Here is a 115,343-nt window from a genome sequence, read left to right as displayed (position 1 = left end):
ATTTCAACTGAACCCAGCTCGAAGCTTGCAACACCCACATCTGCCAATAGTGAACCTGTTCATCCTCATATATCGTATATGGGCGGCGGGTCGTCATCACAACTTCCGCTATCGCCAACATCTTTGCGCATTCCTTGCGAAATACCGCTATCGGCAAACCTTCCGCAGTCTCGAACCAGTCCGACAAACATTCGGCCAGCTCATCGATCTCACTGCGAACGAGCAGATCAACCAGCTTCTCATTCAACCTGCGAATTTCCTGACTTGCGAAGCTCCCTTGCGACCGACTCACCTGACGATCTGGGCGTTCGAAGAAGTGGACGCTTTGCCATCCTTCTTCTGCGCGGATCAGGCTGGAACTAAATTTATCTGCAGTATGAAACAGCCCTGGCCCTCTTCGATCTGTATCAGCGGCAATCCGTACTTGTCCGGCATGATCATGATCGATACTGAATGTGAATATCGTGTACTCCTCAGACCGAGTCTGGCTCCGACCTCTGCCTGACAGCTCGATCAGCTTGGGCACACGAGCATCCAGCCACATGGCAGGCTGATACACTTCATGAATTGTGATCTTCATCTGGTGCTGCATCCATATACGATCGGTCAATAGCTGCATCTCCGCTTCCCATCTCGTTCGGAGGCGCCGCCCAACCAACTGAACGGCTTCGGCCAGCGCTTGCCGGCTAGCCGGCTTCAGCAAGTATTGCAAGGCACCGTGTTTCATCGCTTGTTGGGCATATTCAAATTCATCATAACCGCTAAGCACGACAACCTCCGTCTCCCAGTGCCTCTTGCGAATCTCCTCCAGCAGCGCAAGACCGTTCAACGTCGGCATCATAATATCGGTAATCACCAGCTCGGGTCGAATCAGATCCAGCTTGTTCAGCGCTTCTAATCCAAAGCCGATATCGAAAACCTGCAAACGATCTTCCACATTCAGCCGATGCAATTTCTCGACAATACTTTCCCGTACAGTTTGTTCGTCATCTATGATGCATATCCGGATCATCCTCAGCGTCCCCCTTGTTTGCAATCTCTATAGTAATTCGCACACCGCCCGTCGATGCATGGTCGATCGTCATCTCCAAGCGCCTGCCATACGCGAGAAGAAAACGTCGATACACATTATAAATCCCGGTATGCCGTTTGAAGTAGTCATGGACGATCTCACCGCGGCTCGCGATTAATTGGCGATAATAGCCTAATGTGATCTCGTCCATACCTGTTCCGTTATCGCAGATTACTAATCGCAAGCCATTATCGCTAACTGCCGACTCCACTATTAACTCCAGCGGTTCCGCCGTCGCCTCCGGGCTCCACCCATACTTTAGAGCATTCTCTACGAACGGCTGAATGCTCAGTTTCATGATCGGAATTGACTCTGAAGCCGGATCGATGAGCCATTGCATCCCAATATCATTCTGCGTCCGAAGCTGGTGAATCCGGATCAGGTCGCGGACATAATCCAATTCTTCCCGGACCGTGGTCCACCCGCCATCCTGTCGGATCGAGAATCGCATCATCTTTGCGACGATCTGAACGACTTCCTCGATCTTCTCACCTTCGTTTCTTATCGCATACAATTCGATAATTTCCAGCGTGTTAAACAAGAAGTGCGGGTTAATATAGGCCTGCAGCTGCAGCAGCTCCACTTCCTTTTGCCGCATCGTTGTCTTGAATACTTGCATCTCCATCACGTCTATCCGCGTCAGCATCTTGTTATACGTGTGGATCAGGAAGTCGATTTCGCTATGTGACGCTCGCGGCACTTCAATCAACTTCTTCGTCTTGCCTAACATCGCCATCGATTGCTTCAAGCGATATAACGGTCTAAGAATGGAATTGGCTGAAAGTGTAGCCAGCACAATCGAACCCATAACAAGCAGCGCCCCCACGCTCCAAACAACTCGTGTTGCCCGCTTGGTTCCCTTCGACATCTCCTCGAGCTCGGCCAAGCTGATCAGTGTCCAGTTATCATAAGCCAAACGCTCGTAACTCACCTGGATCTGACCCTCACTTCGATTCTTTTGATAGATATACGTCCCCTTCTGTGCCGCTTGTGGTTCATGATGGGCAAGCAATGCGGCAGGAGCTTCTCCTTCGCTTATGGGAATACGATCACCCGTTGCTTCGTGGTATAGAAGGATCTGATGATGATAGCTGTCGCGTTCAGTCTTCTCCATGAATGCAAAGAAAACCTGCGGATCTATCTCAATGATTAACCTAGCCTTCTCGACCTTGCCAGAGAAGCTGGTTACGGGTTTGACCAAGGAGAATACCTCTTTTCTTCCCACATGCATATAACTTCGCTCATGAGTCGGAAGCAGGCTCAGCGAATCTCGTTCGAACAACTGCCCATAAAATGCGTCATCCCGCAAGTCGTACAAATAATTGATCGACTCATTATGCGCCCCCGATTCGTAAAATGTCTTTCCCGCTTGATCCACATACAGGATACCCCGAATATAAGTCCTCGATTGCGCCAATTTTTCCAAATAGTCGCCAAAATCCTGCATCTGGCGAAGCTGACTTACGGTATCCTCGTTTGATGTATGAACATAGCGCTGGAAAGCCTCATCAATGATCAGAGCATTAAGCATCTGATCCAAACTTATGATCTGGGCATTGATCTCGCTTGCGACCAGATCCACGAAATGCTCTGCAATGACCTTATTTTGATCCATGCCTGATCGAAACATGAGTGTCCGTGATGTGAGTCCGACAATGATGACCGGAATAACAGAGAGCAGGAGCAGTAATATCAGGAGTTTGGTTTTCAAGGATGCAGCACGTAATCTGACCATTCTTTTCATTGTCTGGAAGCCTCCATAAGATTGCAGGGATCATCCTAATAAAATAGAAAAACACCGCTTCATTTGGTAAAGTGAGAGTGTCTAGCAATCACTGCCATAAAGAAGAGGTGTCTTCTATAGGATAGAGCAAAACGCACGACCGAATCAACATGAACTTCCAAATGAACTTAAACCGCAGATTGCGCTCAAAGGAATGCCGCCTTGCACTGGGGTGAACGCGCTTAATTGATCGGGCTGCGGAGTTCCTTTACCTCCATCGCCTTTTTACTAAACTGATACACGACAGTGACATTTTCTATAATCTCCGTATTCTGATAGGCAAGGGAACCCTCGAACTCTAAAGTATCATTGTCTTTCCATACAATGTTATTTGCATAACTATAATTTTCATGATCGGTTCGAATCCATGTATCCAATTGTTTTTGCGCGCCGTATTTCACTCTTGCTGATTCTACTAGCTCTGGACTTGTCATCCCCTCTTCAACATCCATAACTTGAAGGAATTCACTTTTATTAGAATTTGTCACTATCGCAACCAACTGCTGATTTGGCGAAGGAATCATTTGTTTAATATACATGGAGGGTGTAGAAAAGCTGAAATACCGTTCAAGCACATTGTCTTTTATCCTCCAAATAACATTTTGACTTCCATAATCAGAATAATTGTTAAACAATGTAAATATTACACTTTCATCTGCCAGCTTAATAATATAAGGACTCTGATACGTTTCTGATAGAATATCTATGGCGAAAGCAGCCGCATCGGCGATTTTTTGATGATCATTTTTCAAAAGCGGTCGAATTTCTTTTAGCGCTTTTTCTCTCAGTTTTTGATCATTAAAGCACTCTACTAGCCGATTAATAGCAATATATATATGTTCATGATTATCACTTTTTAAAGCTTGCAGAAATTTTCCCGCATCATATGGAGTAGGAGGTAGTAACTCCATCTCTTCTGCTAATAAATAGCGAATGTAAGGCTCTGCATTTTGTTTTTTAATATACTCTGTTGCTAATAGGACAGTAGAGGTTGAAACATAAAGGATCAGACATGCCACCAAAACAGCCCACTTTTTAGAAATACCTTTCCTTTCTTTTATTTCACTATGTTCTGCCGCAGCAATTAAGTTTTCGTCGATTAATCCGATCTCCCGAAATAACTCTTCTCTTCTCATAGGTTAACCCCCTCTTTATGCAGATGATCTTTAAGTTTATTTCTTGTTCGAAATAATATGGACTTCACTTTACTACTACTCATACGAAACATCCTGGCAATACTCTCGATTGAATCTGAGTACCAGTACCTCCTGATAAATAAATTTCTTGCTTGCTCATCTATGGCATATAAAAATTGATTTATTAAATTTGCGATCTCACCTGCTTCATACTCTGTTTCCACAGTATCAGGGGAAGCTATACATCCTTCTAATTCACTTAGAATGACTTCAAACTGACGAGTACGCTTTTTCGCTGTATTATAACCATGTTTATCAAGCGCAATATTACGTGTAATCCTCCCGAGAAATACAGAGAACTTCCTGGGCATATTAGGCGGTATTGCATTCCATGCTGCTAAGTATGTATCGTTCTCACACTCTTCAATATCTGAATAGTTGGAAAGTATGTTTCTTGCAATCGCTTTGCAATATGCTCCATACTTATTTTTAGTCTCTACAAGGGCTTGCTGCGAACGTTGTAAATATAGGTGAACTATCGCTCGATCTTTCATCCGTTATTCTCCTCATTCATATTCTCTTAACTATATAGTAGACAATTCGTAGAACTGGTTGCACTTATACTATAATTCTTGAATAAATAATATTAGCACTTCCGGGTATGCCTCTAGATAAGATCGAGTAGGAGGAGGCGCCTAGCCTCCGTCCTCTCACACCACCGTACATGCGGGTCCGCATACGGCGGTTCCAAAAGGTTAACAAAGCTCTAAATAACGAGAAAGCAAACTTTTCAGCCCTTTCGCTTCCCAATAGGAGGTCGAGAGGCTATGCATTTACTACAGGCAGGAGTAAACCTCATCTACATTCGCGATTTTCTTGGACATGTCGATTTAAAAACGACAGAAATCTATGCCAGAGCGGATACCGAGACAAAAAGAAAAGCGATTGAGAATGCCTATCCTGATCTGATTGACAACAATCTTCCTGACTGGAGTCAGGATCAAGCGCTCCTTTCCTGGCTGTCCGAACTCAAGTAGGCTAGATATTATGCAAAGTAGATGGAGTCAAGATCCTTTTATTTAATGGCTTTATGAAGTTTACTTTGCATAATATTTTACTTTGCATAAGGCGGTTTATGCGAAGCTTTGCATAAGCCGCCTTGCGGCGTACCCTCTCCCGTTTTCTCGAACACCCCATTCGCCAAGACACCTGCATTTAGATAAGCACGGATGAGCTTCAGAACTCTTTTGTCTGCCACTTTCCGTGCTACCCTTGCCATGAGCATGTCGTGGTTCACTCGGTCAAAGAACTTCGCTAAGTCCATGTCTACAACCCATCGAAAGCCTTCTTGGATGTAGCTCTGGGCTTGCTTCACAGCATCATGTGCTCGCTTACCGAGGCGAAAGCCGTAGCTCTGCCTCGAGAAGTTCACGTCTTCTGCTGTCTTTGCTCTTCATACGAACGCATCGGTTTCCTCTCTCCTTTCGGTTCGGCCCTTCCGGTTTCTGGCGTCCCATACTCCCGTACTATGGCTTCTGCTGACTCCTGTGGATTCAGCGCGGCTTCCCAGCCGCGATTACGAAATGACTTCGCGTATTCCACAGGCCTCCCCAGATAAGAACGTCATCTTTCTGCAGCAACCACTCAAGTCTACAAAATTAGCCCTTGGCGACTTTGGATTTCGTCATGTATTGGTGACTCATCCGACTAATCCTGCCTCAAATTGAGTTCGTGTACCTTGGCTCGTGCATTTGCCTCCAGCTTCCTTCAGATTCCACCTCGCGGCGGGCACCCTTGTTCCTGGCTAACGGTAGGCGTTCGCCAGCCCCTGTTCGGGACTCTCACCCTAGAGATGACGCTCATGCTGGGCGTACAATAGGAATAGACCGCCCTTCGTAAGAGAGTGGCGGTCTATTTGAAGCTGTTGTCTGTATCTTCACATGACGCTATTCTGCAATAAAATTCAAATCTCTCAGCAAGCGGGCCAGCAGCACAACGGCTTCGGCGCGGGTCGTATGAGCCTTCGGCTCAAAGCGATGCTCGTTTCGTCCTTGGACGATGCCGTCTTGCACGAGATTCGCCACGGCTTGCCCGGCCCAATCTGAAATGCTCGCTTGATCCTCGAAAGCATTCAGGGTTTGGGAGGCATCCGCTTGTGCGGCTTGCCCGTTCACGAAATGTCTTGCCCGGTCAATCAGCACCGCCAGTTCTTCCCGGCGTATCGGCTGATGGGGCCGGAAGCTGTTGTCGGCATAGCCCTGAATCAGCCCGGCCTTCACGGCCGCCGTTGCAGCAGGCGCATACCAGGCATCGGAGGACATATCGGCGAACCCGGTATCGGATGCATCACTCTGAACCGTAGATAATCCCAGCGCGCGCACCAGCAAGGCTGTGAATTCAGCCCGCGTAATATTGGCATTCGGGGCAAAGCGATCCGGGGCGGCGCCTTCGACAATTCGTTTGGTCGCCAGCAGCTCCACTTCTGCTTTCGCCCAGTGGTCCGTTAGGTCCCCAAAGCTTTTGCCAGTCGGTTCGACTACTGCATAGAGACTGTTATGCGGTACGTGCATCACCATTTCCGGCGTTCCGTCCGGACGCGTTCCCGGCAGGGAAGGGATGTAGCGGAATGTTTTTGTTTCCGGCACCATCTCTACTCCTATCAAGGTGGCGGCATCCTCTGCCTCATCGATGACAATCGCCCGGGTCATATAGGTTCCGCCGAAATCGCTGATTTCAAGCGATTGTCCGTCTGCCTCCACCGTCACCTTGAAGTCGATGACACGGCTGACCAGACGCATCCCCTGATCGGCGGCAAGCTGCCGGATCTCTGCTTCGGTGTCCGGATCCAGTTTCTCCAGCTTAATGGTAAGCTTCATATCCTCAAGCTCCACGCCAAGCGTCTCGGCTATCTGCTCCCAATGGAGCGCTGGAATCGCCAGCTGATAGCTTGCTCCGTTTAGCTCCACATGGATGGAGAGGTTCGGCTTGGATTGCATAGCCGATACGAGGGAGGAGGCCGGCAATTGCACTTGCACAATGCCTTCCGTATCATCCACCCGAATGGTCAGCAGGTCCTTCTGTAGTTTCTTCAACGCTTGATTCAGCGCAGTTTCATTAATGCTTAACTGCTCTATGATGGTGCCGTCACCCTGCGTAATCTTTTGGATGTTGTTGGTAGAGTCAAGCAAGAGTGAATCTTCGTATAAACCGGCTTGATTGTTGATGATCGGGAGGACAAGTGTGAACAGCTTGAAACGATTGGATACGGCTTGCTGTGTATGGCCAACCCTATCCATGCCTCTCACATGCAGGTACCAATCGCCGTTCACACCACTCTTCGTCATTTCATCTCCGCTAGCAAAGCTGGTCCACTCTTCGTCCCCAGCCGGCACACCGGCGCTATTCTTCCATACATATTGCAGACTGGACGGATCGACACCGCTGTCATTGTCGCTAATGGTAACGGTAGTGGAAGCCCGGGTTGCATTCTCTTCATTGCCATTCGTGTCGAAGACAATTGCTGGTGCGCTGTTGTCCAGCAGGAAGCGGTTCGATCCGCTGTCCACGGTGCTGCCTGCCGCATCGGCAGCCTGGATATGCAAGTACCAGTCGCCGTCCACGCCGCTTAGCGACAAGGTGTCTCCGTTTACAAAACCGGTCCATGCTGCTCCGCTGTCCGGCGTGCTTGGGCTCTGTGTCCACGCATATTGCAGACTGTCCGGATTGACGCCGCTATAACTGTCACTTACTGTAACGACAGTGGATGCCGAGGTCGCAAACGATTCATTGCCGTTCGTGTCGAAGACAACTGCTGGTGCGCTGTTGTCGAGCCGGAAACGGTTCGACACGTCTTCCATGGCGTTGCCTGCTGTATCGGCAGCCCGGATATGCAAGTACCAATCGCCGTCCACGCCGCTTAGTGATAAGACATCTCCGCTTGCAAAGCCTGTCCACGCCACCGCATCACCGGGCATGGTTGCCTCGTCTGTCCACACATATTGCAGGGTGCCCGTATCGATGCCGCTGTCATTGTCGCTAACGTTAACGGTAGTGGATGCTGTTGCTTCATACGTTTCATTTCCATTCGTGCCCAAACCTGCGACCGGAACGGTTGAATCCACCCGGATGATATAGGATGACGTTAATTCATTATCGGCACTGTCCGCCGTTTTCACATCCAACGTATGCTGGCCTTCATTGCTAAAGGAAACCGGTGCGGAATAAGGCTGCCACGTCGATCCGCCATCGAGGGAATAGGTTGTGGAGATCACATCTACTCCATTGGTCGTTTGGTTCGTATACACGCTTGCCGTCACGCTTTGTTTCACCCAATCGCCTGCATTGTATTCACTGTCGTCGGCCAGCTTCAAATGGACATCGAGCACCAAACCGCTGCGGCTGATATGGATCGAGCGGGTCGTTGAGCTTGTATTGCCAACCCTGTCCGCTGCCCTGACCATCAGTGTATGTGCGCCTTCGTCGATGAAGGATAGCGGAGCGCTGTAGGGCTCCCACATACTGCCGTTATCCAGTGAATACTGCAGGGTGTCGATTCCGCTTAGTTCGTCTGAAGCGCTCAGGCTGGCCGTCACATTCTGATTCGTCCAGCTTCCGCTTGCATAAGGGGAATGATCCTGCTTCTGCAGCTCGATCTCGATCAAAGGGGCGCTATTGTCGAGCCGGAAGCGGTTCGACCCGACATTCGCAATATTGCCCACTTCATCGGCAGCCCGGATATGCAAATACCAGTCGCCGTTCACCCCGTTTTGTGTGAGCGAATCCCCGCTTGAGAAGCTTGTCCATGCGAATCCGTCATCCGGCGTACTGGAACTTTGCGTCCACACATACTGCAGGGTGTCTGGATCGACGCCGCTGTCGCCGTCGCTGACGGTAACGGTCGTCGAAGCGGATGATGCATACGTTTCACTTCCGTTCATGCCAAAGCTGACAACCGGAGCACCGTTATCTAACCGGAAGCGGTTCGACCCGGCATTCGCAACATTGCCCACTTCATCGGCAGCCCGGATATGCAAATACCAGTCGCCGTTCACCCCGTTTTGTGTGAGCGAATCCCCGCTTGAGAAGCTTGTCCATGCGGATCCGTCATCCGGCGTACTGGAACTTTGCGTCCACACATACTGCAGGGTGTCTGGATCAACGCCGCTCTCGCCGTCGCTGACGGTAACGGTCGTTGAAGCGGAGGTCGCCAACGTTTCATTGCCGTTCGTGCCCAAGCTGATAGTGGGAGCTGTTGCGTCTTCCACAATAGTCACGGTGTAGGTTTTCCCGGTCTGGAAGTACGGTTCTACATGGGCTTGAATGACGGTAGAATCTCCCGTCAGCGGAACATGAACTGCCGAAGCGCTCGTTTCATACGATCCGTTGATCTGCAGTTCGGCATATAGGGGACTGGCTAGCGTCGCCGTCACATTTACGTCGGTGGCCGAGGGGTTGACGTATCCCGTATAGCTGGTGACATTCGGATGGAAATTAGGACTTATCGCACCTGCAGCGATAGTCATACTGCTTAAATTCCAATTGCCCGGGGCTGTTAGATCAGGTTTGCCATAAACGCTCTCCCCCCATGACACGATGCTGCCATCCGACTTTAATGCCAAGGAATGATGATAACCAGCAGCAATCGCTACAACACCGTTCTGTGCTGCGGTCGGAACGGTCGTTTGTCCGTCCCCCCACGAGATGACACTGCCGTCTGATTTCAACGCCAGGGAATGACGGAATCCAGCCGCGATGGCTACGACGCCGCTCTGTGCTGCTGTCGGCACGTCCATTAGATCAAAACGATTGTCTCCCCATGCAACGACACTACCATCCGTCTTTAAGGCTAAGGAATGGTTTAGTCCGGCCGCAATGGATACGACACCGCTCTGCGCTTCAGTCGGAACGGACGCCTGGCCAAAATAATTATAGCCCCAACCGACAACACTGCCGTCCGCCTTTAATGCCAAGGTATGATTGCCTTCAGACACAATCGCTGTGACGCCGCTTTGCGCTGCGGTCGGGACATCCGTTTGACCTGCATCATTAATTCCCCAGGCGACGACACTGCCATCCGACTTTAGCGCCGCGGAATGATTGGCTCCTGCTACAATCGATACCACACCGCTCTGCGCTGCAGTCGGAACAGTTGTTTTACCGTAATCTGATTCCCCCCACGCAATGACAGTACCGTAAGACTTTAACGCCAGCGAATGCTCGCTACCGGCATCAATCGCTACCACGTCACTTTGCGCTCCGGTCGGGACGTTTATTTGCCCTGTATCATTGCTCCCCCACGCGACGACACCTCCATCCGACTTCAAGGCCAGGGCATGATAAAAACCAAGCGAAATTCCACTTGCCTTCACAGGCTTCGATAGTTCAGCCGGGACCGACGCTTGACCATTGCTGTTTAACCCCCAGGCGACGACACTGCCATCCGCCATTAACGCCAGGACATGTGCGCTCCCACCGTCAAGCGCCACGGTGCCGTTCTGCGCGCTGCTGGGAATGGTGATCTGCCCGAAAGTGTTGTCTCCCCAAGCAATGACAGAGCCGTCCGCCTTGCGCGCCATGGAGAAATTCTTTCCCGCTGCGACCCCCACCACCTCGCTTTGCGCCCCGGCCGGAACGGTCACTTGACCTCTATAATTGTAGCCCCAGGCGACGAGCGTGCCGTCCGTTTTTAACGCCAGGATATGATTGGCTCCGCTCGCGATCGCCGCGACGCCGCTTTGTGCCTCGGTCGGGACGATCGTTTGACCGTCGCCATTGTTGCCCCAGACGATGACTGTGCCGTCCGCCTTCAGCGCCACAGAATGGCCGGTTCCGGCCGCAATCGCCTTAACCCCGCTTTGCGCATTGGCGGGGACGGTCGACTGCCCCCAGTAGTTGTAGCCCCAGGCGATGACAGAACCGTCCGTCTTCAACGCCAGGGAATGGTTATCTCCTGCGGCAATGGCCACGACGCCGCTCCGCGCCTCGTCCGGGACATTCAATTGCCCGAGATTGTTGTTACCCCAAGCCACGACTTCGCCGTCTTCCGTCAGCGCCAAGGAGTGGCCGTATCCGGCCGAAACGGCTATAACCCCGCCTTGCGCTTCCGAAGGGACGTTCGTTTCGCCATAGGTGCGCCCCCAAGCGACGACCGAGCCGTCCGCCCTTACCGCCAAACTGTGCAAAAAGCCGCTCGCAATGGATACCACGCCTCGTGAACCTGCTGCTGATTGTGCCGCTTCTGCGGTATGCTGCCATCCGGGCAGCGCTATCATACTCATGAACAGTGACACGATCAAAATAATCGATATTCTACTACGAACCCGTCTTTTCACCTTTCGTTCTCCTCTACCTATTCATTTCATAGCTTTTGTGGCACTCGCATTGGAGATTTGCTATGATGATTGCTTATTTTCGCATATTTGTCCCCTTGAAATCTTAAAGGTTTCTTAAAGATTTTATCTTTTCTCGTTTGGTATTCCACCACGCAAGGAATGTTGTACTATAGTACAAACACGTTTCTTCAGAGGACATGAATAGGCGGTTATCACTTTTTTGGAGGCTAAAGCGGGATTATGAAACTCTCTTTGAAATTATGGCTGTACTTTATTGTCAGCAGCGCAGCAGCTATTGTGTTGGCCGTAACACTTGCTCTGACCTTGGGGCAAATATTGCAGCCCGGCCATACCTATGAAACCTTAAAAGCAATGGCAGACGAAATGATCTTAGAGGTCAACCAAAACGGAGCAAAGGAGACAGCGCTCCATGAAGTCACGAAGATCTATCAATCCGAGCACCCTTCTTTTGTTTTCGAGTGGCTCCATACTGACGGGGCGATTGTATATGCCTCGGACGGTCGAACGCAAGCGTACAGCCCTTCCGAGCTCATCCATATGCTAGCTAACGAATCGGATAGCTATTGGGATCTGGAACATCCCGTCAGTATGATGTATCCGGCCGACATTTCAGGGTACAACTACTATTTGCATCTTGAGATACCCCCTGAAGCCATGAGGGAATCACAGATTCTTTTCTATTTCCGTTCATGGACGTCCTTTTTCTCTCTGATTATTCCCTTTCTCGTATTTATCATCACGCCGTATTTCTTTACCTATCACTTCTTTCATTCTTTACGCCAACGATTAACCAAAATAATAGCCGCCCTGTCCGGCATGTCGATTGATTGTCGCCGGGAAATCCATGACGACCATAACGATGAAATCGGACAGCTCGCCGATCATTTCAATACCATGTCGAAGCGCATTCATGAACAAGTCGTACAGATTCAAGATCAGGAGAACAAGCGTAAAACGTTGATATCCAACTTATCCCATAATCTGCGGACACCTCTTACTAACATTCTTGGTTATGCAAAGACGTTACAGAGAGGCCTATATAAAAATGAAGACGAGTTGCAGGCCCATGCCGCTATTATCCTTAGCCGCTCGCAATACATGGAAAAACGGATCAACGCGTTGTTTCAAGTGTCGCAATACGATCTTCATGGCGTTCAAATTCAAAAAAGCCCTACCCAATTAGCTGGAATGTTGAGAAAAGTTCTGGCAGAATACATCGCGGTTCTGGAGTCAAAGGGAATCGAAATGGATATTTCGATTCCGGAAATAAGCATGACCTTAATGGCTGATGCTAACTTGCTGGAACGAGCGATGCGCAACTTGATCGATAACGCAATCAAATACGGAGCAGCTGGAAAATATCTGAGAGTGGAGTTAAGGCATGCCCATGGCGGCGAAGTAACCGTGGATAGCGTGCCCGGTCTGGAGACGCGCTTCTCAATCACATTGCCTAAGTGATGGCAGCCTGTCCGTGAACATTGCATATGCGCTTTTTAAGCAATTGTTTCATCGACTTCTTTCCAAATGCAATCGTGCAACCAAGCGTCATCTTGGCATTCCGAAAAACCTTTTGCTCGTTGATTCGACAACCATTACCGTGGGAAAAACACGACTCCCTTGGGCATTGTTTCTTGGAGAACGTGCGGGTATTAGACTGCATGTTGCATATGACGCAGCCACAGAGCAACCTGTTCAAGTGATCGAAACCATTGGCGCCGCTCATGATGGTCCTATTGGTGAACAGCTTGGAGACAAAAACTACATTCTCGTCAATGACAGAGCTTACATCAAGCGATTCGATCACTACGTGCGGGAGAACCAATATTTTGTCACACGAATCAAAGAAAATATAACGCTCGTACAACCGCGTTAGAAAGCGGGAATCCGCTGAAAACTCGAATGTCGTGAAGGATATGACTTGTTACCTGGGAACCCCTCAAAGTCAATCGCAGCTTCGTCATCGCGTCGTCATTTTTAAAGACGATTACGGTCACGAAATTCGAGTTGCCACCAATCTCAAGCACCCGTCTGCCGATCAAATCGCCGATATGTACAAGGCAAGATGGGGCATAAAAGTTTTCTTTCGATGGATCAAGCAAAACTTGAATGTTCCTGTTCTGTTCGGAACGACAAAGAATGCGGTATTCAACCAGTTGTTCGCGGCACTCATGACGTACGTTGTCTTGAGGTGGCTCTATGATCATTCCAAATCACTCATCATCGCCTGCAAATCGATGCCTCTCATCCGCTTTAAAGAACACATGCAAGTGAACCAATTGCAGGCGGAATGGCTCTGACTAAGATTCTGGATAAATACATCGATTTGTCACGTCTTGAAAACCCAAAAGTTAGTTAATCAACAGAAGTGTAATGAAATGAATTATGTATTATAATGGATACATTCACGCCACGGCTACAAGGACGGCGACAGCCATGTCACCTTGGGGGAGGAGCTAAATAAAGTGATAGATTCCCGTATTCTTGTCGTGGATGACGACCCGGATATTCGTCATTTGATCTGTATCCATTTGGAGGAAGGAGACATGACTATACAGAGGCGAGAAGCGGAAAAGAAGCGCTGGAATTACTGGATCTGGAGTCCTTTGACTTCGTTATATTGGATCTCATGATGGATGATACGGATGGGCTGCAAGTTTTGGAGCATGTCCGTTCCTGCCAGAATCATACACCAATTATTGTTGTGAGCGCATTAAGCGAAACGGAGAAGAAAATCAAGATGCTTGGCCTGGGGGCCGATGATTATATAACGAAGCCTTTTATCCCCAGTGAACTCGTAGCCAGGGCTATGGCCAATATTCGGCGAAGCCGGAGCCCGCAAACCCGTATAACGGCCAATCGCCTTCAATATCGGAGTATCATTCTTAATTTGGATTCTTTAACGTTTGAAAAAGAGGGGAAACGATATTCGATTACGCAAACGGAATGTGATTTGCTTGCTGCATTTATGAGCAAACCCGGTTATACGTATACGAAGGACGAGCTCTACCAAGCTGTATGGAACCACGAGCAATATGACCCCAACAGCCTTAGTGTATATTTTAATTTTTTGCGTAAAAAAAATCGAGGCCAACCCGAAAATGCCTAGATACATACAAACGATACGAGGAATCGGTTATCGCTTTGCTGAGGTCAAGGAGAGATGACGCTTTCAATGGGCGCATCCACGGTGATCGAAACCGCACCGTCCGGCGCAGCCGAGCGAACAAGGAAGGGGAATGGAAAATGGATCAACTGGCAGTGCTCCGCCATTATGTTGCTACTTTGGGGTATCGGGGGAGCCAGGCACTGCATGCGGCGCCTGACTATTTTGCTTGGTTCAATGCAGGACATGGTGTTCGTTCGCCCGTCGAGCTCCTCAGCCACACGGCCGTTGTGCTGGAGTACGCCCGGGCCCGACTCGCCGAAGACGAGCGCGAGTGTTGGGAAGTAGAGACGTGGGAAGCCGAGACGGAACGCTTCTACCTGACGCTGGAGCGGTTGGACGAAGCGCTGCTGCACGGCGCGAAGCAGGCAGACGACAATACGATGAGGCAAATGATTCAAGGGCCGCTGGCCGATGCGATGACCCATATCGGGCAGTTGACGATGCTGCGGCGGCTGGCGGGAGCGCCTGTGCCGCAGGGGGGATTCGTCGAGGCGGATGTACGTACAGGAAGGCTCCGCTATCCGGTGCCGGAAGGCGAGACTTGAAACCAACATGAAAACATTGAACATGTGGCTTGGCGCAGCGCTGCTGAGCTTGCTCGCGGCTTGCGGCAACGCCGAAAACGCACGCGTAACGAACGCTGCGAATGCCTCCCCGACCATCAACGAGCGTGCGAGCGCTGGCGCCGGTGCTGCCGCAACCGGCCAGCAGCAGGACGAGGACGAGGGAGCGGGGGCGGATCAGGCGGGGACGGTCAAAGCGCCGCAGCAGTCGAACGATGAGATTGCAGATCTGCTGCCGGATGGCTGAGAGAGGCTCCATAACTTCGACGCCTCGCGTGTCCAGGCCGAGGGAGACTTGAATCGGGACGGGCGATCCGATGTGGCTATCGTTATCGAACGCAAGGGCGGCGAAGCGGTGCCGCCGCGTGCGCTCTTGATCGCCCTGCTCAACGCAGACGGGTCGCTTGAGCGGTCCATCGTGGCCGAGCATGTGATCCTCAAGGCAGACGAGGGAGGCGTGTGGGGCGATTCATTCGAAAGCGTGACGATCGACCGCGGCTCGGTCGTCGTCACCCATTACGGGGGCAGCAATTGGTGATGGTATTCGGCGTATCGCTTTCGCTATCAGCAAGCGGACTGATATTTGATCGGCGCGACTACAGGCTCCTATTTTACCGCTACGACTACACGGGAGCAGGCCGATGAGGCGGATTACAATGTGTGACCGGCGATTATAGCATCCGGACGACAAATGCGAACGGCGAAGTCGAGCTGCAGAACGGTAAGCAAGCCACGCGCCCATTGATCAAGATGCGTGCGTTCCGCCACGACCTGAATCTGCAAGACCAGGGCTAGAAAAGTAAAAAAAGCCAAAATTCAAAAAGCGTAGCCTGCCCAGGGCTGTGCAACTCCCATTTACACGAACCAGGCATGTCAACCAGATGGCTGCAAAAGTGGCTGGGCTTGTCCACGATCGATCTACCGTTGCATAAATTTTCTCTGAAACTTCATAATATTCTGCTTTATTTACATTTTCCCATAAAAAAATCCTTTACAATGAAATGGAGAGGTAGACCCGTCCATTAATCCATTGAAAAGGATATCAGCATGGACAATCATACGCTATTATCTTCATTTGGTAAATGGCTTGCGCCAATCTGTACAAAAATGTTCACAACTGCTGTGGCCGAACGTCAGCAAGATAAATATACGAAAAAGCTGACAACCACCGCTTACCTCAAGTTGTTCTTGTTTGCTCAGTTGAAGTGTCGCGAAGGCTTGCGTCACATCGCCGACGATGTGTTGTGCGAAGATTTGCAACATGAGCTCGGTCTGACTTCGATCTCGGCTTCACAGCTAAGTCGCAAGCACAAGCAAGTCGATCCCGAGCTATTACAACAGGTGTTCGAGTCTTTGGCGCGGCTCGTTCTGTCACGCCAAGGCAAGCGGTCTCCTCATCACAAGATTAAAATCATCGACTCGACCACGGTTACGTTGTGTCTGCAAAATTTCAAATGGGCTGAGTTACGCAAGACGAAAGCAGGCATTAAAATCCATATGCGACTGGCCTTTATGGATGAGCAGGACGTCGTTCCCGAGAAGGCAACGGTGACGATAGCGAAGAAAAATGACCGCACCCAGATGAATGAATTCGTTCATTTCCTTGTTTTACCACACTCATATAGTTATCATATCCTATTTGTATTGAAAAAGAAAAGCCCATGGCTCATGAGGAACCACAGGCTCTGCGTTTATGTACAATGTTGCCTAACTGCTGGACTCCATGGAAGGTACTCATCAAGCAACTCCGGCCGCTGATGAAATGCAGCCGCTGGTAACTGTTGCAACAGATAGACTAGATATTTGTACGGGTTCAATCCATTTGCCTTTGCGGTCTCAACGATGCTGTAGATCGCTGCACTTGCGGCTGCTAAACAACCAATTTTTACGATTATGTTCTTAAGCACATAATCGAAATTATGTGTCCAATATATTTATGTGCTCAGCATAAGCGGGTAAGCTTCAAATTTAGTAGAATAGCAGTGCTAATTTAGAAAAGAGCGCTGTTATGTCAACGATCAACATCAATGAAAGTACACGTCGCGAGCTCGACAAATTCAAGGAGTACATGCAAAAACAGGAGTATACCGACAGGACTGTCACAGGGTATCGCACCTATCTCTTGCGATTTCTGCGGCAGCAGAACGGCCCACTCGAAGTAGGTGCATTAAAAGGTGCTGCAGAAGCATTCCTCGAAACAGAAAGAATAAGTCACCCGCAAACCTTCAAACATTGCCGCGCTGCGCTGAACTCGTATTGCAGGATGGTTGCAGGAGATAGCCTGAGGGAGCATTCAGAAACAAGTGCTGTTCTTGAAATAGCCATCCTGCTTCAACGTTTTCGTGAGTATTCGCTTACGATCAAGCACCTCGAAGAAGGCACAGTCTCTTCGGAAATCAATCATGTGAGAGGATTACTGGAGTATACCTTTGAGCACAATCCGCAAAGGTTCGTCAACGGGTTAATGGCGGATGATATCCGAAGATATCTAATGGAGCGGCTTGCTAAACTCTCGGATTCTCAAAGGGTCGAATGATCACGTCGATACGCAACTTTTTCCGATGCCAAGCGTTTTATGGTCAACCCGTGCACCCATCAATCCTTCGTTTGCCTCTTTCTCCTGCTGTATGGAAAAAATCCGCTTTTCCAAAAACCATTGACATGGATAAGTTCAATACTCTTCATAACATTCCGAACGAAAATACGCACACCGGGAAACGGAATCGTTGTATCATCCTATGTTTTACCGAACTCGCACTAAGGTGTTCCGAAGTCGCAGCGTTGACGTTGGATGCCTTCAATTGGCACGGCAATTATGTGACGATAAGGAACACGAAAAACGGTTCTGAACGCAACCTGCCGATCCCAGCCATGATGGGAAACGCCTTAGTTGAATACCTCACGCTGGCCCGTCCGAAAACTTCATGCAGAACGCTCTTTGTCCGATTCAGCCATCAGCGCGGCGAACCGATGGGATGCAGCCAAATCCGCAATGTTGTCCGCAGAAATAGTGCAAAAGCCGGCCTTGAAGATCATGCATGCGGCACGCATATATTAAGACGAACAGCGGCGACAAAACTGTACAATGCCGGGAATTCACTAAAACTGACGGCCGACATCCTGGGGCATGAATCGCTAGACTCGACCACTCATTACGTGAAAACAGATATAGCCAGGCTTCTGTCGGTGGCATCACCTTGGCCGGGAGGTGAACGCAATGTTAGAGAATAACCGCATGACCCGGCAAATTGAAGAATATGTGGCATACAAACGCAGCTTGGGTTATGTAATAAAAATCGAAGCACAGGAACTCAGACGCTTTGCGAAATACACAAGGGAGATTGGGTATGACGGCTCGGTCACGGAGGAACTAGCCATGCGGTGGTCCTCTTTGAATGACAACTTCACCCGCAAATATATGGCGCGTCGCCTTGAAACACTCCACACCTTCGCTGTATATATTTCTGCCTTTGATGAACAAGCACAGATCCCGCGAAACGGCGTTTTCGGCAAAGCGCATACGCGAACAGACCCCTATATTTATACTGATGAAGAAGTCCTGTCCCTGATGAGCGGCGCGGACAGTCTTTTTTCACCAGACGGGATTCGCTCCAGTACCGTAGCATCGGCCATAGGACTCATGCATGCCACGGGAATTCGGGTTTCCGAACTCACATCCCTGAGGATCGCCGATGTGCAACTGGAAAAGAGCTGTCTATTCATTTGTAACTCAAAGTTCAAGAAGGACCGACTTGTCCCACTGCACCCTACCGTGATCGCCAAATTATTGGAGTACCGAGTTTTCATCGAAAACAAAATCGGTGTGAGGGGTAATGACGATTACTTTTTTGTCACCTCATATGGTCGTCGGTTCAACACGCGCACGTTTGAGTATGCGTTTCAATTGATCCGTCCGTTGGTATTTTGCGATAAAGCAAAACAGCCAAGACTTTATGATCTGCGACACACCTTCGCCTGCAATACCGTTAAACGCTGGAATGAAGCAGGGGAGGACGTGAACCGGAAGCTCTACCTGCTGTCCACCTATATGGGACATATAAAGCCTGCAGATACCTATTGGTACCTCTCTGCCACCCCGGAGCTCCCGAAATCGCTGCTCGGAAATTCGAGAATCGTTTCGGAGGTGACAGCGCATGAAAAACAGCGACATTCAAATCCAAGCGCTGATCCAAAATATTTTCTGCAATGGCTAATGGCGCAGCGGAATGTGTCACCGGAAACAATTAAGTCTTACAGAGACACCTTCCGCCTTTATCTCCGATATATTGAAACACACAAAGGTGTAGCTCCATCTAAAATGTCAGTCGCTCAATTTGACGCGGATCACATCTTAGAATTCTTGTCGTATTTGGGAAAAGAGCGCGGTAACAGTCCCAAGACCGTCAATAGTCGGCTCGCCGCGCTGCATAGTTTTATTAAATACTTGATCTTCGAAGTACCTGAGTACAGCGGACTGCTAAACAGGAGTCTAATGGTTCCATTTCGCAAAGCCGAAAAGCGGCAGATGGAGTTCTTGACAGAAGACGAATTTGTAGCTTTGAAAAACGCCTGCAATACGAACACCGTGCTCGGATGCAGAGATATGTTAATGCTCATGCTACTCTACAACACCGGCGTTAGGGTATCCGAACTGGTCGGACTCAAGTTGAGCGATCTCCACATCGACAGCCGGAATACGACTGCTTACATCCGAGTACACGGGAAAGGCCGTAAAGAGCGTCATGTCCCCTTATGGAAAAACACTGTTAAATATCTGGCCGATTACATACGCGATCATTGCCACGATGAAACCAGTTATTTGTTTGCGAATTGTGTGGATGGTAACCTGACGCGCTCTGGCGTTCGTTACCGGTTAGATTGCCTACAGAAGAAAGCCGCGGAGGCTGTTCAATCGCTCAATAAAAAGAAGATAACGCCTCACACCTTCCGACACACAACTACTCTACGGATGCTGCAGTCCGGCGTTGACATCTCAAGCATCGCCATCTGGCTTGGTCACGAAAGCATCCTCACGACACATAAATATATGGAGGCGGATCTAGAGATGAAGCGACAGACCCTCGAAAAAATGGGCGAACCCAGTCAATCCTCCTACCATTTCTCAGCGAATGCATCGATTCTGTCGTTCTTAAATTCATTGTGAAGTTTTGTTTATGTGCCGGTTTGAATGCGGAAAACGAGGCGACGCGTTGCGCTTTGTTTTCTGCGGCACATAAATATATTGGACACATAATTTCGACCGACCGTAAAGGGACGAATGCTGTTCTCAGCTAGATTGTTCGAGATCACACAGTTCCCATCTTGTAAATAATTCATCAACTCTTGTTTATGGTTACGCGCATACTTCAGCGCTTCGCCTAGCTTGGATTTGGGAAGAACTTTACCTTTGACCGTTTCTATCCACGCCCAAAAAGCATCGAGTACAGGCTTTTCCTGCACCAGACGTTGTTCCCTTCGCTCTTCAGGAGAATGTGAGGCAAGCTGTGCCTCAAGCTCAAATAGCTTGTTGCAATAGGCTCCCCCTTCCGTAGCAAGGGTCCCTTCCGGATTCTTCGCCTCTGGTGGCAATGCCTCAACAAACTTACGCCGAAGATGTGCCCAGCATAGGCAAGAGATCGTCCCTGCTAGATTCGCGTATCCAGAGTAGGCATCGCTATGTAAATATCCCTTGAACCCTTTCAAGAACGCTTGTGGGTACCTCGCCCCTCGTCCTGTCTGGTATTCAAAGATCCTTATGGGATGCGTACTATGCTGAGCGCTGCTGTAGATCCACATGTAGGAAGAGGTCGTGTTCTTACGCCCCTTCTCATTCATTACCTGCAAGGGTGTCTCATCGGCATGCAGATATCGCTCTTGTACAAGCCGTTTATACAGTCGATTCACGAGTGGCTTCAGCCAGTCTCTCGTAGTCGCGATCATCCAGTTGGCCATCGTGGCCCGACTCAGATCAAGGCCAATGCTCTTCCATTCCTTCTCCTGACGGTACAGCGGCATGCTGTTCACAAACTTCTGGTACATCACCCTGGCCACGGAGGAAGCGGAAGCTAACGAATGCTGAATGACCGGTGCTGGAGTGGTCGTCTTTTTCATCTGAGGCTTGTCCGCTTTCCGACAGGTCCGGCACTCTAAGGTTTCTCTGTAGATATCAATGGCTTGAACGCGGGCAGGAATAAACTCCACTTCCGTACGAACAAACTCTTCGCCTACCAAGACAAGTTCGCTTTGGCATACATCGCAACAACGATCCTGAACCTGAAATAGCTGCTTTTCATGCGGAAGATCCTGAAGCAGCTCCGCCCGTTCGCCTACCTGGTTCTTTCGCTGGTAGCTTTGAATGTGCTCGATGGTTGGCTCCGGCGCAGTGCGTGAAGCTGCCGTCTCTGGCTCATCAAATAAAGACAGCTGCTCCACCCCTACCGGGAGGGAAGCAGTTTTCTCGGAGCTTTTGCCGTACAGCTTCTGCGTTAGAAATTGTACGGTTTCCTGTAGCCGTTTATTCTCTTTTTCCAAGTCGCCGATGCGATGCTCCATCTTTTGCAGCTGTTCCAAAGGGCTCATGAAATACCGTTCCTTCACTGTCTTCTATACCTATTATTATACCATAAAAGCAGGCATTAACCCAGATTTTACAAGGGTTTTCGACTTCTTTTTTCGGCTTACATGGAAGGGATGAAAGCAAGCTTTTTGACCGCTTTCGGCTGATGAAGCTACAGGCCTTCCAGCAACCACCGGAACTCCTGTGGCGTGATCGAGCGTACGGCCTAGGCATCCATGGGCCACTTGTATTGACCGGATTCCAGTCGTTTGTACAACAGGACGAATCCATCACCTTCCCAGTACAAGGCTTTCATCCGATCACGCTTGCGACCGCAGAACAGAAACAAATGATTCTGGAACGGGTTCAATTGTAGCTGATGCTGCACTAAGTGAATAAGACCGTCAATGGATTTTCGCATATCCGTATATCCACAGGCGATATACAGCTGATCGGCCTTCGAGATGTCACCGAACATACTGAAGGATGCGCAGCGTCTGTTCGAGAAGTACGGTAGACGCATGCTGATGAATTTCGATCGTAACGGCATCTGTACGAAGGATAATCGCCGCTTGTTCATGACTCGCTTCGGAACGAGGAGCGTTCGTCCGCAAAGATGGAGGGACCGGTACGAGAGTTGGTTCATTCGGGGTGGAGCAAGCAGGAAGGGATTCGATAGCAGCTTCACGGATTTTCTTAAGCCAGTAGTAATAGCTTTTCACGCTGACTTCGTGATCGGCACACCATCGAACCACGGTCTGACCACTGGAACGGCAGTCACGAATGATTTCGGTCCACTGCTGGAGTCGATAGCGATTCCTCATCTCTAAAGTTTGCAATTGGACACTCTCCCATTAGAGTTTTTCGAGTAGCATCGAAAAACTCCAACGACTACTCTAAAGGGAATTGTCTCAAAATCTAGACTGCGTTGGAATACACCTTTTTGTTAGACGCTTACTATTCTTATCGTTTTTGTTGTATTTAATTGCATAAAAAAAGCATCTCAGCGGTGGGGCTGAAGATGCCAATTTCGAGTGAGAGAGTCCGTCAAGCCTTTTCATCCAAGCTATCCTGGTTATCACTACCAGTTTTATTAGATTTTTTTGTTATTATATCACTCCACTTGCTCAGGTCACTTTTACTTTCCATTTTAGTAGTTTGATGATTATTCATTTCCTGCAGTTCGTTGTAGATCAAGCTTAAATCATGATTATTAATTGATCCCAGATACACTCTAAATGCAAGTAATTTATCATTTCGTGTTTTTAACAATGTCAATTTGCTATTGTATTTCCCCAAAACTTCATCCAATCGCTTGTTATTTTTGAGCTCCTTCTTCAATAAATGGATAATCATATCCGCAATCTTCTCTTCCTCGGTAAGCGGTTGAATGCTTGTTTTATTTAATGATGCTTTATGGGTTTCGAAAATCCCAATAGAATCACTAAACATTTTTACTACTTGATCAATAGCTTGCTGATCTTTTAGAATCCCGACTACATTTTCTACTCTTTTCCGCCCATATTTCGATACTAATGACATGAATTCAATTAATAACTCTATGTCCTTATAATCTTTTTCTTTCATGATATCCCAACCTCTTTTGCAAACTCTTCTGTAAAATTCAAAAACTCTCTTGATCTATCATACCGAGCATAGGAAGTCCGAAATATAGGGGCGTTTTCACGAGCGCCTTTTGGGTATGATCGTGAAAAAGAAATTTCTTTTTTAAATATCTTGATATGCAAGTTTTTGCATACTTCTTTAACGTTCTTCTTGGATTTATTCTCTTCTGGAGAGTAATCATCAGTGGCGTTGAACACTACACCTGCAATTTCTATAGGATGTTTTTTGTATTTTTCTTTAAAGTCGAGAATTGATCTATATAATAAGGGTAACCCGATTGATGATAAATATTCAGGTCTAACTGGTATTAAAACATGATCAGTACATAAATAAGCAGCTTCAGTTAACATTGAATCAGTAGGAGAGCAATCTATTATGATAACATCATACTCACTTTCAACGGTATCAATAAAATCCTTCAAATTTCTAGCTTTATCTGAAGGATTTTTTAATGTGTAAGCTAATTCTAGCTGTGCAGGCAATAAATCTATTTTTCCGCCACTTTGGTTTTCAGTTATATTTTTAATTGCTTTATCTAAGTCGATACCTTTAAATTCTGGGGAATAACGTTCAAAAATATGGTATACTGTTGGCTTCTCTTTGGTTACTACATGCTTCAAATATTTATCTGGCCCTAAGAGATACTGACTAGCATTGAACTGAGGGTCTAAGTCAATTACAAGTACTTTTTTCAACCATGAAGTGTATGCCGAAAAGTGCCAAGCTAGATTAACAGCCAACGTTGATTTGCCAACCCCGCCTTTCATATTAATCAACGATATTTTATGTGCCATTCAATATTCCTCCCCTATTTTTCCAAAAAGTTAATAATAGCATGGCAAGATAAATAAAAACCGGCATCTCTGATATTTGTCTATGTGGTTGGTGGAGACTATCTGGATCGAACCAACGACCTCTTTCATTGCATGCAAACACTTTCCCACGAATGATCATTTACATAGCCTAATCAACTATTCCATTCCTTGAAATTATTTGCCCATCTTTCATTACGCGCTCTTTCTTCTTCGTTGATCCTCTGTTGCCTTAGCTTGATTGTTCCCATCGCTCGTTCAGTTTCAACCTTTGTTAATAATTCTTCTGGTGAGATACTCAATACTTTATCCTTGTTAGAAGCATACCTACAAATGATTTTTTAGTCTTTGTTTTGTCAGCAACAGTTAGAGTTTCAGGTTTCATTGAATCCTCATCAGCTTAAAAGATAACTAGATCACCTAACTCAAACTTATTAACATTTCTGTTCTCAGGAGTCTTAAGGAGTGCTAGATACTTTTTAGATATATGAAGAATAACTAAAACCAACACTATCAAAATAGTCAAGAAAACAATAACATAAGGAAGCTTAAGCTCAATAACAATTGTAGATATTTTCTTGATAAATGCCGTTCCAGAAGCAAGTAGTAGGAGTATTATGCTGCTGACAATAGGTTTTGCATGATCTTTAAGTATATCCCAAACAGTATCCTTAATAAAGTCAACTATTATCTTCATAGCTTTCTCTCCCACTTATTCTAACTGTTAATCATCCCACTTTCTATTTTTCCTACGTATAGAATTGGGAAGCATAACATCAATCTCGTCATCGCTAAAAGTTTGCTCTTCCTCTGTCTTTAACGCCCTCTGTGCCGCGGCGTAGCTCTTATAATCAGTTCTTGGTGATTGAGCGTAGATTTCTGCTGTTCTATTCTGTAACTCATCTCGTTTCGCCATTACTGCGCCATCATCCAATAGCTCAAAATCGGTTAAGAGGGAGACATATTCTTCACGTATTATCCAAAGTGCATCCGCTGCTTTTTGGTGACTTTGAGCTGTTTCGACTAAATCAAAATTCTTAGTATAGGCGTTTAAAATCAAGAGGGAAATAGAGACCAGCGCTCCTAAGATACCCGCAATCTTCTCATCTGCAATAATTGTAACGATGAAGCCGCCTGTAGTGAGCGCAGAGAGTACTATTTGCAATATTTTAATTATTTCGTTTTTCGACAGCATTCTTTGGACAATTTTATTATGGCACGTAAAAGTGTAGACGATTCGACCATACGCTTCTCTAATCTGGGACTCCAATTTATAACCTTGACTAACTCGGGAACTTCGTTCCATATATTTTCCTCCACGTCAATTTCGCAGATGAGGTCCGATTCTTACTTTCGTACTCAATAGCTAATAGGGCATTATCATGGGCTGTCGCCGCTTTATTCTGAAAGTTCTTGTCCTTCCATACATATCGGTTACTCCCTGGTGCCAGCCAATAATTCTGATCTTTATCAATATCCTTTAAATATTTAAAAAAGTCTCTGCTCATCCAGTCGTAATATAAGTACGACTTATCTTTATTCTCCCAATCACCTATGAATTTGTATGCTAATGTATCAATAAGAATACCACTCATGCCCACATCACAGTGATTTTTCCATGCTCGTGCCATGCGACAAAGCCTCTTCAAGTTTTTGTTAGTACTATTGTTTCTTGAGTTCATAGCATCAATTTCTTTACGAGGGTCCGTCTGTCTCCAACTCCCCCCATTATTTGTGTCAGGATATGTATAGCTGTTATCATCATTTATGAAAGCTGGAACTATTTCAAAGCTATTACCGTCTGAAAAATTTATACCGACAACCTGACCATCGCCCTTAATATAAGAGTTACTATAGGTTTTCTGAAGAACTCCCTTAACCTCTTGTAACAAGGCGGATTGTCCATTACCACTATAATTATTAAACTTTTGGTACGTCGCATATGGTAGCTGTACGATTACATCGATATCACTTGTCCAAATCTCGGTTCCCCGACCGTAAGATCCAACATATAGACTATGAGAAGTATCTGAAGTGCTGTTCCAGTAATCCTGATTTATACGCTTTGTAATCTGTTTATATCTTTGTTGTATAGTACTTACAGTTGAGTCACTCATTCTAAGATTCGAACAAAACTGACTAAAATATTCGCTTACGGACATGGTAACCCCTCCGGTTATAAGTTTATTGCATGTGCCAGTATAGTGTGCGATATCCTGCCTTCAGATCATCGTCTTGAGGGTTGCGATATCATGACTAGAAATAGTACAATTTACCTACTGATAATGATACACTCTTCTCCCTCTAAATTCCAGAAAATATTCCCATTTTCGACAAGCAAATGACTCCTGCAGATTGCAGGAGTCTCATTTCAATTAGTCTACTATGCCTTACATAATTACCTTCTCCGCCTCTACTAAATTCCCGATATTCACACTCAACAGTCTTGACAGTCGGGTAAATGTGGCTCCCAATCACTACTCCCTAACCAACAACACACAGCACTCCACATGTGTTGTCCGGTAGATGGGGACATTCATCCCTCCTCTCGGATGACGGCCTTTTTGGGCTTTTATTACCGCCCTTTCCATGAATTCTGCTTCTTAATCCCGTTTTGAATACGAAGGTTATTTGATACGGCTCTACACTTCCGTCTTCCTGTTCTTCTCCTATTATAACCTTTTCGACGACACTTTCGAATACATTGCGATCAAAATCAGTAAGGACGGAATTGGTTTGAAGCACGTTGCGAAAATGCAGCAATCTCTTTTCAACGTCAACCTCTTCTTGAGCCGATGTCTCCAGTTGCTCGCTTGATTCGATTAGCTCCGTTAGTGTTGACTCCAATTCCTCATACTTACGTTCATACGTTGCACGATCAATTTTTTCATCCAAATGAAGATCAATCAAGTTAGATCGCTTTTGTTCGAGAGCCTCAATTTCGTGCTTCACCTTGCTTAATTGCTTGTGATGTTGTTGATCACCTAGCGCGGACTCCATTTTTAACAAAAGCTCATCCAGCACATCCTTGTGATTGCCGCAGACACGATTGTACGTTTCGACAAAGGCTTTCTCAATTATGCTTTCCTCAATGCCCTTACTGTGCGGGCAGTATTTCTTTCCTTTCTTCGAGAAAGAGACGCATTGCCAAATGATCTTTGCATAAATAGTTCTGCTATTCCAACTTCTGCGCGAATAGTTTTTCCCACAGAACACACATTCAAGCTTGCAGCTAAATGTAAACTTCCGGCTAAACTTTTCTCGCTTACCTCCCTTTTCATGTTTTCCACGCGGCTTTCCGCGTCGGAACAAAATTTCTTGAGCTTGCTCAAAAACTTCTTCACTCACTATAGGCTCATGATGATTCTTAATGTAATATTGATCCTCTTCACCATGATTATCCAACCTCCTCTTCGAGATCGGATCAAGCGTAAAGGTTTTACCTTGAAGAAGATCTCCTTTGTATTTTTCATTTTTAATGATGCCCAGCACTGCAGTATCTCCCCATTCTGAATTCCCGCGCTTTGTTTTATATGGAAGCTTCGTTAATTCTTGAGCAATGACAGAGGCCCCCGCGCCAGCAATATAACGTTCAAAAATATATCGAACAACCCCCGCTTCATCTTCATTCACTGAAATTTGCTTGGTAGTAAGATCATAATCATATCCAAGGCAGCTTTGAAAGCCGATAAGCTCGCCGCGCTGCATCTTCATTTTCAAGCCCATCTTCACAATGGATGAGATATTCTCGACCTCCTGCTGTGCAACCGAGCTGAGGATTGTAAGCAATAGCTCGCCATCCATCGTTAACGTATTGATGTTCTCCTTTTCAAAAAATACGGCCACATTTCTTTCCTTGAGCTTGCGCACATACTTTAAGGTATCTACTGTATTGCGGGCAAACCTGGAGATAGACTTGGTAATCACCATATCAATCTTTCCATTGAGACAATCGTTTATTAAGCGCTGGAAATCATCTCGCTTCTTCACCTGAGTGCCTGTAATGGCTTCATCTGCATAAATATCAGCAAGCACCCAATCACTGCGCTGGCTAATCATTTCTTTGTAATAGGAGACTTGAGATTTGTAGCTGTTGAGCTGCTCCTCCGTGTCTGTGCTTACCCGCGCATATGGAGCTACTCTTAGAAACTCTTGTTGCCCGCCGGTACGATCTGACAGCTTGCGATTGGCTTTTATAACCTCGACTGAAAATGACATTGAAGCTTCCTCCCCTGAGTTATATTCTACGCCACTAGCGTAATCAATTCAGGCGATTTCGACAAAGGTGCAAATCTGGACTTCTATACTTTTTTCTGACAGTCAGTATGACTTGACAACAACTTATTTAGATGTAAGGTCTGAACAGACTCCATATTCTCGCATTATAAGGTTCTTTACCGTATTAAATTCCTGTTCGCTTATCAAAGATAAGTTCAGTAGCTGTCTGAGCATCGCAATCTGCATACTGTATCTCAACAAATCTGTCTTCAAGCTATCATCCCCCTCAAAACGTCATCGGATAGCATAAATGACCTCAAAATAAGGCCTTCTACTAACCTGTTCATTTCGAGGCTTAAATCGGGTACTCAATAGACAAAATGAGTTCATAAAAGCCCGTGGTGGTCTGCGTTCGTTTTCCCGAGACGATCATAAGGGGTAATTCATCGACTGATGCGCGTAATGGGATTCGAAGTGATCTACCCGGGCCCGAACCTGAGCAAGCGGTCCATGCCCAGTATATCCGTCCCTACCTGTTGTGCGGGTTGAAGATCGAGCGCCCAGATCAGGTTTGGGGGATCGATATTACATATCTGCGGACGGGCAAAGGCTTCATGTACTTGTTTGTGATCAGACTGAAGCATTCGGAAATCCTTGTTAGTTAATTGGTCAGTCGTAGAAAAATAACTACGGTTGACTATTTAACTAACCACTCTGCAATTGGGTAATAAAAGGTAAGAGCTAACTTGGGAGGGATCATGATGAAACCACAAAAGAAAGGCTTACCTAAAAATCGAATTGTACCCGAACGAAAAGTGTATTTTCGCCCGGAGGTCACTCATTGTCCAGACTGCGGCACTAAGCTTAAGCGACATCACACCGCCTCGAATAAAATAGTGGCGACGCTCCAGGGCATTGTTCAGGTCTGGAATATGGCGTACCATTGACCAGATACAGTTTGTAACAAGTCCAAACGCTATTTCCGTTCAGTGCAGGCCTATGATGTGCTCGCTCTTGTTGGAGAGATGCGGTTTAAACGGCATATGACGGTTACCGAAATTTCCGAATCCTTAACCGAACAAGGATTTCCGACCTCAGAGCGTTATACCATGCGTCTCTACGAATGGTATCTGGCCTTACTTCGCGTTTCTCTGAACGCTGACGTCAAAGAATAGCTAAGCAACGTCGTGACTGAATACCATGGACTGCTTCTCTCCATGGACGGTATTCAACCGGAGAAAGGAAATGAAACGCTTTACATCGTGCGCGAGGAATTTAGTGGTCGGATTTTAGCAGCAAAAATTTATAAAGTGGATCTAAAACCGAGCCGATGGCGCTCTTAATGCCTGTTAAAGATCTTGGTTTTCCCGTGATTGGACTTGTGAGTGATGGTCAACAATCCATTCGACTGGCAATGAGGGAAACCTGGCCGGAAACTCCTTACCCATATTGCCAATACCACTATCTTAAAGATATTGCCAAACCTGTCGTCAATCTGGACCGCAAACTCAAAACCTAGCTCAAAAATAGCCTGCGTGACCTCCGAGAAATTGAGATGCAAGTCGAAGATGACGATTTAATAGAAAGTGAAGTGACACGAGATTACTTAGCGGCTACTCGTTCGCTTCTTCTGGAGGACGGAAATCCTCCACTGGATTTACTAGGGATTCGGATTTATGAAAAAGCCAGGGTTGTGAAAGCTTCGCTCGAAAAGAGTGTAGCTAAAAAAGGGGGGACCTACTGAATAAAGTTCTTCGTCTGTTCCGCAAACTTCCCGAATATACGTTAAAGTACCGAACTGTTAAGCGTTGGCAGATTCCGATTCAGGAAACCGCCCGCTTACTCGAACAACGGTTGCGGTGGACCAGCGTAGCGAGACGGTGAGTTTTACCATGCAATGTTTACGGTCTTGGATGAAAAAGACGTATACCCCGTAAAGTAGGAGAGCACTGAAAAAGTCGTTGTTTTGTTGCCTCGAGCAACAGAACAACGACTTTTTTGTGTTATAGAAAGGAGCCGTGTCCCTTTCTAAGCCGTTTTCGGTGTTGTTAGCTTCATCATTCGTTTCGCATTTACAACAATGGCCGTCAGAATGGCTTGTATGCGCATGCCAAGCAAACCTCGGCTATATTGTGAAATGGCCAGGCCATGATGTTTTTTAGTTCATGGTTCTTTTGTTCTATCTTATACCGCATCCGGTAGCGTAGTTTGAGAGCATCGGAATTATGGTAATCCATTGCTTTTTGTTTAAACTCTGGCACGATGGGAACGGAATACGTTTTTGAATTTGAACCTAGCTGGTAGCATCCTTCTTGAAGGGGGCATGACTTGCATTTCTCCACATCAAAGAAAAACGTCAGCCTTTGGAACTCATTGCCGTTTTTTCGCCCCATCTTTGCTTTCGGAATACTGTGAAGACCAGCAGGGCATTCCACAGTATCACTGTCTTTGAGGTAAATAAACTTTTCTCGTTACTCGTCTTGATGACCATAAAGCATCATCTCGTTTAATTTAATCGTTGGCGTAATGCCTTCCTTTTCAAGTAATTTCAGGTTTGTAAAACTGCCATATGCTTTGTCTGCAAGCACTTCATCTACAATTAATCCGGTCTTGCTCGTTTGTTCCAACAATTCAGGGAATGCCTTTGGATCACTCGCATTGCCAGGGTCCACCTTCAACGCTGCAATAATGCCATCTTCGGTGCCGAAAAATGAGGTTGTGGCACTTTTCCAGCCGAATCTGGCATCTGGATCAATCGCCGACTGAACCCCTTTCCAAGATAATAAACGCTCATCGCTTACGATCTTCTTGGTTTCCTCTAGTCGGGATTGCAATGTACCTTCAGCATCGGGTAGCAGTTGCACTACGGTTTCGCCAAGATGAGCCAAATAAGCTAGAAATCAAGAATGAATGAGAAATCGATTAATTGATGAATGCGAATAAGAAGATGGTCTTGTGGGATCAAATTTTATAGTTCGCTATGAAAGGAGAGCGACTGTTGTTTGTTCATTTCTAACACGAAATTCACCTCGAATATATTAGAGCAAATTACCGCGTTTAGCTGATAAAGTAAATGAGTTAAAAAGATGACTGATGATTGCTCATCAACCATCTTCACATATTCTGTAATCGTTTTCCAGTGCTCTCCCGTAAAGAAGATCATATTCTTTTATCCAACTTCGAGAGCTACACGCAAGGCTTTTGGAAGGGACTTTTTGTCTGCTATGATTCACTCTGGGTTCCCCACACGAATAATGATCATGAGCGATTTTTTCGTCAAACAAAAACGAAACACCGCCGAACGACGGAACGCTGCAGTTGGAACAAACACATTCTCCGCTGCGGCGAGTTTGTGGTGCTCGTTGATGATGCGCTAAGGCAAAGCCTCTTTTAACGAGACTGCAACAGGTTTCCCATGAAGCGTTTAACCAAGAATGTCGCCGTACGAAACGTAGACGTTTTCGTCGAGACCCTCTGGCTTACCTCAAACAAATTGAAAACAAGCTCTGTTAGTAAGTTAGTCAACCGTAGAAAAAAAAGCGGGTTTTCGATATACACTGGTACCCATAGACTGGACACTTAGAAAAAAGGTGTGCGGGCTGTGGGTACTTTTTTGTATACTTGAGCAAGCAATGGAGGGGGATTACCTTATGAGCAAGAAACGGTTTACAGAAGAAGAACGTGAACAGATGGCGAAGAACAGGTATGTAAAGAACGTTAGTGATAAAGCGATAACATATGCAGATGAATTTAAGCAGTTATTCATTGACCAATATATGACAGGGAAAACCCCGAGAGAGATTTTCGAAGCTCACGGATTTGATGTTACGGTAATCGGAATTAAGCGAGTAGAACAGTCTGCTGACCGCTGGAAGAGGGCTTACGAACACGGAGGAATTATTGGGTTATCTGATTCCAGAAAAGAGGCCTCGGGACGCCCGTTACGTAGAGAGTTATCGCCGGATGAAGTCATTGCAAAGCAGGAAGCACGAATTTACTTACTTGAATCTCAAATCGAACTGTTAAAAAAGCTAGATACGAAAGAAAGGTTGCTGGTAGCAAAAGGAATGAACTTAAGCAAGAATAAATTATTCGAACTCATAAAAGACACCGTAGATCAAGGCCTAGGACGCATGACGAGGTACCTCTGTTCGTTGCTTAACGTATCCCATTCGGGGTATTACAGCTACCTGCTCGCCGCTGATTCACGCTTAGAGCGGGCTCGCTTGGATACCGAGGCAGGACAGCTCATTAAGAAGGCTTTTGAGCGAAGGGGATACAAGAAGGGATCACGCTCCATCAAGATGATTCTTGAACACGAGTTTGGTGTCGTCTATAACCTAAAGAAAATCCGTAGACTGATGAAGAAGTTTAACATCGTATGTCCGCACAGAAAACCCAACCCTTATAAACGCATGGCCAAAGCTACGCTGGAACACCGAACCTTACCCAATACCCTACAGAGGGACTTCAAGAAGGGCATACCAGGCCTGGCCTTGCTTACGGATATCACGTACCTTCCATACGGCCGCTCCGAGATGGCCTATTTGTCGACCATACTGGATGCCTCAACGGGTGAGATCCTCTCTCACAACGTATCCAATCGGCTGACATTAGACATTGCTACGGATACTGTTGACGCTCTCAAGAAACAGAAACGTCTAAAGCTCCAAAAGGATGCTTTCATCCACTCGGATCAGGGCAGCCATTATACCAGTCCCATCTATCAGGAGTTGTTAAAGAAGAATGGGTTAGGCCAGTCGATGTCCAGACGCGGGAACTGTTGGGACAATGCTCCCCAAGAATCGTTCTTCGGCCACATGAAGGACCATGTCGATCATCGTAGTTGCTGTTCCCTTCAAGAGCTAAAGCAAGAAATCGATCGTTACATCCGCTATTATAACAACCACAGATATCAATGGGGATTAAAAAAGATGACCCCTGTTCAATACAGGAATCATCTATTGTCCGCCTCGTAAATCTTCAATACCACTCTTTTTTTAAGTGTCCTTGACAAGGGGTCCAGATTAATAGAACCTACTCTTTTTTTTATTTCTCTCATGCGTCTTAACTTAATGATATTGTAATCAGAGGAGGTTCTATTTGTCGTTAAAATCATTATGCCGTTTGAACTTCCCGGAATACCATATTGCTGCACTCCCCCTTCCGCTACGCCGACGAAGAAAGCGATGAGCATCGTTTCACTCCACGACAAGTTACAGTCCAGCATATAGATTTATACAGAATCGGAAATCGTCGCCACCAGATTAATTGGCCGCAAGTCAATGCGTCAGACCGCTACCCGCAAGCCGACGGACTGCATAACGAGCTCGCAATACATCATGTTGGCCCAAGAAAACCATTCTCTCGTATATTGCTCGGGATCATCCTTATGGAAGCCCTCATGCATCATGCCGCAGCCGGCATCCGTACTTTCCAGCAAATCCAGGAGTCGTTCCCTCTCCTCCTGGCTTCCGCTGGTCAGACCCTGCATCGCAAGGGCGATCGGCCATATATAGTTTTCGGGTGTATGTGGACTACCAATACCTGCCGCTGCCTTGCCTTCAAAGTAATAAGGATTGCCAGCACTAAGCACGAAGTTACGTGTATTGATATAGACTGGGTCATCGATAGGACAATAACCAAGATACGGCGCAGACATAAGGCTTGGCACGTTGGCGTCGTCCATGAAATGATGATGGCCCAGACCGTCCGTCTCATAAGCATAGATGCGACCGTACGTCGAATGCTCGACAATTGCATGCTCGCGAATCCCCTGCTCGATTACTCCTGCTAACTCCGTCGATTGTCGAGCTAACTCTTCCTCGCCAAGCACATCGCGCGCAATTTCCGCCGCGTAACGAAGTACGACAACCGCAAACATGTTCGAAGGCACGAGGTAACCGTATGTGCAAGCGTCGTCGCTCGGGCGAAAACCCGACCATGTCATCCCGGTAAATGCCGTTATCGCCCCTTTGCCTTCCCGAACAAGGGTATCGGTCTCCGGACAATTCAATCGCTGAAAACGATAAGTCGATAGCGTCTCATGATGCTGCTCGGTTTTCCACAGTCGAATAATCGCTTGTAGTGCTTGCCGGAACGTTTCGTTAAATACAGAGGTTCTGCCCGTGTTTTTCCAAAACAAATATGCAAGCTGGATCGGGTAGCACAGCGAATCGATCTCGTATTTGCGTTCCCATACCGACGGGTTCATCTCCGTCAGGTCGGAAGTGTGCCCTCGGCCGTTCGGAGCTTCGTTGAACGCATTGGCGTAAGGATCCAGTAGCACGAAGCGAAGCTGCCTCTCGATCAACCCTTCAATGACATTCGCCACTTCCGGATCTCCGTTAGCAGCCAGAAGATAAGGCCTGATTTGCGCTGCGGAGTCCCTGAGCCACATAGCGGGTATGTCGCCCGTAATAACAAAGGTCGTGCCGTCCTCCAGACGCTCTAATGTCGTATTCCATGTATTTTCCAGGCAATTCGCGAATATCGCGGCACGCTTCGGCTGATCGCCTAGTCTGTCCGACACTTGTCCGATTAGGGCTTCCAAGGAAGCCGGCAATTTATCGTTTCTCTCCATTGTCGTCATTTCCTGTTCCTCCGTTTGATTCCGTTTCATTAACATTCAGCGGTATGACCTGGTTCCAGGTATGCGTAAACCGATAAGGTCCTTCCCCAATTCCGACGGCTGCGAACAAATGAGTAGGCTGACCATTATGGAATAACAGAAACGGTCGCTCCAGATTGCACATTTCCGTCCGGCTGCCATCCTCCCATTCCACCGTTCTCGAATAGGCTTTGGGCTCGGCATGAATTTGCCAATCTATGCAGTTATCGCTTGTCGCGTACACGCCAGCCCCCCATTCGCCGGTCAGCCCGAACGATCCGTTCTTGCTGTCGTCCTTGATCAGCAGATGGAATTTGCCGTCCGCATGCCACAGGAAGGGATCCTCCACATGCAGGTCCGGGTCAGTGAAGTCAAGTATCGGTTTGTTAGCCAGCCGCTGGAAAGCACCGTCCGGACGATCGGCTTTGGCCACGCCTAACTGCAGCGTAGCCCCTGCGTATTCGCGCGACTTGTAGATCATATAGGTCGTTCCGTCAGGTAGAATCGCGACTGCAGGATTTGTCGTGATCGTGCAGTCCCATTGACCGGGGCGCGGCTCCAGCAAAGGCATATCCCTCCGTTCCCAAGGTCCGAATATGGATGTCGCCACGGCCAATCCGATTCTCTTATTGTTCCACACTTCGGCTCCGCGCTCCCATGGTACCTCATCTCCCGGACCCGGTATCGGACCGCCGTATGTCGTCCCCATATAATAAAGATAATAGGTTCCGTTCCAATATTGGATAAATGGGTTATGTTGATTCATCCCATCGAAATATGATCGCTCTCTTCGCCCAAGCACCGTTTCTTCATACCGGTAAGGGCCTTCCGGCGTTTCGCTTGATGCCCTCACAACTTCGCAATTAAATAGCCAATTGACTCCAAATCCGAGCGATTTGCTCCATCGAGAAGCGAACATATGATACCGGCCATCTTCGCCGCGAACGCAGGAGCCGCACCAGACGAAGTGGTCTTCTTCGTTGTATCCGCCGCCAGCCGGAGCCGGATTCAGCTTTTCGTTAATCGGGTTTGCCATTCTCTTACTCCTCCTTATTCCATCAACCTTTGACACTGCCCATAACTATGCCTTTCATGAAATATTTCTGCAGGAACGGGTAGACAAGCAGAATCGGCAAGGTGCCGAGAAAGATTTGCGCTGCTTTGGAAGTACGATCAGAAATGATGCCGAGCATATAGATATCCTCTTGACGCAAATTTTCAAAATCCAGCTTGATAATCACGGATTGCAAATATGTGGCGAGTGGATAGTCGCTCGGTTTGTTCATCAGAATCATCCCGTCGAACCAGGAATTCCAATGTTGCACGACCGTAAACAGCAGAATCGTCGCAATAGCGGGTTTGGAGAGCGGAACCATCACCTTCCACAAGATAACCCAGTGTCCCGCACCGTCCACATGCGCGGCTTCTTCAAGCTCCTTCGGCAATGAGCGGTAAAAGTTGAGAAGCAGAATAATATGAAAGACGGCTACCGCAGACGGCAATACGAGCGCCCATAGCGAATTGATCAATCCGGTCATCTTAACCGTCATATACCAAGGGATAAGGCCGCCATTGAATAATATCGTAAAAACAAAAAACCAGGCGAATACACTGCGATGCCGGAAAGCACTTGTAGGTTTCGATAGCGGATAGGCGGTCAGAACCGTCAGAAAAATGCCAATCGCCGTACCGAGCACCACCCGTTGCACCGTTACCCAAAGCGAGTCGAGAAACCTTGGATTGTCGAGTATGAATGAATAAGATTTCAAGGTAAAATCCACCGGCCAGAACGTAACTTCCCCTGCCGAGACGGCCGTGCTTGAACTGAACGAGATGGCCAAAATATGCACAAGCGGCAAAATGCACAACAGGGAGACGATGGCTAAAAAGGCATAGTTGAACATCTGAAAAGCTACTCTGCCGCGGGATGCATGCTGCATCGACTTCCCCTCCTTAGAAGATGCGATAATTGGCAAAGCGGTAAGCTAGCCAATACGAAACAGAAATAAACATGAAGGATACCACCGATTTGATTAGACCGATAGCGGTTGCGACACTGTATTGGGCGTCCTCCAGTCCGATGCGGTATACAAGCGTATCGAGCACGTCCCCGCTTTCGTAAACTTGCGGATTGTATAAATTGAATACCTGGTCGAAGCCCGCATTCAGCACATTGCCGAGGCTAAGCGTTGCCATCAGCACGATAATGGGTACGATTCCGGGCAGCGTAATATGAAGCGTCTGCTTGAAGCGCCCTGCTCCGTCGATCACGGCTGCCTCGTAGAGAGCCGGATTGATGCCGGTAAGGGCGGCTAGGTACACGATCGTGCCGAAACCGAACTCTTTCCAAGTCTCCGTCAGGACGAGCACATAAGGAAACCAACTATTGTCCCCCAGGAAAAAGATCGGCTTGGCTCCCATCCACTGAATGAGTAGATTAACAATTCCTTCCGAAGGTGACAAAATATCGACGAGTATGCCGCCCAATATGACCCAGGAAAGAAAATGGGGCAGATAGATCAACGTTTGCGTCGTTCGCTTGAAGAACGTTTTGCCAACCTCATTAAGCAGCAAGGCGAATAAAATCGGGACTGCCAGACCGGCAATCATTTTCATCAACGAAATGGTAATAGTGTTACGAATGACTTTCCAAATATCGGGCAGTTCAAACACATATCGAAAATGCTCCAAACCGACCCATTTTGATCCAAACCAACCTTTCGACGGCATGAAATTCTGAAAGGCGATAGCTCCGCCCGCAAGCGGAATGTAACTGTAGATGACAACGATAACGATCGCAGGAATGAGCATCGCGTATAGCGGCCATTGCCGTCTCCATCTGCGATTGACGACATTATTCAAGTACCTCTCTCCCTCCATATCCATACGGAAAGGGCCGCAGCGCATGGCCGCAGCCCTCCCCTAAACCTGTCTGTTTACATTATTGAGAAGATACGTCATGGTTGATCTCATCGGTAATTTGCTCCCCGCCGAGCTTATTCCATTTGTCCACGAACTCATCGAACGCCGTAATGTCCGCATAGCCAAGGATGATTTTGGTAAAAGTCTCCTTCTCCAGCTTCTCGAGCGTGCCCCATTTGGAAGACATCGTCTCGGTCTGTCCGCCGAATACCGTCGACACGTAGGCGCCCCCTTCATGCGACTTGATCAGAATCGAGAAACCGGAGTCTTCCGGGCCCCCTTGGCGTGTCGATGCCCAACCGGTTACGTCTTCAGTTTTCTTGAAGTCGATCATTTTCTGATATTCGGGAATGTAGTCGGTCAGAATGCTCTTATCTTCCTTCGATACCGCTTCAGCCAAGTTTTTCAGGTCGGCAATGGTAACGTTATTCGCCTTATCTGACATCACCAGCGCCGAAGTATAGACGTGAGTTTGGTCGCCGTTGTTGTCGTCCGGATTGTAGATCGTTTCATCCTTTGTTTCGCCGTAGCGATTTTCCTGATAGAAATTGAGTAGCTTCATGACCGCTTCCGGATTTTTGAAGCCTTTGCGAACGACCGTATATTCGGTTGCCGGGAAGCCTACGCTTCCGAGTGCCGTTTGATCATCGACGGAAACGAGAGGGGAAGCCTTCCAGTCAGCTTCCGGACTTTTTTTCTTCATGTCGATAAAGTTAAGCGGCACCCAGTTATGGCCAAACGTCATTCCGAACTTGCCGCTTACGAAGTCATCCACAACTTTATCGGTATCCTTGACGCCAAATTCCGGATCGATCTGCCCTTGCTTGAACATTTTTTGCAGCTCCTCAAGAGCGGTTCTCATCTCGGGCATCGTGCTTCCGTACGCCACTTTGCCGGAATCATCCTTGATCCAGGTTTGCGGGTAAGCATGGTAACCGTTGAAAAAGCCATTCAACGAAGCGATGCCGCCGTACAAGTCCTTCGTTATCGGCAGACCGAACGTGTCATTCTTGCCATTACGATCGGGATCGCCTGTTGTGAATGCTTCTGCGATTACGAGCAAATCCTGCATTGTTCGAGGCGCTTCCAATCCCAAGTTCTCCATCCAGTCCGTACGCAGCCACACCATAGGCAGACCGTAGATCGTCGAACCGAGCTTAGGCAAACCGACCAGCTTACCATCGAAGCTCGCCGCTTTTAGTCCCAAGCCGCCGTCACCCTCCATCAGGCTTTTTGTGAATGGAGATGCAAATTGCTCGTAAGCTTCTGTTAGATCGGCCAACTGATCCGCTTCTGCCAGCCTTCTGAGCTGTGAGCTGTTCACGACAAAAATATCCGGCAGATCGTTGGAAGCGATCGCGATGTTCATCTTGTTGAAATAGTTGCCGGATGGAGTCGTCCATTCGTACTTCACTTTAATGCCCAGTTCTTCCTCATAACCTCTTGTCCAAGCATTGTTCTCGAAGCTGTCTCCTTCCGGATAACGCCAGTTCTGCTCGGAATGATTGGCCGCCCGTACCTCAACCAACTGCTCGTACTTGCCGAACGGATCCGGAGCTTCGGCCGATGATGGCGGTGTGGCCGAAGGGTTCTGAGTAGCTTCGTCTTCCTTATCGTTGCCATTGCCGCAAGCGGACAGCGCCACGCTTAAGGCCAACATAGCGACTACAAGCCTCTTGTTCCTTTTCATGCGTTTCCCCCTCAAATATGGACTTTCTGACTTCTGTTTGCCTTACATCCGTATGATAGCATGGTCTTCCGCCATCTGTGAGCGCGTACAATGTTTACATTGTAGACTTTTGTTAACCAATGCTCCTGTCTCTAAACTCCTGAGGCGTCAGTCCAGTATGCGACTTGAAAAATTTTGTGAAGTAACGTGGGGAATCAAATCCGATCCGATGACCGACCTCGTGGATTTTCAACTGCCTGTCCAATAGCAGCTCCCGGGCCCTCTCCAGTCGCATCAACGCGATGTCGTCGGATAAATTACCACCGGAAAGCTGCTTGTATAGCCGCGACAAATATGCCGGGTGGTAGTTGACATGCTCCGCCAGCTTGGTCAAGGACAGATCCGCATGTAAATTGCCGGATACAAAAGTTTTGATAAGTTGAACGACATCCATCCCCTGACGCTCCCATTCCCGGGAACGGCTCTCGAACGCAAAGGCCATCAGCATGCGAAAGATGTCCATGAACCGTGGCCAAGGAACCTGGATGCCCGCGAACAAAACCGACAGCTCGAATCTCTCTTCTGCTTCCTTCATCAAGCCAAGTTGTTGTATCGTATGTGTCGCGAGCGCAACCAATTCTACATACACGTAAGTCCGCTCCCACACATTCTCTTCCCCCGCGCCCAACCTGTTTTCAAGTTCGTCAACCGTTTCTTCGAACATCGATTTGTCATTGCGATCAAGTGCGCTTTTCAGCTTTGCGAGTTTCTTATGCGGCAGCACAGCCGCCTCCGGCCGCGACTCTATCGGCTGCCGGTCTGTGAGGAATAGCCTGGGCTGCAAGCCGAATTGTCTGAACATCAGGTTTTTAAGACGATAATACTGCGTGTCTGCTTCCCCGAAAGATACGAACCTGCTGCCCATTGCCATCGAGATGCCAAGCTGTAGCAGCGTCATGCACTTCTCCTGAATCTGGCCCAAAATACCTTCCGCCGCATAAATAGCACGCTCTCCATACTCTTCATCAACCTTAGGTTGGATAAACCAAACCACATGATCCCGATCAATCCCTACCGAAGCCGTATGGGCGGCAGGCTCGAACAAGTCTTGTGAAATATTCTGAACTGCAAACAAATACAACGATCTATCCGTCGCCAGAAACCGAGACGTCCATTCGTCCACCTTCCCGAGCGCGAGCAGTACGGGACGATCCGCCCTCAGCGGAATTTCCAATTCTGCAAACTGTTCCAAAAGCGAATTCGTATCTTCTATCGCTCCCGTAGCCGTATCGAACAAGAGCATTCTGCGCAGCGACGATCTGGCCTGGTACAGTTGCTTGCGAGCTTCGCTCGCCCACTGCTCCTCTCGCAACTCCTCCTCGATTTGCTTAACCGTTTTGCGTAATGCTTCGACAATGACCTCGTCGCCTTCCGTTTTCAAAATATACTCTTGGCTGCCCTGTCGCAGCGCCTCCTGGACATAGACAAATTCGTCATGCCCCGTTAAGAAAAGCACTTTCGTGCGAGGCCAGCGAGCCTGTACATCCTTGTTCAGTTCCAGTCCCGTCATGCCCGGCATTCTAATATCCAGCAGCAGGATGTCCATTGGTGTTCGTTCGAGACGCTGCAGAGCCTCGCGAGCATGATACGCCTTGAATACCTCCAGTTCCGGATCGTGAAGTTCTCTCAGGCATTCCGCCAGTCCGTCCGCAAACAACGGCTCATCGTCGACAATCATGATGGTATACATTCGTCTGTCTCCTCCCGCTTCGGTTTCGTACGCTTGTCGGTCGCGTCGTCACCTGGCAATAAAATTGCAATTTTCAATCCGCCAAGCTTGCTTCGCTCAGCCGCCAATCCAAATGATTTGCCAAATCTGAGCTGGAGCCGCTTGTGCACGTTGATGACACCGGTCGTCTCCTTGGATGGATCGTCGTTCGTGCGAGCCAGCCGCTCGCACAACTCCTGAAGGGTGCGATCATCCAGTTCTCCGTTGTCTTCGATAACTATGCTCAGGTGCTTTTCTCCGTTATCAAAAGCCATGCGGACGAGCCCACCTTCCAGCTTCGCCCCCAAACCGTGCACATAGGCGTTTTCCACTATCGGCTGCAAAATGAGTTTCGGCACATAAATGCGCTCGAAGGACGACGGAATCGGATCAATGTCTGTACGAATCCGGTTGGAGAAGCGCAGCATTTGAATCCGTATATACGCCTCTGCATGCTTCATTTCTTCGGCCAGCGGAACGACATCGGACGCGTTGCGGGTAATGTACTTGAAGTAATCGCCAAGGAACCGCGTATAGTCTGCTACCTTCTCCACGTCATGCTGCTGCGCCAGTCGGTATATCGCATAGTAGCTGTTGTACAAAAAATGCGGGTTGATCTGCGATTGCAACTGCTTCAGCTTCGCAGTCTGCAGCCGAATTTTGTGCTCGAACACTTCCTGTATCAGTACCTTAATACGCATAGCCATCGAGTTGAACTGCCGATAAACGATAGAAAACTCGTCTCCTTTGCGCGTACTCAGCACGACATCGTAGTCTCCAAGCTCGATACGTCTGAGTCCCGCCAGCAATTGCTTGAAGGGTCGGTGCACGAGTCTGTAAATACTGTAGCTGAACAGCAAAATAAGAATGAGCGACGCGATTAAAATAACATAGTACATATTGTTATAGCGCTGCAGCACGCCAGTCATTACATTTTCGGGAATCGCCACCATGAGACGAATGCCTTTACTTTGCGAGGTCTCTTCAATGATGCGAAGCCGCGTATCCGCTATGTCGATGCTCCCATAAGACCCTGCCGTCACTCCTTTTCCGACCATAATCGGATACTCCTCAAGCTCCGAGCAATACGCCGCTTCCGTACAGCCGGATATCGTCCAGTTCATTTCCGGGTCATACAGAATGGCTGCACCGTCCTTCAAAGGATCAATGCCGCCGATTTCTTTAAGCATATGTCTAATCGTCTCGCCGGACAAAACGACCTCCATCGAATACACCAGATTGTTGCGTCCGAGCGGAACCGGATACACGCCTCCAAGCGCAAGCGACGTTCCCAGCTCGTACAACATAGAGTTGTGCAAATAAGACTGAGCGATGCGTTCTATATCCTCTTCAGGCATCGAGTTCTCATAGCTGCTGGCAAATACACCGCGGTTCAGGGAAGGGAAATACACCTTCACATCCTGAACGAACGGACTGGATGTCTTCAAAATGTGAAGCTTATCCTTCACCGACAATATAAGCTCGCCCCTTGAATAAGAATCCATAAAAGGTCCTTCGTTCGCCAACTTCAGAAAATCCTCGCTATTCAAATATTCGTTTTTCAAATTGTCGATTCGTTCGATTTCCGTCTCGAAGCTTTTGAGAAAATAGCTCGCATTCAATGAAATGGAGCCAGTCGTTCGTTGCAAAATGCTTTGTTCGATCTGACTGTTCATATATACGTTCATCAAATAAATCGGCGCATTCAAGACGATGAATATTGCAATCAAATTGGCAATAATCGACTTCCGAATACTATGAATACGAATCAGCTTTTTCATCGTAAAGTCCCCCTGCCTGTAATCCGCCTTTCTCACGCATCAATCTCCGCATGCGAAAAGTGAAACCACTCAACCGTGAGAACAGCTTACTCTATTCCGACTATTATTGCTACTAAAGCATGTCTTTTTCATTTCGTCTGGTACCTCGGTCTGCCACAGACCTTTTAAAGTATGATTTCAGGCTTTTGCTATGCTGAAAATAAGCAAAAGAAAACGTCTCAAAAAGCATGCTTTTTGAGACGTAAATCAATATATGATTAAAATTTCGTTTATCCGTTCTTAAAAAGGAGAACCATTCGATTCAGTTCACAAAAACCATAGTTTTATCCGTCCGTTAGCAGAAATGGCGGCCTATCTCAGTAGCCGACTGCTTTTTTAACCGCCATTTGTTTTCCTTCGCTTCATGTATGATTTATTTTTCGATACGCTTCTTATGAGATGCGTTGGTCCTGCCCTTTATCTCTTTAAGTAAAAAAAGAAGAGGATGAACACTGTAGGAAATCGGGAACCGTTTTATCTGAAGAACTAGCCATTTTCAATTGCTCTCCTTCCCAATGCCAGCGCGCCGAACAGGCCAGCGTCGCTGCCCAACTGAGGAGGCACAATATATCTTTCGATATGATCCGTAATTTCCGCAGCGTACAAATAGCCGTTTAACCCCTTAACAACTTCGGCATGAATGAATGGAAACAATTGCTTCTGATGCATGACTCCGCCGCCCAATATGATTTTCTTCGGAGACAGTGTCAGAATCGTGCCGATTAACGCTTGGCCCAAATAGTATGCTTCAATTCGCCATGCAGGATGTTCAACCGGAAGATCGCGAGCCTTTGTCCCCCATCTTTGCTCCAGTGATGGACCGGATGCCAGTCCCTCAAGGCAGTCCCCGTGATAGGGACAGCAGCCAGCAAAATCATCATCGACATGCCTCCGGGGTAATATGTGGCCAGCTTCCGGATGCACAAGACCGTGCACGAGCCGCCCCTCGGCGTATACGCCTAGTCCCACCCCCGTGCCTATCGTGTAATAGACGCAGCTGTCCAGCCCCTTTGCTGCCCCCCACTCCGCTTCGCCTAAAGCAGCTGCGTTAACATCGGTGTCCCAGCCCAGCCGAATATTAAAGGCGTCCCTCAATGTCTGCAGGAACGGATATCCGCTCCAATCCGACTTCGGAGTTGTTGTAATGGTGCCGTAATCTTCTGCGGCGGGATTGACACCGATCGGACCGAATGACCCCACACCAATCCCCTCAACGCCTTTGTCCCGAAAAAAATCAAGTACATGCTTCATCGTTTTGTCCGGATGTTCTGTAGGAAAAACAATTCGGTCTTCGATCACACCTGATTCATTACCTATTCCGCAAACAAACTTGGTGCCTCCTGCTTCGATCGCGCCTATTTTCATTCGTATTCCCCCGGTATCGTACCACATATCGATGTTCTTTTTTGAGTGAAAATCGAATCCCTTCCTGCGCTAAGACCCTGTTATAGGGAGCTAGGCGCCGCCATACATAAGGAACTTGCGCATCAACAACGCATTCTAAAGACGCATATCCTTTATATCCGATTTTTTTGAGCGACTGGAAAATGCCATCCCAATCAAGATGACCTGTGCCTGGAATCCCCCAATCGTTCTCATTCAGATGAATGTGGCCGAGTTTATCCCCAGCATGTAGAATCGCTTCTTTCAGGCTCTTCTCCTCAATGTTCATATGATAAGTGTCCAAATGCACTTTGACGTTGTTCTCGCCGATCTCGTCGATCAACGCCAAAGCTTGTCTGCACGGGCGACTCGTAGCGATTGACCGGTTCCAAACCGATTGTGACACCCAGTTCGGAGGCATAGCACGCAACTTCCCTTAAACCGTCGGCAATTGCAGACATTCGTTCCTCCGACTGACGCCCCGAATCGATATCCATATGTCGAACATAGAGAACTCCGCCGAAAAAATCTGATCCCAGCTATAGATCAATAGGGATTCTGCACTACCGCGTAAATATTTCAATGCAGCCAGAGACCTATGAAGCCGCTCGCGGAGCTTTGAAAATATTCTCGTAGTCCATCTCCAGCAGCGCGTCGCACATCTCCTTTATCCGGTCGCCAGGCTCGGGCGATCCGTCACGCAGTAGGTAATTGATGACAAGCGAATTTACGAACATTCGCTCTCTCGACTATGCAAACCTAAATCTTCATTAATGCGAGATGGGGATATAGTTCATCTTCTTTTCAACTCAATTAATTGGCTTGATACTACCTTACAACAAGAGTCCGAGCGTTTTGATCTCGAACGGTCGAAAGGATAGTCGGACTTGCCCCCCTGTAAACGGGAGTGGCAAGGAGTTCTCCTCCATTAGATCGGTCAAAACCACTTCTCTGCATGGGAATCCAATTTGAAGTACTCCCTCAGATGCCGAGCCCTCGCTTTCATATAGACGCACAATGATACCGTCTCCATTCTCCGATTTCTTCACCGCTTCAATCATCCAGCCAGATTGATCAACTCTGAGCCATGACCATATTTCTGATTCTACACTATTCCCAGCGCCTGAAGAATCCTGTCTTCCAACCACAGATAACGTACCCTCCACTACAACTAGTGGTGTATTGAATTCATAGCCTGCCCTCGCAACACCTGCCTGAATATGATCGCCGACATGCGGCAGCAGAGCATAGCTGAAGCGATGAATCGCCTTGTCTGCCTCTGGATCGGGATACGATGGACTCCTCAGCAGATTGAGATCAAGCGTTCGTCCTTCCGCACGATGCCCATATTTGCAGTCATTAAGCAGCGCCACGCCAAAGCCGGGCTCCGAAATATCCAGATAACGGTGAGCGCATATTTCATCTCGCGCCATCTCAAGCTGTGTGTTGCGGGAGGTAGACCGACGAAGATAGCCAAATTGAATCTCGCAGCTGACCACATCCGCTGTAACCGAGGTTTCGAAAGATGTTCGAAGCATTTTTCCAGTTTCCCGCCAATCCGATTCGGTTTCGAATTGAACATATTTCGAGCCCGAAGAAAGCGATATGATTTGGCGCAATGTCGAATTGCCGTAGCTGTATTGCTGTTCTGCATAAGCGCGATGTCCGTCGACAGCGTAGCGCACGTGCTCAAGAACCATCGTTCCTGCTGGTGCGTCGCGATAATCGCGCGGGAAGTCCCAGGCATCGCCGTCATCATGGTAGATCGACAGCAGATTGCCCGCTCCTTCAGACCCCAGGGCCTCGCGGCCTGAGAGTTTACTGAAAACCGAAACAAGACTGCCATCCTCTCCAAAAGTCACACGCAAATATTCATTTTCCAAACGACCCTCGCCGGCAGACAATGATTCCGCATTCGACCGTTCAGGTGCTTGGACTAGCGTCGCAGCCCCCATGGCCGGTATCTCGATCCAGTGCCATTCCCCTTGCCACTCTACCCATTCGTTGCGGTCCCACGGCAGCGAGTTGAAGACAACCGGTCCTGCCGCTCCTGTTAATTCTGCTGCCCTTTCATAGGCGCTTCGCTGTAATTGAGAGACTTCTTCGTACAGTACAGCATAGCGGGCCAACGATTCGTCGTATACCCGACCAATCGATGAGCCTGGCAAAATATCATGGAATTGATATAACAATATTTCCTTCCATATTTCCTTGAGTCGTTGCGCGGGATACGAATCCTCCCCGCCAAGCGCTAGTATTAGCGATGCCGCAAACTCGGTCTCGCGCAGCGCGATTTCCATCCGGCGGTTGTACCATTTGTTGCGCGCCTGGGAAGTTAAAGTGCCCTGATGCTTCTCCAAATACAATTCGCCTCTATAACGCTCGAACGCTGACGCTTCCGTCTCCAGTCGATGAAAGAAGTCCAAAGAAAACTCCTGTTTCACCGGTGGCAAACCCGACAAATTGCCGAGCCGCGACAGCCGTTCCAGGTGCTCCTCTCCCGGTCCGCCGCCGCCATCCCCGATCCCGAAGAGCATGAGCGCGTGATCCGAAACGCTTTTGTCCAAATAGCGACGCTCAATCTTCGCTAGCGATCTTGGAGCCGCCGGACCGTTGTAGGTGTCCTCCGGAGGCAGATGGGTTAAAATCCCGGTTCCGTCTATCCCTTCCCATATAAAACTGTGATGAGGGTGTTGATTATATACGTTCCATGACAGCTTCTGCGTCATCATATATTTGACGCCGCCTAATGCCAGCAACTGCGGCAAGCTACCCGAATAGCCGAATACATCGGGCATCCACAATGTCTCCACATCGACGCCAAACTCTTCGCGAAAAAACTGTTTGCCGTATAAAATTTGACGCGCCAGCGCCTCTCCGCCCGATACATTGGTATCCGGCTCCACCCACATGGCGCCCTGTATTTCCCAACGTCCCTCTGCAACGCGCTTCTTAACCTTCTCATACAAGCCCGGATAATATTCTTTGATCCATGCGTAAAGCTGGGGTTGGCTTGCCCCGAATATATAGTCGGGATATTTCTCCATATTGCGAAGAACCGTTGAGAAGGTCCGCGCGCCCTTGCGAATAGTCTCGCGAATCGGCCAGAGCCAGGCCAGATCGATATGGGCATGACCGATCGCGCTGATGCGCAATTCCTCATCTCCCGACCGCCGCGCCAGCTCTACGGCTAGCAACTCCGAGGCGCTTTCCACAGAGACAGGAGAGATCTCCGACAGCAGTCTGGATGCCTCATACAGCTTGCGCCATATTCTGGACCTACGAGAGCTCTGCTCCGGAAGCTCGGCGGCCAACTCCGCCAATACCTCAAAATCATAATAGAGCTGCCGGACGTTTTCGTCGCACACGGCAATCGACGCTTCCTTGAGCGTACCGCTCCGATAATGGCCGAATAAATCGTTGCAGCCGGCATCCGCCCATATGTCAATCCGTTCTCCACCTGCAGCGCATGATGACACATCCACCACACGCTTGCCTGGGAGCCCGAGCGTATAATCGAACTCCGAATTGATATTTGTCAAGCCCTGACATGGCGTTCCTGTCTCGTCCATCAGACATAGCTCGCCATTCACATCAAGGAGCAGAACCGTCTTGCAGCCCGAAGCTTCCACCGGTACCGTTCCTTCAAAACGGAACCACGCGCAATCCCACAAATTTCCCCAGCGATCCCCAGGCCGCAATTGCATATGCCGCCCGGTCATTCTTTCATTGTAGGCTACCGGCTCTTCCGTGACCCATGCCTGAACGCTCAACGGCTCTATTAAACGGTATATCGCCAGCCCTAGCCTTTCCTTCACGCGTTTGACTTTCTCCTGAATAACCTGTTCTGTCTCATACGGCATTCCCTTACACTCCCCAAAGTCATTCTAATAAATGTAAATAATCAATATTGCCGCTAAAGGAGTCCCGATCGTTGAATAACCCAGTAGCAGGCAAGCAGAAGCATGAATCCGGAAACAACGATTAACGCGTTGCGATACCACCCAAATTTCCTTAGCCAAAACAGAAGAGGCATGAACACCGCCAATAGAGCAAGCTGCCCCGCTTCGATTCCGATATTGAACGATAACAGAGTCATGATGATGTTCGATTTCGGAAGTCCCGTTTCAGCCAAAGCTCCAGCAAATCCCATACCATGAATGAGTCCGAATACCCCTGTCAGGGCCCATCGCCATTTGGCTTCTTTAACGAGTATATTTTCCAGGGCCACGTAACCAATGGAAATAGCTATAAAAATTTCAACCCAATACAAATCGGCTTGAATTCGCCCGGAGGCAACCAGAAGGAGTGTCAGACTATGCGAAATTGTGAATGCAGTAACAATGATCAGTATTTCCTTGACACGAACCGAGGCTATTGCCAACAACAGCAGGAACAGCAAGTGATCGTATCCAAACACGATATGCTCAATGCCAAGCACGAAATAAACCCATAAAGCATGCCACAGATTAGCGCTTGTCCCGCCTTGAAAAAGATCGATATGGAACTCGCGCTGGTTGAAATGCGCAACATCCTGATAATTCAAATTTTCACCCTGCGCCAGCAATATGCTTTGGTGGGCAGGAGCCCCATCGTCAAAAAACAGCTGGTAATGAATGTCGATTGACTCCATATTTTGAAGCCTGGCGGTAGCTGTATTCCATTGATATTGAAGCAGAAACTCCACTCCAGCGCCTGTCGCTTTCTCCGACAGCTGCATCGACGCCTGTTCCTGAGTCAGCGGCTGGCCTCCGCTCTCGATACGAAGCTTTTCCGTTATATAATGCAAAATCGCTTCGCTCTGCGCATCCAACTCTTCCTGAGTCAAACGCTTGTCCAGGTTGGCATCGAACATCGGCATGTCCGTCGCAACCACAAACAGTCGATAGGAAACCCGATTTCCGTCTATATCTAGAGTGGAGTATCCGGTATCGTTCGGATGCGCTCCCACCGTAGACGGAAAGGAAAATAGACAGATCAGCGCTAGCAAGACGCCCCATTTCCTCATGTATAACCTCCCGTGAGATCAGCTTGGTTCACTTGCCCAGTGCAGCCGGCAGAGCAGCTCTGCAAACAAGCTGTTTGCCCAGGCAAACCAGGGACGGGTGAACTCCTCCGGATTGTCCGGATTGAAGCCTTCATGCATATAATCTGTATTTCCGTCTGTCGTGACTAACATTTTCACGATTTCATATATTTCATCAGAATCCAGCGAAGTCAAAGCTTGCATGGTCATGCCGATATGCCAGACAAATCCTTCCGGCGTATGAGGACTCCCGATGCCTCTGGCGTACTTGCCTTCGCAATAATACGGATTGTCTTTGCTCAGAAGGAATTTTCGCGTATTTGCATAGATCGAATCATCCGCAGACGCGTAACCCAAATATGGAATAGACAGCAGGCTGGGCACATTCGCATCGTCCATCATATGATAATTGCCGAATCCGTCTGTTTCGTAAGCATAGATCTGCCCGTACTTCGGATGGTTGACGATACCGTACGTTTGGATGCCATAATCGATCTCTTCCTTCAGTCCGGCCGCCCGGGCAGCCGCCTCCTTGTCCCCGTAGACAACCGCAAAGATTTCCTCCGCATAACGAAGCGCCACAACGGCAAACATATTGGCCGGAATCAGATACCCGAATACGCAAGCATCATCGCTGGGCCGAAACCCCGACCATGTCATTCCCGTATAATTCGTCGGCATAGACAGCCCGTGATTTCTCAGCGTATCGCTTGGAGGACAATTAAACCGTTGGAACTGGTAGGGAGAATCGCCATGGTGTCTCTGCTCCACCGTCCACAAATCTATAATGCGCAGAACGGCTTCCTTGAAGGAGGCATCAAAGACAGTCGTGCTTCCCGTCTCTTGCCAATACAAATAAGCGAGCTGAACAGGATAACAAAGCGAGTCGATTTCATACTTCCGCTCCCACACCAACGGGTTGGATTCCGTCAAATCCTGGCTGTGACCGTTGCCGTTGAATTCTTTGTTGAATGCGTTGGCATATGCGTCCGTGTTGATACAAAATACTTGCTTCCGGATCAGCCCTTCAATAATAACCTGCAATTCGGGCAACTGACGGGCAAACGGAATGTAGTGGCGGACCTGGGCAGCCGAATCCCGGAGCCACATGGCGGGAATATCGCCTGTTATAACAAATACAGATCCGTCCTCCAAATGCTCAACCGTCGTTTCGATTGTGCTAAGGAAACACTTCTCGAACATTCTTCCCAGCTTCTCCCGGTCGATGCCGTCAGCGGAAAAAGCTCCATGTCCCATTTGGATCGCCTGCAAAATATTTTTCCACTCCGTACAGCTCTGAAAATTTACCGTTGTGTTGTTCATTTAGTTTCCCTGCTCCTCATCCAAATTGCAGAGCGGCGGCCATTCGCTCTTTCTCGTGCCTGCAAGTCGAGCGCAACTATGGCTCGCCGCTCCAATTTTTTGTTCTAATCTATATGTTCGAATACTTGAATTTCGGACAAGCCGACATAACCGCCAACTCCGCCGGTCGTCTGGAATTTGATCCAGGACACCGTTTTAGCGTCGAAAGTAACAACCTTCTCCTCCCCATCATCCGGTATCCCCGTTACACTAATGCTGGTGCCGTCACTGAAGGATAAGATGCCGGAGCGCGCATTGTCATTCGGGTGCCATCGGTCGTACAACACTACTCTTCGAACGGTAACGGGATTACCCCAATCCAGTCTGGCCCAAGGATTAGTTTCGGTGGAGGACCATTCTCCTTCATTATCCCATCCAATGATGCCGTCGTTCAGTTTATAGCCGTATTTTTTGTTGCTTGCATGCTCGGATGACACCGTTGCTTCGGCATTGTAAGCCAGGTTGACATCGTACGCCTCGATTTCATTGATCCCTACATTTGGTCCTACGCCACCGGTAATCTGGAATTTCATCCAGTACACATGCTTCGTCGGGAAATGAACGAGCTTGGGCGAGCCGTCTCCCGGTATGCCCGACACCTCCATGCTGCTGCCGTCACTGAACGTCAGTATACCGCTGTTCGCGTCGTCGTTACCCGGACGGTCATAAATGACAATCCGGTTGATCGGCCTTGGACTGACTTGGGTGAAATCAAATCTCAGCCACGGGTTTTGCTCGCCGAGCGATGCCCATTCACCACTGTTGGCCGTCCCTACTACACCGTCTGCAACCATGGCAGGCAACAGATTGACACTGTTTGAGGACGCCGTTATTTTGGCCCCGCTCAACGCATTGGCGTCGTAGATTTGCACTTCCGACAATCCTACGTTGACACCGGTTCCGCCCGTGGCTTCAAATTTCACCCATGTGACTGCTTTAGGCAAAAATCTGATCTCCTTCGCTTTGCCGTCCCACGGGATGCCATCAACTGTTAGGCTGCTGCCGTCGCTAAACGTAAGCACGCCGCCATTCGCATCATCCTGTCCGTTAATTCGATCGTATAGCACAATCCGGTCAATGATCTTTCGGGTCGTCCAGTTAAATTGTATCCACGGGTTCGATTCGCCAAGCGCGCCCCATTCCCCGTTGTCATGTTCTCCGATAATGCCGTCCGCCGCTTTCTCCGGCGTATGTCCCGCGCTGAATTGCGACGACGCTGTTACGGTTGCATGGCGGGCAAGATTGTCGTCAAACAACTGAATTTCGGACAAGCCAACACGCGGGCCCGTTCCCCCCGTCACCTCAAACTTCACCCAGGTCACGGTTCTGCTGTCAAAAACGACTTCTTTGGCCGTGCCGTCGTCAGGAATTCCGCTGACGGACACACTGCTGCCATCGCTGAAGGTTAGCGTTCCGCTTCGCGCATTGTCCAGCATGTTTACCCGGTCATAGAGCACTACGCGATTAATTTTTTGTCCGCCGATCAGATCCAGCCTAATCCAGGGATTCGTTTCGTTCGATGCCCACTCGCCGCTGTTGTGTGTTCCAATAATGCCGTCAGTAGCGAGGATAGGAGGCAAGTAGCCTTGCTCTGAAGAAGCCGTAACAGCCGCCCGGCGAGCCGGGTTCGACTCAAACACCAGAATTTCGCTTAATCCGACATTGTAACCTTGGCCGTTGGTCGCATCGAATCGAACCCAACTGACATTTTTGGTGTCAAATACAACTTCTTTGGGCCGTCCGAAAATATCGATTCCGTTGACCTCGATGGAACTACCGTCGCTGAACGTCAGTACGCCGTCCCTCGCATTATCCGTATGGTTAGAGCGATCTACAAGAACAATCTTGCCGATCTCTCTTTTGGTTGGCCAATCTAGCCTTATCCAAGGATTAAGCTCCGCATGGGAAACCCATTCTCCTGTCCCCTGGATCGTAATAATGCCGTCCGCTGCTTTCTCCGGTCCATCGCTTCCTAGCGTCGAGGATGCCGTGAATGTTGCCAACGGCGCAATATTTCCGGTTCGCCAAGGCGCCAGCGTCGTTACGCTCACCGTGTTGCTCTGAGCAGACAAATTAATAGCCTCATCATACGCCTTGACATAATATTGGTAGGCTGTGTCTGCGGTCAGGATAACGTCCAGATAGCTATTGAACACGGACGACACATCTGCAATCTCGTTGCCGTCCCGATAAATTTTGTAACCCTTGACGCCAAGGAGATCGTCATAAGAAGCATCCCAAGACAGAGTCACCCAGTTGGGACTCAGCGCTTCTGCCGTCAAATCCGAAGGGGCCGTCGGCGCTGCCGCATCCGCAATAACACCCCCCAGCGCCTGGGCCGAGGATGAAGACGCGCCCTTCTTCCCAAACGATACAGCACGCACCTTATAGTAATAATCATTAGTGAGACCGCTTGTCACCTGTTGATCATAGAAGACATTGCGATTCACGGAGGCGACATACGTCCCCGCTCCGGGCACAAAGTTTGCGTTGGTTCCTCTGAAAACCTCGTAATAGCTCAAGGTCGGCTCATTTAATTCGTCCCAAGCCACAAGCGTGCCGTCACTGTCCGCTACAGCCGTAAGCCCCGTCACCTGATCCGGCGCATAACCGCGCTTGAGCCGCAGCGTCTTCCAGCCATGTCCCTTGATCTCAAAGGTCACTTTGTCATTCACAAGAGACATTTGCGCCAGATCATTCTCCACAAGATCGGTTTCATATACCTCACTCGGAATCAGGTAGCCGGAGAAATCAATGGTAACTGTGGTGTCCTCCCCGTTGGTTTCGATAAACCGCAAAATCATGCCTTCGCCATTAGCCTCGGCAATCTTTTGCGTTGTCAGAACGACGTTGTCCTCGCTTATGTTAAGGAATTCTCCTCCAGCGGCGCTGAACGTTCCGCTCTGCGCGCCAGAGATGACGGACGCTCTCAACTCATTGGCTTGCTCTAGTCCAAACTTGTCGGCTCTGCCGCTCTGCCAGTCGGAGCCTGTATGCGACCTTATCGCATAGCGATAAGAGCGATTGCCCGGCTGTGACATGCTGTAGTTCGTCAGCCACTCGTTATTGTAGACCCAACTGTATACCCATGGCTGCTGCGTGTTGTAATCCTTGTCATGCGACATCGTCCTTCTCTCTCCGTACTGAACCATCGGTGCATTAATTGGCGCAAAATCGATTCCGTAATTCTCTTGATTGCTGATATCGATCCAATGATTGACCGTATAGAAGTCTGTAGTGGAGTAATAAATCTGATCCGTCGGATTATGGATATTCGGATCCACGTACGGCCGTATCGGCCCCGTTGGGGTGCCATGCTTGATCATGAAATCATCGACCGCAAACGGGAAAGAGAAAAACATGTCTTCATAGTTGTTCTGATAAGATAAAAAGGAGTCCTGCTGCAAAAACTCATTTACAATGTCAATTCTAGGTATAGCATCATAAAGAATAACGGATCGCTGCAGATTGTCTGCTCCCATTGCCGACGCGGTTGATGTAAATGTCCCCCTGATTCCGCCGATATCGGAAACGGCTGAGGCGGCTTCTACCCGATACGCTTCCTTCACCCCATGGGAAAGGTTAGAGTTGTTGTGCGCCGTGAAATACAGAAATTCGTTCATCTTGTAAGGCGCGCTATGATCCACCATCTCGCGATTGCCGTTTTGCTTGTCCAGTATGCTGACAATGGCCCCCGTCTCATCAAAGGTCACCTTGAAGTAGCTGTTTTCTATCGTATTTGCCGTAGCTGTTACGCTTGAGCTGAAGACTGGATCATCCACTCTCGTTACAACCTCGAACGTTTTATAGCCATATTGCGGCACATCAGATGCCTGGAATACCACATCGCCGTCCGGTGTTTTCTGATACTTGATCGTTTGCCCGGTCAATTTATCCTTGATGTCGAAATATTCCGGCAAATCAACCTGCTTCACCTTCACAATATCGGAACGGACCCAAGACAAATTATTGTATACCACAATCGTTTTTCCCGATGTCGGAATTTGACTGTTAATGGCCGCAAAGGCGTTGCCCAACGTTTGATCGGCAATTCGGCTCGCTTCGATTGCTTTGTTTCTTTTCCACTTGATTTGGATATCGTCGGGATAATAGGTCATCGCGGCCCATGTATGCTCGTCGGTCAGCATCATATCATTGTATGCGCGCGACAGCTCCTCATAAGGATACCTCGCATTGGATGAGGCAATATTGGCTATCGTTGAATAAAACTCTGCCGCAGGCACCTTCTCATGATTCTCTTTGCTTAGCGCGATCATTTCCGATTGCTGGGCGGACCCGAAATTCCACAGATTTTCCATCGTTCCCTGAAAAGCGGGAATATGGGAATCATAATTGCTCTCTACATAGGTGAAGAAATCCTCTATATCCGAGTTGCGGAATTGCGGATATACGTATGGCCTTCCCATACTATCCACCCGTTCGTTCATCGCTTTGACATTGTCCTTCACATTAGGCTCAATCGGATCGTTATCCCGATTGTTCGTCAATTGCAGCAACAGCGCATCGTAGGGATAATCCGCTTCCTGACGATTCACCATCTTGGACGAAATCGCCTCGAATGTTTCATTGCTGTTCGCGTTCCTGAATTTGAAGTCATCCGTATCGTATTTCGGTCCGTCGTGAACCAATACTTTGTTGCCGGAAACCATGCCGTTCAAGTAAAAAATACGCGGATAATACGGATTATGGCCTTCAAAATAATTCCAGTAAGAATCATTGAATCGAAGCGAAACGTATTTCGCACCCGCCTGCACCAAAGCATCTACGTTAGCCCAGGAAAAACCGGTATCGTCGGTGTGCACATATACTTTTTTAGGGTCAGTTCCCAAGGTGTCCTTCAAATGTCGGGCGGAATAATACATTTGCCTGGCCATTTGCTCTGTTCCCATACCCTCAGTTGCAAAATTGGCGTAGGAATACGGGTAGGTGATCCTTCCATTAGCTGCATGTGTCTTCAGCCTTTCAATCCAGTCGGCATCGCGAGCCTTCAGTGCACTGTCATACAACATGTATGAAGCCTCTACAGGATATCTGAATTTATCGTCATCCCCCCAGGCAGACGTGTCGTCCGCCAAATTCAGCGCCGTGTCCAGAAACCCGGGAAATGTATTCAGCCTGAGCGTCTCCTGATAATCGGTGTATCCGATATCGGTATGCATATCATGCGCCACATACACCTTCCAATGCCTGATTTTTTTCTGGGGAAGCGTTACAGATACTTTGGGTGTGCCGGTCCCGCCAGAGTTGTCATAAACTTGAAAGGTTACATTGTCATTGTCGTTAATCAACTCCGCAACACGAACCGTCACCTGATTAACGCCATTGCCAACGGTACCGATTGACTCCATATATGGAGTCAATCCGGCTACCGATATTTTCACCCATCCATCATACGGCGAATCCGTATTTGTGACAGTCAATCTCGTTTCGGATTTCAATGTTCCGCTATCGTCGATTATCCATGGTGTTTGAGTAATATTCGTTATCGTCGTTGCGGCGTGCACAATTTGTACTGCCAAAAACACGAATACCGTCACAAGCATTGCTGACACAACTGTCAAAGCAGTTTTTGCCCTTCTGCTGCTCACTGTCATTCCTCCTAATTGTGAGATTCAAACACCTGAATTTCGGATAGACCGATACATCCCCCCTTATGATCGCGAGCCTTAAATTTCATCCATGTGATCGTCTTCGGCTCGAATTCAATCTGCGTGGCGGAACCATTAGTGCGGATTCGCTCTATTGGCACACAGCTCCCGTCGCTGAAGAACAGAATTCCCTTCATGGGAATACCAGCATCGTAGCCGCCCAGCAATTCCTCATTCCCTCCGTATCTGCCGAAGACGTTTACACGGGCGATCGTGACTTCAGAACCCCATTGCAGCATGGCCCAAGGACTTTCTTCATCACGGGATACCCATTCACCCACATCGCGGATTCCGAATATGCCGTCCGTCAAATTAGCGCCGGCATACTGCCCGCTTTTCTCCGAAGATACCGTGACAACCGCTTTCGACGCTATATTATCCGATTCGAAGTTCATGGTGGTCACGACAGCAGCATCACACGGTTGAGACAAATTACCTTCTCCATCATAAGCTCTCACTGTATACGTATAAGTCGTATTCGGCAGCAGACCTACGTTCAGGAAGCTCGTCATGGTTTCCACCAGGTCTTTGATCTCCACGCCGTCTCGATACACCTTATAACCTCGAACCCCCGTAAGATGATTATCTGATTTGATCCATGACAGCGATACGCGCGTATTTCCGAAAGCAGAGGCTTTCAACGATGAAGGAGCTGCTGGCGCGGATTCAGCCGATATATGGCCCGGCATGGCTTCAGCCCCCCCTGAAGCGAGCCCTTTGCGACCCACAGCCACAGCCCGCACCTTGTAGTAATAGCGGTGCTTCAAACCACTGATAACCTGTTCGTCATAATAATACGGCTTCGAAACGGAAGCGATATAATGACCGGCCCCCGGTACGAAATCGGCATTGATGTCCCTGAAAACCTCGTAGAAACAGCATGTCCGATCAAGGGCTGGCTCCCATGACACTATGGTTCCCGACTTATCAGTCACAGCGGACAAACCGGCAACTTGCCCTGGTGCGCTTCCGTGTACAAGTCGGAGCGTAGTCCAGCCATGTCCTTTGATTGTGAACGATACCGTTCCGTCTACTGGACGGAGCAAACTTTTGTTATTTTCAACAACATCTGTCATATACGCAAAATCGGGAGTCAGCAATCTAGACAAATCAACCGTCACATGTGTGTCTTCTCCCAAAGTCTCATTAAATCGCAAAATAACGCCTTCACCGTTGGCTTCAGCCAGTTTAGCTGTCGTTAATATGACATTGTCCCGATCTATCGTCAGGAACTGTCCCGTTCTCCCCCCAAGTCTCCCTTCCTGCCTGTCCGCGATGATGGCAGTCTTGAGTGGATTGGCGGCGTTGATGCCGAATTTGTCTGTCCTTCCTTCCTTCCAGTCCGCACCCTTACGAGGCTGGATGGAATAACGGAAGGTCATCGGACCTGGCTGCGTAAACGGAAAATTGGTGCTCCATAAATTATCGTAAATCCATGAATATACCCACGGTTTTTCCGTTTGATAGTATTTATCCCAATGACAGGTTCTTCTGCCCCCGTATTGAACAACCGAAGCATCAAGCGTGGAGAAGCCTATCCCGTAATGATCCGGGCCCCCGATGTCAATCCAGCGGTTAACCGTGTAGAAGTCGGTATTGGACCAGAAAAACTGATCGGTCTTGGTGGTAATATCGGGATCTGTATAGGGGCGCATCTCGCCAGTCGGCATCTCATGCTTAATGACGAATTCCGGCATAAGGAACGGGAACGTAAAGAAGGCCTCCTCGGCTATTTCCTGATACATGACAGGCGCTTCGCCCTTGAACACTTCATTGACAATATCAATTCGATCGAGATCCTCGTATAGTACAACGCTGCGTCTGATCCGATCCGCACCGCGTGCCGCTCCTTCGGAGACAAGCTTCCCCACCACTGCCCCCGTTTCCGAAGAGATGGCGGCCGACTGGATGGTATCCACCGAATAAACCTTATTCTCATAAAGCTCTTTTCTGGAGGTATAGTAGACATACTGATTCATCTTATGCTCCGAATCGGGATCGACAAGCTCGGCATTGCCGTTTTGCTTGTCCACGATGCTGCAGATCGAACCCGTCTCATCTAGTGTAACCTTGAAGAAGCGGTTCTCAATGCTGCGTGAATCAGCTATAATGCTTCTTCCCTCCGAATTACATTGAGCATTCGGCATGATCCGGTAACATTTGTATCCCAGCTTTGGAACATCGCGTGCAATGAAAACGGCCTTACCGTCTGACAATCGTTGAACCTCAACAGACGCTCCACTGCCAATATCCAAAAGTCCGCAATCCTCGAGCAGCTCTTGACGCTCCAGCACTACGATATCGCTTCGGTCCCAAGAAGCATGATTATAGACAACTATTGTTCGACCGTCAGCGGAAATTAGTCGATTCAGGTTGCCCAGCGCGTCATGCAACAGGCCGTCTGCCAGATTGCTCGCTTCAATCGCTTTGTTCCGCATCCAGTTAAATTGATCGTCATCGGCATAATATTTCCAGTTGGCCCAGGTATGTTCATCCGTCATCAGCATATCGTCATATGCCCGGAGCAAATCTTCATAGGGATAGCGCGTACCAGGTTCCAGTATGGAGGCTGCGGTGGCATAGAACTCGGCTGCCGGTATCTTCTCATGATTGGCGCGGCTCAAAGCCGTTTCATGCGCAACCTGCGGAGCTCCAAAATTCCAATAACTCTCAATTGTGCCCTGAAAAACAGGAATTTGAGCGGCGTAACGACTCTCGATATACGTAAAGAAATCCTCAAGATCAGAATTGACAAACTTGGGCGAAATATAGCTCCGTCCCTGTTCGTCTTTGCGCTCGTTGAGCTTCTTGATGTTGTTCATAATATTAGGTTCGACTCCGAAGTTGTCCCTGACCATTGTCAGATGCAGCAGATAGGCGTCATAAGGGTAATCCGCCGTTTGCCGATCCATGAATTTATCCGAAATAAGCCTGTAAACGATGTCGCTGTCGGCTTCCCGAATGCCGAAGTCATCAAAATGATAGACCGGACCGTCAAAGGTAAGCAGCTTGTTCTCCGGATTTTTCCCTTGAAAATAGAAAAGCCGCGGATAATGGGGATTATGCCCTTCAAAATAATTCCAGTTATTGTCCTGCAGACGCAGAGACAAATATTTGCAGCCGGCATCTACAAGCGCGTCTATATTGGCCCATGAGAATCCGGCATCATCCGTTTTTACGAATGTTTTGGCTGGCGGCGTGCCTAACATATCATTGAGGAAACGCGCCGAAATATAACTTTGACGCGCAATCTCCTCCGTACCCATGCCCTCCGACGTAAAATGCACATAGGCATATGGATAAGCAATTCGCCCCTCGGCAATATATTGCTTCAGCTTCTGAATCCAGTCTGCGTCTCTTGCCTTGAGCGCTGCAGCGTACAACATAAAAGAAGCTTCGATCGGATATTTGAATTTCTCCCCTTCTGCCCAATCTGCGGTTCGTTCAATATATTCAAACACCTCATCCAGATAACGGGGGTAGATGGTATGCTTCAATTCTTCCTGATAGTCGGTGTAGCCGATATCGGTATGCATATCGTGGGCGACATAGATCGTCCAGCGCTTGGCCTTAGGCAACGAAGCTGCAAATGTGGCAAGCGGGCCTCCGCCCTTATCCGGATGATCGGCAAATAGTTCCAACTGTACGCGATCCCCGTCCTGATCAAGCTCGGGGATGAGAAGTTTATGGCGACTTGAACCCGGGCTGATACAATCAAGTTTCTCTATTGTTGGAGCCTGGCTTCCAGCGAAAACCTTAACCCATCCGTCAAACGTTTCTCCTGCACATTCTATTTCCATCCAAGCTTCCGTTTTTATGGCGCCCCGATCCTCGACCATCCAAGGCGATTGCCTGATTCCGGTTATTTCGATTCGTTTTTGTATATGGTTCATGAACATTCCTCCAAGCATGCCGGTTGAGCCGGTTGCCGGGTGAATACATGCTGCATTCACCCGACATCGGCATCATCAATTGAGCGCTTTATTATTGAGCATATCTTTCAAATTGCTGTTGCTTAATTTCCAGATAGCGGCTAACTCCGATTTTCTCCAGATCCTGCAGGAATTTATCCCAATCCGCTTCGAAGTTCAATTGCCCCGTAATAAATTTCGACCGCGATTCCTTCAGATAGGCATTGAGATCCGTCAAAATCGTAGTGAGCTGTGACGTTTCCTTGTCCAGAGGGGCAAACGCCGTCCAATATTCTTCCAGTTTGAAGTTGTCCATATCGGCCGGATCGGAATTAATATCCTCTTCCACCGTAGCTCCCTTGATCTCGGCTCGAAGATTGACGTCCGGTTCCAAATAAGGGTAGCTGCCCGCAAATACATTATTCACATATTGGTAGGATCCAAGCTGAACGCCTCTTTCGTCGTTCATAATGGCGTCGATATAACGCGGCTTGCCGTCAACCATGACATAAGTCTCATTCTCAAGTCCGATTGTGGCAAAGTTGGAGCCTTCCTCTCCGTAGAAGAAATCAACCCATTTCAGTGTTTCTAGCGGATAAGGGTTATCCTTTGTTATGACGAACGCGCCAATGCCCCTAACAAGCGGGTCCGACCACGACTGAAGCTTATCTCCGTTGGGTCCAACAAGCGCATTGATGCCGACAAAGTTGTTTTTTGCCTTTTCGCCAATGAAGCCCGGATTGGACCAGGAGAATAATCCTACTTGGTCGCTGTCGCCGGCGGCCGACCATTTGGCATTTTCCTTCTCCGTAAATGTATCCTTATGAATCAAGCCATCCTTCCACAATCCGTTCAAATATTGCCAGATTTCCTTGAAGGCGGGATCGGTCGGAATAAACCTCACTTTACCGTTGTCTCCCATGTCAATCCATGCGCTGGCCGCCTGATTGCCTCTGTTGCCTAGTCCAAAGCTGCCAAAAAGCTGTCTCTCCAGCGTCCAGTCCATGGCGTCGGAAGGCAGATAGACCGGCACCTCGTCATTAGGATCGCCGTTCTTGTTCGCATCCTGCTCTTTAAACGCTTTCAGGGCGGCAGTAAGCTCATCCAACGTTTTGGGCACATCCAATCCTACATTATCCAACCATGTTTTGTTGATATAATATCGAAGCGATCCGTATACGGGAGATGACTCGAGATACGGCAGCGAATAGATTTTTCCATCATCCGACCGCATTGCCTTCTCAATTGTTGGATCTTTCTTCATTAAAGTCGTCAGATTGGGCATGGCCTGCGGAATCAAATCATCCAATGGAATAACAATACCTTGCTTTCCATATTTAGACAGTTCTTCCTGTGTAAATTTACTTTGGAAGAACGCATCCGGCCGATCGTTGGACGCGAGTAAAATGCCTTTTCTTTCATTCATATTGCTCTCCGGCATCTCTTCCCATTCAATGTGGACATTGGTCATTTCCTCGTATTTTTTCCACATCCACAAATCTTTGCTCGGCGGTCTGAAGTTGGAGAGATCGATAATTCCCATCTTTAACGTAATTTTTTCGTCCGTGATTTTATAAGGACTATCATTGGTTTGACCGTCCGTAGCGCTGACTGCAGGACTTGGAGAAGGCGAAGCTCCAGGTTCATTATTTTTTTGGGAGCAAGCTGCAATTGTAGTTGCAAGCAACATCAGACCTAGAGCGATTGACAGGTTTTTTTTCATTTTCAACAAACGTTCACCCCTTTTAAATTTTTGAACTCATATGATTTAACAATTGCGCCGCAAGCCAAGAGATCACCCGGGTTAGTTAACAATCTCAATCTTTTAAGCGCAATCATTTCATCCACTGTAAAGAATTCATCCTTTAACAGAGCCAACCAGAAGCCCTTCCTTGAAATGCTTGGAGACAAACGGATATAGGACCAGAACAGGCAAAGTCGTAATGACAATAGCGGCATACTTCAAGCTCTGCTGCTGCTTCAGCCTTTCCAGATAGTTCTGATCTGTCATAGTTGGGAGCAAATTGTTTAAATTATTATTAACCAGAATTTCCCTGAGCACGAGCTGCAATGGATATTTGTCTTTTTCCGTAATAAAAATAAGGGCGTAGAAAAAAGCATTCCAGTGATGGACAAAATAAAAGAGAATCATAATGGCAAGTACTGGCTTCGACAAAGGAAGAATGATGGAGAACAAAAGCCTGAAGTTGCCGCAGCCGTCAAGCGCAGCGGATTCCTGGACCTCCATCGGAATTTTGGTTTCAAAATAGGAGCGGATAATGATCATATTCAACACCACTACTCCACCCGGCAGAATAGCCGACCACATCGTATTCAGCATTCCCAGCTTATCGATGACAAAGTAAAGCGGGATCATGCCCCCGATAGCGCTAAAAAAGATTGTGAATGTGATGAAGAAGGAAAAAAAACGTCTACCCTTGAAGTCGCTTCTTGAAAGCGGATACGCACCCAGCACGGACAGTATCATACTAATAAGCGTACCGCTCACCGTGTAAACAATCGTATTGACAAAACCGATCCAAATATCCGGATTTTCCATTACAATCCGGTAGCTTTCCAGTTGGAAGCCCTTGGGCCACAACAGAAACGCCGCGTTATAAATCTGGTCCGGTTCGCTTAGCGATGCAATTGCAACAAACAGAAGCGGGTACAAAATAAGACCAACAAGAATGAACAGCCCTGTAAGGTTAAAGCAGTCAAACACTTTATCGCCAACCGAGTTTCTCTTCATATTCATGCCGTTCCGCCCTCCTACCAAAGACTGGTGTCGCTTACACGCTTGGAGACAGTGTTCGCCACCAGCAGCAGAGCGAAGTTGATCACATTATTGAATACCCCTACAGCCGAGGACAAACCGTATTCCGTCGCAAGTAAACCGCGCTTATAGATATAGGTTGCAATGATTTCGGAAGAGGACAGATTAAGATCATTTTGAAGAAGCAGCACTTTCTCGAACCCGACGTTCATCACATTTCCCAAATTCAAAATGAACATAAGAACAATCGTAGGAATGATACTGGGCAGCGTTACATGAATCACTTTGGCAAACCTTCCCGCTCCATCAATTTCCGCAGCTTCATACAAACTCGAGTCGATCCCCGCCATGGTAGCCGTATAGATCAGCGCAACCCAACCTGTGTATTGCCATACGCCAGACCAGACGTACACGTGCCAGAATGAATCGGGATTGGCCATGAAATCGATCGCTTCGCCGCCAAACAGCTTGATAACGCCGTTAATAATACCGTTGTCTGGATTCAAGAACAGCAAAACCATACCGCACACGACAGTCACCGAAATGAAGTTCGGAGCAAATGTAATGGTTTGCATGACATTCTTCAGCTTTGTTCTTCTCAACTCATGGAACATCAGGGCAAGAACAATAGGTACTGGAGTCGTTACGACAATGTTATACAGACTGATTCCAATCGTGTTCGTCAATATTCTATCGAAATAAAAAGAGGAAAAAAACTGCTTGAAGTTATCAAATCCCACCCACGGACTCCCGAAAATGCCTAAAGTCGGCAAGTAATCCTGGAATGCGATCAATACCCCGTTCATCGGCCAATAACTGAAAATAATGAAATACAATAGGACAGGCGCAAACATCACATACAGGCTAATATTCTTCTTCACACTTCGAAACGATGATGATGATGATTTCATAATCAAGATGAACCTCCCACTTTTGTGTAACCGTTTGCTATATTTGAATTATATAATAAGAATATAACTTTTACAACTATTTTAATATATTATAATTATTATCATTTGATATATCAAAGTTTCGAATGTTTATCAAACCAAGTCCAATCTTATTCATTCGCCTTGTGAGACGGCAAATCGATGCATGCATATGTCCAATCGGACCGAATGCTGCGCTAGCTTCTCTCCATGTAACAGTCACTCACTGCGATACTCGGCCCGTAGATTGACGAATAACTAAATTAGGCTCCATGACCGTCTTCACATAACAGCCGGTCTCTTGTCTTCCTTCAATGACGTCAAGCAAAATTTGAGTAGCCTGCTCTCCCATCATCGTTTCGGATTGTGATATATGCGAATACCAATTGTCCTCGACAAGACCAGATCCAGGGTTGTCGAAGGTTAACACTGAGACATCCTTTGGAATTTCAAGCCCAAGACTGCGGCAAATCGAAACAATATGGACCCCTAATCTTCCGTTTAAGGTAATGTAAGCAGTGGCCATATGATTTTTAATAAAGCGATAAAGAGGATGCGTTTCATCATTTTTTTTGTAATCCACATTGAAGTCCGTCAAAATCAAAGCTGGATTGATAAGTGTTCCATGCTGCTTGAGCGATTCCATGTATCCCGCTACCCGGTCTTCTACTGTAATCGTTGGCAATATGGTGTCTGAACAGATTGCAATATTGCGGTGTCCGTGCTTCCATAGATAGTCGACTGCCATCTTGCCGCCAATGAAACCGTCGGAACGCACGATATTAGTTTCAATTCCTGGAAAGTATCGGTCTAATAATACAAATGGAAAGCCGTTCGCTTTGAGCGATAAAATTTCTTCGTTGTACGTTTCCGCATCGCACGGAAAAATCAAAAGCCCCTTCACGCCGATTTGCAACATCTTCTGGATTGCCTCTTTTTCCCGTTCCCTAGAATTATTGGTCAATGTTATGTGTAATGGATAATCTTCTCCAGTCAGCTTACGGCTTACACCTTCAATCAGACGAAGAGCAAAATGATCTATAATCGCAGGCAAAATCAGACCGATTGACCGCCTCTCTTTGCCCTCTAAACCACTCGCAAATGTTGGAGAATCGGTAGCGATATTTTCAGTTACGGACGAAGATGCTCCAGATACGCCCTGGACCGATTCATTACTGCTTTCACTCACGAAGCTTCCCCTGCCGGGAACACGATAAATCCAGCCCTCCTTCGCAAGCTGAACAAGCGCGTTGACAACCGTAATTCGACTAACATTAAATTGTTGCATTAATTCCTTCTCAGGTGGAATTTTGTCGTGACTTTTCAATTCTTGGCTCTGAATCCGATTTTTAAAATACTCTTGGATTTGGACATATAGTGGTTGTCGCTCAATTGTCATATACTTTACTCCCTCATTCATTATAATAATATATATAACAATTATATCATTCTATCTATAAAATGCAAAAACAAACAATCAAAGAATGCCAAAACCATCCGCATATACCCGACAGAGATGTCGGCATATAAGCGGATGCTCCGAATCCAAGCTATTGATTTATATTAGGATGCCGATTCCAAGAAAGTAACAGGACATTACTTCACAATGAACTCGCATCATAAAGCCAGGTTTTTCACCCTTCCATACATTACTTGATACTCGGCGTCAAATACATTCCGATATACAACCTGCAGGCGACTGGAGGAGGCGTCAACGACTTTGCCGTTACCGGCATAGATGCCGACATGTGTAATATCCATAAATCGACCATTTTTCTCGTAGCTCCAGAAGATTAAGTCGCCGGCCGTTAGTGCATCAGCAGTTAGTGTCAGTCCATTATCGACGATAAAACGCGCCTGCTCTGCCGCCGTTCTTGGCAACCCGACCTCTAACTGCTTATACACCCACTGAATGAGATAGCTGCAATCTGTGTAGTTGCCCTGTCCGGCCTTTAGTTGGCTATAGGGATCGCCCAGCCGGCTCAACGCCAGTTCAACAGCCTGGCTTCCAAGCACCCCGGCTGGTAAGTCTGTTCGGATCGCTTCAAGTTCCCCCGATGACAAACCTGTATGCTCGTCTTTGCCGAGTAGCGCAAGCATCATGGGGCGAAATGCGGCTGACAACAATTCGTTCATGATATCAGTCTGTTCAGCATTGAAATCATAAAGGTCCGCTTGCCGCTCTGCCGTTCGGGCTGTAATCGACAGATGCAAGACGCGTTCAAATTCGGTTACCTGTTGTTGACCTATACTTCCATCCTCCTGCTCAATAGCGACCATTTCCGTATGCTCCAGCGTCTCCACATACGAATCGATCTGATTCATATCCCAATAGACCGTTTGCAGCATTTCGACCCGCCTGCTATCCATCGTTGCCACGTCAAAGCCCGCCGTGGACATGGACGTTTTAACCGCAAAAACGGCCAATACCTCTGGCCAGTTGTCGATGCGGCTGTTGTCCGCGCTGCCCGCGTAATGTATTTCTACGCGATCTACATCTCCAGCCGCCTGACGTTCCTGTAACAATCGAGCCTTAAAATGTTTATCCAGCTCCTCCACGATTAAAGTTAGCTTCTGTGTACCGGGCTCTGTATTTTCATCTGCCACGAAGATAGCAAACGGAGAGGAGAGAAGCGCTGCGATGATCATGATGATGCACAGCAGAATAATAACGCTGCTACTGACACCTAGTAATGCAGCCACTCCCTTCACCAGCAGCACAGTGGCTCGGACGAGCATTTTCATCATTCGAATATTCATTTGGGTGACCGCTCGTGCCGCTTTTATGGAATGCCGTGCCTGGATTGCGGTCTGGAGCATTCGCTTCTGCTGAGCTACTTGCTTATCTTCCTTACGAGCATGACCTGCCTCTACTGCGGTGTGATGAGCGGACTTGATCGTGCGAGCCACCATGTTCAGTGCTTTCCTTTGGCGAATCGTACCTTTCTGCTTCATCTTCCCCACAAACGGAGAAGGCGCTGCCGCCGCCATCTTCCGCCGCGGAGCACATCCTCTCCCTTTTATGTTGTGGTCAGCTTTGATACTAGCTGGTGTATATCCAACCTTCTTTTTTTCGGCTGGTTGCCTTTCGGGCAAGTGTTGAACCACCGCCATTCCCGAAAAGAACGGCGATTTACGTCTGGCGATTCTTGGTTGCTCCCCGTTAACTGGCCCCCGCATCAATCTGATAGGCATGCTCGCCCGCGAATCTCGGTCGGCTTCTCGATAAGAATGATATACCTGATCGGAATGGAGCCATCGATTTCGGACGGTGGTTGCAGCAACCATCGTTACGCGCATGCTGCTTCCTATTGCTCGCTGCAAATTCGCTTCATTGCGCTCCTGTATCTGCTCTGAGGAAGAAGGCGGGCGCTCCTGCTCCTTGTAACGGGCAGTATTGTTTCTTCGGAGTACTCCTCTCTGGAGTACGCGAGCCTGCTTGTTGAACTGCTTGATTGACTTGACTATACGTTTGGTTTTTAAGTTTTTCACTGCCGATGCCCTCCCCTACCTACCGGCTGCGTTCTGCTTTGAACTTAACGGGAGGGAATTGAACCTTGCAGTATTCGGGATACCGAAGACGGATTGCTTCAACAAAGTAGGGAGCAAAACCACAATCGAAAAGCTCGTGCGGAGTGGAATAACGTTCCGCTCCAGCCTGGCTCCAGCCATTCCAGAGATTAAATGCCAAACGGCAAGTACGGACAGAACTACCCGTTTGCCACGGGGCGGACAAGCCCTCCGGCTTAATCCCCCCGTTAGAAAAATCGAATACGTCGTGAATGTGCCCGCGGGTATCCTTGGATATACCCAAAGTGTAAAACAATGCGCGATGGTAGCCGTCAGCGTTCCGACATTCATCCAGCATCCGATAGTAGAAAGCTTCTTGTTCGGAGTCTCGGAATAGAATGGGCTTCATGTGCATTCTCCTCTCAAAATAATGGATAGAAGTATGAGACCAAAAAAGAGTTTCTACTATCCGTTTCATTTTGGAGACCAAATCGGGCATTTTACGCTCGTATTTCATGTTTAAATTTTGAATCATTCTATCGAATTTACTCCGATTTTAACAACCGTGCTAGTCGATTTAGTCCCCGTTCAATCGACTTACGAACGGTGCTCTCATCAATTAGCTCCGACCGCGCTATCGCAACCTTGCTCATCCCCAACATATAATGTGCATAAATGCGTTTCACCCACTTGTCTGGTAATTGACACAAGGCTTTGTACAATTCTTCACGGGTAGTCTTATGCAGCAGTAGCTCCTCTGGAGAAGCCGCATTGTGTAGAGCTTCTTGTTCAATGCCGTCCTCCCGATTCAGGGAGAAATAGGCGCGGTTTCGATATCGTTTTAAATTGTATGCGTTTTCATTTAATTCAAACTGTCTCAGCTCACGCGCCATCTCTTCTTCTACCTCCACCCAAATATCGGTTTGGTAGTAGGGATAGATTTCGCGCAGATTGATTTTGATCTTCATTATGTTCGCCTCCAGTTTGGTTTTTTTGAACAACCAAACTGGAGGCGGGGAACGGCAACCCCTGCTGCCTGCCCATCGCTTCCTTCGACGTCCAAGCAAACAAAAAGAACCTCCAGCTTGAGAGGTTCGGGCTACAACATATTTCGGCCAGCGCATGACCGATTGTCTCAAGAAAGCAGGCTGCCCACTACCGGCAGCTGGATATAGAAAAGAATTTATACAATCGTGCGTTCGAGGACTTCGCATATCTACCAGCTCCTGCCTGCAAGGCAGCACCGCCGTGATTGCTTGTCTCGAGTTGTTATGGTGCTCACCCAGATGCAAATAATGGATGATCGAACCTCAAGCCAGCTTTTCCAAACAGATAATTTAGTACTAAAGAATCATTGGGCTAAGCATCTAAATTAGGTTAAAATTCCCTTATACACAATGTTGCTTTATAGTCGGAAAATCACATAAAACCTCAAAAAAATGTTGATTCATGACGTAAGAAACAGAAAATCGACACCGTTTTCCGGGAGTATCTACTAGCAAAGGTCAATCATTTCAGGATGAACAACACCTTTAGACCCAGTTCGAAAAACGGAGGGAATATTAAAAAGAACAGCGGCTGGAAGACTCCTGGGTCTGCTTGCTGTTTGTATAAATAGCTGTTTATAAAAGGGGGGATTTGATAAAAGGAAGAATTCAATGATGCTGCCAGTCGCTCCGGTCCATTCATCGTTGTCTCTGTACCTGAATTTAGAAGGAGGACGCGTTTGATGAAACTAAGGAGTAATGAAACATTTTTCGTGGATGTGTTTCGCAGGTATTTCACCCGTGTTTTAAACTACTGCAAGAGGCTAATGAGGGGACCGGCTGTCGAGATGGCCGAGGAATGTGCACAAAACACCTTTGTACAGTTACAAGAGAATATCACGGCCTTGCAGGCTCACCCCAACCTTGCAGGTTGGTTGTACACGACCGCGCGGAATCAAGTGAACGCCTTATTCCGGAAGCTCTATCGACGACGGAAGCACGAAATTGCAATCAGCGACAGCATCGCCAATCAATTGACAGCCAACAGTTGGGAATTATACGAGGTATTAATCGCCACATTGGACATGGACAAAATGGTTCGTCATGTCTTGCAGCAGCTCAGCCGCGCAGAATCGGAATTTTATATCGATTACTTCAAGGATCGCCTTTCCATATACGCGCTCAGCCAAAAATACAACCTGTCGAAAACGGCTGTCACGACGCGCATCTATCGCTTGCGAAAGAAAATCAAGCAAGCGGCTCGCCAAGCTCTCTTTGGTTAAGCACTTGAGTACTTGATTCTACGATAAAAGGGGAGGAACTGGGCCAAGTGCCACAATTCCTCCCCTTTGAGGTTTCATCATGCTTAGAACCGACTGTCACAAGTATTTATATATTTAAACTATAATCCAATTAAACAACTATAGTTTCGAGACTCTCCCCCCCTCTCGATGTGTAGTCTACACTTTTAAGTGAGAGAGGTTGTGGTTGGATATGGCTACATTTACGCAAATCGTAGGAGCCAAAATTCGCCTGCACCGGATGGCTCACCATTTGACACAGGAGCAGCTTGGCGAACGCATTGGCATGGCGGGCAGCTATCTGGCTCAGGTAGAACGCGGCGAAATCAATGTCAAATTGCTTACGATTGAAAAAATTGCTTCCGGTTTACATATGTCTGTCCATGACCTGTTTGGCGATCAAGCAGGTAGCCTGCAAGAGAACCCCTTGATATGGGAGAGCGTCCTGCTGCTTTTGCAGCAGGACGAAGCCCGTCAGCGGCAGGCTCATCGTATTTTGAAGGCATTGCTGACGGAGGAGGACGGCCATTAGGCACAAAGGAGCGGCGGAATACTGCCGCTCCTTTGGCTTGTCTATTCCCCTGGCTTCGTCGTCATCAATTTATACAGCATTGTGTCCCGCGGGAACTGATCGGCGAAGGGAACCAGCGAGTTGCCGATCTTCATCAGTCCGTATCCGGCGTCCACATTGGTGATGTAGGAAAGCTGCAAGTCCGAAATGTTCAGCAGTTCCGCGAGCTCCTTCCGATCTGTGCTGGACTGGTTAAGCATCACGATAAATTCACTATTAGCCAGCATCGTGCGGGCGGTATGGCTTTGCAGCAAATCGTCCACGTTTTGCGTAATGCCCGTACAAAAAGCGCCATACTTTCGGACGCGCTTCCACAAGGCATACAGAAAGTTGGCGCTGTATTCGTGCTGAAACAGCAAATAGATTTCATCAATAAAGATATACGTGTTTTTGCCCTTTACCCGGTTTTGTGTGATACGGTTGAGAATGCTATCCAGTACGACTAGCATCCCGATTGGAAGCAATTGCTTTCCCAAATCCAAAATGTCATAGCTTATCAGCCGATTATGGACATTCACGTTAGTCGGTTGGGCGAAGGTGTTCAGGCTGCCCGACGTGAACAATTCAATGGCCAGCGCGATGTCCTGCGCCTCCGGCTCTGCTTGCCTGAGCAGCTCCGCATGGAAGTCTCGCAGCGTTGGCGGCTCCCCCTTGTATTGGCTCTGTAGGAAGCCTCGATAGACGCTGGCGGTGCAGCGATCGATCAACGATTTCTCCTTTGCCCCGAGCGGATACCCGCCCATTAACTGCTCGCACAGCGACAACACAAACTCGGACTTCAGAATGATCGGATTGGCTCCGTCGCCATACTGCCGGTTCAGATCCATGGCATTAATGTGATTTGGCGAAGTGGCCGAGATATGAATTGTCTCCCCACCTAGCGCCTTCACCAAGGCGGAATATTCCCTTTCCGGGTCAATCAGGATCACATCATCGTCGCTTGCCAGCACCTGATTCACGATTTCCCGCTTTGCTGTGAAGCTTTTGCCTGAGCCGGGTACGCCCAAAATAAAGCTGTTACCGTTCAACAGTTGCTTGCGGCTGGCAAAGATCATGTTTTTGCTGATGACGTTCTGCCCTTGGTAAATGCCGCCAGGATGCATGACCTCTTGGGCCCGAAACGGAATGAAGACTGCCGTGCTTTCGGTCGTGAGCGTCCGCAATGCCTGTACCTTGCGAAGCCCGTATGGCAACACTGTATTCAGACCGTCCATCTGCTGGAAGGTCAGCGGGGCAAGCTGGCACAGATGCTTGCGGGCTGTCGTCAGCAAGGCTTCGGTATCCTGGTCAAGCTGCTCCTTGCTCTCCGCGATATGAACCATGGTGAGCAATCCAAACATCATACGCTGATCCCGCGTTGTCAGGTCATCCAGAAACTCCTTGCTCTCCTTGCGCTGCTGCTCCATATTATATGGAATGACCGCAGAATAGTTGTTGTTGTTATTTTGCCGCCGCTGCCAGTTTGTAATATTGGTTTCCACGCCAAGCAGCCGGTTTTCCACCTCTCGCACCGCCTCATCGGTCGGGATCGGGATAACATCGAGCGACAGCAGCAGGTTTCGGTTCAGGTCGCACAACTCGGCAACCATGCTGTCCTTGATGTAGCTGGCATATTCCCGCAGGAAGATCACGCGTCCGTAGAATCGTCCCATCCGAAAATGATCCCGCTCAAACTCCAGCGTATCCGGACAAATGTAATCCTTGAAGTCATGCCCCTTGCGCATCGTTTCCGATAAATCGAACCGAAAGCTGCCCTCTTCGCCTATTCGGTAAAAATCATGCAGCCTGCGCAAGCGATCCGTCGCATGGAGCTCCGTGCATTTGGAGCCGAGCCGTGTAAAATGCCCGGACAACTCGGCACCTATTCGTGCAAAATATTGCCGTGCTTCCTCTATATTCTTTTTTACAACGGAGACGGTAATATACTTCTCCTGATACGTTTCATTGGCACCAGTCGCTTTGTCAAGCAGCATGCAGTTATATTCCTCCCGATACGGGTCTAACCCGTCTTCCCGCAACGGGATCAGAATCGAATCGGCCAAGTCCGTCCGGTTCAGTCGCCGATTGTTGATCGTAATTTTCGTCGTTGCTCCGCTATCCAACGAATTAAGCAGTTCTCCATAAGCGAGGAACATCGCTTCCTTGTCCTCTCGTGAGGCCACGGCATAATTAATATCTTCAAAGCGAAACGACTTGGAAAACTTATTGCCAACCAAAAAAATCCCGTCCGGCCATATGGCTCGAATCGGGATCGCTTGCTGAACACCCTTGGGAACGACAAACCGCTCCTTGTCTTGGCTTAGGATGCGCTTGAGCGTTTTAATCATCGCGTCTCCTCCAGTCCGCGCTGCCGCAGCTTCACCCGCAACGCTTCAACATAATGGTTGGTTGAATGGAAGACGAGCCGCTTCGGCATCAGAAACTCCGATTTGATATACGCCCATAACAACTGCTCTGCGGTCATGCCGTGATACTGAATGAAGCCCAACGCAGCGCAGGGAACAGCCCCCAGGATGCACATCCAACTCACCGTTTCGATGCCCACGTGACTGCGCAAGCCAAAGTATAGACCAATCGCCGCGCCTATTGCCAGAACAGAAAAAAAGAACTGCCGCAAGGACAGTCCAAAGAATAAGCTTTCCGTATATGCTCGGATCTCCCGATTAATTTTGATCTCCATATGCATCCTCCTAATTCTGCTGCCATAGAACAGAGTTACCCATCCAAAGGTTCCTCCTCATCCTGCCAGATCGAGGGGGACAGCAGCGCAACAGCGAGTTGAATGCCATCCTGCATGCCTCTCAAATACAGCTTCTCATTCATCATGGCAAGCATCAAGTTATGCCGATCCTCCCATTCCGAAAAGGCCGGTGATTGCTTCAGATCAACCCCAGCAAACAACGCCTGAAAGGCTTGCTCTTCCTCTTTCCGTATTTGCTCCAATTCGGGATGATAGGCTACCTTCGATGATACCTTGTCCAATCTCTTTTGAATGATTTGCCTGAACCATGCCGGAAACTCCATATTCGCGCTCCCCCTCACCTTACTCCACTACCTCTCCTGCTGCTTCTGTATATGCTTTATCCGCTGGTAACGAATCACGAGCTGATCTACCTTCTGACTGAGTTCCTGCATTTCCTGATGCTCGGCTAACGAATGGGACTGCTCCATCAGGCGCCTTCCTAGTTCATTCATTCGCTGACGCTCCGCTTCCAGCTCTCGCTCCAAGTCCTTCATCGCGATTACCTCCTGTCTGAGAGCCGATCCATTCCAGTACCATTACCGCCTTTATCAGATACATAAAATGGTACTTACGAACCGCACATCTGTCAAACATACAATTTAATTCATAAAAATGTACATTTAACATATAAGACCATAGAGAGTGGGAAGCGTACTACTTGATCATCCCGGCAAAACGCCCCTATAACCCCATCATCTCTCGCACAACACGATCTGCCATTTTGACAACACCAACCAGTACGAGCATATTAAAGATTAGTTCACCAATGTAGGTCCAAATCATCGTTACAGCCCCAGTTCCATCCGCAACGGCAGGGGGCGCTTCGGCAAACGCTGCATAAATGATGCAGGCCAGCACGATGATGGCACCCTCCAGGCATGCCGCCGCATATCCCTTGAGGAAGGAGGTTCCGATGCTTTGGCTCGGCTCCCCCGCGTAAGCCGATAACGGAACCGGCGCAATCGCGGTATACAAATAGATACGGAAAAATCGGCCATAGACAGATAGAATCATAATAAACGACAGTACGGTAATAAACAGGCTGCCTAGCAAGGATACAATCCACAACGGGATACTCTCCCAAAACCCGACGTCCTCAATCGCCTGTGAAATCGTACCCGGCAGGCTGATCCCTTCCATCGCCCCAAAGCCGGAGTTCCCCATAATGGTCGATATGACGCCTTGTACGATGGTGAACAGCCCCATCATCAGCTCCAACCCGTAGGTCACAACCGCCTTGGCGAGAATAAAGCGAATAAACAGCTTGACGGCCAGCTCGGGCCGCTTGATTTCAGCAAAATTGCCCGCCGTCTTCATCACGCCGACCACGAAAAACAGCACCAGCAGCGCAAGCCCGGTCGCCTGCAGCGCACCGTGAATATCCGTTACCACCTGCCAGATCACACCACCCTTAAACTCGGCTGGCGACTGTGTGACAAGCTGCCAAATCTCGTTCATCTTGTCGTTCCAGGTGTTCAACGCGTTCTCCAGATTTTCTTCGACCCAACTGTTTTTCGACATGCTCTCACCCTTTAGTCCAGAAGGGGAGTAGCGTGCACTCCCCTCCGGCGTGATCGGTTATCCCGCAATTAAAGCTAGAATTTCCTTCGTAAACGTAATAATGATGCCACCCGCCAAGGTTAAAAATCCGTTTGCTCGTTGGGACGGGTCATGCGACTTGAGCGACAAGCCGATCTGAACGATGCCGAAACCCAAAATGATCATCCCAACCGCCCTGATCAGGCCAAAAATGAAATCAGAGAAGTTATTGACCGTCTCCATCGGATCACCTGCGGCATAGGCCGTCGAAGCCCAAACCATTCCGAGTGCAAGCATCATGCCGAACGTCAGCAACCCTTGCGTTTTACGCTTCAATGCCGATCATCTCCTTGTAAAAGTAACTCTTCTAGCTCGCTCTCTGACAGCAATTCATAGTCGCCTTGCTCATGCAGCACTACCGTTGTCCAGTCCACAGCGTGCTCCGCGTCTCCGTGACGATAGGCTTCTCCATGGCCGTCCAGCGTCAATGAAACGTTGGGATGACGAAGCACGTTATACTTTTCATCCAGCACTGGCCGTTCGCCGCGGATAAACAAAATGGCATAACGGTTGTCCAACAGCCGAACCTCGTCCGGCGTCAGCAGCTCCCGACCTGTTTGCTGATAATTGATCGAATAACTGCCATTGCGTCCTCTGCTGAGTCCATACGTATTCGTGTCCAGCGTCTCCTTGCCCAGAAGCTCCGACACATACTTATGCGTGGATTGCTCATTGCCGCCGAGATACAGGAACAGGTCGCAGTTGCCGACAATCGATTCCCATTCGTCCTTGTACAATGCCTTGAGCTGGGCCAAATTTTGCAGGATGATGGACACCGAAATTTCCCGGCTGCGCATGGTCGAGAGCAGCTTGTCGAACTCTGTTGGCAACGCGACGTTCGCAAACTCGTCCATCACGAAATGGACATGAACGGGCAAACGCCCCCCATGCCGGTAATCGGCTTCATACATCAAGCTCTGGAACAACTGCGTGTACAGCATGCCAACGATAAAATTGAAGCTGCTGTCGTTATCGGGAATGACGGCGAAAAGCGCGGTCCTTTTCGTGCCCATAGCGGACAAGTCCAGTTCATCCACCACGCTCATGCCCGCAATGGTGGGCAAATTGAATTTTTCCAGCCGTACTCCGAGACCGATGAGGATGGACTTGGCCGTCTTGCCTGCTGCCAGCTTGAAAATGTTGTATTGCTTAACCGCCAAATGCTCTGGCTCCCGCATGGCCAGCCGCTCGAAAAGTTCATCCAGCGGACTTTGATACGTTTCATCTTCTTCGCGAACCTCCGCTGCGGCGATCATCTCCATCACCATGGGGAAATTTTGCTCCTCCGGTGGTGCTTCGTAGAGCAGGTACAGTACAAGTGCCTCCAGCAGTGCTGTTTCGGACCGCTCCCAAAACGGATCATTCGTATTGCTTCCCTTCGGTGTCGTGTTGCGAATGAGGTTCGTTACCAGCTTGAGTACATCCTTGTCGTCCTGCAGGTATGCAAAGGAATTGTAGCCGTGCGACAGATGCGGATTAATGAGATCCAGCACCTTGATGTCGTAGCCTTCTATGCGGAGCAAGCCGCCGGTATCCCGCAATATTTCACCCTTGGGATCGAGCACCACAAACGACGTTGCGGCCTGCATCACATTCGGCTTGGCATAGAAGCGCGTTTTCCCAGCCCCCGAGCCGCCGACCACCAGCACATTTAAATTCCGTCGATGCTTACGCCCGTCCAATCCAATTCGAACGCGATTCGTCAGGATTTTGTTTCGCTCCGGCTTTTTACTTCGGTATGTGGCATTGAGCTGCTTTGCCTTTCCCCAGCGGGCACTGCCATGCTCCTCGCGCCTGCGATAATTGCGCAGCGAGGACATATACACACCTATACAGACGGCATAAGCCAGCGTAAAGAGCAGCAGGCTGCGAGGTGTATCAGCCATCCAGCGGATTCGTAAGGGATGCTCCATTGCCATGCTTAGCTGCATCAGCAACGCGGGCAAACCTTCCGATAGAGCAGGGGCAGCATGCAGCGCCAGCCAGATGACCGGCAATAAAAAAACCGCAACGAGTATAAGCTGACTCGTTGCGGAATTAGCGCGCCGCATGCTGGCCCCGATGCTTCGCTTTTCGATAAGGGGCATCAATCGTTTTCAGCAGCAGATCGTCCACGGCATCTGTCGGCCGCCGCTCCCCAATCAATCCGTTGCGCAGATTGTTCAAGGCATTGATGACAATACCATGCTCGTAATGATCCAAGCTAAGAATACGCTCGTCCCCTTTCATTGGCCTTCCTCCCACGTCATCGAAATGGTCATTTGCCAGGCATAGCGTTAACGAGCCGTGTCACTGCGACTCGGTTGCTGCTGCCGCAATTGGCCTAGCAGGTGGTACATCCGGCTATTCATCGTGTGGGCTGTGTCCCGAATGACAGATAGCTCCGCACGAATCTGTAGAGGCTCCAGTCCTTTCAGCCTTTCAACAGCACGGTTAAAGCGAAATCCCGATGTCTTCACGCCAAACTGCTTGCTCAGCATATAAGCAACGCAGTACGCTTGGGACTGGTGATCCGAGCGACTGTAGTCGGCCTTGCCCTGATCCATTTCCGCATGTGCCAGTTCCTGCGCAAGCGAACGAAAAATATCACTGGCCGACAGCCCGCGCCGAATCACAATCTGGCGGACATCCGGCTGATACAGAGCATGCATGCCCTCTGGCAAGGCGTCGCCCATCTGAATCGGAACCGGAGAGCGATGCATGAGCGCCTTGATCCGGGTTCGTTCATCCGGTGGAGGCGGCAGCTCCGGTTTCTCTCCGATAACTTGGGAAACGTCAAACATTTTTTTTGGATTGTAGCTCACCGCTGTGCTGCCGTCCTCCCGTTTGTATGTCTCGCCCGGCTCCAAAATATAGAAGCCCGTTTCTTTCCGACGAATGTGGAAACCCATTGCCTTCCAGCCTTCAAAATCGGCAATCCGCGTTGCCTCCGGTCGTTGTGCCCAAATGAGCAGTGCATTAGAAACACTGTACCTGCCAAAACGGCTTTGCACATCCAAATATTGTTGAAGCTGTTCGCCGGTTTGCATAACTTCAACCGTCGTAGCATCAATGGTGTCATATGTCCATTGGCGAAGCTCCTGTTTCTTCTGCACCCACGCCTCCTTGTCGAAGGGTTGTGAAGCTGCCGTCATCGGTGGCGTTTCCTGACGGAACAAGTCATCCCATTCGCTCACTTGGCTTTCCCCCTCTTCCGATTGCTGCGGTTCGGCGTCTCGACCGGAGCATTCACGGCAACAGGCGCCTTGCCCCTCCCTTTTCGCTTCGGCAAGCCCGGTTCCCGTTCTTTCTGCTGTTGCTGACGCTGCTTCTCAGCGGCGCGGTTTTCTTCCCGAATCTCCCGTAGCAATTGCCGCACAGACACCTTCTGCTTCGGCTGTTCAAGGATTGTTTCGGATGCCACGCTGTGCGCGGAGGTAGGCACGGACGGAGAGAGGGGCTCCGGTTGGTTCTGGCTCTCGGATTGGCGGGACAGGGGGAGATACTCGGGCTCCTCCACTTCGGCCAGCGGCTCCTCGTGTACCGGCTGCTCGCCTTCCGGCACTTCGTTTTCCGGCTCCACCCCCTCCGGCGGTTCCTGCTTTCCCAGCAGTTCGTCCAAAAACTCCTCGCTGATTACCGGTGAGGTAGCTTCCTGCTCCTTGGTTACAGGCTCGTGTTCCTCCGGTGTCGCGGCTTCCATCGCACGTTCGGCTTCCAGGCTATCCGGCAGCTTTTCCTGACGGGCTTGTTCAATTTCCTGCTTGATGCTGGCCGTATCCACGGTAGCCAACTGGAAGCGCTCAACGATCCTGTTAATCTTGGAGGCGTCCTCGGCGCGCACCATCACATCGCACAGGCCATCCACATTCTTTTTATCGCGCAACGCGCAGTACAGGACGCCATAACGCTTCGCTTCCTTGCAGAAGGTGGGCAAGTCCTCATTCCGCACTGCGAATACCTTTAGCTCCTTCCCACTACGGAGCAGATTTTCAAGCCGCGTTCGGCCCCGCGTCTGTTTTTGCCCTTGCAGCACCGCGAACAAATAGACGGCGAGATGCTTTGCGCCTTCACCGGATATTTTCGCCATCACTTCAATCCCGCGCAGACTCATGCTGACGACCTGATCGGCCGCCTCGTTTCCGCTCATGGGCTTCTACCTCCTTACGTCTGGATTTTTCTTCATGCTCCTCTTGCTGCTGCAGCTTGTCCTTGATTGTATAGGAACGTGACAAAATGCCCTTGCAAAGCCTCACCTCCTTTCGAAGCTGCGCCAGTTGCCGGGAGTACGAGGCAATCTGCTCCCGGTACGCCGCGATCTGCTCGGGTTGTCGGCAGCGGCGAAGCCGATTGTAGATGACCTTTCGGACGCCGGAAATTTGGTGCACATCAGCTAACAACTGCTGCCAATAGACTGTCAATTGCTCCCGGCTAGAAATGTGCTGTCGGCAAAGCAGCTTGGTTTGTTCGATGATACGAGACAAGTGGTGCAGGTCTTCTCGCAATAAAAAAAACGTCCGCCTTGGGGACGAACGATAGCGGGGCAAAATGCCCAAAACATATAAATAACGAACATACAACGCTTGAAGGCCGGAAAGCTTACGAGTCTTATCAAAATGATTCCTACGAACCAGGACGGCGCGCTTGCGTTGCGGAAGTGGCAGGCGCTTCGCCGTTGTCCTATCCAGAATACGTTGCTTGATTGCTGTCTCTGTGTAGGCTTCACCCAAGCTACGCAGGCGGACAAACCTCGTTTTACCATGCGGGCGGATGGCCAAATGCTTGACATAAGCCTTGATGTCGTAGCCCTTTTCCTGTAACGCAGCATAAAATTGGCTCATCGTTCTGGCCGCCGCTATAGCGGAATCCACGTCCTCGCGAATGACGCCGCGCCATGTCGGCTTTCTTTCCTGATCCGCTCGCCATTCACCGTACTGCATCGCCCTCCCGCGCTCCGGCTGTTCAATGACGGATAAGGCATGCTCACGGCAAAGCTGATCGGAGGTTTGCCGCATCAACGAATAGGACACCTTATTATCGTAATAACGTTTGCCATCCATGAAGGAGACAGAATTAAGGACAAAGTGATTATGCAAATGATCTTTGTCTACGTGGGTGGCGACAACAACTTCAAAGCGTTCCCCCCAAAGCATTTGCGCCAGCTTTACACCAATGGCATGTGCCAGCTCCGGTGTGGTTTCTCCGGGCGCAAAAGATTGGTATCCATGAAAAGCGACGATGCCACCCGTTTTCTGGAATTGCTTCTTGGATCGCTGCATTTGCTCATACGCGCTGCCCGGATCACAATTAATGCCTCTCACATAAAGCTGTCGCTCTGTCTTTGCATTCGAGCCCATGTAGGCAATCGCCTCCTGCAAACCATCCGATTCCCTGCGTCCCTGATCCGTTTTGTCCGGATTGACAGCGTAGTTTAATACACGCTTCAAACGGTCAGTCACATCCCATATCGCTGTCGTAGCCATCTCCCTCTCTCCACGTGGTTTAAGAAGGGGGAGTGTGCGGTTCCGGCGAAGTCACCGCTTCTTGTATACGTTGGACTGCACAGCGCAAAGCATCGGCTTCACGTTGGAAGGAAGCGTGTTCCAGATGACCGGTTACATGCGCCTTTGCTGCAAGCTGGTTTAGATTATTTCCGATGGCGTGAAGCTCGCGCAGCATCGTATAGTAATCCAAAGGCGGCAACGTTTTGGGGACATAGCCGTTAATCAGCGAGCGGAGGTAAGCTTCCCGAGACAGTCCCGACTGCTGCGCATGCTTTTGAAGCTTTCGATCTTCTTCCTGATTGACCCACACCTGAATGCGTAGGCTTCTTTTCCGCATGTGTCGGCTCCTTTCTGAAATGGAGTTAATCCTGAGAACAAGGCATCTTCAAAACGCCCGTTTCTTATACACCCATTTATTCGACAAGCAAATATTACGATCCGCCAGGCGGGGGTATTAGGGGCGAAGCCCCTAACAAGCGAATTTGGGAGACCAAATTCAGTGCTTGCTGCAACTTAGGACAACGTCCAAAGTTGCCTTCGGGGCACCTTCCGGGAAAAAGAGGGGAACTGCAGACAAGCAAAAAGACGCCGTGCGAACAGCGTCTTCGTAGAACCCTCGTCTGATTCAAGATGACTACAACACCTTGCTCAACGTTCCTTTCGATAAATCTGGCGACGCGCCTCGCGCATGACCTGATGATGGTCATAGCGTGTCTTATCGCCTCCAGCTTGCTCCTCTGCCTCCTCCAATGCCGCTTCAATCTTCTCCACATCCCAACTTGTCTCGCATTGCTCCTTGACATCTCCCGGCCGCATTGTTCAATACCCTCCCTTGAAATAGATACTTCTTTATTATTGCGGGTGACAAGTCGGCACGCTATTGTGCCGAAGTACTACCGTGCTGGCAGCTCACGTTGCTTCTTGTACGATATCAAGTCCTCATTTACATCCTTAAGGGCAGGCGGCTCATTCTCCAACGAATAGCTCTGAACCAGTTGCTGCTCAATCATCTCTGCCGCCGCGCGTCCCGGCTCATCATTGTCCAAATGCAGCACCAGCCGCTTGACTTCCGAATGACGCTCCAGATAGGAGTGAAGAGCAGCCGGAAGCGCTGACTCGTTCTTATTCTCTGCGGGGCGATGTATCCCCGCGAGCGACAAAAGATGGACTTGCCGCCAATCCATTCCCCGCAACATGAGCAAAGTACAATAGGACAGAAGATCAATGGCACTCTCAAACAAATGCAATTCAGTGCTGTTCTCTGCTGCAGGAAGCGAGAAGGCATACCGCTTATCGCTGCCTGGCACTTCGCCCATATAGCGGGTGCTTGTCGTTCCGCGAATCGCCGCATAGCGAGGTTCGCCTTGGTGGTCAAAGCCGACAAAAACGGCATTGTGATAGCTCCGGCTTTCATACAGATGTCCTGATGCGAGGCACGTCTCCAGCACCTCACGAGCAATACCCCGCCCGCGCAAATAAGCAACCACGCGATTTGAACTTACATACGCTTCGGGAAGCTCGAACGGGACAGCCTCCTTCTCCTCGGGTTTTGCTTGAGAACCCATAGAAGGAGAGAAGGAGGCCTGCTCATTAATATGAAGCACCGCCTCCGGCAAGGAGATTCCCCGAACCTTAATGAGATAATCCAACGCCGAGCGCCCGCCAAATCCGCGCGACCACCAAAACCACTTGCCGTTGGAAATCTTCAAGCTACTATGACTGCGGGTTGCATAAGCATTTCGTGAGCATTTTACCAATTCATAAGGCTCGACATATTGCAGATACGTCAGCAAGTCCCATTGCTTGGCATTCTCAATCTGTTCTTTGCTTACATAGGCCATCGACTCGCTCCTTTCGATCATCTCATCCCGTTCAGCATTGCAATACTTATCCCCAACGTTACCCACAATTCATACACAAGCTGAAATGAATGCAAATAAGCCTGTTACCGGTCGGCAACAGACTTGTCAAGCTCAGTATTTGTTATTTCATAAGCTACAATGCCCCCATTTTTTTCAGGTAGGCATAGCAATCCGCATGCCCTTGCCAATATAACGCCATGCGTTCCATTCGTACTGTCTCATCCAGCGTCTTTTGAACCTCCAGCCACGCTCGATAGTCCTGATCGCTGGGAAAAACACCGGCATCGCCATCCATCACACTCTTGATAAACGGATGCTGCACTTGAATCGCAACTCTCCGCTGAACCCACATCATATAAGCTTCTTCACAGCGCAAGCGCCGGGTGATTTCGTCTTCCAAATCGTCAAAGCTTTGCTCCAGCCGCTGCCTGCATTCCTTTCCCATGCGCGCTCCCTCCCCTAACCAACATACCTGATTCGGGCAGAGCGCGCGAACATGCCCTTTGAGCGGGGCAATGGATCATTTCATTGAGAAAGCTTCGCAGCGTATAACCTGGCTATGCCAGCTTATTCAGCGCTCCTGTCGGTTCATTTTCCTTCGCTCCGGCAACTCCGGCTCATCATCGCCCACGTTTGTGTCTACGGCCTCGTTCTCCCGTTTCTCCATATTCAGCAATACATTCAACTCCGCCAGCCGCGCCGACTTCTCCTGCAACTCCTGCTCCTGCTTGAAGGGTGCTGCAATCTCAGCCTTCGCCGTTTCCATCTGCTTGAGGAGCGTGGCCAGTTGATCGTGGCAGTAGGCAAGCTTCTCCGGCAGCGCTATAAGCGCATTGTTCAACCGAGTCAAATTGCCGCTGGCGTCGGCTCCAAGCGAGACGCTATGCCCCAGTGCGCCGCGCAAGGTCACTTTGTATTCCTTATTGAAGCTGTCAAATGAAAGCCACAGCGAAAAGCCCTGGTAATGGCCGACCTCCTGCGGATCGGAAGAAGTCATTCCCTTGCAAGCTTCCAACAGCGCCGCGCCTGCCGATGCGCGTTCCTTGTACGTAAAGTCCTTGATCGTCATTCCGGCAAAGAGCGCTTCGTCACCGTCTATCTTTTTAGCATCCTGACGCTCATACAAGGCCACATCCTGCATATACCCGGTAATTCGCTCCTCCGTGGACTTGATTTGCTGCGGCAGCAGCTTGAGCAGCCGATCCTCCAACGCATAACGCTGGCTCAGATGATTGGCCTTGAGCAGCTTGAGCTTGGACACCTGAATGTCTAAATCCATCTTCTCTTTTATATACGGGTTACCGGTCGCCAGCGCCTTTACCTCAGCATAGGAGAGCGCCGCTTCATCGATGTCTTCCGCAGAGCGAACCGGCGATTTGCTCGTCATAATTTGCGAGATAAAGCGCTGTTTGTTTTCAAGCGTCTGATACAGGTACGCATCGAACGTATTTTCCGTCACATATCGGTAAATATAGGCTTCGCTATTTTGGTTTCCTTGACGAATCACCCGACCCAAACGCTGCTCCAAATCGCGCGGTCTCCAAGGGCAGTCGAGGTCATGAATGGCGACCAGTTTCGTTTGCACATTTGTGCCGGCTCCCATTTTGAACGTCGATCCCAGCAAAACGCGAACCTGACCCGCCCGCACCTTGCCAAACAGCTCCTTCTTCTGCGTATCCGTATTGGCATCGTGGATATAGGCGACCTCCGTCACCGGAACACCCTTCTCCAGCAGTTTGCGCTTGATCTCATCATAGACATTGAACGTGCCATCCGCCTTCGGGGTGGACAAATCGCAAAATACCAGTTGCGTAAGCCGCTGCTGCTGCCCCTCCTGCCAATGCCGGTAAATGTTATTCGCGCATGCGCTAATCTTGCTGCCCTCGTCATCCGGTAGCAGTGGATTCGCCAGCCGCTGATCAAGCGCCAGCTTGCGCCCGTCATTCGTAATGAGCAGCATATTGTCCTCATGCGGCTCAACCGCCTTGGCCCGAACCTGCTCCGCTCGGCGGGCAAGATCGGCAACCATATCGCGCTGAAACTCGCTCGGTGGGACAGCCACATTATGAAAATGCGCCCTCGGGACCGGGAGCTGGAGCATATCTGCAGTCTGGATATCGGCCACTTCCTTGAACATGCTCATCAGCTCAGGCAGGTTATAAAAGCGGGCAAAGCGCGTTTTCGCCTGATAGCCTGTTCCTGCCGGAGCCAGTTCAATTGCCGTGACGGTTTCGCCAAACGTGGACGCCCAGGAATCGAAATGCTGCAAGCCATGCTTTTGCAGGCTTTTATATTGCAAATAGCGCTGCATCGTATACATTTCCGTAATGGAGTTAGAGATCGGCGTCCCCGTTGCAAAGATGATGCCACGCCTTCCGGTCAACTCGTCCAGATAGCGGCACTTCATGAACATGTCCGATGACTTCTGCGCTTCGGTTTGCGACAGCCCCGCGACATTGCGCATTTTGGTGTACAGGAACAATAGTGATAGGTAACTTTTTGAAATGATCGCTAAGTTTTCCCCCACTTCACACCGTGCGTGCACCTTTCAGCGCACACGGCGTTCCATCAATTCAACTTACTCTCCTTCATCGGATTTCAACAGAAGTATGTCCTCACGGATCATACTCTGCTTACAAATTTCACTGGAGTTTTTGCCTGTATTTCTCAATCTTCTTTACGGTTTTAGGGTCTGTATCCAACGGTATGGGACTGTTATGAATCATTTGGTGACACACTTCACATACCCACGCAAGGTTTGATACCTTATTGATTTTCTCCATCGACAGTTTGTTATCCACATGATGACATTGCCGTTGGATATTATCAGACAAGCTTACGCCGCAGCACTTACATTTCCCTTTGTCACGATTAAAGGCGTACTCCCGATTCATGAAATACTCAAAGTTCATTTTACCTTTTGAGTAGACCGCCATTCGGATATCCTCACTGCTATTGATGGATGGACGGTTCATCGGTAAAGGCTTGTTGCTGCTTCGGTATTTCACATACAGGTTCCTACCCTTGTCGTATAGGGGGTCATGTTCTGATTGAAAGGCATCTTCTCGTATTTGGTATGCGTGATAAATGCCATTGTAATACCGAACCATTTCCCTTCAATCATAATCGCGAAGGTTTTGCTCTTGTAACCTTCATGTCGTTGAGGAAGGTTAGAAAGCTGGCTTAGAGGAATCTGCCACGTGTTGTATTTGTCAGGATACATTCGTTTCCAGCATGACAGAGCGCTATTGTTTACACGCCTGTCTATAGCATGGAATGCATGCGATGCAATCGTCGGTCTCAAATATTCTGCAATACCCATGATGACAGAGTTGATATACTGTATTTGAGCGACACGGCTGTTTTCAGCCGAATAATGACGAATGTCTCTGATTTCAGCGCATAGCTTTTTGATTTTCCCTGCCAGTCTTTCCATATCGGGAAACGGCTTGCCCACCAAGTGTTCTTTGTTGCTTCCAGGCGTTTTTCGGGGCTTCTCGGCTTTGATAACAAAACCGAGGAAATGAACACCGTCAGTTCGTAAATCTGAAACCTTCGTTTTCTCTTGCGAAAGCTCCAGCTTCATCTTCTGCTGAAAGTATTGCGTCAGCTCCCGTTTGAGCCTTTCTGCTTCCTGCTTGGTGGATGTCATGATCACCCAATCATCTGCGTAGCGGATGTTATACTTCGGCGTAACGCCCGACCATTTCATTCTGCGCAAATCGTTATATCTGAACTTGCACTGCCTGTGTGGGTTGTAATACTTTCTGCCAACATACCAATCAAAATCGTTCAGATACACATTTGCTAAAAGTGGCGACAAAATCCCGCCCTGTTGCGTTCCTTTGCCATCGTTTTTCAACACCTCGTAGTCGATGTAACCCACTTTCAACATTTGGCTGATAATTTTAATCAGTCTTTTGTCGTGTATCCCCATGCGCCATAGTTTTTGAAGTAACAGGCGGTGATTGATGTTGTCGAAGCATCCTTTAATATCGCCTTCCAACGCCCAAACAGGCTGATCCGACGACTTGCAGGTAGCATTAATGATGTTGACAATATCCATCATGGCATGTTTTTGTGCGCGATACGGACGAAAACCGTAGCTATGCGGGTAAAACCGCGCTTCGCATATCGGCTCAATAACGATCCGTATGCACTCTTGAACAATCCTATCCAGAATCGTGGGGATGCCAAGCGGTCTTTTCTTACCATTGCCCTTGTCGATATAGATGCGCTTCGCGGGCTTCGGTAAATAATGTGCGATTGACCGCTGTACCAACCGAATCACTTCATCTTTTGGCATTTGAAGGTATTTATCCATTTTCATCTTGTCTACGCCAGAGGTTTTGCTACCTTTGTTCGACTTGATGTTATGGATGGCAGTTACGATTGTCACCTCATGAGAGATTGCTTCTAACAGTCCCGTAAAAGAACTTCCTTGTTTCGATTTTTCGTAAAGAAAATCCAGAATCTGTTTTAGTCCAGCTTCATTTGAAAACTTGACGTTTAAATGCACAAGGGATTACCTCGCGGTTCGTCACCCATTATTTCAGGGAGTTAGTTGTTTTCGTTTTGTGAAATTTGTAAATTGAATTGACTTGTGCCCTTCGCCGTGGGGCATTTCAACCCCGTGTAGTTGGCGTTACCCAACCCAGACTACTATGGCACAGATGACTTCCTGCAATCTTCAACGCCCTGTAAAGCTCCGATTGCAGGCTCTCAAACGTTCCCAAATCTCTATCCTTTCGGTTATCTCTAACCATTGAAACCCTTAGGCCGCTACCTTACACCGGGAAAATCTAACCATGCTTTGAATCATAGTTGTTGCATGGATCCAGATGGATATTTCATTCCACCGGGCGTGTGCGGAAAAACCAGCCGCACACACTTTTTCCAATTGTCACCCTTTCGGGTGCCTCGCTCTTACGATGCTGCATAGCTTTCACTAACGGGTAGCCATAGGTTTCGGAAGCCCGCACCATTATTATCCATGCCTTGCGGTTTAGGTTTTCAGGTTACGACTTCACCACGCTTTGTACCCCGCCCATTTACAGATGGGAGACGCACAGTGGAGTATTAGCTCGCGTACTGCCTGCGGTTTGACAAGCCGCTGTTGGATTACTCCCTTTCGGCATTGATTCTGTACGGCAAAGGAATTTCACCTTTGAATTTGAGATTTGAGTTCTCTGTGATATTTTCTTGATAAACATCAAGTGCCACCACATGGCGCTTTTCGTCACCGCTGTCGGCAGTGACTTATGCGCAACGTTTCGCACGGTTCTTGTAAGAATCCGCCTCGTCCACGAACAGCCGATCCACGCCCAATTCCTCAAACGTCACCACATCATCCTTACGGCTCGTGTCGTTCAACTTCTCCAGCTTGACCTGTAACGTCTTCTTCGTCTTCTCCAGTTGCTTGATCGCGTAGCGCTCGCCCTTGGCCTCTTTCAGCTCGCGAATGCCGCCGGTGATCTCGTATATCTGTTCTTCGAGCTGCTGCCGCTGGCGCTCCATCGAAATCGGAATCTTCTCAAACTGCGAATGCCCGATAATAATCGCATCGTAGTCGCCAGTGGCAATGCGGGCACAAAACGTTTTACGGTTTTTCGTTTCAAAGTCCTTTTTCGTCGTCACCAAAACATTGGCCGAAGGGTACAACTGTAAAAACTCCGCCGCCCACTGCTCAATCAGGTGATTCGGGACGACGAACATACTCTTGTTACACAGCCCCAAATGCTTACTCTCCATCGCTGCGGCTGTCATCGCAAACGTCTTTCCCGCGCCGACACAATGGGCAAAGAGCGCATTGCCGCCATAGAGCGCACGGGCGACCGCGTTCACCTGGTGCTGCCTGAGCCGAACTTCCGGGTTCATCCCGGTAAAGCGAATATGACTGCCGTCATACTCCCGAGGCCGGATTGCATTGAACCGGTCATTGTAGAGGCGCGTCAGCCGTTCGCGGCGCGGCGGATCTTGCCAAAGCCATTCCCCGAACGCCTCCTTCATCAGCTCCTGCTTTTGCTGAGCGATAGCCGTGTCCTTCCGGTTCAGCACCCGTTTTTCTACACCATTTTCAGTCACCGTATCGAAAATGCGCACATCTCGCAGGTTGAGCGTGTCCTCCAAAATTTTATAAGCGTTAATCCGTTCCGTACCATAGGTGACGTTAGCCCTGATGTTGTTGCTCCGATCGTCGCTTTTGCCACGCACGTTCCACGCAGCCGTATAGTCGGAATAGAACACCTGAATGGAGGGGCGGAACATCGGCGGCGTGTCCAGCAACTCGAACATAAAATCGCGAATGATCTCGGGGGGCAGCCAGGTCGCTCCCAGCCGAACATCAATCTCGGAAGCGGTCAAATCCGGCGGCTGCACCGCCGCCAGCGCGATCACATTTTCGGCGTATCGCTCAGGGTCTTGAGCTGCGAAGGTTTTGGCGATGCGCAACTTGTCTCGTACATGGCCGGATAAATAGGCATCCGCCGTCTCGTAGACCGGTTCTTCGACTTCATCCATCTGCTCGGGATTGGGGAAAATGATACCGCGCAAGTCCTGCACAATCCTATCCGTGGAGATACCGCTTAACTCGCACATATAGGCCAAATCCACCCGCGCCTTGACGCCAATGGACACCGCGAGCGCTTCGGACGCCGTATCCACGCGTTTCACCTGCGACCGCTGCCGAATGGTACGCTTCGTAAACATGTCTGCCTTGCGCACCATGCGCCCTTCATCGTCAAGGATTTCAAGCGAGCAGAGCAGGAAGTAGGCGCTGTCATCTGAAAAGGCGAGACTGTTGGCGCGGCTATTAATCAACCCATACTGTGACGCAAAGCGCTCATACTGCATATTCAGCTTGCGTTGCTGTTCTCCAATGGCTTCCTCGCTGTAATCCTCGGTCTGGTATTCGATCAGGTCGCGCACCGTGTCGCGCAGTTGAATCAGCCCTTTTATGCGTCCCGTCGCTGTCGCCGATGCTTCAACTGGGTGCATTAGGCTGTTTTGTCGAAAATAGACCTTGCCTTCCACCAGTGCAAAGCTGAAATTGCGCACATTCGGATCTGCAGGCAAGGAGGCCTCTGCTTCCTCCGGCTTCTCCTCGCGTTCAGTTTCTACCCATTCGGCGTGAATGTTGGCCAGCGCCTCACGAAGTAGCTCATCAAGCGGCGCATTCGGGTATGGCCGGCACGTCGTTTCCTCGCGATTGCCATACATTTTGTCATCAAAAGCCATCGTGCCCAGCACCATATCCGGCTGGGCGGCAAAGTAGGCGTTAATCGGTACACCATCCGATGTCTCAGTCAGCGCCAGCCACTGCTCGCTTTGCTCATTAACTGTCACCATGCGATCCCGTTTTTGCAAAAAGAGAATGTCTGCCGTCACTTCCGTTCCGGCATTCGCCAGAAACGCATTGCTCGGCAGACGCACCGCCCCGAGCAAAGCCGCTCGTTCCGCGATGTACCTGCGCACCGCCGGATTTTGCTTGTCCATCGTACCCTTGGAGGTAATGAAGGCGATGATCCCACCAGGCCTTACCTTGTCGAGCGTCTTCGCAAAAAAGTAATCGTGGATCAGCAGCTTGTGCTTGTCGTATTTTTTATCCGCCACGCCGTAGCCGCCAAACGGCACATTGCCGACCGCAAGGTCAAAGAAGCTGTCCGGTAGATTCGTCCGCTCATATCCGCTGATTGCAATAGATGCCTGTGGGTACAACTGCTTGGCGATGCGCCCGGTCAAGCCGTCCAATTCCACGCCAAACAGCCGGGAATCCTGAAAGAATTCCGGCACTAGACCAAAGAAATGACCGATCCCACAGGAAGGCTCTAATATATTGCCGCGCCGAAAGCCCATCTGCTCCAGGCATTCGTACATCGCCTGAATCACGATAGGAGATGTATAGTGGGCGTTCAACGTTGAAGCGCGGGCGGACATAAACTCTTCCGGGGTTAGCAATGCTTGTAGCTCGGCATATTCCGCAGCCCACTGGCTGTTGGCATCATCAAAGGCCTGCGGGATGCCGCCCCAGCCGACATAATGCGCCAGCACCGCTTGCTCCTCCGCATTTGCTTGGCGCTGCTCCTCCTCCAACTGCTGGAGCAACCGAATCGCTTCAACGTTGCGGCGGAACTTTGTTTTTGCACCGCCATGTCCCAACGCAACGTCCACAATTCGGTAATTTCTTGCCGGTTGGCTTGGGCGAGAGATGGCCTCGGAAGCAGGCGCAATTGGGATTTTCTTCAATTCGATCTTTGATGGTACAGCCTGTGCTGACAGTTCTCTTGCAAGCTCCGGCTCCTCGATTTCCCACAACGCGGCTTCCACCTCAAGCAGCGGTTCATCCGTTAATAAATGATCGTTCAGCGGATTGTCGCGCAGCAGGCGCTCCAATTCACTACGGCTCAGTTCCTTTGAAAACAACGGGAACTGCTTATCCTGCAACCAAATCTTGCGCGTATCCAATTGTGCGATTTCATATTCATCGGCTCCAATAAAGACCGTGCTGCCCTCGGTATACGCATGGCGCAGGTTCTTCCGGTTGGGCGGCGGGACATGTGGCGGTGGAGGCAAGGCTGGCTCCGGCAGCATGGAGCGCTTCTCCCGCAGCTCGGCCTCACGCTGCCTGCGCTGCTCCTCCTGTTGCTCAGCATAGGCAGGCAGTTGCTCCGCTTCACGACGATTTAAATATCGACCAGCCGCCAGCAGCTCACCGATCCGCTTCTGCACCTTTATCCAGGAAAGCACCAGCTTCTCTTCCTCAGCCGCTCGAAACCCGCGCTCCAACACAATGCCCTTGCTGTCGTGATGTTCATGAATATTCGTACCGATCAAGGCCGGAACGCGACCGCCTGTCCCATATTCCCGTTTCAAAAACTCAGCATTGTCCTGAACCGACAGCGATTGCTGAAAATGAAGGGCAATTCGCAGCTTGCCATTCTCAATGCCGCTTCCGTTTTGCAGCACGGCATCGATAACCGCCTGCGGCCAGACAAAAGCGGACGCTTGAGCCTCCGCCGCGTCCTCCAACCACATCATTTGTTGCGCGGCAGACGGCTGTTGCGTCCGCTCCCATTCCTGAAGCAGCATCAGGCTTTGGATATGACCGGCGATGACGCCCCAATCGTAGTAGCCTTGCGCCGTCCGGCTGTCCAACCTGCCCGTCCAGATATGCAGCACATTTTGATATGGCTCCACACCAAGCCAAGTATCCGGTTCCATTTCCAGCTCCGTTGTCCCATGCGGAAATAGCCTTCTCACATACAGCGCACGTTCTGCCGGATCGTCATGAACATCAAAAAAAGCTACGATCTCCGCCTTGCTCATAAGGAGCGGCGCAGCTCGCAGCAGATCGTTGATCTGATTGCTGTCATGAAAAAACGGAAGACGATTGTCCTCCGTTCTTCGGTCATGCCATTTTAGCGGTACACCAGATCCGTCAGGATCAGTTCCTCCGCCTGTTGCTTCAGATTGTTCAGGTGGCCCGTCCAGCCTAGCGGGTCGGTCGCTTTGTCCGGGGCCGGGTGCTGTTCCAGCAGTTGTGCCAAGGTCTGCTCGATCTGCTTCCTTGCCGTCCGGTCGATCTCCGCCAGGTGCGTGTGCAGTTGCTCCGAAAGCATCAGGTGGGCGTAGGTTCCTTTGCGCTCGGTTCTCAGAAACGTCTTCCGCATCAGGCCGTATTTCCCGATGCTCATCGGTTCTGGCTGTGCCAGATTCGGCAGAAGATAGTCCCCGTTCTGTGTGTAGGTCAGTTCCATGCTCCATCATCCCTTCGCGTGGTTTAGCTTCATTGTGCAGCAGCGACTCTGACCTTGCAACGGTGCGGCTTGCATCCAAAGACTGACTTCGCAGGTTTTCTCGGCGCTGTGCCCGGATGGTGGACTCGATCTCTCGCAGAATCGTTTCCGCCACATCGCTGATCGCAGCCCCCAAGTGCGAGAGGGCGGGCAGTGTATTGAAATATCCAACACCGGACAAATCCTCCATGCTGATATACGCAGACGGCTCCTGCCCGCAGCGAACCATCGCCATATAGGCGACCGCATGCTGCAACGTTTCCCGGAACAGAAGCTCCACATGCGCATCATCCAGTCCCTCCAGCAGGCTGTTGTCGCGCTCGGCGAGCAGCATGTGGACATAATCGGCGCTGTGATCCTCCACGGCGTTTCGCGCCGCTGTGAGCAGGGAGCCGGGCAGTTCCATACCCGGCTCCTGTTCGTATCCAAAAGCGTTCTCCAGCGTTTCAAGAATAGCCTCCGTATCCGTCCCCTCCACTCTCCAGAGCGACAAGGCTTGAGGCTGGCGGCTTTGCGTGTCCGACACGTCAAAAACATGGCGCAGTCCCAGGCTGCTACCCCGATCCTCGATCAGCGCAATGCCCTTCGCGCCACGCCTGACCCAGCGATTCAGCTTTTTGTTCCAGACCTCAATCGTGGCGCAAGCCGTGGCATCGGGACGCTGCGCATAGATTAGCAATTGATCCTGGAACGGATATTTATAGTTCCATGCGGCGGTGCGCAAAAAATCAGCCCATTGTCCAGTATCGCTCACCAACGCCCGCGAGGTAAGGGCAGACAGCTCGACCATGCGCTGCAGCTTGGCAGTCATGGGGACACCTCCTTACCGAATCGTAATTTTGTTGGTCAATCGAATGCCTTCCTCGGAATAGCGCGAGGTGAGCTGAATCAATCCGTATTGCTCCAGTCGATGCAAATTGCGGCGGACAGCAGAGGTCGAAAGTCCGACCTCTGCCGCGAGACGCCTGGAGGACAGCCATACCGTGCCGCCTCTCCCGCCCGCGAAATCTAGCAAATAGCTGTACAACAGCTTGGCCGCCGGGGGAAGCGTGGCCCCCGCCAGTAGCCGGTAACGAGTCAGATCATTCATGGCGCCCTCCTATCGTTGCGGCTCCGTCTTTTTCTTCTGCGCAGCAGGCGCGGAAGGAGCTTGCCGCTGTTGCTCGGCCACGCGCTCCGGCCGTGCGTAGCAATACAAGTAAAAGTTGTAATCACCGGCAAAGGGAAAACAGCGTAAATAGTAGCGATGCTCCTGCGTTTCCATGCGAAAACCGTATACGTCTGTGCTTCGCGCCCCGGCAATGCGTGCCTCCGGGTGCTTGCTGCAAAAGCGAAGCATATGCTGACGGCTTTTCAGTACGTCCTGATCGCCAATTGATTGAAACACTTTGCCCAATTCGTCTTTAAACGCTGACGTTTCAAAGGGAGAATTCCGCGGGAACCAGGTTACCCAAAACTCCTCACCCGAGCGCCCGAAATCCCCTCGCAAATGGCCGATGCAGGAACGCCCCATCTCATTTTCAGCCGAACCTGAGTAAAAAAAGGCCGCTTCCTCGGGAGCGGCGCTTTGCAGCTTCTCAACCATATCCATTCCTCCTTGCTTGGTGAAATCAGTGGGTGCCGCCCGCTCCGAAATCATCATAACTTGACAGATTTGCATGATAAAAGGCTACGTCGCCATCCAGCAAGGAGAACCTTGCGCCATACGGATCGACAAAGCTGCGGCCAAAGCCCTCCATTTGCCACTGGTTGTTCAGCGGTGCATTTTTGTATTGCAAATGCGGCTGACTGGTATTTCGGTTGCGTATGGTCTCGATGTTGAAATTAACGATCAGATAGCCATCGCGCAGGAAAATTGGAGACCGGTCATCCAGCTTGTGCTTACGGCCGTATTCGGCCACATTAAAACCCGCAGGCACCGCATACGGTGCAGCAGGCAAGCTATATTCCCCGCGCCAAAGCTGAACGGCCGCATTCGCTCGCGCCGTATCAACGCCGTTTGGCACCTGCATACTGCCGATGAAGGTACGAAGCTGCTGCGGCAGCAGCACGCCGTCATAACCGCCAACGTAAATCTTCTTTTGCGCCGCATCTTTTAAAAACTGCTGTACATACGTGGTCTGATTACCCGTAGCACCACTTAGCCTCCAGAGGGAGCCCGCGGTATTCGTTAGTTCTTGCTGCGGGACATTGCGCAGCCGGGTGTCCAGCGTCACCAGCCGCTGCTCCGTGTCCTCGGCAGAGCCAACGCGAATAAACCGTTTGTTGCCTGAGTGATAATACAAGTCCACCGGCTGGCGGTTCTGCCCTTTTTTGTCCACGAAATAGAAGGTTGGCGTAATTAGGATGCCGTCTCCTGCAGCAAACATATTGCCAAGCGTCTTGACCTCATATTTGAAATGATAGCCTGTCTTTATCGCGACGTTCTTCTTACCAATCTCCGGGTGGCTGCCCGGACGAATGGGCAGCAAGTAAGGAGCTGTATTGCCCCGCGCTGCACCGTCAATCCCCTTTGAGCCCACCCAATAGCTGTTGCCGGTTGGCGTGGCGCTACCCTTTGTCGTGCGGAACACGGTCTCCCACTGGTAGTCCGCAATATCGGTGATGCGGAAATCAAATAAACGGCCGATCACCTCGACCGGTACTACCTGCGTTGCCACATGATGGTTGACATCGAGATTGGCATTCGTCTGCGAGGTAAACGAAGCTGGGCTGTTTTCGGCAAAGGAGCGGAACAGCACATCATAAGTTCCCTCGTCTACCCAAACGGGCAAATATAACGTTGTCTGTAGCTGGCCGACCGAGATCGAAGTCCAGGTATCCTTCGGAATCAGCGTGGTTCTGTCAGCCTTGTACACATCGAAGGGGAAACGCACTTGCTTGTCCCGAATGTACTTTGCATAATCCCGGTTGCCATAGCCCGTTATGTCTCGGTGCTGTCCGCTGGTCGGGATAGTTACTATAAAGGGTCGATTCAAAATGAGTGCCGACCGACCGGAGGTCGGCACCGTCTTCTGGTTAAACGCATGATCGTCGGAGACGGTGGCCCGATTCACAACCGGCGTATGCACAGTTACCGGATTGATGCCGGAAATCGGGAAGGCTTGATTGCTGCCGCCGCCAATGCCCTTAATCAGCGCATAGGAGAGCGTTCCACTGCTTTGTTGAGCGGCCTTGTTGCTTTTGCCCGAATCAATGACAAACCCGCTACCGTACAGCACGTTTTGCCCGATCATCGGCGCAGCGGGAATCATGCTCGGGGCTGGAGCCGTTTCTTCAATTATGCGATTGTCCATGATGGTCTGTCCGTTAAAAACAAGCGAATCGTTTTTCACCTTGATCTTCCCGACCGCCTGCTCTGCCTCCGATTTCCAGTTTTCGGTTGGCACTGACGGGCGGCTGGAGCCGCCGTTCAGCGATTGGCCGGGTAAGGTCACATTGCGGTACACCGGATCGGTCACATGCGACGAGACGGATGACTCGTGGCTGGCTGAGACTGTGGGTGCTGTGTAGCCGCTTGTTTGCAGCGTCACCTTACCACCCGGCAACGCATAGTTGGCTACCTCGGCGCGCTGCAGGCCGTATACCTCCAGCCGGTCGATGAGCCAGTAGCTATACTTGCGCTCCACCGTGTAGTTCTGGGTAACGGTTTGCGTATCTGAACGCGATACCGGCACGGTTGTCGGGTTGCCCTCGCTATCTGGCGGGCCGGGAACATACTCCGTCCAGGACAGCGAATAGGTGCGACTGACCGTAATCGGATACGTTTTCGTTCCTTTGATCTCCGTAAACTGATTCCGGTACAAATAAGCTTTTGCACTCGCGTTCACGTACAGGCTTTCAGAGGTAGGTATACCCTTGCTTACATCAAAGCGTTCCGCGCCGCGCGCATCCGCCTTGATCACCGCCGATGTCGCTGCGTCCATGTCCTCGCGTTGCTGTTCGGAGCCAGTTTGCGGAGGCTCGCCGCCGCGATTGATCAGTACTGTATGATCGGCGGTCGAGTCGCCCGTCTGGTTGTCCTTATCTGTTACCACGACTGTAATTTTAACGGTGACTTGATCGCTGCTACCAAGCGGAATGCGAATCGGCAGCGACTTGCTAGCTGATGTGCCGCTTAGTGTGCCGGTTCGCTGGTTGGCGTTGACCAATTGTGCGTTTTCGATATTCGTAATTCGGTACGATGCAAGCTGGCTTGGCGATTTGGCTTCAAATGTGAAATCGCCCGTAACCACTGTTTCCGTCGAAGCCGCCTGCCCCGGCGCGTCAATGCGGGAGGTCACCGTAACGGGCGAAGGCACCTTGTAGATGGCGACAAAGTTGGAGCCGCTAGGGCCGACCAGGATGGAGCGTTCCCGCAGCTTGCTGTCGCCTTTTTCCTGAATGAACAGCTTCTCTGACGGATTGCTGTTGCTCGTAATGTAGGAGCGGATGATTTCATACGTTTGCCCCCCTTTGGTAATCGTCGCCTCAAAGTTATGCTTCGCCTCTGCTCCTGCCGCGAACTCTCCCTTATCCACATCCTTCAGCACTGTACCATCTTCCTTCTGGTAGATGGCCTTCACAGGACTTGCGGCTTCCTCATATTCGGCAATCGCATCCGATCCGCCCAGTGCGACCGTGAAGCTGCGAATACGGACTTTATCGTTGGTTTCGGGATTTTCCTGCAACCACTTCTTCTGCGTTGTATCCTGCTTGGGAGACAAGTAGGAACGGACGATCCGATATGTTTTTCCGCCATCGGTCAAGGTTGCCGGAAACTCATGGTCAATCGTTTCCCCGATTTTATATTTGCCCTTTAGAAACGTCACGTCCGGCTTTTGAATGATCCGGCCATTGACGGTTTTTGCGACGACATCCACCGGAAAGTCTGCGCTGCGATAAGGAATGTGAAGGCCGAAATAGTCGTCTAAATCATCAGGAACCCGCCAGCCCTCGGCTTGCTTGATACCCGCCAGCGTGTAAAACGGGCCCTTGCGAACCGAGCCGTCTCCATTTATGGAGACCATGATGGCATAGAAATACAGATTGTCATTGTCCTGAATACCATCCATGCCTGCCGCCCAAAGTCGCTGCGTGACGACTGATTCCGGCACTTCGTAATAACCGGTCAGTGGCTGGCCGGGATTCGGAGGATTAGGATTTTGACCAGTCTGAATAATTTCACTGGAAGAAAAAATGGCGTGTGGCTTGTTCCGCGGATCAGAACACTGTTTTCCTGATGCTGTCTGTGAACACATCTGCTCTTTACTTACGACCCACCCAACCGTGCGATAGCGAATAGAGGTACTTGCCGCCGTGCTTGTAATCTCGAATTTAATCATTCCAGCCTCAACAAACATGATAGGCGGAGCAGCCTCTACCTTTGAAATCATGATTAAAGGCATAAAAAAAGTGCATGCCAGCAGCATGCACAGTACACGTTTATACAATTTTAAGGGTATCATTGGCTATTCCACCTTCGAAATGACGTGGTTCTGAAATAAACTGGCCGATGGGGATACTTTTAACGTGCTGCCCCAATCACCGCCTACGTTGGTTCCCATTTTAATATCCGAATAGCCTTCATACCATACATTCTTTTCAAACTTGGCATCCTGTGGGAACCACTCATCATAAATAAGTCGTTCCGGCTTTTGGAAGGAATTAAACATTAATCGAAATTTGACGCGAACCTGACTAGAGCCAAATCCGTCTCTGAAAATCATTGAAGGTTCAGGCTCCAGATACCCCGTGACCTGAATTTTATTTGTTTTTGCCCAATCGACGTATCGACGAATATACTTCAACTCCGCATCGGAATTTTGCATCTTTGTTGCAAATACGGCTTGCACCCAAGCTTCGTCTATTGTCCGATAGTCCACATTAAGCCACAAAGCACCAAACGTTTTCAAGCGTTTCAACCATATATCGACGTTAGCTTTTGTAAATTCCGGTACAGTCGAGTAGAGTACAGAAGATACCTTGCTATCTCTGGGATGCGCATAGGGGTAGTTCATTTCATACATCGCGTTTGAAACATCCGCCAGAATATAAGGATAGTCTGCTGCATTTTTCGGGAGATTGGTCGTGCGAATTAGCCTCCCCCACGGATCGGTCTTGCCATTCAGTTGTTCCGTTGAGGTCAAAAAAACCGTATTCGTTTTACTGTCCCACTCCACCGCCACGCCAAGGATTTCGCTGACAAATCGCAACGGAACAAAGGTGCGGCCGCCTTGCATCACTGCTTGGGTATCAAAGGCCACTTCTTCGTCATTGACCGTTGCGATATTGCTGCCTATGGTTAAGCGGATGCTTTGTTTATCCTTCTGAATCGGAACCGATCTGCTCTCCGCTTCCCAGCCAACCTTTGCGCCGAGCGCCTCCGCGACAAACCGCACCGGCACCAACGTCCGCTGGTTCTCGTCGATGAACGCCTGCGCATCGGGAAACCACAGCTTCATGCCGTCCATCACGACCGTGACAAACGTTGGCGGCTTGGACGCCGCACTCGCAGTAAGAGCAAACCCATTCACCAGCACGGTCATGATCAGCACCAGTAACATTCGTTTTTTCAACCGCTTCACTCCTTAAATCAGAATGGTTCGTATGGAAAAACTTTCTTGTCCCTTTATGATAGGGGATATCGCTGGAGCCTGTCTACCTTACAAATGGGAAAGCGGCTCCCATTCTTAATGAAGAAATGGGAGCCGCGCCTTTCTTACACGCCCGAGCCGAGGGTGAAGGTCAACGTCGCCGTATAGGTAGTCGCTACCGTGCCGACCACATCATTCACCTCATACTTGCTGGAGCCGCTGCTTACCGAAGCCACCGTAACGGTTTTCGGCACTGCGAGCGAATAAGAAACGCCTGCCGTATACTCGCCCATGCCGTAGCCCGGCGCTGCCTGGATCAGCTTGAGCGGCGTGGCAGACATCGTGCCGTTATAGGCCAGCGGCCCATGGGTCGGATCGACGGATTGGCCGCTCAAGGAAATAACCGGTGTACCGACAATGACAGAAACAGCGCTGGCCGGAATTTTGACGGTATACGTGCCCGAGGTCGTAGGATCAGGCAAGGAGCCGCTCACAAAATCGGTGGACGAAACGGATACCGACCAGCCTGCACCGCTGCCGCGGCTGTCGCGAACGGTAATTCCATTGGAGGCCGTCGAAATCTGATTCGCGGTTATGTCCAGCGTTACCGCGCTGAAGGAAATGGTAGTATGCGACGATTGATTTGTCCCTGCAATGATGGACACCGTTTCGGCATGGACGGCGGCAGGAAGCAGAAGTGCGGTTGCCAGGGCAAGGGGAAGTAGCTTGCGAATGAAGTTGAACATGGATTATTTCTCCTTTACAAATGATTTAATCTATATGAACACGCTGTGCCTGGGCGCAGCATGGGGCTTTAATGCGGCTCCTTCTTACGTCGCTTGTCATTACGCTTTCGAAGCCATGTGACAATGGCAAGTAGCAGCAACAGTCCGGCATACAGGTAGAGGCGATACTCCCCAAGCCACGACGCGGGTAACGAGGAACCGTCCTCCGCCACCTGCACCACCTCACCCGAGGACGCCGCCCCCCAACGTGTCCGTTCTTCCTCCCCTTCTACCTCGAAGGTCAGCACCCTTTGCACAGAATGCCCGTTGACGGTTGTGGAAACCTCCGCAACGTACGCTCCCGGAACCAATGCTCGACTCAGCTCGGCTCGGTGCTGCGCCACTGTCCCCGCGTAGATGGAGTCAAAGTGGGTTTCCAATTGCAGCACCGGCTTGTCCTCCTCTAGCTTTTTGACCAGCACCTTCATCTCCGGCTTGGACAAGCTGCCGCCCTCATTCATTAGCAAAATGGAGAGGAACGCTTTTTCATTCTCCTGTCCATACGTGATCGAATGCGGAATCGCCTGAGGCGGCTTCGCTTCGTCCAGCTTATAGTTGAGAACGACCTGAAGGCCGGTTTTGCGGATGATATGCGTCACAAACCGCGCTTGCGCATCGTCTGACACCTCAACGGCCTGATCCTGATTGTCATACACGCCGATAACCGCAATATACTGCCCCGGCTCTACGGCAGCAGGGAAGCGTAGCTTTACGCTAAAGCGTTGTGTTTCCCCCGCACGCAACGTAATGGTGCGATCAGGAGTTGTAAACCAGGCCGCCGCCCCGAGATCCGGATCATTCGGTAACGTAAAATCCTTGCCGCCGCCAAGCGCCGGAATGGCCTCCGCCATATAGAGTAGGGCGGTGATTTCATGCTCGGTCGGATTGCTGACCTCCACCGCGTACTCTCGCTCCGCACCGGGGACAATTTCCTCGACGTAGGCGCCGAGTTGCGGATGGATGAGCTGTGGATTGCCGCTCACGATTAATTGCTGTCCCTCTGTCGGGGCGGAAAACCCCGTTCCAACCCAAAAAACCGTTGCCAGCAGCAACAGTCGAATCCACATCGTTTATTCACTCCTTTGGTTCAAATTCCGCTCGTGAGTGTGAAGGTGAGCGTACATGTATACGTGCCGGCCAACAATCCAATGGTGTCACCCGGCGTATAGGCTGAGGCAGGCGAAGCCTGCAATACCTGCACAGTCATCGGCACTGTCAGCGCCAAAGACAAGGTCGTCTCATACTTCCCGGTGCCGTATCCGGCATCGGCCTGGATAATCGGAACGGAGGTGGACCCCAATATTTGTCCCGGCAGATACTTGGGGCCGTGAACGGCGTCAATCTCCATTCCTTGTAGCACGGTAATCGACGATGCGCCGTTTAACTTCAGGGTAGAAGCCGGGAAGCTTGCGATCATACTGCTGCTTCCCGTTGTCGGATCAAGTCCAGACCAGTAGAAGGGGGAAGCAGATACGCCCAACATCCATCCTGCGTTATAGCCGCGCAAGTCGGAAACCGTGATGGGTAACGTTGCCAAGCTGTGAAGCGTGGATGGCAGAACTACTGGCGAAAACGTAGCCGTTCCTTTGGCGGCTGCCATTGTACCCGTCAACAAGCCGGGCAGAGCACGTGAACCTCCACCATAGCCAAGCACAGCCCCCGTTCCATTGCCCCAGCTATACAGCAAATCGTTCGTTATTCCCGCCAATACAAAGTTGGACTTCGTACCGCCTACAAACTGTACTCCTTCAATCTGCGTTTGTACTGGTGAATGCCGATCCGTGCCTGTCCCGTCTCCCAGCTTGCCGCCCCAATTCGAGCCCCAGCCCCATAACTCTCCATTCGACAGCCGGGCATGGGTATAATCCCCGCTGGCATGAATAGAGGCTACATTCGTCAACGCTGAGAATAACGTTGGCTCGTATCGCCTAACGATATCCCCAAAGCCCAACTGCCCATACGTATTTACACCCCAGCACCAGACCCGACCGTTATCGTCCATCGCAAAGGAGGAATCGCTTCCTGCCGACACGCTGACGATATTCGCCAAGGTGCTGTGCCAGTAAGGTGTCGTCACTGGAGGGCCAGCACCACCATTTCCAATGCCACCGTAGCTGTTGCTTCCCCAAGCATACACATGTCCGTTCGTCGTAACAGCCACACTATGCGCGCCACCAGCCGCTACGCTTCGAACTGCAGGCAGTCCCAATACTTGCACCGGGGAGCTTTTGCCCACGCTTGTCCCATCGCCAAGCTGTCCCTGCTGATTGTCACCAACTGCCCATAACGTCCCGTCCTCGCGTACAAAGAACGCAAAATGGACACCAGCCTCCACCTGCGTCACATCGGAAAGCGAAAGCAGTGTTGGCTCATTTCTTTGTTGGGAGTCACCAAGGCCAAGCTGTCCCTCCGCGCCTCGTCCCCAGGACCATACCGAGCCATCAGCTTCCAGTGCGTAGCCTGAGGTAGAGCCGCAAGCGATATCCTTAATCTGATGCAGGGATTGAATCCGGGTAGGGAACGAAACGGCAGCGCCGCTGGAATCGTATCCCAACTGCCTTTGTTGGTTGCTGCCCCATGACCACACCGTCCCATCCGATTTCAACGCCATGGCAAACTCGTTGCCACCGCAAGCCTGAACATAGACCGGCCCGGCTGCCTGTACGGTAGAATTATGGACGGTAAGCCACAGCATGATTCCGATTAATACACGGATATACACATCCGACTACCTCCTCTCTTGAACACGAGCTATGGTGAGCAGGGCAGCGGCATGTATCCCTTGCGTGCTGCTGCCTGTTCGCTGACAAACACTTCTTCACGCGGGTAGCCATAGCCGCAGGAGCTGCGGTAGTACACCTTCATTTCTCCCTTGCGAGCGCCGATAATAGCCTCCTGCTTTAGCACCCGGCTCCCGCCAAGCGCGTAACTGTTGTACTGCCTAGCGCCAATCGGAATGCCTTGTAGAAATGCTAGGACGCCTACGTCGTCGATGCTGTTGCTCCAGTCCTCATCCGGAATCAACGGCAAGGTGAACACGTAAGAAAACCCATCCCGAGAGACCGTTTCGTTGTATTGGTTGATCCGATAGGCTAACTCGTCCTGGATCGCCCCGACAATCGTACTGCGTCTTGTCCACTCAAATTGATCAGCATCCTGCAGAAGCGGAATCGACGTTTGCTGCCGAATGTCCTCTCGCAGCCCCTCTTGCCAGCTTCCGCTCGCCGCATCGTAGGCCAGCACCTCCTGATCCAGCGTAAACGACAGGCTGTTTCCCGCCGCGTCCGCATAGGCATACGGCTTCTTTGTTCCCCAAACCGGCTTCATGATCACATTTCCGTCCGTGCCTGTCCATTCCTGCTCGCTGTAGACGTAGAAGCCGTCATAACCGACAATCACAATTGCCGGAATGTAACGATGCAGTATGCCTTGAGCCACGGGATCACCTGTAACACCGAAGCCCCCATCAAGCGTTCGGTAGAACGCCGCAACAGCGTCTTCCTTATTAAGCGCAATTCGTTTGTCCGAGCCATACTGCGCTTCTCGTTGCTGGCTGGCATTACCGATCAACTGGCTTGCCGCATCGTCCACCGCCGCATCCAGCGCCGCATCGTAACGCAGCTCGGTTAGCAGCGTCCGGCGCAGCGCATCCGTCTCAATACGGTTGATTGTCGCAAACGGGAGGAACAACAGCGCGCCGACAATGGCCCACTCAATCCATCGCATGACGTACCATCCTCCCGTAAGGAATAACGATCTTTTCATTCGGGCTAATCGTGTTGTTCAGCATGTCAAAGATCAGCGTTCCTGCCGTTCGGTTCGTATTGCGCACCGTAACCGAGAAGCTGTCGCCCTCCCGCATGCGGTAGCGGCGGCTGGAATCGTCCTTGGCCAGCGTATTATCGGGGAACAGCACCGGCAAAATTTGCGCGTTGTAGTAGGCATCAAAATGAATTTCATAAGTGCCATGGAATGTTTCCGGCCGAGTCGGGTCATCGTAAACCGGCACATAGGTCTTGCTGCCATGCTCCATCTCAACGACAAAGCTGTTGCCGGTTGCCTCCAGCGCAGCCATAAAGTCGTTGTACATCACAGGTGTAATGCCGCCTTTGTTGCGCACCGCATCTACAAACGAGGTCGTCGCCCGCAGCGCAATCAGCTCGGAAATATCGTCCTGCTGGTCAAAGGCTGCCGAGAGGGGGTACAGGTAGAGCAGTAGAAGCGCAATCAGCACCGCGAACAGCTTAATCAGCGTATTCATGGCACACGCCTCAACATCATCCGCAGCAACCGCCCATCCGCATCACGTTCATAATCGGGCAAATATTTCGCCAGCAAAGGAATGCCCGTTGCGCGAAGCTGCTCCCGTTCTAACGGTGCTGCGTACCGTACACCGTCCACAATCATTTCCGCATCGCCTTCCTCCAGCCGTGCCAGCATATGAAGCACCTCCGTGCCACGCATTGTGCCGTCGCCAGCTAATAATGGACTTACAATTTGATGCAGGCTGCGGTCCTGTGCTTGGCCAGAGACGTAAGCCCACGAGTTCAGCGAAGCCCCGTTTTGAAACAGCAGCAGCCCCGTTCCCGCAGCCAGCAAAAACGCCAAAAAAGCAACACTCATCTCCATCATCGTTCTCGGGGCGTAATCCATCCTAGGTTCCTCCCTTCAGACGAAAGCGCTCGGATTCCCCCCGAGCGCTCCCGATCCATTCTTCGGTCTTACTGCTGCCGGAACACAATGCCACGAATCACATTGCTGCTGTCCAGCACCAGATTCGCGCGGAACTTGCCGCTTGGATTCACGTAGTTGATGTCTGCCTCGTCTACGGTTTGCGCGATCAAGCCCGGAGCTACACCGACGACCGTACCATAGGTTACGTTGTCCATCGGCACGCTTGTATTGATCGTTTTTCCATACCATTGCCCAGCCGGATTTTTGCCGGTGTAAATCTGAATGCCAAATTGATCGGCATCACGGAATTTTCGCAGTGCGTTGACAACCTGGCTGCCCGACAACGTCGTATTGTCATACACCGTAAATGCCGTTTGTGACAGCTCGGTTTGAATATTGCTGAAATTGCTTTGCGCTGCCTTGGTGGAGTCCTGGGCTGAAACAAACAAGACCACAGCCAGGGTAATGAGGGCGATGGCGAGGAAAATCCCCGCTGCCATCACAAGTGCTTTTTGTGCATTGGACATTGAATTCGCTCCTTATAATTGGGATAAACAAAAAACCTTCCCCATGAAGAAAAGGAAGGCAAATCGCGCTGCTTACTGAATACGTTGAAGCTGCTCATAGTAAGCAGTCATTTGTTGTAGGCTGACGATGATAAGTGGGATAACCAAATACCCGAAGATTAGCGTCATCAAAGGGGTAAAGCCAATCCAGTGCCCCCAACCTGCCTTTTGCTCAATCAACTGCTCGTACTCCTGCTTGCGTTGCTCCCGCGCAAAGGCCTGTTCCGCTTCGAGATCATCGAACGCCTGACGGATCGTCAAATGCTGCGAAGCCAGCTCCAACTTCTCCACCGTTCGCACGAACGGCAAAAACGGCGCATCCTCCTTGAGCTGCGCCAGCGCCTGCTCCTCCCCCTGTTCAAAGTGGAGCAAGCATACCTGCAGGGGCTCCTTGAACACTCGGGCAAACTGCTCCATCCAGATCAGCAGTTGTTCTACCGACATGCGCTCCATCCCTGCCAGCATGGCGATTACCGCTTGCAGTTGATCGACCTCGTGCTTCATCTCCATCCGCCTCGTTCGCCGCTCAAACAACCGGATGCCGACGGGCAGCGCATACCCACCCCATCCTGCGGCAAGAGCCAGAAACACCTCCCACCACAGCAGCCACGGCTGCTCCAGTTGCTCCAGCTTCCCCATCACCCGCCGCGCGGTCAGTCGCAGTGCTTCCTCCTGTTCCCCGCCAACCGATTGCTGACGGAGCAGGTGCATGACGATGTGTTCGTTGCGCGGCCTCACCTCCTTTACTTGCTCCAGAATCAGGCGATCCAGTGCCGCAGTTTCCTTCGCCTTGGCTTCTTCCTCAGCTGACAACTGCCCGAACAGCATCCCCGGCTTGACCGGCGCATATAGCAGTTGATGCCGTTCCGCTGCATGCATGGATACGAAAAGCCCCAGAACGGCAGCAAATGCCAATGTTCCAGCGACCAGGCGCTGCACATAAAACCATTCCAGCCGCAGCGGTGAAGCCGTATCCTTGAGCAGCCGAGTCACGCGCTCCTCTTCCCGCGAATCGGGAGCCGGCCCCAGCCGCTGCAAGATCCAGCGTACAAAAGACCAGCCGTACACACGCTTTTCCCAACGATTACCGCTTGTATGCCGCGCGCCACGATCCAGCTCCGCCAGCGCGCGGAGCAGCACATAGGACAGCCAAACGACCACGAGCAGGATTAACTTTGCCAGCCAGCCGAGCGCCCCGGCGTAGAAGGCGTCCATCGACGGAAAAAAGTGGCTTGCCCACGCTTCTATCGGACGGGTAAAGAGCAGCGGCACCAGTGCGATCACCGTCAGCCCTTGCAGCAAATAGCTCAGCTTCTCGCGTCGCAGTAGCTCTAGATTTAGCTCAACGGACAGCTTTTCCAGCCCTTTCAGGTACACCGAGCCGGTTTCGGTTTGCCGATCGCCATGCTCTTTAATGAGGTAAGACAATCCGGCCAGTCCTTGCAAATAACGGTTGGGAGCCAGCTCCACATATTGTGCTAGCTTGTCCTCCGCATCGCTGTCCGTCAGCATCTCGTATAACTCCTGCCCATGCAGCCTCATTTCATAGGGGGCACCGTCCGCCGCCTCATAGATGGCTTCCTCCACCATGCCATGCCGATGGTAGTGATGGCGGATATCTCCGAAGAACGTGCGAAGCTGCCGGAGCAGGCGCAGTTCCAGCCGCTGAACGCCCATGTCTGCCAACACGCCATGTCCTACCCATAGACCGAGCAGCAGCATGCCCCAGGTGAACAGATCGCTTACCATGACAGCAAGCGGAATGACGATTAAGAGCAGAAGACTCCAGACCCTCAAAGCTGATTTCATCGTCTCCAGCCGAAGCTTCCACTCGTCGCCAAGCCGAACGATCAGGAGACGTTTGCGCAGACGATGCAAATAGGTGCGCAGGATCGGTACCTGCTCGCACACGCTGTACAACTGTTGCAGAAAACTGTACATCGCTTGCTTGCGCGATGCTTGTCCCGGCTTACGCAGCGATTCGTAACGCCGAATGGCAGCAATGTCTGAATCGCGTCGGGATAGCCATAGGAACGCCGCAACTGCCATCAGAAACAGAACGGTCGCAACGCCAAGCAGGGGGGAGAGCCATTCCCGCATCATGGCGCATCCCCCCAATGGCTGGCCAGAAAGGCATCAAAGACCGCTTGATCCGGGCCACTCAAGTAGGTTGTCATGTCCCGGCGACTTTGCTCGGACAGTGGATGAACGGTGACATACCGTCCGTCCCGAAACTCGATCAGATTCCTCGCGGCGTACAGTGGGCGATCCGTCGAACGTCTAAAAAACTCCAGCACCGTGTCCATAAAAGCAGCCACCCGCACATCCTTGGTCATCTTGCCGCTAAACTCAGCCGGGTAATCTGCCTCCTGTGGTTCCGGCACACATTCCGTAATCCGTTCGATATAACGCTTACCATCCAAGTCACGGCGCAGGTGAATATCAAAATTGATCACGCTGACAACCTGCTGCTCCGCAATGCGCTCACTGCTGAACACGCCGGTTTTAAGCAGCGAATTACGCAGCGACAGCACCAAATCGCGGAACGTTTTGGCGTGATGGGTGAACAGTGTAAAAAGGGAAGCGACTTGCGCCATCTGCACCATCCAGGCTGCAACCGGGTCGGTCGCTACCTCACCCAAAATGTTCACCGAGCCGTCCGTCTTCTTCTGAATATCCAGCCCTTGCTGGCCAGTAATCGTTTCCGTCTCACGCAGGCTGACAATGTTGCGGTTCGGGTAAATCTTGCGCAGTTGCAGCTCAAAGCTCATTTCCTGTACCCGAATCGGCAGCACCGCTGGAATATGGCGCACCATCGCCATTAGCAGGGTTGTCTTGCCACTGCCTTGAGCGCCGGTGATCGCCGTAATCCGTGCGCCTGCCACCAGATAGCGGATGAGTCCAATCGGCAATTCCGCGTTTTCGTCCTGAATCAGTTGCTCTAGCGTGGCGCTCTGCACATCAAATTTGCGCACAAAAAAAGCCCACGATTCTGAAAACCGGGGGCGCAATACGACGACGCGGGAGCCATCGCCCATTTCATTGACCTTATAGCCATTTGCTTCGGATAGTTGGCCGGGAAAATTGTGCTTGTAGATGATTTGGCAGACGCGGCGCAGTTCCTGCTCCGAGCCAAACGACAGGAAGCTCAAATGAATGGACTTGCCCTTGTAAAACAGCCAGACACTATCGTGCGAACGAGGAAGCGCCTGCCACTGTACCTCCTCCTCCAGCGCCCATTCGCCCTCCCACATCAGTGGCGGCAGCCCGGATACGCCCCCGGACACACCGTCGATCCGCATATCGCGCAGCTCGTCGATGACGCTAAAGCCCTTGTAATGCTGATAAATTCGCTGCACGACAATGCGAAGCTTGTCTTCGGTCTGCAAGGAGGGCGATTCCTTAGCGTAGATGTCCCGGATCTCTGCCGTCGAAATCCGGTATGCCTCAAGTTGCCCGTCCTCATCGAAGCGTTGCCGATCCAACTCATACGCCTGAAGTATTTGCTCCAATGCCCGCAGCCCGAATTGCTGCTTGTAGCGATCCAGCAGGATGTCGAACTGATCCTGGGCGGTGAGCGCATCCGGATTGTGAAACGGCAGCAGCAGATTCAGATGCGCATCGTCCAATTCGTATTGCTGCATCAGCAAATCGGCGATCACTTGCTTCACGTATTCCTTGTCCCGCAAGTCGCCTGAGGTGCAGCCGCGAAGCGCCTTCTTTAGCTCTGCCCGCTTGTTCTTGCGGCGGCGATACTCCTCCTCAGACAAGCCAAAATCGCTGAGATGGCTTGTTGTCATTTCGTGCAACGTGTCTTTGACGAACGCCTTCATCGCCTCCAGCGTATATGCCGTTTCTTCCGTTGTTCCCTCCGGCAGACGGCGGCTCATGCGCAAATAAAGAAAGAAAACGGCCAGGAGCAGCAAGGAAATGACAATCAAGGTGTTCAATAGCGTCATCATGGCTTATCCTCCTTGCCGCCGAACAAAGGCTGATTCATGCCTACGCCTTCGATCAGCGCATGCGCCAGCGCCCTTACCTGACGGACAAAGCGATGGTTCTCATGCTGGCGCATAGTCTTGCGATTGCGAAACCAGTACGGAATCGCCTCCCCATGCTGCACTGCATCCAACCAGCCCGTATTGTGCATGACCGGAAAGGCCGGTTGCTGCCAACGAAATCGACGTTGGAGGTTAGTAATGGTCAGGGACGAGGCCGGATCGAACTGTCCAAACACAAACATTGCTTTCCGAGCGCTGAGTAGCTCACTTTCCGGCGATTGAAAAAAGCGCTCCAGCAGCAAGCGATTCTGCGGCAGGCAAACGACGAGGATATCCGCCCAATTCCGCAGCTCCTCCCGCCAGCCCGGAGCGGTTCCGCTACCGCCGTCCAGCAGCACTAAATCGTAGGCGCGCCTAGCGGTGTCTAAAAGCGGCTCCAGCCAGCGCTCTGCCATGCCGGCAAACCCTGCGCTTGCCTTCGCCGAGCCGTGAAGCACATCCAGCCGTTCCCGGAGCAGCGGCTGCGCATAATCTCGCAGCATACTCGCCTCCAGCTTGCGGTTTTGCAGCAGCCGCAATAGCGCATCCATGCCGATATCCGGCAAGGGGGATGGATTTTTTTCCGGCGTGTAAAAGGCGCGCTGCACCGCCTCATCCTCCTCTCGCAAAAGGCCGAGGAGTAGCATTCGCGACGAATATTCCAGCCCCATACATGTCGCTGCCGCAAGCAGGCTGGTCGTCGTTCCGGCCTGGCCGGGGAAGGGACTCCAAAACACAACCATCATTCCCATCGTTCCACTCCTTTCTAACAGGCTCGCCATCGCTTTTGGGCAGTCGCCCAAGCGCGCCGCGCGGTCTTCGCATCGCAATCTCCAAGCTGTTGCAGCATCGTAAGCATCATTTGCCGGAATGCTCCACTGACGCGGCGAAGGTCAATACGATGCTGATGCTGATTGTGCACATCCGCTATGGCATCGCGCTCATCCAGTGGAAAATGAAAGGAAGGCTCCAGCCACTCCACATGGCGCAGCCGTGTTTCCGCCCGCCATGCAGGCAAGCTGCCCGCTAACGCCGGAGACAGCCAATCATAAAAAGAGAGCGGCGCTTCTGCTTCGTGCAAGCACAAGCGCAGCAGCAGCTCTTCATTTTTTTGCAGCGACAGCCGCTTGCCGTCCCAACACCATACCCGCTTGTCAAAGTCGGGCAAATTGCGTCCCGTTACCATTTGGGTATGATCGGTGTCGAGTAGCAGCACATCGTACGCGCCCAATGTTCCCGCCTGTTCCAGTGCGTGATCCAGTTGTGCGGCTGTAATGTAACCGAAGGCTACATCCATGTCCTCAAACTCCTGCACGGCGCTGCCGGTGAAGACGGGCGGTAAATAGCCCTGAACAGATTGTCCCATCGTCGAATCGACCAATAGCACCTTTTTACCCATTGCCGAGAACAAGCGCCCCAGCGCCAGTAGCACATGGCTCTTGTCTGCTGAACCGAGAAATATCATTTTTTTCATGGCCGTCTCCCTTACTGATTGAGTATGTCCTCCCACCGTTCTTCTCCCGACGGTGCTTCTGTTTCGGTCACCGCTTCCGTTTTGTTGGACGTCGAAGGAGGAACGGTTAATTCTGCCGGGACAGAAGGAATTGGAGGTTCCTGAGCAGGCAACGTAGAAGCCGTGGGTTGCCCCTCTCCTGAAGGTCGGTTATTGAATACCTCCGTCTCCGAAATCCCACCGCCCGACTGCGGCTGCGCTTCAAACATGGAAGTGCCCTGCCGGGTAGTTGCACGTTCATTTTGCAATTGCTGCTGTATCGTAACATTACCGCTGGAGGCCCGCAGCTTGTCCGATTCGCTGACCGCCTTTAAATTGGCATCCAACGTTTGGCGCAGGCTTCGAGCCAATTCCGTTTTGGCCGTTTCAAGCAGATTCGGGTCGATTTCCATTAAATCCAGCACCTTCGGATTGGCCGGATAGTTTACAACGGCTGCCTCCTGCAAGCCAGGCTCGATATAGGGGAGCGCATAAAGCCGTGCCCCTTGCAGATAGGCGTCGATGATCGCACTGGATGTTTGCAGCAAATCCATCTCGTTCAATTCCAGCCAAATCACATTGCCCGACAACTGCCGCACCTGCTTTTTGGACAGCAGAACAAAATCCTCTCCCGTAGGGAAACTGACCCGTACATCGATAAACTGCTCGGTCTTGAGATGGGAAGGAAGCTGAATCACCTGAAACTCCTTGAGCCGTACATCCTTTGGAACTGGCTGTCCTTCGTACAACAAAGAGGCGTGTAGTGGCGTACCCGCCTCCAGTTCCACCTTGGTATGCTTACCGATAATCGCTTCCCGATCCGTGAGGATACCCGCCGGAACAAGAGTAACAGGCATCAGAATCGCCTTTAGATCATTTGCTGTCAATTCATTGCCTGCCCCAACATTTTGGCTTACTACCCATACCTCGCGGCTGTTCAGTTCCTTCTCTTGCTTTAATTGCGCGAGCTGCCGCTCATAGTTTTCTTGCATCTGTTGTTGTATTTGCTGTTGCTCGTTATGCTGCATGAGCAAAAAGACGGCTGCCGCCACAAGCAACACCAGGCTCAACGCAATGGCACCAATAACGAGTGCCTTGCGATTGCGATAGTTCCAAGACATCGCAACGACTCCTTTCTTCATTTCAAATGATTCTCGTTTCGTTTAGCGGGCGTCCCGCGACTTAGGCTTTTGTTGCTTCTCCGTCCGATGAAGCGCCAACTTCTCCTGTGCCCATGCTGGTGTATGCTCCGGTTTTAAGAAGCCCAGCAGGTCTTCCCGATTATAGCGGCATTCGTCACCTGAATAGAGCCTCATCGCGAAAACGGCCCTTCCGCGTGAATTTCCCGATGCGCCGAAGCCCCCCGTCACCCAAACCAATTGATGATCTGCTGTGCGAAATTCCGGTCGCAACCTTTCCGGTCGGATCACGACAAGCCTGCCGCCGAGCTCATCCTCACTTTTGATGGGCAGACAATGGGCAGATTGTATCGGGGGCATTGATTCTGGAATGGCAGAACGCTCGGCCTGAAGCTTCTCAATTTCCCACTGCAATAGCTTGCCAAACTCTTGCATCGCCTCCAGATAGTCCGCGAATCCTTCTGCGCCATAGTACTGATCAATGCCAAACAAATTATTCTGATCACAATAACAGACCAGATAGGGCTTTTCGCTATTCGTCGTGTCGATGCCCAAAATAACCTCGACCCTGCCAATGGGCAACGCCTGATAGACCTCATAGTCGCCAGCCATTCGTTTCTCCTGCTCCATCGTCAATCCTCCCGACACCTTTTGCGATCAGTCTGCTTCGGCTTAGTTACCGTTCCTTTTGCCTGCTTCCTAATCGGCCGTTCTTCCTCCTCGGACAGACAACTCTGCGTGAAACCCGGCTTTTCCTTCATTAGTTGCTCAAACTGCCGCCTTTTTCCTTCGGTAAAATCCATACGGAAGACTCCTTTCTGCAAAAATGGGCATAAAAAATCTCTCTATCTGAGAGAGAAAAAAGGGTGTATTAACGCTCGTGTTCCCGTTCCCGCTGCTTCCTGCGATACCAGTTTTCCAATAATTGCACGAGCAGGTCTTCCTTTTGCTGCTCGGTAAATTCCTGCGGAAAGAACTTTTCAATACGCTCCTTGCGGATCGTCAGCTTTTCCTTCTGGTTCGGCTTTTCCTCGGTCAAAATAGCAAAGATAACATCAATATTCAGCTTGCCATCCTGATTGAGCTTTTTCATTCGCTGCGCCTGCGCCAACGAGGGCGTACAATCCTCGGCTTGCATCGTTTCCAGCAGGGCTTGCTGCTCTTTCTCGGCCAAGTAAGAGATTTCAACCGCGGGGCCAAATGCCATTTCCTTGTCATCGACCATTTCAAGAATGGGAGGAATGAGTTCGGTCAGGCGGATATAGCGAAAAATTTGATTCTTGCTTTCGCCCACTTGTTCAGCTAAAATCTCGCTCGATTTCTTTAACTGTGACTTGTTCCCAACTTGGGAACGAGTTAAATCCGTCCTCTGTCCCTGCCTGTTCATGGCATCCAGCTTCATTTTATAGGCAAACGCCTTTTCACTCGGAGACACATGCTCCCGCTGCAAATTACTGTCTACCATAATAATGGTCGCCTGGTCGTCGTCCAACTCTCGAACAAGGCACGGAATGGATTCCATTCCTGCCATTTCACTTGCTTTCTTACGTCGATGCCCGGCCACCATTTCAAAGCCGCCATCCGTTTTGGGACGTACCAGCACAGGAACCAGCACCCCGTATTGCTTTACGCTTTCCGCCATCTCCAGCATTGCATCGTCCGCCTTTACCTTGAAAGGATGATCTAGGAAATCACTAATCTCCGCTAGAGGAATTTCCTTGATCTGTTCCTTCTGTGTCGCACTCCGGGTTTCTTCCGTCGTAAACAAATCATCGACTGTGGTCAGCTTTATACTGGCGCGCCGCTCTTCTTTCGCTGCCAATATCCTGCACCTCCCTCGTTAATGAAGCGTATGCCTTGGCGACTTGTCCATTCGGATCGTGCGCATAAATGCTTTTGCCGCGAGCGCTGGTCTCTGCCGCGCGGATAGAAAGGGGGATTTCCGTTTGAAACACGCGCAACTTGTCCCCATAATCGCGGCGAAGGATGAAAGAAATATCCTTAGCAAAATTGGTGCGGCTGTCCACCATCGTAAGCAGCACACCCTCCACTACCAGCTTTTTGTTAATTTGGCGACGAACGCGGGCAACCGTCTGCAACAACTGTGTCATCCCTTTTGCGGGCAAATAATGCGCCTGAACAGGAATGATGACGCTATCTGCCGCTGCCAAAGCATTGATTGTCATCATCCCCATGCTGGGCATACAGTCGATCAGGATATAATCATAGTTCTCTTTTACCGAATCAACGTACCCGCGCAGTATCGTTTCCCGGCTCATCGTATTGACGAGCGCCACTTCAACGGCAGACAGTTCGATGTTGCCCGGCATCAGGTCAATTCCTTCGTGATGCTGCAAGATACCCTCCTGTGGGTCGAAGGCTTCCTCCGCCATACATTTTTGCAGCATTGTCGCCAGTGATACCGGGAGGTTGTCCGGTTCTTGGAAGCCAAGCGAATCCGTTAAATTTCCTTGCGCGTCAGCATCCAGCAGCAGCACCCGGTTGCCATCCGCCGCCAACCCTATGCCGAGGTTGACCGCTGTCGTTGTTTTGCCCACGCCTCCCTTCTGATTGGCGAGAGCAATTACCTTGGCCATGTAGTTCAGTCTCCTTCCAATAGAGAAAAGGCCGGTTGCTTCGAGGAACCCGAGCACCGGCCTTTCAAGGATATCTATATAAAAAGAGAGCACCCGAAATGGATGAACTCTTGGATATTCGACTACAAAGGGTACTTTCATCTACCGGCAATAGTATATTATTTTTTCCATCAAGCTGCTTGCTTTCTGTGCTGCACCAGAAACTAAAGACAACGAATGTCTGTACCCATCCATCTATAGGCTCTTATAAAAGAGTAATCCGGTCGAATCCTAACAGTAATCACTTATGAGTGAGTGACAGGTATATAGGGAAATTTATCCGGCGGACAGCGGTGGACTGTCTCCATAAGCGCAAGCTTGCGCTTCCTCCAGGATCGCTGCAGGCCGCCCCCATTACGATAAGCTGTGGCTGAACGGAAGTATCATAATCCCTCCCTGCAGGTCATCGCCAAAAATGGAACCACCATTTCGTTATGCATCACTGAATCGCTCTCATCTTGTCCTGCATTTTGAACAGATGCGCAGGAACAATACGGTCATGGCGCGCTTGCATACTGGCTTTCCTTCGAGGCTGCATGGGGAATGTACCGGACAAACTAATATTTAATTTTCAAGGAGCTGTGGCGAGGGGTTTTTGTCCCTCTATAAGCCGTTTCATTTTTTGAGGAATTTCGGGTACTATGGAAAAAAAATTTTAGATTAGTGAAATGAGGGATGGAGAAGTCACGAGAAGAAATAGTAGCGATAGCTAGAAATAATAGGTAGTTTTGCTGAACAAAAAGACGGAGATACCACCGCTAAAGGCATCACTAAGTAGCCCATACTGACAGCATGGGCTGCTTAATTAAAAAGTGGATTATTAGATTTAAAACAGGTCAAACTCTAGATTCGTATAAGAGAAAATATCCGCTATGCTTAACAACGGAATAGCTTGAGTCATTTCATACCTTTGTAATCGTAGCTACCCACCACTTGTCGGTTTCATAACCCTTGTTACCAATAGATTGCAAATGTGGTATAATAGAACTACTAAATAGGCATATTGACCCCTGTTTTTTTAGTTTTCATGTCAATGCACACTATATTATGACAGATGCGGAGGAATTCTTTCATGTTGTCTAATCAAGACAATGTCAGAGCAGGATATTGGTCAGTTGCCACACAAAAACACTTGAAGCAGTTTGCGGCAGATAGTGTAGGCCTTGGTAAGTTAGGGAACCTCAATCTCGCGGGGAAGGCCGGTAGATTTCTAGGAGTAATTAGAGGTAACTCTGTAATAAATAATATGAATAAACTCGAACAGATGGCCAATAATGTTGGTATTACCAGCATGGCTGAATTGGTTCGAATCATACTGCCTGAACTCGAAGCCGCCTCGGATAAACAGGTAGAGCTTATAAAAGATTCTACTGGACAAATTACAGGTATCGCAGAGTATGTATCAACAAACTCCGAGGTGCTGGCAATATCCGGACAGTTTTTAAATAATCAGAATCC

General features: G+C 49.9%; 91 protein-coding genes and 2 pseudogenes (2 of these 93 running past the window's edge). 16 read left to right on the top strand and 77 right to left on the bottom strand.

Going from position 1 to position 115,343, the window contains the following annotated elements:
• From M6D81_RS05150 to M6D81_RS05135, 4 genes are all read right to left on the bottom strand, one after another.
• On the bottom strand, positions 1-1,012 hold the 5' portion of the coding sequence (locus M6D81_RS05150; protein ID WP_262675747.1) for a response regulator transcription factor. It extends 395 nt beyond the left edge of the window; 1,012 of the gene's 1,407 nt are visible here — the first part of the coding sequence; its start codon is at positions 1,010-1,012; its stop codon lies beyond the left edge, outside the window.
• Entirely contained in the window at positions 987-2,816 is a 1,830-nt protein-coding gene (locus M6D81_RS05145) for a cache domain-containing sensor histidine kinase (protein ID WP_262675746.1), read from the bottom strand. The genes M6D81_RS05150 and M6D81_RS05145 overlap by 26 nt, the downstream gene beginning before the upstream one ends.
• A gap of 221 nt (positions 2,817-3,037) precedes the next feature.
• Positions 3,038-3,991 (bottom strand): hypothetical protein, encoded by a 954-nt coding sequence (locus M6D81_RS05140; protein ID WP_262675745.1) that lies wholly within the window; start codon positions 3,989-3,991, stop codon positions 3,038-3,040.
• Positions 3,988-4,545, bottom strand: coding sequence for an RNA polymerase sigma factor (locus M6D81_RS05135; RefSeq protein ID WP_262675744.1), 558 nt, complete (start codon positions 4,543-4,545; stop codon positions 3,988-3,990). Before M6D81_RS05135 ends, M6D81_RS05140 begins: the two co-directional genes overlap by 4 nt.
• A gap of 273 nt (positions 4,546-4,818) precedes the next feature.
• On the opposite strand from M6D81_RS05135, the gene M6D81_RS05130 reads away from it, so the two are divergent.
• Positions 4,819-5,028: a site-specific integrase gene (locus M6D81_RS05130; RefSeq protein ID WP_262675743.1), complete on the top strand. Its 210-nt coding sequence runs from the start codon at positions 4,819-4,821 to the stop codon at positions 5,026-5,028.
• 116 nt (positions 5,029-5,144) lie between these two features.
• Here the strand turns inward: M6D81_RS05130 and M6D81_RS05125 are convergent.
• Together M6D81_RS05125 and M6D81_RS05120 are read right to left on the bottom strand one after the other, a co-directional pair.
• A pseudogene (locus M6D81_RS05125) lies at positions 5,145-5,426 on the bottom strand (reverse transcriptase domain-containing protein); the annotation flags it as partial.
• Between the two features lie 511 nt (positions 5,427-5,937).
• Positions 5,938-11,322, bottom strand: coding sequence for an S-layer homology domain-containing protein (locus M6D81_RS05120; protein ID WP_262675742.1), 5,385 nt, complete (start codon positions 11,320-11,322; stop codon positions 5,938-5,940).
• A 240-nt stretch (positions 11,323-11,562) separates the two neighbouring features.
• On the opposite strand from M6D81_RS05120, the gene M6D81_RS05115 reads away from it, so the two are divergent.
• The 8 genes from M6D81_RS05115 (at position 11,563) to M6D81_RS05080 (ending at position 16,830) form a co-directional block, all read left to right on the top strand.
• Positions 11,563-12,801, top strand: a complete 1,239-nt coding sequence (locus M6D81_RS05115; protein WP_262675741.1) for a HAMP domain-containing sensor histidine kinase — start codon at positions 11,563-11,565, stop codon at positions 12,799-12,801.
• 13 nt (positions 12,802-12,814) lie between these two features.
• Complete coding sequence (locus M6D81_RS05110; protein ID WP_262675740.1) at positions 12,815-13,216, top strand: transposase; 402 nt, start codon at positions 12,815-12,817, stop codon at positions 13,214-13,216.
• A 40-nt stretch (positions 13,217-13,256) separates the two neighbouring features.
• Positions 13,257-13,640: a transposase gene (locus M6D81_RS05105; protein ID WP_262675739.1), complete on the top strand. Its 384-nt coding sequence runs from the start codon at positions 13,257-13,259 to the stop codon at positions 13,638-13,640.
• Positions 13,641-13,861: 221 nt separating this feature from the next.
• Positions 13,862-14,449: a response regulator transcription factor gene (locus M6D81_RS05100; RefSeq protein WP_262675778.1), complete on the top strand. Its 588-nt coding sequence runs from the start codon at positions 13,862-13,864 to the stop codon at positions 14,447-14,449.
• A gap of 137 nt (positions 14,450-14,586) precedes the next feature.
• Entirely contained in the window at positions 14,587-15,054 is a 468-nt protein-coding gene (locus M6D81_RS05095; RefSeq protein WP_262675738.1) for a hypothetical protein, read from the top strand.
• A gap of 7 nt (positions 15,055-15,061) precedes the next feature.
• The gene (locus M6D81_RS05090; protein ID WP_262675737.1) at positions 15,062-15,319 is read left to right on the top strand and encodes a hypothetical protein; all 258 of its coding nucleotides are present in this window, start codon (positions 15,062-15,064) and stop codon (positions 15,317-15,319) included.
• A 72-nt stretch (positions 15,320-15,391) separates the two neighbouring features.
• On the top strand, positions 15,392-15,610 hold the full coding sequence (locus M6D81_RS05085; RefSeq protein ID WP_262675736.1) for a hypothetical protein: 219 nt from the start codon (positions 15,392-15,394) through the stop codon (positions 15,608-15,610).
• Between the two features lie 509 nt (positions 15,611-16,119).
• A complete protein-coding gene (locus M6D81_RS05080) occupies positions 16,120-16,830 on the top strand; it encodes a DUF4372 domain-containing protein (protein ID WP_262675735.1) in 711 nt (236 codons plus the stop codon).
• Here the strand turns inward: M6D81_RS05080 and M6D81_RS05075 are convergent.
• Positions 16,764-16,943 (bottom strand): annotated as a pseudogene (locus M6D81_RS05075) (transposase domain-containing protein); the annotation flags it as partial. The gene M6D81_RS05080 and the pseudogene M6D81_RS05075 sit on opposite strands and share 67 nt — an antisense overlap.
• Before the next feature lie 137 nt (positions 16,944-17,080).
• On the opposite strand from M6D81_RS05075, the gene M6D81_RS05070 reads away from it, so the two are divergent.
• From M6D81_RS05070 to M6D81_RS05060, 3 genes are read left to right on the top strand one after another with little or no spacing between them, the layout of a single operon-like run.
• On the top strand, positions 17,081-17,608 hold the full coding sequence (locus M6D81_RS05070) for a hypothetical protein (RefSeq protein WP_262675734.1): 528 nt from the start codon (positions 17,081-17,083) through the stop codon (positions 17,606-17,608).
• Complete coding sequence (locus tag M6D81_RS05065) at positions 17,605-18,303, top strand: tyrosine-type recombinase/integrase (protein WP_262675733.1); 699 nt, start codon at positions 17,605-17,607, stop codon at positions 18,301-18,303. The genes M6D81_RS05070 and M6D81_RS05065 overlap by 4 nt, the downstream gene beginning before the upstream one ends.
• A complete protein-coding gene (locus M6D81_RS05060) occupies positions 18,290-20,236 on the top strand; it encodes a tyrosine-type recombinase/integrase (RefSeq protein ID WP_262675732.1) in 1,947 nt (648 codons plus the stop codon). Before M6D81_RS05065 ends, M6D81_RS05060 begins: the two co-directional genes overlap by 14 nt.
• Positions 20,237-20,244: 8 nt before the next feature.
• Here the strand turns inward: M6D81_RS05060 and tnpC are convergent, their stop codons facing one another.
• From tnpC to M6D81_RS05005, 11 genes are all read right to left on the bottom strand, one after another.
• Positions 20,245-21,624, bottom strand: a complete 1,380-nt coding sequence (gene tnpC / locus M6D81_RS05055; protein ID WP_262675777.1) for an IS66 family transposase — start codon at positions 21,622-21,624, stop codon at positions 20,245-20,247.
• A gap of 230 nt (positions 21,625-21,854) precedes the next feature.
• Positions 21,855-22,106: an IS66 family insertion sequence element accessory protein TnpB gene (tnpB, locus tag M6D81_RS05050; protein WP_262675731.1), complete on the bottom strand. Its 252-nt coding sequence runs from the start codon at positions 22,104-22,106 to the stop codon at positions 21,855-21,857.
• Positions 22,096-22,452, bottom strand: a complete 357-nt coding sequence (tnpA, locus tag M6D81_RS31775; protein WP_410795694.1) for an IS66 family insertion sequence element accessory protein TnpA — start codon at positions 22,450-22,452, stop codon at positions 22,096-22,098. Before tnpA ends, tnpB begins: the two co-directional genes overlap by 11 nt.
• A gap of 223 nt (positions 22,453-22,675) precedes the next feature.
• Positions 22,676-23,215 (bottom strand): hypothetical protein, encoded by a 540-nt coding sequence (locus tag M6D81_RS05040; RefSeq protein ID WP_262675729.1) that lies wholly within the window; start codon positions 23,213-23,215, stop codon positions 22,676-22,678.
• The gene (locus M6D81_RS05035; RefSeq protein WP_262675728.1) at positions 23,212-24,048 is read right to left on the bottom strand and encodes a ParA family protein; all 837 of its coding nucleotides are present in this window, start codon (positions 24,046-24,048) and stop codon (positions 23,212-23,214) included. Before M6D81_RS05035 ends, M6D81_RS05040 begins: the two co-directional genes overlap by 4 nt.
• Positions 24,049-24,466: 418 nt before the next feature.
• Positions 24,467-24,763, bottom strand: coding sequence for a hypothetical protein (locus M6D81_RS05030; RefSeq protein ID WP_262675727.1), 297 nt, complete (start codon positions 24,761-24,763; stop codon positions 24,467-24,469).
• A gap of 27 nt (positions 24,764-24,790) precedes the next feature.
• The gene (locus M6D81_RS05025) at positions 24,791-25,372 is read right to left on the bottom strand and encodes an SLATT domain-containing protein (protein WP_262675726.1); all 582 of its coding nucleotides are present in this window, start codon (positions 25,370-25,372) and stop codon (positions 24,791-24,793) included.
• A complete protein-coding gene (locus M6D81_RS05020) occupies positions 25,350-26,228 on the bottom strand; it encodes an SMODS domain-containing nucleotidyltransferase (protein ID WP_262675725.1) in 879 nt (292 codons plus the stop codon). Before M6D81_RS05020 ends, M6D81_RS05025 begins: the two co-directional genes overlap by 23 nt.
• 322 nt (positions 26,229-26,550) lie before the next feature.
• Positions 26,551-28,284, bottom strand: a complete 1,734-nt coding sequence (locus M6D81_RS05015; protein ID WP_262675724.1) for a recombinase family protein — start codon at positions 28,282-28,284, stop codon at positions 26,551-26,553.
• A 2,087-nt stretch (positions 28,285-30,371) separates the two neighbouring features.
• The gene (locus M6D81_RS31770; protein WP_410795691.1) at positions 30,372-30,719 is read right to left on the bottom strand and encodes a transposase; all 348 of its coding nucleotides are present in this window, start codon (positions 30,717-30,719) and stop codon (positions 30,372-30,374) included.
• 36 nt (positions 30,720-30,755) lie between these two features.
• Positions 30,756-31,148: a transposase gene (locus tag M6D81_RS05005; RefSeq protein ID WP_262675723.1), complete on the bottom strand. Its 393-nt coding sequence runs from the start codon at positions 31,146-31,148 to the stop codon at positions 30,756-30,758.
• Positions 31,149-31,934: 786 nt separating this feature from the next.
• Between M6D81_RS05005 and M6D81_RS05000 the strand changes: the two genes are divergently transcribed.
• Complete coding sequence (locus tag M6D81_RS05000) at positions 31,935-33,263, top strand: IS3 family transposase (protein WP_262675722.1); 1,329 nt, start codon at positions 31,935-31,937, stop codon at positions 33,261-33,263.
• Positions 33,264-33,574: 311 nt separating this feature from the next.
• Here M6D81_RS05000 and M6D81_RS04995 read toward each other — a convergent pair whose 3' ends face one another.
• The 22 genes from M6D81_RS04995 to M6D81_RS04895 form a co-directional block, all read right to left on the bottom strand.
• Positions 33,575-34,876, bottom strand: a complete 1,302-nt coding sequence (locus M6D81_RS04995) for a glycoside hydrolase family 125 protein (protein WP_410795690.1) — start codon at positions 34,874-34,876, stop codon at positions 33,575-33,577.
• Positions 34,851-35,930, bottom strand: coding sequence for a glycoside hydrolase family protein (locus M6D81_RS04990; protein ID WP_262675721.1), 1,080 nt, complete (start codon positions 35,928-35,930; stop codon positions 34,851-34,853). The genes M6D81_RS04995 and M6D81_RS04990 overlap by 26 nt, the downstream gene beginning before the upstream one ends.
• Before the next feature lie 22 nt (positions 35,931-35,952).
• Positions 35,953-36,834, bottom strand: a complete 882-nt coding sequence (locus M6D81_RS04985; RefSeq protein WP_262675720.1) for a carbohydrate ABC transporter permease — start codon at positions 36,832-36,834, stop codon at positions 35,953-35,955.
• Between the two features lie 13 nt (positions 36,835-36,847).
• On the bottom strand, positions 36,848-37,774 hold the full coding sequence (locus M6D81_RS04980) for an ABC transporter permease (RefSeq protein ID WP_410795693.1): 927 nt from the start codon (positions 37,772-37,774) through the stop codon (positions 36,848-36,850).
• A gap of 61 nt (positions 37,775-37,835) precedes the next feature.
• Complete coding sequence (locus M6D81_RS04975) at positions 37,836-39,506, bottom strand: extracellular solute-binding protein (RefSeq protein WP_262675718.1); 1,671 nt, start codon at positions 39,504-39,506, stop codon at positions 37,836-37,838.
• 112 nt (positions 39,507-39,618) lie between these two features.
• Positions 39,619-41,235, bottom strand: a complete 1,617-nt coding sequence (locus M6D81_RS04970) for a response regulator (RefSeq protein ID WP_262675717.1) — start codon at positions 41,233-41,235, stop codon at positions 39,619-39,621.
• Complete coding sequence (locus M6D81_RS04965; RefSeq protein WP_262675716.1) at positions 41,220-43,034, bottom strand: sensor histidine kinase; 1,815 nt, start codon at positions 43,032-43,034, stop codon at positions 41,220-41,222. The genes M6D81_RS04970 and M6D81_RS04965 overlap by 16 nt, the downstream gene beginning before the upstream one ends.
• A 525-nt stretch (positions 43,035-43,559) precedes the next feature.
• Positions 43,560-44,438 (bottom strand): ROK family protein, encoded by an 879-nt coding sequence (locus tag M6D81_RS04960; protein ID WP_262675715.1) that lies wholly within the window; start codon positions 44,436-44,438, stop codon positions 43,560-43,562.
• A complete protein-coding gene (locus M6D81_RS31765) occupies positions 44,383-44,877 on the bottom strand; it encodes a TIM barrel protein (protein ID WP_410795689.1) in 495 nt (164 codons plus the stop codon). The genes M6D81_RS04960 and M6D81_RS31765 overlap by 56 nt, the downstream gene beginning before the upstream one ends.
• A 175-nt stretch (positions 44,878-45,052) precedes the next feature.
• Entirely contained in the window at positions 45,053-45,193 is a 141-nt protein-coding gene (locus M6D81_RS04955; protein WP_262675714.1) for a hypothetical protein, read from the bottom strand.
• Positions 45,194-45,289: 96 nt separating this feature from the next.
• Complete coding sequence (locus M6D81_RS04950) at positions 45,290-48,319, bottom strand: alpha-mannosidase (protein ID WP_262675713.1); 3,030 nt, start codon at positions 48,317-48,319, stop codon at positions 45,290-45,292.
• 53 nt (positions 48,320-48,372) lie between these two features.
• Positions 48,373-49,464, bottom strand: coding sequence for a HupE/UreJ family protein (locus tag M6D81_RS04945; RefSeq protein ID WP_262675712.1), 1,092 nt, complete (start codon positions 49,462-49,464; stop codon positions 48,373-48,375).
• Positions 49,465-49,482: 18 nt separating this feature from the next.
• Positions 49,483-50,805, bottom strand: coding sequence for a glycoside hydrolase family 125 protein (locus M6D81_RS04940; protein ID WP_317259091.1), 1,323 nt, complete (start codon positions 50,803-50,805; stop codon positions 49,483-49,485).
• A gap of 104 nt (positions 50,806-50,909) precedes the next feature.
• Positions 50,910-56,453, bottom strand: coding sequence for a DUF7402 domain-containing protein (locus M6D81_RS04935; protein WP_262675711.1), 5,544 nt, complete (start codon positions 56,451-56,453; stop codon positions 50,910-50,912).
• Positions 56,454-56,464: 11 nt separating this feature from the next.
• A complete protein-coding gene (locus M6D81_RS04930; protein WP_262675710.1) occupies positions 56,465-60,406 on the bottom strand; it encodes a DUF7402 domain-containing protein in 3,942 nt (1,313 codons plus the stop codon).
• A 91-nt stretch (positions 60,407-60,497) separates the two neighbouring features.
• Positions 60,498-62,147 (bottom strand): extracellular solute-binding protein, encoded by a 1,650-nt coding sequence (locus M6D81_RS04925; RefSeq protein ID WP_262675774.1) that lies wholly within the window; start codon positions 62,145-62,147, stop codon positions 60,498-60,500.
• A gap of 135 nt (positions 62,148-62,282) precedes the next feature.
• Positions 62,283-63,182, bottom strand: a complete 900-nt coding sequence (locus M6D81_RS04920) for a carbohydrate ABC transporter permease (RefSeq protein ID WP_262675709.1) — start codon at positions 63,180-63,182, stop codon at positions 62,283-62,285.
• A gap of 14 nt (positions 63,183-63,196) precedes the next feature.
• A complete protein-coding gene (locus M6D81_RS04915) occupies positions 63,197-64,111 on the bottom strand; it encodes an ABC transporter permease (protein ID WP_262675708.1) in 915 nt (304 codons plus the stop codon).
• Between the two features lie 241 nt (positions 64,112-64,352).
• On the bottom strand, positions 64,353-65,528 hold the full coding sequence (locus tag M6D81_RS04910; RefSeq protein ID WP_262675707.1) for a GntR family transcriptional regulator: 1,176 nt from the start codon (positions 65,526-65,528) through the stop codon (positions 64,353-64,355).
• A 218-nt stretch (positions 65,529-65,746) separates the two neighbouring features.
• On the bottom strand, positions 65,747-67,621 hold the full coding sequence (locus M6D81_RS04905) for a C40 family peptidase (RefSeq protein WP_262675706.1): 1,875 nt from the start codon (positions 67,619-67,621) through the stop codon (positions 65,747-65,749).
• 19 nt (positions 67,622-67,640) lie between these two features.
• On the bottom strand, positions 67,641-68,174 hold the full coding sequence (locus M6D81_RS04900; protein WP_262675705.1) for a DUF6075 family protein: 534 nt from the start codon (positions 68,172-68,174) through the stop codon (positions 67,641-67,643).
• 10 nt (positions 68,175-68,184) lie between these two features.
• Positions 68,185-68,607 (bottom strand): RNA polymerase sigma factor, encoded by a 423-nt coding sequence (locus M6D81_RS04895; RefSeq protein WP_262675704.1) that lies wholly within the window; start codon positions 68,605-68,607, stop codon positions 68,185-68,187.
• 761 nt (positions 68,608-69,368) lie between these two features.
• Here M6D81_RS04895 and M6D81_RS04890 point away from each other — a divergent pair.
• Together M6D81_RS04890 and M6D81_RS04885 are read left to right on the top strand one after the other, a co-directional pair.
• Positions 69,369-69,908, top strand: coding sequence for an RNA polymerase sigma factor (locus tag M6D81_RS04890; protein ID WP_262675773.1), 540 nt, complete (start codon positions 69,369-69,371; stop codon positions 69,906-69,908).
• Positions 69,909-70,119: 211 nt separating this feature from the next.
• A complete protein-coding gene (locus M6D81_RS04885) occupies positions 70,120-70,458 on the top strand; it encodes a helix-turn-helix domain-containing protein (RefSeq protein ID WP_262675703.1) in 339 nt (112 codons plus the stop codon).
• Positions 70,459-70,499: 41 nt separating this feature from the next.
• Here M6D81_RS04885 and M6D81_RS04880 read toward each other — a convergent pair whose 3' ends face one another.
• The 37 genes from M6D81_RS04880 to M6D81_RS04690 form a co-directional block, all read right to left on the bottom strand.
• A complete protein-coding gene (locus M6D81_RS04880; RefSeq protein ID WP_262675702.1) occupies positions 70,500-72,824 on the bottom strand; it encodes a VirB4-like conjugal transfer ATPase, CD1110 family in 2,325 nt (774 codons plus the stop codon).
• Positions 72,821-73,177 (bottom strand): PrgI family protein, encoded by a 357-nt coding sequence (locus tag M6D81_RS04875; RefSeq protein WP_262675701.1) that lies wholly within the window; start codon positions 73,175-73,177, stop codon positions 72,821-72,823. Before M6D81_RS04875 ends, M6D81_RS04880 begins: the two co-directional genes overlap by 4 nt.
• 35 nt (positions 73,178-73,212) lie before the next feature.
• A complete protein-coding gene (locus tag M6D81_RS04870) occupies positions 73,213-73,521 on the bottom strand; it encodes a hypothetical protein (protein ID WP_262675700.1) in 309 nt (102 codons plus the stop codon).
• 27 nt (positions 73,522-73,548) lie between these two features.
• A complete protein-coding gene (locus M6D81_RS04865) occupies positions 73,549-73,734 on the bottom strand; it encodes a Spo0E family sporulation regulatory protein-aspartic acid phosphatase (RefSeq protein WP_262675699.1) in 186 nt (61 codons plus the stop codon).
• Between the two features lie 187 nt (positions 73,735-73,921).
• Positions 73,922-74,761: a VirB6/TrbL-like conjugal transfer protein, CD1112 family gene (locus M6D81_RS04860; RefSeq protein WP_262675698.1), complete on the bottom strand. Its 840-nt coding sequence runs from the start codon at positions 74,759-74,761 to the stop codon at positions 73,922-73,924.
• 57 nt (positions 74,762-74,818) lie between these two features.
• Positions 74,819-75,115 carry a glutamyl-tRNA amidotransferase gene (locus M6D81_RS04855; protein ID WP_486187830.1) on the bottom strand — a complete coding sequence of 99 codons (297 nt, stop codon included), beginning with the start codon at positions 75,113-75,115 and terminating at the stop codon, positions 74,819-74,821.
• Positions 75,112-76,890, bottom strand: coding sequence for a VirD4-like conjugal transfer protein, CD1115 family (locus tag M6D81_RS04850; protein ID WP_262675697.1), 1,779 nt, complete (start codon positions 76,888-76,890; stop codon positions 75,112-75,114). Before M6D81_RS04850 ends, M6D81_RS04855 begins: the two co-directional genes overlap by 4 nt.
• Entirely contained in the window at positions 76,877-77,068 is a 192-nt protein-coding gene (locus M6D81_RS04845; protein WP_262675696.1) for a hypothetical protein, read from the bottom strand. Before M6D81_RS04845 ends, M6D81_RS04850 begins: the two co-directional genes overlap by 14 nt.
• 47 nt (positions 77,069-77,115) lie before the next feature.
• A complete protein-coding gene (locus tag M6D81_RS04840) occupies positions 77,116-78,015 on the bottom strand; it encodes an ArdC-like ssDNA-binding domain-containing protein (RefSeq protein ID WP_262675695.1) in 900 nt (299 codons plus the stop codon).
• Positions 78,012-78,968 (bottom strand): PcfB family protein, encoded by a 957-nt coding sequence (locus M6D81_RS04835; RefSeq protein WP_262675694.1) that lies wholly within the window; start codon positions 78,966-78,968, stop codon positions 78,012-78,014. Before M6D81_RS04835 ends, M6D81_RS04840 begins: the two co-directional genes overlap by 4 nt.
• On the bottom strand, positions 78,913-80,301 hold the full coding sequence (locus tag M6D81_RS04830) for a relaxase/mobilization nuclease domain-containing protein (protein ID WP_262675693.1): 1,389 nt from the start codon (positions 80,299-80,301) through the stop codon (positions 78,913-78,915). Before M6D81_RS04830 ends, M6D81_RS04835 begins: the two co-directional genes overlap by 56 nt.
• 19 nt (positions 80,302-80,320) lie before the next feature.
• Positions 80,321-80,659, bottom strand: a complete 339-nt coding sequence (locus M6D81_RS04825; RefSeq protein ID WP_262675692.1) for a plasmid mobilization protein — start codon at positions 80,657-80,659, stop codon at positions 80,321-80,323.
• Positions 80,660-80,970: 311 nt separating this feature from the next.
• Complete coding sequence (locus M6D81_RS04820) at positions 80,971-81,138, bottom strand: hypothetical protein (protein ID WP_262675691.1); 168 nt, start codon at positions 81,136-81,138, stop codon at positions 80,971-80,973.
• 77 nt (positions 81,139-81,215) lie between these two features.
• Entirely contained in the window at positions 81,216-82,163 is a 948-nt protein-coding gene (locus M6D81_RS04815) for a DUF3991 and TOPRIM domain-containing protein (protein WP_262675690.1), read from the bottom strand.
• Positions 82,164-82,317: 154 nt separating this feature from the next.
• Positions 82,318-82,629, bottom strand: coding sequence for a hypothetical protein (locus M6D81_RS04810; RefSeq protein ID WP_262675689.1), 312 nt, complete (start codon positions 82,627-82,629; stop codon positions 82,318-82,320).
• A gap of 126 nt (positions 82,630-82,755) precedes the next feature.
• Entirely contained in the window at positions 82,756-84,711 is a 1,956-nt protein-coding gene (locus tag M6D81_RS04805) for a helicase-related protein (RefSeq protein WP_262675688.1), read from the bottom strand.
• A gap of 477 nt (positions 84,712-85,188) precedes the next feature.
• Entirely contained in the window at positions 85,189-86,703 is a 1,515-nt protein-coding gene (ltrA, locus tag M6D81_RS04800; protein ID WP_262675687.1) for a group II intron reverse transcriptase/maturase, read from the bottom strand.
• Between the two features lie 740 nt (positions 86,704-87,443).
• Positions 87,444-92,789 (bottom strand): DEAD/DEAH box helicase family protein, encoded by a 5,346-nt coding sequence (locus M6D81_RS31970; protein WP_486187829.1) that lies wholly within the window; start codon positions 92,787-92,789, stop codon positions 87,444-87,446.
• A 12-nt stretch (positions 92,790-92,801) separates the two neighbouring features.
• Complete coding sequence (locus tag M6D81_RS04780) at positions 92,802-93,068, bottom strand: helix-turn-helix domain-containing protein (RefSeq protein ID WP_262675685.1); 267 nt, start codon at positions 93,066-93,068, stop codon at positions 92,802-92,804.
• Between the two features lie 9 nt (positions 93,069-93,077).
• Positions 93,078-93,563, bottom strand: a complete 486-nt coding sequence (locus M6D81_RS04775; protein ID WP_262675684.1) for a hypothetical protein — start codon at positions 93,561-93,563, stop codon at positions 93,078-93,080.
• Positions 93,564-93,588: 25 nt separating this feature from the next.
• Positions 93,589-97,425, bottom strand: coding sequence for a DUF5704 domain-containing protein (locus tag M6D81_RS04770; RefSeq protein WP_262675683.1), 3,837 nt, complete (start codon positions 97,423-97,425; stop codon positions 93,589-93,591).
• A 3-nt stretch (positions 97,426-97,428) separates the two neighbouring features.
• Positions 97,429-98,544 carry a copper amine oxidase N-terminal domain-containing protein gene (locus tag M6D81_RS04765; RefSeq protein ID WP_410795688.1) on the bottom strand — a complete coding sequence of 372 codons (1,116 nt, stop codon included), beginning with the start codon at positions 98,542-98,544 and terminating at the stop codon, positions 97,429-97,431.
• A gap of 134 nt (positions 98,545-98,678) precedes the next feature.
• Entirely contained in the window at positions 98,679-99,299 is a 621-nt protein-coding gene (locus tag M6D81_RS04760) for a WxL domain-containing protein (protein ID WP_262675681.1), read from the bottom strand.
• 68 nt (positions 99,300-99,367) lie between these two features.
• The gene (locus M6D81_RS04755; RefSeq protein WP_262675680.1) at positions 99,368-100,405 is read right to left on the bottom strand and encodes a DUF916 domain-containing protein; all 1,038 of its coding nucleotides are present in this window, start codon (positions 100,403-100,405) and stop codon (positions 99,368-99,370) included.
• A gap of 20 nt (positions 100,406-100,425) precedes the next feature.
• Complete coding sequence (locus tag M6D81_RS04750; RefSeq protein WP_262675679.1) at positions 100,426-102,060, bottom strand: RCC1 domain-containing protein; 1,635 nt, start codon at positions 102,058-102,060, stop codon at positions 100,426-100,428.
• 29 nt (positions 102,061-102,089) lie between these two features.
• A complete protein-coding gene (locus tag M6D81_RS04745; RefSeq protein ID WP_262675678.1) occupies positions 102,090-103,064 on the bottom strand; it encodes a hypothetical protein in 975 nt (324 codons plus the stop codon).
• A complete protein-coding gene (locus M6D81_RS04740; protein ID WP_262675677.1) occupies positions 103,051-103,599 on the bottom strand; it encodes a hypothetical protein in 549 nt (182 codons plus the stop codon). The genes M6D81_RS04745 and M6D81_RS04740 overlap by 14 nt, the downstream gene beginning before the upstream one ends.
• Positions 103,596-103,991: a hypothetical protein gene (locus tag M6D81_RS04735; RefSeq protein ID WP_262675676.1), complete on the bottom strand. Its 396-nt coding sequence runs from the start codon at positions 103,989-103,991 to the stop codon at positions 103,596-103,598. The genes M6D81_RS04740 and M6D81_RS04735 overlap by 4 nt, the downstream gene beginning before the upstream one ends.
• Before the next feature lie 68 nt (positions 103,992-104,059).
• On the bottom strand, positions 104,060-104,539 hold the full coding sequence (locus tag M6D81_RS04730; protein WP_216478712.1) for an ABC transporter permease: 480 nt from the start codon (positions 104,537-104,539) through the stop codon (positions 104,060-104,062).
• A 72-nt stretch (positions 104,540-104,611) separates the two neighbouring features.
• Positions 104,612-106,681, bottom strand: coding sequence for a hypothetical protein (locus M6D81_RS04725; protein ID WP_262675675.1), 2,070 nt, complete (start codon positions 106,679-106,681; stop codon positions 104,612-104,614).
• On the bottom strand, positions 106,678-108,540 hold the full coding sequence (locus M6D81_RS04720) for an ATPase, T2SS/T4P/T4SS family (protein WP_262675674.1): 1,863 nt from the start codon (positions 108,538-108,540) through the stop codon (positions 106,678-106,680). Before M6D81_RS04720 ends, M6D81_RS04725 begins: the two co-directional genes overlap by 4 nt.
• Positions 108,537-109,364 carry a hypothetical protein gene (locus M6D81_RS04715; RefSeq protein ID WP_262675673.1) on the bottom strand — a complete coding sequence of 276 codons (828 nt, stop codon included), beginning with the start codon at positions 109,362-109,364 and terminating at the stop codon, positions 108,537-108,539. The genes M6D81_RS04720 and M6D81_RS04715 overlap by 4 nt, the downstream gene beginning before the upstream one ends.
• A 20-nt stretch (positions 109,365-109,384) precedes the next feature.
• Positions 109,385-110,092: a hypothetical protein gene (locus M6D81_RS04710; RefSeq protein ID WP_262675672.1), complete on the bottom strand. Its 708-nt coding sequence runs from the start codon at positions 110,090-110,092 to the stop codon at positions 109,385-109,387.
• A gap of 11 nt (positions 110,093-110,103) precedes the next feature.
• On the bottom strand, positions 110,104-111,231 hold the full coding sequence (locus M6D81_RS04705; RefSeq protein ID WP_262675671.1) for an SAF domain-containing protein: 1,128 nt from the start codon (positions 111,229-111,231) through the stop codon (positions 110,104-110,106).
• Between the two features lie 42 nt (positions 111,232-111,273).
• On the bottom strand, positions 111,274-111,879 hold the full coding sequence (locus M6D81_RS04700; protein ID WP_262675670.1) for a hypothetical protein: 606 nt from the start codon (positions 111,877-111,879) through the stop codon (positions 111,274-111,276).
• A 241-nt stretch (positions 111,880-112,120) separates the two neighbouring features.
• Entirely contained in the window at positions 112,121-113,071 is a 951-nt protein-coding gene (locus M6D81_RS04695) for a ParB/RepB/Spo0J family partition protein (RefSeq protein WP_262675669.1), read from the bottom strand.
• Positions 113,019-113,846, bottom strand: coding sequence for a ParA family protein (locus M6D81_RS04690; protein WP_262675668.1), 828 nt, complete (start codon positions 113,844-113,846; stop codon positions 113,019-113,021). Before M6D81_RS04690 ends, M6D81_RS04695 begins: the two co-directional genes overlap by 53 nt.
• A gap of 1,111 nt (positions 113,847-114,957) precedes the next feature.
• Here M6D81_RS04690 and M6D81_RS04685 point away from each other — a divergent pair.
• Positions 114,958-115,343, top strand: partial view of a hypothetical protein gene (locus tag M6D81_RS04685; RefSeq protein ID WP_262675667.1) — the start only. 937 nt of this gene lie beyond the right edge of the window; 386 of the gene's 1,323 nt are visible here — the first part of the coding sequence; it begins with the start codon at positions 114,958-114,960; its stop codon lies off the right edge, out of view.

The organism is Paenibacillus sp. J5C2022 (genome assembly GCF_025567625.1).
In the GTDB taxonomy this organism is placed as follows: Bacteria; Bacillota; Bacilli; order Paenibacillales; family Paenibacillaceae; genus Pristimantibacillus.
The sequence above is the reverse complement of the archived record's forward strand: the minus strand, read 5'-3'. Positions and strand labels throughout refer to the sequence as shown.

What these genes read in the sequence shown, in the direction of transcription:
- M6D81_RS05145 (WP_262675746.1), bottom strand. Translation starts at nt 2,816, where the DNA reads ATGAAAAGAATGGTCAGATTACGTGCTGCATCCTTGAAAACCAAACTC.
- M6D81_RS05140 (WP_262675745.1), bottom strand. Translation starts at nt 3,991, where the DNA reads ATGAGAAGAGAAGAGTTATTTCGGGAGATCGGATTAATCGACGAAAAC.
- M6D81_RS05135 (WP_262675744.1), bottom strand. Translation starts at nt 4,545, where the DNA reads ATGAAAGATCGAGCGATAGTTCACCTATATTTACAACGTTCGCAGCAA.
- M6D81_RS05130 (WP_262675743.1), top strand. Translation starts at nt 4,819, where the DNA reads ATGCATTTACTACAGGCAGGAGTAAACCTCATCTACATTCGCGATTTT.
- M6D81_RS05115 (WP_262675741.1), top strand. Translation starts at nt 11,563, where the DNA reads ATGAAACTCTCTTTGAAATTATGGCTGTACTTTATTGTCAGCAGCGCA.
- M6D81_RS05105 (WP_262675739.1), top strand. Translation starts at nt 13,257, where the DNA reads ATGACTTGTTACCTGGGAACCCCTCAAAGTCAATCGCAGCTTCGTCAT.
- M6D81_RS05095 (WP_262675738.1), top strand. Translation starts at nt 14,587, where the DNA reads ATGGATCAACTGGCAGTGCTCCGCCATTATGTTGCTACTTTGGGGTAT.
- M6D81_RS05090 (WP_262675737.1), top strand. Translation starts at nt 15,062, where the DNA reads ATGAAAACATTGAACATGTGGCTTGGCGCAGCGCTGCTGAGCTTGCTC.
- M6D81_RS05080 (WP_262675735.1), top strand. Translation starts at nt 16,120, where the DNA reads ATGGACAATCATACGCTATTATCTTCATTTGGTAAATGGCTTGCGCCA.
- M6D81_RS05070 (WP_262675734.1), top strand. Translation starts at nt 17,081, where the DNA reads ATGTCAACGATCAACATCAATGAAAGTACACGTCGCGAGCTCGACAAA.
- M6D81_RS05065 (WP_262675733.1), top strand. Translation starts at nt 17,605, where the DNA reads ATGATCACGTCGATACGCAACTTTTTCCGATGCCAAGCGTTTTATGGT.
- M6D81_RS05060 (WP_262675732.1), top strand. Translation starts at nt 18,290, where the DNA reads ATGTTAGAGAATAACCGCATGACCCGGCAAATTGAAGAATATGTGGCA.
- tnpC (WP_262675777.1), bottom strand. Translation starts at nt 21,624, where the DNA reads ATGGAGCATCGCATCGGCGACTTGGAAAAAGAGAATAAACGGCTACAG.
- tnpB (WP_262675731.1), bottom strand. Translation starts at nt 22,106, where the DNA reads ATGTTCGGTGACATCTCGAAGGCCGATCAGCTGTATATCGCCTGTGGA.
- tnpA (WP_410795694.1), bottom strand. Translation starts at nt 22,452, where the DNA reads ATGAGGAATCGCTATCGACTCCAGCAGTGGACCGAAATCATTCGTGAC.
- M6D81_RS05040 (WP_262675729.1), bottom strand. Translation starts at nt 23,215, where the DNA reads ATGAAAGAAAAAGATTATAAGGACATAGAGTTATTAATTGAATTCATG.
- M6D81_RS05035 (WP_262675728.1), bottom strand. Translation starts at nt 24,048, where the DNA reads ATGGCACATAAAATATCGTTGATTAATATGAAAGGCGGGGTTGGCAAA.
- M6D81_RS05030 (WP_262675727.1), bottom strand. Translation starts at nt 24,763, where the DNA reads ATGAAGATAATAGTTGACTTTATTAAGGATACTGTTTGGGATATACTT.
- M6D81_RS05025 (WP_262675726.1), bottom strand. Translation starts at nt 25,372, where the DNA reads ATGGAACGAAGTTCCCGAGTTAGTCAAGGTTATAAATTGGAGTCCCAG.
- M6D81_RS05020 (WP_262675725.1), bottom strand. Translation starts at nt 26,228, where the DNA reads ATGTCCGTAAGCGAATATTTTAGTCAGTTTTGTTCGAATCTTAGAATG.
- M6D81_RS05015 (WP_262675724.1), bottom strand. Translation starts at nt 28,284, where the DNA reads ATGTCATTTTCAGTCGAGGTTATAAAAGCCAATCGCAAGCTGTCAGAT.
- M6D81_RS05000 (WP_262675722.1), top strand. Translation starts at nt 31,935, where the DNA reads ATGAGCAAGAAACGGTTTACAGAAGAAGAACGTGAACAGATGGCGAAG.
- M6D81_RS04995 (WP_410795690.1), bottom strand. Translation starts at nt 34,876, where the DNA reads ATGACGACAATGGAGAGAAACGATAAATTGCCGGCTTCCTTGGAAGCC.
- M6D81_RS04990 (WP_262675721.1), bottom strand. Translation starts at nt 35,930, where the DNA reads ATGGCAAACCCGATTAACGAAAAGCTGAATCCGGCTCCGGCTGGCGGC.
- M6D81_RS04985 (WP_262675720.1), bottom strand. Translation starts at nt 36,834, where the DNA reads ATGCAGCATGCATCCCGCGGCAGAGTAGCTTTTCAGATGTTCAACTAT.
- M6D81_RS04980 (WP_410795693.1), bottom strand. Translation starts at nt 37,774, where the DNA reads ATGGAGGGAGAGAGGTACTTGAATAATGTCGTCAATCGCAGATGGAGA.
- M6D81_RS04975 (WP_262675718.1), bottom strand. Translation starts at nt 39,506, where the DNA reads ATGAAAAGGAACAAGAGGCTTGTAGTCGCTATGTTGGCCTTAAGCGTG.
- M6D81_RS04970 (WP_262675717.1), bottom strand. Translation starts at nt 41,235, where the DNA reads ATGTATACCATCATGATTGTCGACGATGAGCCGTTGTTTGCGGACGGA.
- M6D81_RS04965 (WP_262675716.1), bottom strand. Translation starts at nt 43,034, where the DNA reads ATGAAAAAGCTGATTCGTATTCATAGTATTCGGAAGTCGATTATTGCC.
- M6D81_RS04960 (WP_262675715.1), bottom strand. Translation starts at nt 44,438, where the DNA reads ATGAAAATAGGCGCGATCGAAGCAGGAGGCACCAAGTTTGTTTGCGGA.
- M6D81_RS31765 (WP_410795689.1), bottom strand. Translation starts at nt 44,877, where the DNA reads ATGCCTCCGAACTGGGTGTCACAATCGGTTTGGAACCGGTCAATCGCT.
- M6D81_RS04955 (WP_262675714.1), bottom strand. Translation starts at nt 45,193, where the DNA reads ATGTTCGTAAATTCGCTTGTCATCAATTACCTACTGCGTGACGGATCG.
- M6D81_RS04950 (WP_262675713.1), bottom strand. Translation starts at nt 48,319, where the DNA reads ATGCCGTATGAGACAGAACAGGTTATTCAGGAGAAAGTCAAACGCGTG.
- M6D81_RS04945 (WP_262675712.1), bottom strand. Translation starts at nt 49,464, where the DNA reads ATGAGGAAATGGGGCGTCTTGCTAGCGCTGATCTGTCTATTTTCCTTT.
- M6D81_RS04940 (WP_317259091.1), bottom strand. Translation starts at nt 50,805, where the DNA reads ATGAACAACACAACGGTAAATTTTCAGAGCTGTACGGAGTGGAAAAAT.
- M6D81_RS04930 (WP_262675710.1), bottom strand. Translation starts at nt 60,406, where the DNA reads ATGAACCATATACAAAAACGAATCGAAATAACCGGAATCAGGCAATCG.
- M6D81_RS04925 (WP_262675774.1), bottom strand. Translation starts at nt 62,147, where the DNA reads ATGAAAAAAAACCTGTCAATCGCTCTAGGTCTGATGTTGCTTGCAACT.
- M6D81_RS04920 (WP_262675709.1), bottom strand. Translation starts at nt 63,182, where the DNA reads ATGAATATGAAGAGAAACTCGGTTGGCGATAAAGTGTTTGACTGCTTT.
- M6D81_RS04915 (WP_262675708.1), bottom strand. Translation starts at nt 64,111, where the DNA reads ATGAAATCATCATCATCATCGTTTCGAAGTGTGAAGAAGAATATTAGC.
- M6D81_RS04910 (WP_262675707.1), bottom strand. Translation starts at nt 65,528, where the DNA reads ATGACAATTGAGCGACAACCACTATATGTCCAAATCCAAGAGTATTTT.
- M6D81_RS04900 (WP_262675705.1), bottom strand. Translation starts at nt 68,174, where the DNA reads ATGATTCAAAATTTAAACATGAAATACGAGCGTAAAATGCCCGATTTG.
- M6D81_RS04895 (WP_262675704.1), bottom strand. Translation starts at nt 68,607, where the DNA reads ATGAAGATCAAAATCAATCTGCGCGAAATCTATCCCTACTACCAAACC.
- M6D81_RS04890 (WP_262675773.1), top strand. Translation starts at nt 69,369, where the DNA reads ATGAAACTAAGGAGTAATGAAACATTTTTCGTGGATGTGTTTCGCAGG.
- M6D81_RS04885 (WP_262675703.1), top strand. Translation starts at nt 70,120, where the DNA reads ATGGCTACATTTACGCAAATCGTAGGAGCCAAAATTCGCCTGCACCGG.
- M6D81_RS04880 (WP_262675702.1), bottom strand. Translation starts at nt 72,824, where the DNA reads ATGATTAAAACGCTCAAGCGCATCCTAAGCCAAGACAAGGAGCGGTTT.
- M6D81_RS04875 (WP_262675701.1), bottom strand. Translation starts at nt 73,177, where the DNA reads ATGGAGATCAAAATTAATCGGGAGATCCGAGCATATACGGAAAGCTTA.
- M6D81_RS04870 (WP_262675700.1), bottom strand. Translation starts at nt 73,521, where the DNA reads ATGGAGTTTCCGGCATGGTTCAGGCAAATCATTCAAAAGAGATTGGAC.
- M6D81_RS04865 (WP_262675699.1), bottom strand. Translation starts at nt 73,734, where the DNA reads ATGAAGGACTTGGAGCGAGAGCTGGAAGCGGAGCGTCAGCGAATGAAT.
- M6D81_RS04860 (WP_262675698.1), bottom strand. Translation starts at nt 74,761, where the DNA reads ATGTCGAAAAACAGTTGGGTCGAAGAAAATCTGGAGAACGCGTTGAAC.
- M6D81_RS04850 (WP_262675697.1), bottom strand. Translation starts at nt 76,890, where the DNA reads ATGCGGCGCGCTAATTCCGCAACGAGTCAGCTTATACTCGTTGCGGTT.
- M6D81_RS04845 (WP_262675696.1), bottom strand. Translation starts at nt 77,068, where the DNA reads ATGAAAGGGGACGAGCGTATTCTTAGCTTGGATCATTACGAGCATGGT.
- M6D81_RS04835 (WP_262675694.1), bottom strand. Translation starts at nt 78,968, where the DNA reads ATGAGCGGAAACGAGGCGGCCGATCAGGTCGTCAGCATGAGTCTGCGC.
- M6D81_RS04830 (WP_262675693.1), bottom strand. Translation starts at nt 80,301, where the DNA reads ATGGCTACGACAGCGATATGGGATGTGACTGACCGTTTGAAGCGTGTA.
- M6D81_RS04825 (WP_262675692.1), bottom strand. Translation starts at nt 80,659, where the DNA reads ATGCGGAAAAGAAGCCTACGCATTCAGGTGTGGGTCAATCAGGAAGAA.
- M6D81_RS04820 (WP_262675691.1), bottom strand. Translation starts at nt 81,138, where the DNA reads ATGCGGCCGGGAGATGTCAAGGAGCAATGCGAGACAAGTTGGGATGTG.
- M6D81_RS04815 (WP_262675690.1), bottom strand. Translation starts at nt 82,163, where the DNA reads ATGGCCTATGTAAGCAAAGAACAGATTGAGAATGCCAAGCAATGGGAC.
- M6D81_RS04810 (WP_262675689.1), bottom strand. Translation starts at nt 82,629, where the DNA reads ATGGGAAAGGAATGCAGGCAGCGGCTGGAGCAAAGCTTTGACGATTTG.
- M6D81_RS31970 (WP_486187829.1), bottom strand. Translation starts at nt 92,789, where the DNA reads ATGACTGCCAAGCTGCAGCGCATGGTCGAGCTGTCTGCCCTTACCTCG.
- M6D81_RS04780 (WP_262675685.1), bottom strand. Translation starts at nt 93,068, where the DNA reads ATGAATGATCTGACTCGTTACCGGCTACTGGCGGGGGCCACGCTTCCC.
- M6D81_RS04775 (WP_262675684.1), bottom strand. Translation starts at nt 93,563, where the DNA reads ATGGTTGAGAAGCTGCAAAGCGCCGCTCCCGAGGAAGCGGCCTTTTTT.
- M6D81_RS04770 (WP_262675683.1), bottom strand. Translation starts at nt 97,425, where the DNA reads ATGATACCCTTAAAATTGTATAAACGTGTACTGTGCATGCTGCTGGCA.
- M6D81_RS04760 (WP_262675681.1), bottom strand. Translation starts at nt 99,299, where the DNA reads ATGTTCAACTTCATTCGCAAGCTACTTCCCCTTGCCCTGGCAACCGCA.
- M6D81_RS04755 (WP_262675680.1), bottom strand. Translation starts at nt 100,405, where the DNA reads ATGTGGATTCGACTGTTGCTGCTGGCAACGGTTTTTTGGGTTGGAACG.
- M6D81_RS04745 (WP_262675678.1), bottom strand. Translation starts at nt 103,064, where the DNA reads ATGCGATGGATTGAGTGGGCCATTGTCGGCGCGCTGTTGTTCCTCCCG.
- M6D81_RS04740 (WP_262675677.1), bottom strand. Translation starts at nt 103,599, where the DNA reads ATGAATACGCTGATTAAGCTGTTCGCGGTGCTGATTGCGCTTCTACTG.
- M6D81_RS04735 (WP_262675676.1), bottom strand. Translation starts at nt 103,991, where the DNA reads ATGGATTACGCCCCGAGAACGATGATGGAGATGAGTGTTGCTTTTTTG.
- M6D81_RS04730 (WP_216478712.1), bottom strand. Translation starts at nt 104,539, where the DNA reads ATGTCCAATGCACAAAAAGCACTTGTGATGGCAGCGGGGATTTTCCTC.
- M6D81_RS04725 (WP_262675675.1), bottom strand. Translation starts at nt 106,681, where the DNA reads ATGATGCGGGAATGGCTCTCCCCCCTGCTTGGCGTTGCGACCGTTCTG.
- M6D81_RS04720 (WP_262675674.1), bottom strand. Translation starts at nt 108,540, where the DNA reads ATGATGACGCTATTGAACACCTTGATTGTCATTTCCTTGCTGCTCCTG.
- M6D81_RS04715 (WP_262675673.1), bottom strand. Translation starts at nt 109,364, where the DNA reads ATGATGGTTGTGTTTTGGAGTCCCTTCCCCGGCCAGGCCGGAACGACG.
- M6D81_RS04710 (WP_262675672.1), bottom strand. Translation starts at nt 110,092, where the DNA reads ATGAAAAAAATGATATTTCTCGGTTCAGCAGACAAGAGCCATGTGCTA.
- M6D81_RS04705 (WP_262675671.1), bottom strand. Translation starts at nt 111,231, where the DNA reads ATGTCTTGGAACTATCGCAATCGCAAGGCACTCGTTATTGGTGCCATT.
- M6D81_RS04700 (WP_262675670.1), bottom strand. Translation starts at nt 111,879, where the DNA reads ATGGAGCAGGAGAAACGAATGGCTGGCGACTATGAGGTCTATCAGGCG.
- M6D81_RS04690 (WP_262675668.1), bottom strand. Translation starts at nt 113,846, where the DNA reads ATGGCCAAGGTAATTGCTCTCGCCAATCAGAAGGGAGGCGTGGGCAAA.